Here is a 114,608-nt window from a genome sequence, read left to right as displayed (position 1 = left end):
ACCGCCTCGTCGGGTGTCATGCCCATGTCCCGTACCGCGAGCGCGATGCAGAACGGGACGGACGAGGTGAAGGACGAGCCCGGGTTGCAGTCGGTGGAGAGGGCCACCGTCGCACCCGCGTCCAGGAGGCGGCGGGCGTTCGGCCACTGCGCCCGGGTGGAGAACTCCGCGCCCGGGAGGAGGGTCGCCACCGTCGACGAGTGCGCCAGGGCGTCCACGTCCTCGTCCGTCAGGTGCGTGCAGTGGTCCGCGCTCGCCGCGTCCAGCTCCACCGCCAGCTGGACGCCGGGGCCGTACGTCAGCTGGTTGGCGTGCACCCGGGGGTGGAGGCCCTTCGCCCTGCCCGCGGTGAGGATCGCGCGGGCCTGGTCGCCGTCGAAGGCGCCCTTCTCGCAGAAGACGTCGATCCAGCGGGCGTACGGGGCGCAGGCGTCCAGCATCTCGCCCGTGACGAGGTCGACGTACGCGGCCGGGTCGTCCGCGTGGTCCGGGGAGACGATGTGCGCGCCGAGGTACGTCACCTCGTCGGTGTGCGCGGCGGCGATGCGCAGCGCGCGGGCCTCGTCCTCGACGGTCAGGCCGTAGCCGGACTTCGTCTCGAAGGTGGTCGTGCCCTGGCGGAGGGCTTCGCCGAGGTAGCGCGTCAGGTTGCGCTCCAGGGCCTCGTCCGTCGCCGCTCGGGTCGCCGCGACCGTCGTGCGGATGCCGCCCGCCGCGTACGCCTGGCCCGACATGCGGGCGTTGAACTCGGCCGTGCGGTCGCCCGCGAAGACGAGGTGGGAGTGGGAGTCGACGAAGCCGGGGATCACTGCCCGGCCGCCGGCGTCGACCCTGTTGTCAGTGGCCGGTGCTTTGCTGGATTCACCGACCCAGACGACTCGGTCGCCGTCGATGACGACGGCCGCGTCCTGGATCAGACCCAGGGCACTGCCATCACCGAGGGAGGGATCGTTCGTGACGAGGCTGGCGATGTTGACGATGGCGGTGGCGGCCGTCGCCACGGCGCTGTTCGCGCTCGTGGGGGCGGAGATCGCCGCCGGGTTGTTCGTCGCCGCGGGGCCGGTGTTCATGAGAGGTTCCTCCTTCAGCCGTGCAGGGCGGCGATCGAGTCGGCGAGGGCCCGGCCGACGTCCGGTACGGACTGGTGGACGCCGTCCCGTACGACATGGCGGCCGCCCACGACCGTGTGCCGGACGTCCGCTGCCGACGCTGCGAATACCGCCGTCTCGGCTGCCAGACGCGGTACCGGTCCCGCTGTCCTGACCGAGTCGAGGGCGATCGTCGTGAAGTCGGCGAGCGCGCCCGCCTCCAGGGTGCCCGCGTCGGGCCGGCCGAGGGCCGCGTGGCCGTCCGCCGTCGCCGCGCGGAGGAGGGCCGCAGCCGTCCAGTGGCCGCGGGTGCGGGTGCGCAGGCGCTCGTTCAGTTCCATGGCCCGCGCCTCCTCCAGGAGGTCGACGACCGCGTGGCTGTCGCTGCCGAGGGAGAGCGGGGAGCCGGCGCGCTGGAGGGCGACCGCCGGGCCGATGCCGTCGGCGAGGTCGCGTTCGGTCGTCGGGCACATGCAGGTGCCGGTGGTCGACGAGCCGAGGAGGGCGATGTCCCCGTCCGTCAGGTGGGTGTTGTGGACGCCCGTGGTGCGGGGGCCGAGGACGCCGTGCTCGGCGAGGAGCTGGGTGGGGGTCATGCCGTGGGCCGCCAGGCAGGCGTCGTTCTCGGCGGTCTGCTCCGACAGGTGGACGTGGAGGGGGGCCTGCCGGTCCTGGGCCCATCGGGCGACCGTGGCCAGCTGGTCGGCCGGGACCGCCCGTACGGAGTGGATGGCCGCCCCGATCCGTACGCCGTCCCGCTCCTTCAGGGCCGAGACCCGCTCCGCCCAGGCGTCCGCCGTGCCGTCGGTGAAGCGGAGCTGGTGCCGGTCGGGTGCGGCGCCGAAGCCGGAGGAGAGGTAGGCGGTGTCGAGGAGGGTGATGCGGATGCCGGCGTCGGCGGCGGCGGCGATCAGGGCCTCGCCCATGGCGTTGGGGTCGGTGTACGGGGTGCCGCCGGGCGCGTGGTGGAGGTAGTGGAACTCGCCGACGGCCGTGATGCCCGCGAGGGCCATCTCCGCGTACACGGCGCGGGCGAGGGCGAAGTAGCTGTCGGGGGTGAGGCGCTGGGCGACGGTGTACATGACCTCGCGCCAGGTCCAGAAGGTGCCGGAGCCGACCTGGACGGTGCCGCGCAGGGCGCGGTGGAAGGCGTGCGAGTGGGCGTTGGCGAGGCCGGGGATCGTGAGGCCGCGGAGGACGACGGCGCCGGGGGGCGGGGCGTCCACCCCGGTGCGTACGGCGCCGATACGGCCGTCCTCGGTACCCGCGGCGGAGCCGCTGGTGGACACGGTCAGGGCGACGCCCGGCTCGACGTTCGTGTCGAGCCAGGCGTGTTCCAGCCAGTACGTCGTCAGCGGCACGCCAGCTCCTCCAGTACGTCGGCGAGTGCGAGGACCCCGGCCGCGCAGTCGTCCTCGGCCGCGAATTCGGCCGGGGAGTGCGAGACACCGGTGGGGTTCCGTACGAACAGCATGGCGGTCGGGATCGATTCGGACAAAATACCCGCGTCGTGGCCCGCGCCGGTGCCGAGGACCGGGACCTTCCCCGTGGTGCCCAGGATCCGGGACAGCTCGTCGCGCAGGGTGTGCGAGAAGTCCACGACCGGGGTGAAGGACTCCCGGACGACCGTCAGGTCGATGCCGTGGCGGTCGGCGTACGCCCTGGCCTCCGCCTCGACTCCCGTGACGACCTTGTCCAGGGAGTCCTGGTCGGCGGCGCGGGCGTCGAGCCAGCCGCGGACCATCGACGGGATGGCGTTGACGCCGTTGGGTTCGACCGCGATCTTGCCGAAGGTGGCGACGGCGCCCGCGAGTTCGGCCTCGCGGCGGGCGGCGAGGACGGTCTCCGCGTAGGTGAGCATCGGGTCGCGGCGGTCGACGAGCCGGGTGGTGCCGGCGTGGTTGGCCTCGCCGGCGAAGTCGTACCGCCAGCGGCCGTGCGGCCAGATGGAGGAGGCGATGCCGACGGGGTCGCCGGACAGGTCGAGGGCGCGGCCCTGCTCGACGTGGAGTTCGACGAACGCTCCGATGCGGGCGAGGCGTTCGGGGTCCGGGCCGATCCCCGAGGGGTCGTACCCGGCCGCCTCCATGGCCTGCGGGAGGCTGGTGCCGGACGCGTCGCGGAGCTCGTACGCCTGCTCCTTCGTCAGCCGGCCCGCGGTGAGGCGGGAGCCGACGCAGGCGAGGCCGAAGCGGGCGCCTTCCTCGTCGCCGAAGTTGGTGATGGCGAGGGGGCGCTTGAACGAGACGCCACGGGCGCGCAGTTCGTCGAGGGCGGCGAAGGCGGAGACGACGCCGAGGGGGCCGTCGAAGGCGCCGCCGTCGGGGACGGAGTCGAGGTGCGAGCCGGTGACGACGGCGTCGCCGGCCGCGGGGTCGCCCAGCCAGGCCCACTGGTTGCCGTTGCGGTCGGTCTCGACGTCCAGGCGGCGGGCCTCGGCCTGCATCCGGAACCAGAGCCGGCAGTCGGTGTCGGCCTCGGTCCAGGCGTAGCGCCGGTAGCCGCCGGAGGCGGCGCTGCGGCCGATGGGCCGCAGCGACCGCCACATGGCGTGGAAGCTGTCGCTCACGCCGAGCCTTCCTCGGAGCCGCTCTCGGAGCCGCCCTCGCGCATCGGGACGCGGACGCCCTTCTCGTCGGCGACGCGCTCGGCGATGTCGTATCCCGCGTCGACGTGACGGATGACTCCCATGCCGGGGTCGTTCGTCAGGACGCGGCGGATCTTCTCGCCCGCGAGCTTGGTGCCGTCGGCCACCGAGACCTGCCCGGCGTGGATGGAGCGGCCCATGCCGACGCCGCCGCCGTGGTGGAGGGAGACCCAGGAGGCGCCGGAGGCGACGTTCACCATGGCGTTGAGCAGCGGCCAGTCGGCGATGGCGTCGGAGCCGTCGAGCATGGCCTCGGTCTCGCGGTACGGGGAGGCCACCGAGCCGCAGTCGAGGTGGTCGCGGCCGATCGCGAGGGGCGCGGCGAGGGTGCCGTTGCCGACCATGTCGTTGAACATGTCGCCGGCCTTGTCGCGCTCGCCCTGGCCGAGCCAGCAGATGCGGGCGGGCAGGCCCTGGAAGTGGACGCGCTCGCCGGCCATCTTGATCCAGCGGTGGAGCGATTCGTTCTCCGGGAAGAGGTCGAGGATCGCCTTGTCCGTCTTGTGGATGTCCGAGGCCTCGCCGGAGAGGGCGGCCCAGCGGAAGGGGCCCTTGCCCTCGCAGAACAGCGGGCGGATGTACGCCGGGACGAAGCCGGGGAAGGCGAACGCGCGGTCGTAGCCGGCGAGCTGGGCCTCGCCGCGGATCGAGTTGCCGTAGTCGAAGACCTCGGCACCCGCGTCCATGAAGCCGACCATGGCCTCGACGTGCTTCGCCATCGACTCGCGGGCCCTCACCGTGAACCCGGCCGGGTCCTTGGCGGCGGCGGAGGCCATGTCCTCGAAGGCCACGCCGGCCGGGCAGTACGAGAGCGGGTCGTGGGCGCTCGTCTGGTCGGTGACGATGTCGATCGGGGCGCCTTCGGCGAGCATCCGCGGGAGCAGTTCGGCGGCGTTGCCGAGGAGGCCGATGGAGAGCGGGCGGCGGGCGTCGCGGGCCTCGGTCGCCAGGGCGAGGGCGTGGGCCAGGTCGTCGGCCTTCACGTCCAGGTAGCGGTGCTCGATGCGGCGCTCGATGGCGCGCGGGTCGACGTCGATACAGATCGCGACGCCGTCGTTCATGGTGACGGCGAGCGGCTGGGCGCCGCCCATGCCGCCGAGTCCCGCGGTCAGGGTGATCGTGCCGGCGAGGGTGCCGCCGAACTTCTTCGCGGCGACGGCGGCGAAGGTCTCGTACGTGCCCTGGAGGATGCCCTGGGTGCCGATGTAGATCCAGGAGCCGGCGGTCATCTGGCCGTACATGGTGAGGCCGAGCTGCTCCAGGCGCCGGAACTCCTCCCAGTTGGCCCAGTCGCCGACCAGGTTGGAGTTGGCGAGGAGGACGCGCGGCGCCCACTCGTGGGTCTGCATGACGCCGACCGGGCGGCCGGACTGGACGAGCATCGTCTCGTCCTGCTTGAGGGTGCGCAGGGTGCGGACCATGGCGTCGAAGGAGCGCCAGTCGCGGGCGGCCTTGCCGGTGCCGCCGTAGACGACGAGCTTGTCGGGGTGCTCGGCGACCTCGGGGTCGAGGTTGTTCTGGAGCATCCGGAGGGCGGCTTCCTGCTGCCATCCCAGGGCGCTCAGTTCCGTACCGCGTGCCGCTCGTACGGGGCGGGGTCCTGACATGGCGGTGCCTCCTCGAATGTCGTTCAGATATTCACATCCTGGCGTCATGAATAGATGTAGTCAACAGGGCCGCTCTCACCCGTCCCGGTGACGACATCGACGAGGATGGGCCGCATGGCCTCCTACCGTCGTGATCTCGCCGTCCGAGCCTCCGTCGACCAAGGACTCCTCTCCGCATCCGAACCGGTCGTCGCCCTCCTCGACACCGCCGGCATCCGCGCCTCGGCCACCGCGCTGACCAGCGCGTTCGCCGCCGTCACCGACGCCCACGTGCTCCACGCCTTCGCCGTCAAAGCCACCCCGCTCGTCCCCGTCCTCCGGCTGCTCCACGAGGCCGGACTCGGCGTCGAGGTCGCCAGCGCAGGCGAGCTGGCCCTCGCGCGCGCCGCCGGGATCCCGCCCACCCACACCGTCCTCGACTCCCCCGCCAAGACCCCCGCCGAACTCCGCCAGGCCCTCGCGCTCGGCATCGCCGTCAACGCCGACAACCTCCAGGAACTCGCCAGGATCGACGCGCTCGTCGCCTCCGCACCCACCGCCTCGCCCCTGGGCCTCCGCGTGAACCCGCAGGTCGGAGCCGGCGCCATCGGCGCCCTCTCGACCGCCACCGCCACCTCCAAGTTCGGCGTGACGCTCCGCGACGAGGGAGCCCGCAAGGCCGTCGTCCAGGCCTGCCTGGACCGGCCCTGGCTGACCCGGCTGCACACCCACACCGGGTCCCAGGGCGTCCCCCTCGCCCTGATGGCCGAAGGGGTCGGAGAGGCCTACGCCCTCGCCGAGGAGATCAACCACGCGGCGGGCCGACAGCAGATCGACACCCTCGACATCGGCGGCGGCCTGCCGGTCAACTTCGACTCCGACGAGGAGACGCCGACGTACGCGGAGTACGCCCGGCTGCTCGCCGACACCGTCCCCGGGCTCTTCGACGGCCGCTACCGCCTGGTGACCGAGTTCGGCCGCTCCCTGCTCGCCAAGCACGGCACGGTCCTCGCCCGGGTGGAGTACACCAAGACCTCCGGGGGCCGCCCGATCGCCGTCACCCACGCGGGCGTGCAACTGGCCACCCGTACGGTCTACGCCCCCGAGTCCTGGCCGCTGCGCCTCCTCGCGTACGACTCCGAGGGCCGCCCCCGCACCGGGGAGACCACCGTCCAGGACGTCGCGGGACCCGCCTGCTTCGCCGGGGACCTGCTCGCCACGGGCCGGGAGCTGCCGCTGCTCCACCCGGGCGACGTGGTGGCGGTCCCGGACACCGGCGCGTACTACTTCGCCCACCACTACGCGTACAACAGCCTGCTCCGGCCCGGCGTCCACGGCTTCACGGTGGCCGACGACGGGGCGGTCACCTTCGCGACGGTACGGACGCCCCAGACGCTCGACGAGATCGTCGTCGAGTCGGGAGGGGCGCACGCGGACGCGCTCGTGCGGTAGCGGCTCGTGCGGTGGCGGGGCGGCGGCGGACCGGACGACAGCGGGGCGCCAGGCGGCGGGCCGACGGCCCGTCCGGTAGCGGTGGTCCGGCGGCCCGGCTTCCATGAAGCCATGACTGGAACCGGTACGGACACCACATCCGTCGTCGTCGAGCGCCGGGTCGCGGCCTCCCCCGGGCGGGTCTGGGAGACGATCACCGACCTGCGGGACATGCCCCGCGTCCTCTCGGGCGTCGAGAAGGTGGAGGTCCTCACCGAGGGCGGCTTCGACGTGGGCACCCGCTGGCGCGAGACCCGGCGGATGCTGGGCAAGGAAGCGACGGAGGAGATGACCGTGACGGAGTGCGAGCCGCCCGACCGGTACCTCACCGTCGCCGACTCGCACGGCATGCACTACGTCTCCGAGCTCATCCTCACCCCCGACGGCAGCGGGGGCACCACACTGCGGATGACGTTCTCCGCCCGGCCCGCCCACGGCCGCGCCCCCGGGTTCGTCACCCGGCTGCTCACCCGCTTCGGCACGAAGGCCGTCGCCAAGGCGCTCGCGAAGGATCTGTCCGACATCGCGAACGCCGTGGAGTCGCGCATCTGATCATTCCGATCAATTCTCGCCGAGCACTGGCATGTTCCGATGGAAAATGCCAGAACGCCTCCCCCGGCGCGCTGCGTTGAGTAACGTCACCGTCACTGCCGTACGTTCGCACGCCGCATCGGGAGGGGAACCCGCGTGCCCGGAATCGACGAGTGCCTTCTGGAGGCCATGGCCCTGCCGGGCGCTCGCGGAGCCTCCCTGGTCGACTGGACCAGCGGGCTCGCCCTCGGGACGGCGGGTGACTCACCGGTCGGGGACCACGAGACCACGGCCGCCGAGACCGCGGAACTCGCCCGCTCGGCGGCCGAGTTCGACTCGTTCGTGGCGGCGGGCGAGGGGCCGGGGGACGGGCCGCCCGTCGAGGACCTGATCGTCACCACCCGCGCCGGCTACCACGTCCTCCGCTTCGTCGAGACCTCCTTCGACAGCAGTGTCTTCCTGCACCTCTGGCTCGACCGCGAAACCGGCAACCTCGCCCTCGCCCGGATCCGGCTCCGCGACCTCGCCGAGAGGCTGGTCCTCGGATGAGCGCCGTCGCCACCCCCGTCTCCCCGATGCTGGTCCGGCTCGCCGCCGAGAAGGCCACCGGCGCCCTGCTCCGCGACCACGGCACGCTCTATCTCGTCGACGGCCGGGTCGTGCACGCCGAGAGCCCCGCCGCCCCCGGCGTCGACGTCCTCCTCACCACCGGCGGACGGCTGCCCCGCGAGGGCTGGGACGAGGCAGTCGACCGGGCCGGCGCCCACCGCGCGGTCGGCCGCTTCCTCGTCGACAGCGGCCGGCTCCACGACGGCGAGCTGGAGATCTGCCATCTCGGCGCCGTCTTCGACGCGGCCTTCTTCGCCCTCTCCCCCACCAGCGGACCGACCCGCTTCCGGTACGGGGTGGGGCACTGGTTCGGGACGGTGCGGCCGGTCTCCGCCGAGGCCGTCGAACGCGAGACGGTACGCCGACGCGAACTCCTCGACGCCGTCTGGCCGTACGCCGCCGTGGACACCGCCCCGGTGGTGCCGCGCCCCGCCGCCCCCGGCCAGACCGTGGGGACCCGTCAGCGCGCGCTGCTCGCCGCCGCGGACGGGAAGCGGACACCGGCGGAGCTGGCCCGGCTGCTCGGCCGCCCCGCCTTCCACACCCTCCTCGACGTACGGCGGCTCGCCGCCGCCGGGCTCGTCGCGACACCGCTCGACCCCGGACCCGACCCCGCGCCGCCGCCCCCCTTACCGGCGCTGCCGGTGGCCGATCCCGACATCGCCCTGCTGCGCCGGCTCCGTGACGCCCTGGAGGCACACCTGTGATGAGGCGTGCCCTGCGCCTGCGCGCCGAAAGGAAACAGCTCATGACGGCAGAAGCCGAGGTCCTCGGCGAGCTCAGACGGCTGCGGGCCCGGCTGCCCCAGCTCACCGGGGCCCTCGCGGCCAGCGCCGACGGGCTCGTCCTGGCCCACGACACCGTGGACGGCGAGGCTTCGAGCGTCGCCGCGCTGACCGCGGCCGCGCTCGGCGTCGGACAGCGGCTGACCGACTCCACCGGCCAGGGCCGCTTCCGCGAGCTGCTCGTACGCGGTGACAACGGTTACGTCGCCACGTACGCGGCGGGCGCCGCCGCCGTCCTGACCCTCCTCGCCGAGCCCCGGATCAACGTGGGGCGGCTCCATCTGGAGGCCCGCAGGTCCAGCGCCCGGATAGGCGAGCTCGTCGACGGCGCGCTCGACCGCAAAGACCTGATCTGACGCACAGTTCCGAACACCCGAGAAGGAAGAAGTACGACACCATGGCGAACACCGAGACCTCCCTCAAGGAAGCGGCCTCCATCGACGGCGCGATCGGCGCGGCCCTCGTCGACTACACCAGCGGAATGGCGCTCGGCACCATCGGCGGCGGCAAGGAACTCGACCTGAACGTGGCGGCGGCGGGCAACACCGACGTCGTCCGGGCCAAGGTCCGGGCCATGGAGATGCTGGGGCTCGACGACGACATCGAGGACATCCTCATCACCCTCGGCAAGCACTACCACCTGATCCGGCTGCTCAAGGGACGCGGCACCAACGGCCTCTTCCTCTACCTGGCCCTCGACAAGGGCCGGGCGAACCTGGCGATGGCCCGCCACCAGCTGAAGAAGATCGAGAACGAGCTGGAGGTCTGACCCCGCCCGCACGCCCGGGGCCTACTCGACGAACAGGCCCCGCGCCGCCGCCTTCGTGTCGAACTCCTCCAGACGCGCCTGCGCGTCCGGGAGTTCGTCGGCCATGGCCTCCAGGAGGACCCGGCCGAGCATCATCGGCGCGCAGGCCGTGTCGAAGGCGAGCCCGGTGCCGACGGCGGCCGGGATCAGCAGGTCGCTGTGGGCGGCGACGGGTGCGAACGCCGACTCGGCGACGGTCACGACCGTGAGCCCGGCCGCCCGCGCGTACTCCAGGGCCTCGACGACCTCGCGCGGATGCCGGGGCAGCGCGAAGCACAGCAGGGCCGTGGCCCCGGCCCGTACGGCCGCGTCGACACGATCGTCGAGCATCGATCCGCCCTCGTCGAGGAGCCGGACGTCGGGGTGCACCTTGGCGGCGAAGTAGGCGAAGCCACGCGCCTGCGAGGAGGCGGCCCGCAGCCCGAGGACGGGCAGCGGGCGGGAGCGGGCGAGCAGCCGTCCGGCCCGTTCGACGGGCGCGGGGTCGGCGAGCAGTCCGGCGAGGTGCCGGAGGTTCTCGATCTCGGCGAGCACGGCCTGCTGGTACTCGTTGAGCGCCTCGCCCCCGCCCTCGCCGCCGGGCTCGGGCGGCGCGACCTCGCGGAGGTGGCGGCGGAGCGCCGGGTACCCGTCGAAGCCGAGGGCGACGGCGAACCGGGTGACGGAGGGCTGGCTGACCCCGGCGAGCTCGGCGAGCTCGACGCTGGACAGGAACGGCACGTCGGCGGCGCGCCGCACCATGCAGTGCGCGATCCGCCGCTGGGTCGGCGTCAGCCGGTGCCCCTCGAAGAGCGCCTGCAGCCGGCCGGCCGGGCTGTCGCTCATTGCCGCCCCCCTCATCTATTCACCCACCAATGACTCTGCATAAGGATATGCAGCCGGGTGGGCGGAGGGCCAGCGTCGCGGTGACGGGCAGGACGGCCCGTCCGGAGGAACGGGCACGGGAGAGGCGGGGAAGTGTGGCGCGGGGACCGCCGCACCCCCGTTGCCGGGGGGCGGGACGACGGCGGTCCCCGCGAGGGACACGGGCCCGGGTCAGGGCCGGTCTCCGCGTCCGCGACGTCTGTGGAGGCCCGGGAGCCGCTCCGGAAGTCCGTGACGCCGACAACCACCAATGTGCCGGACGCGTGTTAAGCGGGTGCTGCTGCCACGTGTCGCGCTCGTACCAGTTGCGCGAAGGGGCCGTTACACGTACTACTTCGCGCCCCCGTTGGCCAGGAAGGCCAGCAGGTCCTGGCGGCTGACGACACCCGTCGGCTTGCCCTCGACGAGGACGATCGCCGCGTCGGAGGACTCGCCGAGCACGGACATCAGGTCGGCGACCGGCTCGCCGGAGCCGACCTGCGGCAGGGGCGCGCTCATGTGCCGCTCCAGCGGGTCCTCCAGCGAGGCCTTCTTGGTGAAGAGGTGGTCGAGCAGCTCGCGCTCGACGACCGAGCCGACGACCTCGGCGGCCATCACGTCGGGGTGGCCCGCGCCGGGCTTCACGATGGGCATCTGGGAGACGCCGTACTCGCGGAGCACCTCGATGGCCTGGCCGACGGTCTCGTCCGGGTGCATGTGGACGAGGGAGGGCATGACGCCCTCCTTGTGCCGCAGGACGTCGGCGACGGTGGCGGTGGAGGTGTCCTCCAGGAAGCCGTGGCCGGCCATCCACTCGTCGCTGAAGATCTTGGACATGTAGCCGCGGCCCGAGTCCGGCAGCAGGACGACGACGACGTCGTCGGGGCCGAGCTCCCTGGCGACCTCCAGGGCGGCGACGACCGCCATGCCGCAGGAGCCGCCGACGAGGAGGCCCTCCTCCTTGGCGAGGCGGCGGGTCATCTGGAACGAGTCCTTGTCGGACACGGCGACGATCCGGTCCGTGACGTTCCGGTCGTAGGCGGTGGGCCAGAAGTCCTCGCCGACGCCCTCGACGAGGTACGGACGGCCGGAGCCGCCCGAGTAGACCGAGCCCTCCGGGTCGGCGCCGATGACCTTCACGGAGCCGCCGCTGACCTCCTTGAGGTAGTTGCCGGTGCCCGAGATGGTGCCGCCGGTGCCGACGCCCGCGACGAAGTGGGTGATCTTCCCGTCCGTCTGCTCCCAGAGCTCGGGACCGGTGGTCTCGTAGTGGGAGCGCGGGTTGTTCGGGTTGGAGTACTGGTCGGGCTTCCAGGCGCCGGGCGTCTCACGGACGAGCCGGTCCGAGACGTTGTAGTACGAGTCCGGGTGCTCCGGGTCGACCGCGGTCGGGCAGACCACGACCTCGGCGCCGTACGCCCGCAGCACGTTGATCTTGTCGAGGGACACCTTGTCGGGGCAGACGAAGATGCACTTGTAACCCTTCTGCTGGGCCACGATCGCCAGGCCGACGCCGGTGTTGCCGGACGTGGGCTCGACGATGGTGCCGCCGGGCTTCAGCTCACCGCTCTGCTCGGCCGCCTCGATCATCCGCAGGGCGATCCGGTCCTTGACCGAGCCTCCGGGGTTGAAGTACTCGACCTTGGCCAGGACGGTCGCCTGGATACCCGCTGTGACGTTGTTGAGCTTCACCAGCGGGGTGTTGCCGACGAGGCTGATCATCGAGTCGTGGAATTGCACCGTAATCTCCGGGGTCTCCGTAATGGTGTGGCCAGCGTATGCGTAGTCGGAGCGGGTTACGGGGCAGTTAGACCTGGAACGGCTTGAAGGAGGTGACGGCCCCATGTCGAGGGCGAGGGTGGCGCGGCGGATCGCGGCGGGTGCGGCGTACGGCGGCGGGAGCATCGGGCTGCTCGGGGTCGCGGCCGTGGGCGTGCTGCTGGCCGAGATGCAGCTCGCGAAGCGGACGGTGGGCGGCGGGGCGGCTCCGCTGCCGCCCGGCGCGGACGGTCTGTACGGCCGGGCGTTCGGTACGGACGACCCCCTGCGACTCGCCCTTCTGGGTGATTCCACGGCGGCGGGCATGGGGGTCCGCCGGTCGGGCCAGACACCGGGCGCACTGCTCGCCTCGGGACTCGCGGCGGTCGCGGAGCGCCCGGTGGTGCTGCGGAACGTGGCGCTGTCGGGCGCGCGCTCGGACGACCTGGAGCGCCAGGTGTCCCTGCTGCTCACCCAGCCCCTGGGGCCGCCGGACGTGTGCGTGATCATGATCGGGGCGAACGACGTGACGCACCGGATGCCGCCGACCGAGTCGGTACGGCTCCTGGCGACGGCGGTACGGCGGCTGCGGACGGCGGGCGCGGAGGTGGTGGTCGGGACCTGCCCGGACCTGGGGACGATCGAGCCGGTGTACCAGCCGCTGCGCTGGCTGGCCCGGCGGGCCTCCCGGCAGCTCGCGGCGGCGCAGACGATCGTGGTCGTGGAGCAGGGCGGGCGGACGGTGTCGCTCGGCGACCTCCTCGGCCCCGAGTTCGCGGCGAACCCGCGCGAGATGTTCGGGGTGGACAGCTTCCATCCCTCGGCGGAGGGGTACGCGACGGCGGCGATGGCCGTCCTGCCGACGGTGTGCGCGGTGCTCGGCGTATGGCCGGAGGCCGACCGCCTCGAACCGGCCCGGCGGGAGAACATGCTGCCGGTGGCGAAGGCGGCGGCCGAGGCGGTGCGGGAGGCGGGCACGGAGGTGACGGGGGCGCGGGCGCCGTGGGCGCTCCTGAAGCACCGGCGCCGGCGGAGGCTGCCGGCGGCGGAGACTCCGGAGCCGGCCCCGGAGGACGCCCAGGCGTAACCCCGGCGGCCGCGGCCCACGCCCACCCCGCTGGGCGGCGCCTACCCCGTGGTGGGCAATCGTCCGCCAGGGGCGATTGCCCACACGGGGGTGGGGCTGGCCCAGGCGGGTGGGCGCCCGGCCCAGCGGGACGATTGCCCACACGGGAGGTGGCGGCCGTCCCAGGTGGGTGGGCGCCCGGCGCAGCGGGGCGGTTGCCCACACGGGGAGCGGGCGCGGGCGGTTGCCCGCACGGGGGTGGTGGCCGTCCTGACGGGTGGGTGCACGCCCTGCGGGCGAGGGCCCGGATCGGGTATGACTGAGCGCTCGCTTAGAAAAGAGGTCCGCGTCACACCGTCTGGGCGGTGACCCCTGCGGTACGTACGGGTAACTTCCCTTTCAGTCCGCTCACTCCGCACCCTCATGGAGCCGTGATGCCCGAAGCCGTGATCGTCTCGACCGCCCGTTCGCCCATCGGCCGCGCCTTCAAGGGCTCCCTGAAGGACCTGCGGCCCGACGACCTCACCGCGACCATCGTCCAGGCCGCCCTGGCGAAGGTCCCCGAGCTCGACCCGCGCGACATCGACGACCTGATGCTGGGCTGCGGTCTGCCCGGCGGCGAGCAGGGCAACAACCTCGGCCGGATCGTCGCCGTGCAGATGGGCATGGACCACCTGCCGGGCTGTACGGTCACCCGTTACTGCTCCTCCTCGCTGCAGACCTCCCGGATGGCGCTGCACGCGATCAAGGCGGGCGAGGGCGACGTCTTCATCTCGGCAGGCGTCGAGATGGTGTCCCGCTTCGTGAAGGGCAACTCGGACTCGCTGCCCGACACGCACAACCCGTTCTTCGCCGAGGCCGAGGCCCGCACCGCCGAGGTCGCCGCCTCCGAGGGCTCCACGTGGCACGACCCGCGCGAGGACGGCGTCGTCCCGGACGCGTACATCGCGATGGGCCAGACCGCCGAGAACCTGGCCCGGCTCAAGGGCATCAGCCGCCAGGAGATGGACGAGTTCGGCGTACGGTCGCAGAACCTCGCCGAGCAGGCCATCAAGAACGGCTTCTGGGAGCGCGAGATCACCCCGGTGACGCTCCCGGACGGCACGGTCGTCTCCGCGGACGACGGCCCGCGCGCCGGCGTCACCCTGGAGGGCGTGCAGGGCCTCAAGCCGGTGTTCCGCCCCGACGGTCTGGTCACGGCCGCCAACTGCTGCCCGCTGAACGACGGCGCCGCCGCGCTCGTGATCATGTCGGACACCAAGGCGCGCGAGCTGGGCCTGACCCCGCTGGCCCGCATCGTGTCCACCGGCGTCTCCGGCCTCTCCCCCGAGATCATGGGCCTGGGCCCGGTCGAGGCGTCGAAGCAGGCCCTCAAGCGCGCCGGCCTGACCATCGGCGACATCGACCTGGCCGAGATCAACGAGGCCTTCGCCGCGCAGGTCATCCCGTCCTACCAGGACCTGGGCCTGGACCTGGACAAGGTGAACGTCAACGGTGGCGCCATCGCCGTCGGCCACCCCTTCGGCATGACCGGCGCCCGCATCACCGGCACGCTGATCAACAGCCTCCAGTTCCACGACAAGCAGTTCGGTCTCGAGACCATGTGCGTCGGCGGCGGCCAGGGCATGGCCATGGTGATCGAGCGGCTGAGCTGACCACCGGGCGGGCGGGTCAACCGCACCGCGTCCGAGCCGTGACCGAATCTCCCCCAGGATGTGACCTATATCCCGGGGGAGTTCGTTTTCGCAGGTCAGAGCCATTTCGGGACTAAACACCTGGCAGAAATACCTGTCCAATTCGTGACGTAATGCACTGACAGCGAGCCCCACCCCAGGACAAGCTGATGTAGGAAGTCGGGGGATCGACTCGGAATCGGGAGTACGTCAGTGAGCACCATGCCTCTTGCCCTGCTGCTGACCGCGGCCGCTGCCACGGCCGTGGGCGCTGCCGCCCTGCATGCCGTCCACGGTCTCCGCAAGCAGGTCACCGCCCTGCGGAACGAACTGGCGGCCGGTCACGGCGCCACCGTTCCCGCGGCGCGCTCCGCCACGCCCGCCGCCGAGATACGGGCCGCGGTCACGGAGGCACTGGCCGAGGAGCGCGAGCGCGAGCTCGCCGAGGCGCGGGCCTTCTGGGCCGCGCAGGAGGCCCGGGACGCGGCCGACGCCCCGTCCCTGCTCGGCGGCCTCGGCGGTCCGGTCGACGACGGCTCCTTCTTCGTGCCGCGCCAGACCGACTTCGTGGGCCTCGAGGCGATGGCCCTGGAGGCCATGGAGGCGGAGGCGGCCTCGCTCGACGGCCCCGACGCGCTCGACGCGCTCGACGCCTTCGACGAGTACCCGGAGGACTCGGCGGAGCTGGCCGCGGCCCGCCGCCGTCACCCCTCGCACCCGGACTTCGTGCCGGTGCAGACGCCCGTCGTCACCGACCACGAGCGGACGGTGGCCCGTCTCGAGGAGCTGGCCGACACCCGCACGGCGCTGACCGACGTGCGCCCGGGCCCGCTCGGCACCCTCGACGTGTACGTCTTCGCCGACGGCACGACGCTCTGCATGACCCCGGGCCACCGCGAGACCGCGGAGCGCCTGGCGGAGGCCCTGCGCTCCGGTCGTACGCCGGTGCTGCTCGGCGGCTCGGGCGTCTCGGGCGCCTTCGCCCTCACCTTCTCGTACGGCGAGTCGGACGAGGAGAACGTCTACATCCTGGCCGACCGCGTCATCGCCTCGCTGTAAGCCCCGGGCGTAAGTCCCGGCGCAAGCCCCACGCGAGCCCCCGGCAGGAGCCCTCCACGGACGGAGGGCTACAGCCCCGAGCGCTCCGCCGCCTCCCGTACCAGTTCCACGGCCTCGCCCAGTTCCCCCTCGCGGGAGTCGGCCGGGGCCGTCCGCAGGATCTCGGCCAGGTCGTTCCCGGCGACGACGAGCTGGTCGGCGACGGTGAAGACCCCCGCGTCCGGCATGGTCCTCGGCTCCCCCTCCGGGTCCTCGGCGCGTTGCGCCCGCACCGCGAGCTCGCGGGCGAGGGCAAGCCCTTCGGCCGCCGCGCCCCGCTGGAGACGGCTCTGCGGGGCGGCCCGCAGCCGGTCGGCGAAGCGCTCGACGGCGGCGGTCAGTTCACTCGTATCGCGCACCCCGTGACCCTACGCGCCGTCCCGGCCCCCTTGCCAACGGGCGAACACTTCGGCACGGTGACGTGAAGGAGTACGAGGAGCACACGGTACGACGCGTCCGGAGGCGCCGATGTCCCACACATTCTCCGAAGAGACCCACCGCAACATGCTGGCGCGGATCCCGCGCCGCACCGGTCGTGAGATCGCCGACTGGATGCGCACCGTCGAGGAGGGCCCTTCCCTCCTGCGTTTCGAGGACCGGGTGAACTGGCTCCGCGGGGCGCACGACCTGGCGTACGGCCACGCGAAGGCGATCCTGCACGAGTACGACCTGCGGCGGGCGGCGCGCAGACTGCTCTGAGCCGCACCCCGGCCCGCCCCCCGGCCGCCCACAGTCACTTCACGTGCCGGCCGAGGAAGTCCCGGACGAGTTCCGCGATCTCCCCGCCGTGCGTCTCCAGGGCGAAGTGCCCGGCGTCCAGGAGGTGGATCTCGGCGTCCGGCAGGTCGCGGGCGAAGGCCTCCGCGCCGGCGGGCCCGAAGATCTCGTCGCCGCGCCCCCAGGCCGCGAGCAGCGGCGGCCGGTGCGTGCGGAAGTACTCCTGGAAGGCCGGGTAGCCGTCCAGGTTGAACTGGTAGTCCCAGAACAGCTGGAGCTGGATCTCCTTGTTGCCGGGCCGGTCGAGGCCGGCCTGGTCGAGGGTCCAGGTCTCGGGGGCGATCCGGTCGAGCCGGTCGGCGGGTACGCCGTGGGTGTACTGCCAGTGAGTGGCCTCGGCGGTCAGCAGCTTCCGCACCCCGGCCTCGTTCGCCTCGCGGTCCGCGGCGTGGGCGAAGAGCACGTCCCAGAAGGGCGTGAAGCCCTCCAGGTAGGCGTTGCCGCTCTGGCTGACGATCGCGGTGACCCGCTCGGGCTGCCGGGAGGCGATCCGGAGGCCGATGGGGGCCCCGTAGTCCTGGATGTACAGCGCGAACCGCTCGACGCCGAGCCGGTCGAGCAGCTTCAGGGTGATCTCGGTCAGCTTGTCGAAGCTGTACGGGAAGTCGTCGACGGCGGGTGCGGCGGAGGCGCCGAAGCCGATGTGGTCGGGGGCGATCAGGTGGTACGTGTCGGCGAGCTCGGCGATCAGGCCCCGGTACATGTGCGAGCTGGACGGGAAGCCGTGCAGCAGGACGAGGGTGGGGTTCGCCGGGTCGCCGGCCTCCCGGTAGAAGACGTCGAGCCCGTCGACGGTGACGGTGCGGGCGCGCTGGGCGAAGGCGGACATGGCTGAATCCCCGTTTCCGGCAGGTGGATCCCGGTCGAGAGAACGATCGTTCTCCCGATGCCCTGTAGGCTACGAGAACGATGGTTCTCCACGCAAGGGGTGATCGGACGATGGACGCGGAAACCGCCGGACCGAAGGTGCTCGACACCGCCGCGCGGCTCTTCGACGAACGCGGGGTGCAGGCGGTCGGCATGGACGCCATCCGCACCGCGTCCGGGGTCTCGCTCAAGCGGCTCTACCAGGTCTTCCCGTCCAAGGACCTGCTGCTCGAAGCCGTCCTGCGGCGCCGTGACGAGAGCGTCCGCGCCGCCCTCACCGCCCACGGCGCCCAGGTCGCCGACGGGCCGTACCAGCGGGCGCTCGCGGTCTTCGACTGGCTCGCCGGGTGGTTCGCGGAGCCCGATTTCCGGGGGTGCGCCTTCATCAACACCTTCGGGGAGCTCGGCGGCGTCACCCCGTCGGTGGCCGCCCTCGCCCGCGACCACAAGGAGGCCCTGCGGGCGTACTTCGCCGAGCAGACGGACGCCCTCGGCGCCCCGCCCGTCCTCGCCGACCAGCTGTCCCTGCTCGCCAACGGCGCCATGGCCGTCGCCGGCATCACCGGCTCCCCCGAACCGGCCGCGCAGGCGAAGGCGGCCGCCCGTGTCCTCCTGGACGCCGTCCACCAGGACTGACGCGCCCCCGGCACGCGGAAGGGCCCGCCCGGCACGAAGCCGGACGGGCCCTCACCTCAGACGGTGACGCGTCAGTCGTCGCCCTGCAGGATCGACAGCAGACGCAGCATCTCCAGGTAGATCCACACCAGGGTCATGGTGAGACCGAAGGCGGCCAGCCAGGCCTCCTCGCGCGGCGCGCCGTAGTTCACGCCGTCCTCGACCTGCTTGAAGTCGAGGGCGAGGAAGCAGGCGCCCAGGATGATGCCGATGACACCGAACAGGATGCCGAGGCCACCGCTACGGAAACCGAGGCCGTCACCGCCGGCGAAGACGGAGAACAGCAGGTTGGTCACCATGAGGAGCATGAAGCCCATCGCGGCGGCCATCACGAAGCCGTAGAAGCGGCGGTTGACGCGGATCCAGCCCATCTTGTAGGCGATGAGCACACCGGCGAAGACCGCCATCGTGCCCAGGACCGCCTGGATGACCACGCCGTCGGCGATGTACGTCGAGACGGCGGCCGAGATCACTCCGAGGAAGACGCCCTCGAAGGCCGCGTAGCCCAGGATCAGCGCCGGCGAGGCCTTGCGCTTGAAGGACTGCACCAGGGCGAGGACCAGGGCGACCAGGGCGGCGCCGATGGCGATGCCGTAGGACTTGCCCAGGTTCGCCGGGTCGACCGGCAGCAGGAACCAGGACAGGGCGGCGGTGAGCACGACCGTGCCGAGCGTCATGGCCGTACGGCTCACGACGTCGTCGATCGTCATCACGTCGGCGCGGGCCTGCTGCGGGGCGCCGAGCTGCGTGTCCTGCGGGGCGTACGGGTTGGTCGCGTACGGGTTCGTCGCGCCCTCGGCATACGGGTTGCCGGTGGCGTACGGGTTCGCTCCGACGGCGGGGCCCCCGGCCTGCGGCTGCTGGCCGTTGAAGCCCGCGGTGCCGTTGTCGCGGCTGAACCCCCGTCGCGAGAAGACCGGGTTGCTGCTCCTCATCTCACTCCTCCATGGTGTGCCGCATGTACGCGGCCTCTCGTCAAGAGTAATGCGTAGGCAAAAGAAACTCTCTAGTGCTCGGGGAGGATCTTTTCCCCCAAGTTTTCGATCCTCACGCGGGGTGCGCCGGACCGCCCGGGGAAGGAGCCCGGGGGGATCTCGGGGGATCTCGGGGGATCTCGGGGGATCTCGGGAGGAGAAGGAGGGGTGCGGCTCCCGGCTGCCGTCAGGGCACCCGCCGCACTGCGAAACCGTGGTGCCCGGAACCGGACTCGAACCGGTACGGCCCGAAGGCCAGCGAGGTTTAAGCTCGCCGTGTCTGCATTCCACCATCCGGGCGTCGCGAAGCTCCGCGTTGGCACATGAGCCTATCGGGACGCTTCCCCCGTTCAGCGGAACATCGGCCCGATGTTGTCTTATTTTATTGACGCCTGAGGGTGCGTCAGTGCAGGTGAGGGCCCTTTCGCCAAACTGTGACAGGGGTCGCAGGCGCAAAGCCGCACCCCCTGGAATGACGAAAAGTCGTCGCACTTCTGTCACGTCGGGCGAACGCCGGCGCGAGGCCGTCCCTCGGGGACACCGTCATACCTCAGGAGGACGATCCGGGTCCCCCGTCCGACTCCAGGCTGCCCCGGGAACGGGCACGTGGACGGACGTCCGGGGCCGGAACGCCCGACACGATGGAGGGGTTCCCGCAACAGCCCCGCAGTGACAGGAGTCCCCCGTGACCACCACCCCCACCGTGTCCCGTGCCACCGCGGTGGCCGCCCGCGCCACGGACCTCTCGAAGGTCTACGGACAGGGCGAGACCCAGGTGGTCGCGCTCGACCACGTCACCGTGGACTTCCGCCAGGGCGAGTTCACCGCGATCATGGGCCCCTCCGGCTCCGGCAAGTCGACGCTCATGCACTGCGTCGCCGGCCTCGACTCCTTCTCCTCCGGCTCCGTCCGGATCGGCGAGACGGAGCTCTCCACCCTGAAGGACAAGCAGCTCACCCAGCTCCGCCGGGACAAGATCGGCTTCATCTTCCAGGCCTTCAACCTGCTGCCGACGCTGACGGCCCTGGAGAACATCACGCTGCCGATGGACATCGCGGGCCGCAAGGCCGACAAGCAGTGGGTCCAGCAGGTCATCGACATGCTCGGGCTCTCCGCCCGGCTCAGCCACCGCCCGACCGAGCTCTCCGGCGGCCAGCAGCAGCGCGTGGCCGTGGCCCGCGCCCTCGCCTCGCGTCCCGAGATCATCTTCGGTGACGAGCCCACCGGAAACCTGGACTCCCGCTCGGGCGCCGAGGTCCTCGGCTTCCTGCGCAACTCCGTACGGGAGCTGGGCCAGACCGTCGTCATGGTCACCCACGACCCGGTGGCCGCCTCCTACGCGGACCGCGTGGTCTTCCTCGCCGACGGCCGGATCGTCGACGAGATGCTCCACCCGACGGCGGACGGCGTCCTCGACCGCATGAAGGCCTTCGACGCCAAGGGCCGCACGAGCTGACGCGCCGCGCCGGAACCGGACCCGAACCGGTACGGCCCGCGTCACCTCGCTCCCGCCCTCCGCCCTCCCCCTTCCCCCAGGACACACCCATGTTCCGTACCGCCCTGCGCAACGTCCTCGCGCACAAGGCGAGACTGCTGATGACCGTCCTCGCCGTGATGCTCGGCGTGGCCTTCGTCTCCGGCACCCTCGTCTTCACCGACACCCTCTCCCAGGCCTTCCGCAGCCAGTCGGCCAAGAGCTACGACGACGTCGCCGTCGCCGTCGAGATGCATCCGGACCCCGAGGAGGCCCGGAAGACGCCCGGTCTCTCCGAGGCCGTCGTCGACAGGATCGCCGAGCTCGACGGGGTCACCTCCGTCTCCGCCCGTGTCGACGGCTTCGCGGGCGTGCCCGACAGGAACGGCAAGCTGATCGGTCTCGGCTGGGCCAACAAGGGCACCAACTTCTCCCCCGGCAAGGACGGCAAGGACAGCGCGTACGCCTTCACCGCGGGCAGTGGACCGGTCGAGGCCGGCCAGATCGCGCTCGACAAGGACTCCGCGGACAAGGGCGGCTACGAGGTCGGCGACACCGTCCGCGTGGCCACCAACGGACCGGTGAAGGAGTACACCCTCGCCGGTGTCTTCACGACCGACGACGGCGCCGTCAACGCGGGCGGCAGCCTCGTCCTCTTCGACACCCCCGTCGCCCAGAAGCTCTACCTGAAGCCCGGGTACTTCCAGAACCTGACCGTCACCGCCCCAGGCGCCGACGCGGACAAGCTCCTCGACCAGGTCGTGAAGGCCGTCCCGAAGGCGGCCACCGCCCAGACCGGCCAGGCCCTCGCCGACCAGCAGGCCAAGGACATCGAGAGCGAGCTCGGCGCCTTCAACCAGATGCTGCTCGGCTTCGCCGGCATCGCGCTCTTCGTCGGCGTCTTCCTGATCTCCAACACCTTCACCATGCTGGTCGCCCAGCGCACGAAGGAACTGGCCCTGATGCGGGCCGTCGGCGCCTCGCGCAGGCAGATCACCCGTTCCGTCCTCGCCGAGGCCGGTCTGGTCGGTCTGGTCGCCTCCGCCGTCGGCTACGTGCTCGGCATCGGCCTCGCGGCCGGTCTGCGCTCCACGATGGCCGCCTTCGAGCTGAAGGTGCCGGACGGCCCGCTGGTCCTCGAAGCCACCCCGGTCCTGTCGGCCTTCGGCGTCGGCATCCTGATCACCATGCTCGCCGCGTGGCTGCCCGGTCGCCGCGCCGCGAAGATCCCTCCGGTCGCCGCCATGAACAGCGTGCACGCGACCCCCAACACCAAGTCCCTCGTCGTACGGAACGCGATCGGCGCCGCCCTCACCGCGATCGGCGCCGTGCTCATCGTGCTCGGCGCGGGTCGGGGCGGCGACGACGGCCGGATGCTCATCGCGGGCGGCGCTTTCGTCACCCTCATCGGCGTGATCGTCCTGATCCCGTTCCTGTCCCGGCCCGTGATCGCCGTGATCCGCCCGTTCTTCGTGAAGGCCTTCGGCGTCTCCGGCAGGCTCGCCGGTCTGAACGCGGTCCGCAACCCGCGCCGCACCGGCGCCACGGCCTCCGCGCTCGCCATCGGTCTCACCCTGGTCACCGGCCTCTCGGTGATCGGCGTGAGCGCGGGCACGGCCCTGGACAAGATGACGGTCGGTCAGATCAAGGCCGACTACATGGTCACCATGGCCGGCGGCGGCGGTGGCCTCAGCAACGACGCGCTCACCGCCCTGGAGAAGGCGCCCGGCGTCACCGCGGTCTCCCCGCAGCAGGCCGGCGGCCTGGAGATCAAGGACAGGTTCGTCTCGGCCTCCGGCGTCACCCCCGGTGACGTCGAGAAGGTCCTCAACCTGAACGTGGTGAACGGCTCCCTGGCCTCCCTCGGCAAGGGGCAGATCGCCGTCGACGACAAGACCGCCGCGAAGCAGGGTCTGAAGGTCGGCGCCACGCTCCCCGTCGCCTACATGGACAAGCAGAAGGCCACCCTGACCGTCGGCGCGATCTACGAGCAGAGCGAGTTCGTCTCGCCCGTCCTCATCGACAAGAAGCTCCTCGACGCGCACGAGCAGCAGGCGTACATCGGCCAGATCTTCGTCTCGACGGACGGCGGCCCCACCGACGCCAACGAGAGGGCCCTCGCCAAGGCGATGGGCGACAACCCGGCGATCACGGTCCTGGACAAGAAGGCCATCCGTGACGAGTTCGGCGGCCAGATCAACCTGATGCTCAACATCATGTACGGCCTGCTCGGCATGGCCCTGATCATCGCCGTCCTCGGTGTCGTCAACACCCTCGCGATGTCCGTCTTCGAGCGGCAGCAGGAGATCGGCATGCTGCGGGCGATCGGCCTCGACCGGCGCCGGGTCAAGCGGATGGTCCGTCTGGAGGCCGTGGTCATCTCGGTGTTCGGCGCGGTCGTCGGCATCGGCCTCGGCTCGTTCCTCGGCTGGGCGATCGGCGAGACCTTCAAGAGCAGCCTGCCGGGCTACGCCCTGGTCCTGCCCTGGGACCGGATCGGGATCTTCCTGGTCCTGGCCGCCCTGGTCGGCGTCCTCGCCTCGCTGTGGCCGGCCCGCAGCGCGGCGCGGCTGAACATGCTCGCCGCCATCAAGGCCGAGTAGTCCCCGTACGGCGAAGGGCCGGTCTCCCCGCGCGGGGAGACCGGCCCTTCGCCGTATCCGTACCCGTGTCCGTCGTACCCGTGTCAGTCCGTCTTCTCGTTCCAGACGCGCGGGCGCAGCGCCGTGCCGCTCCTCCCCGAGACCGGGGTCTTCACGGCGAGGAACTGGTTGACGCCGATCCGGTTGCGTTCGAAGGAGACGGCGGAGGCCGCCATGTAGAGCCGCCAGATCCTGGCCCGGCCGGGCGAGGTGAGCCGGACCGCCCGGTCCCAGTCCCGTTCCAGGTTGGCGACCCAGCGGCGGAGCGTGAGCGCGTAGTGCTCGCGGATCGCCTCCACGTCCCTGACCTCGAAGCCGGCGTCCTCCAGGGTGCTCAGGGTGCGGCCCATGGGGGCGAGTTCGCCGTCGGGGAAGACGTACGCGTCGATGAAGACGTCGATCTCGTACGCCTCCTCGTCGGGCTCGGGGCGCCGGGAGATCTGGTGGTTGAGCAGCCGCCCGCCGGGTCTGAGGAGCCCGTACAGGGTGTCGGCGTACTCGCGGTACCTGACGGCGCCGACGTGCTCGGCCATGCCGATCGAGGAGATCGCGTCGTACGGGCCGTCGTCGACGTCCCGGTAGTCCTGGACCCGGATCTCGACCAGGTCGGTCAGGCCCTCGTCGGCGATCCGCTTGCGGGCGTAGGCGGCCTGTTCGCGGGAGAGGGTGACGCCGACGACCCTGGCGCCGTACTCGCGGGCGGCGTGCAGGGCCATGGAGCCCCAGCCGCACCCGACGTCGAGGAGCCGGTCGCCCTCCTTGAGGTTCAGCTTGCGGGCGATGAGGTCCAGCTTGTCGCGCTGGGCGTCCTCGAGGGTGCCGTCAGGCCCGTGCGAGGCCCAGTAGGCGCAGCTGTAGACCATCGACGGACCGAGGACCAGTTCGTAGAAGTCGTTGCCCACGTCGTAGTGGTGACTGATCGCCTGCTTGTCGCGGCGCTTGCTGTGCCGGCCGCCGCTGCGGCCCCTGACCTCCTCGGCCGGCGGCCGCGGCGGCAGCGGCGGCAGCGGTCCGGCGAGCCGCAGCAGGGAGCGGGCGGCGGCCCGGAGCCGGGGATCGCGTACGGACTCCAGGAGGCTCCTGCTCTCCCCCGCGCGCTCCCACAGGAGCCCCGAGAGACCGTCCATGAGCTCGTACAGGTCTCCCTCGACGTCGAGCTCACCGGCCACCCAGGCGCGGGCCAGGCCCAGTTCGCCGGGCTTCCAGATCATCCTCCGCAGGGCGCGGCGGTCGCGGACGACCAGGACGGGACCCCCTGCCGGTCCGGACTCGCTGCCGTCCCAGGCTCGCAGCCGGACCGGGAGCGGTCCGCCGAGGAGCTCCTCGGCGAGAGTCGTCAGCCGCGACGCGGCGTCGGCCATGGTGCACACCTCCGTGATCTCGTGCCCCAGAAATGCTCGTCACCAAGGGAACACCGTCCGTAGGTATTTCCAGTCCCGCCGCAGCGCAATCCGTCGGTGGAACACGCGAAGGGCCGTCCGCACCACGGATGGCGGACGGCCCTTTTACGGCCTTGCGTGTACTACGGGGTACTGCGTTGTACTACGGGTACTGCGGATGGTGCTGTGGTGCTCAGGAGGCCTTGGCCTTCTCCTGCGCCGGGGCTGCCGGCGCCGGGGCGGGCTTGGCCGCCTCGTAGAACTCCTCGCGCGGCGTCTCCATGGCACCCAGGGAGACGACCTCGCGCTTGAGGAACATCGCGAGGGTCCAGTCGGCGAAGACGCGGATCTTGCGGTTCCAGGTCGGCATCGCCATGCCGTGGTAGCCACGGTGCATGTACCAGGCGAGACGGCCCTTGAGCTTGATCTTCACCTTGCCCATGACGATCATCGCGACGCCCTTGTGCAGACCGAGTCCGGCCACCGCGCCCTTGTTGGCGTGGCTGTACTCCTTCTGCGGGAAGCCGCGCATGCCGGCCACCACGTTGTCGCCGAGGACCTTGGCCTGGCGCAGGGCGTGCTGGGCGTTCGGCGGGCACCAGGCGTTCGGGTTGCCCGCCTTGCGGCCGACCATGTCCGGGACCTGGGCGTTGTCGCCCGCGGCCCACGCGTAGTCGAGGCCGTTGATCTGGAGCTTCTCGTTGCAGTCCACGTGGCCGCGGGGGCCGAGCGGCAGACCGAAGCGGGAGAGCGCCGGGTTCGGCTTCACGCCGGCGGTCCAGACGATCGTGTTGGAGTCGACCTCGAGGCCGTTCTTCAGCACGACGTGGCCGTCGACGCAGGAGTCCATGGAGGTCTCGAGGTAGATCTCGATACCGCGGCCCTCGAGGTGCTCCTTGCCGTACTGGCCGAGCTTCGGGCCCACCTCGGGGAGGATCTTGTCGGCCGCGTCGACCAGGACGAAGCGCATGTCCTCGCGCGACACGTTCTGGTAGTACTTCGCGGCGTCGCGGGCCAGGTCCTCGACCTCGCCGATGGTCTCCGCGCCGGCGAAGCCGCCGCCCACGAAGACGAAGGTCAGCGCCTTGCGGCGGACCTCCTCGTCGGTGGTGGAGTCAGCCTTGTCGAGCTGCTCCAGGACGTGGTTGCGCAGGCCGATGGCCTCCTCGATGCCCTTCATGCCGATGCCCTGCTCGGCGAGGCCGGGGATCGGGAAGGTGCGGGAGACGGCGCCCATCGCGATGACGAGGTAGTCGAAGGGCAGCTCATAGGCCTCGCCGACGAGCGGCGCGATCGTGGCGACCTTGCGGTCCTGGTCGATGGTGGTGACCCGGCCGGTGAGCACCTCTGCTCCGCGGACGACGCGTCGCAGCGGGACGACGACGTGGCGCGGCGAGATGCTGCCGGCGGCGGCTTCGGGGAGGAAGGGCTGGTAGGTCATGTACGACCGCGGGTCGACGACCGTGACGGTCGCCTCCGCGTAGCGCATCTTCTTGAGGATGCGCCGAGCTGCGTACAGGCCTACGTACCCGCCGCCTACTACGAGGATCCTGGGACGCTCCGTGGTGCTCATGGAATCGAGTATCCACCCCGTATGAGGGGGGTGCTCGTGCGCCCCTTCACAAGGTCTCCGGGTACCTCTGCTACACTCCGCCGCCCACGTGATCCATGTCATGGTGGTGCAAAGGAACCAGGGTGCAGGGGCGAACGTTGTTCACCCCTTGTGAACTGGCCAGGAGAGCCTCCGTTAACGCTGAACCACGGGACACGTTCACACGATGGAAACATCGAGCGAAGAGGCCTCCACGCCTGCGAAAGGGCCCCGAAGCGCCCCTCGGAGGGCCCAAGGACCCCCCTCGAACCCTCTTCGGGCGCCATCAGGGCCCTTTTCCTTGTGAAGAACTTCACGAACTTTCCCGACGGAGTGTCGCCGGGAGGTCCGATAGACGCCCTCTATGCGACGGATAGGGCGATCCCATCGAGGATGTCGTGCTCGCTGACGACGACCTCGGGGGCTCCGGTCCGCTCCACGATCTCCCGCAGGACGAGCGCCCCGGCGATGATCACGTCGACCCGGCCCGGGTGCATGACGGGGATCGCGGCCCGCTCGGCGTGCGTGGAGGCGAGCAGCCGGTCGGTGACCTCGGCGACCTGGGCGGCGGAGATCCGGGCGTGGTGGATCTTCTCGGAGTCGTACTCCGGGAGCCCGAGGGCGATCGCGGCGACCGTGGTGACCGAGCCGGCGAGCCCCACGAGGGTGCCGGCGGTGTCGATCGGCACGGTCTCGGCGGCCAGGTCGAGCGCGGCCCGGACGTCGGCGCGGATCGCGTCGGCCTCCTCGGCGGTCGGCGGGTCGTGCCGGACGTGCCGCTCGGTGAGCCGGACGCAGCCGATGTCGACGGAGCGGGCCGCCTCGACGTGCTTGTTGCCGGTGACGAACTCGGTGGAGCCGCCGCCGATGTCCACGACGAGGTACGTCTCGGTGCCGTGCAGTTCGCCGGTGGCGCCCGTGAAGGAGAACTCGGCCTCCTGGTCGCCGGTGATGACCTCGGGCTCGACGCCCAGGATCTCCACGACCCCGTTCACGAAGTCCGCGCGGTTCTCGGCGTCGCGGGAGGCGGAGGTGGCGACGAAGCGGAGCCGCTCGACGCCCAGTTCCCTGATGACCTCGGCGTACTCGCGGCAGGCCGCGAAGGTGCGCTCCAGGGCCTCGGGGGCGAGCCGGCCCGTCCTGTCGACGCCCTGGCCGAGCCGGACGATCGTCATCCGCCGGTCCAGCTCGACGAGCTCGCCCGTACCGGGGTGGACGTCGGCGACGAGGAGGCGGATGGAGTTCGTACCGCAGTCGATTCCGGCGACCCGGGTCACTTCTGCTCCTCGTCCTTGACCTCGTCCTTGTCCGCGCACGGCGTGACGCAGGGGCCCTTCGCCCACCACTCCGGCAGCATCGCGAGGGCCTCGTCGCCGAACGGGTTCACGCCCGGTCCCGCGGCCAGCGAGTGGCCGACGAGGACGTGCAGGCACTTGACCCGGTCCGGCATGCCGCCGGCACTGGGGAAGCCCTCCAGGACCTCGATGGCGTCACGGCGGGCGATGTAGTCCTCGTGCGCGGCCCGGTAGGCGGCGGCGAGTTCCGGGTCGGTGGCGAGCCGGGCCTGCATCTCCTTCATGACCCCGTTGGCCTCCAGGGTGCCGATGGCCGAGGCCGCCCGGGGGCAGGTCAGGTAGTACGTGGTCGGGAACGGGGTGCCGTCGGGAAGCCGCGGCGCGGTCTCGACGACGTCCGGGTTGCCGCACGGGCAGCGGTGCGCGATGGCGCGCAGGCCGCGGGGCGGCCGGCCGAGCTGCAGCTCGAAGGCGGCGGTGTCCGCCTCGGTGGGCTCGGTGCGTTCGGTCTGCGGAGGGGGCGTTTCCATGTCTGCCTTGCTCGTCAGGTCGTTACGTTACGGGCGGTCGGCGTGGTCGACGCCGTCCCAGAGGTTGTCGTACCAGGGACGGTCCGCCGCGCCCTGGTCGGCGCGGGGCCGTTGCTCCGCGTCGGGGTCGTTCACGGTGAAGCCGGTCTCGCCGGGCAGCACGTAGTGCAGGTGCTCGCGGGCGAGGCGGCGGACGTAGGCCGGGTCCTGGAGGCGGGCCTTCTCGTCCTTCAGTTCCTCGACCCGCCGGGCGGCCTCGGCGGCCTTGCGCTCCTGCTCGGCGATCTCGCCCTGCTGGGACACGTAGCTCCGCATCGGGTAGGCGAGCGCCACGACGAGGGAGCAGACGACCAGGGCGAGGAAGGCCGCGCGGCCGGTGAGCCGGGAGCGGCGGGCCTGGCGGCGGGTCTGGGAGCGGTAGACACGGGCGGCGGTCTGCTCGCCGAGCAGCCTGATCCGGGTCGCGGTCGAGAACCGGTCCCGGTCCTTCGCGGCCATGTCGTGTCGCCTCCCCTGTTCACGCGGACGTCCCCGCACACGGTACGGGACCGAGTACGGGGACGTACGGATGAGCGTGGGTGTCAGCCCTTGATCAGTGCTTGATCAGCCCTGATCGGCTTGATCGGCTCGATCAGCCCTTGAAGCGCGGGAAGGCGCTGCGGCCGGCGTAGACCGCGGCGTCGTCGAGGATCTCCTCGATGCGCAGCAGCTGGTTGTACTTGGCGACGCGGTCCGAGCGGGCCGGGGCGCCGGTCTTGATCTGGCCGCAGTTCACGGCGACCGCGAGGTCGGCGATGGTGACGTCCTCGGTCTCGCCGGAGCGGTGGGACATCATGCACTTGAAGCCGTTGCGCTGGGCCAGCTCGACGGCGTCGAGGGTCTCGGTCAGCGAGCCGATCTGGTTGACCTTGACCAGGAGGGCGTTCGCGGAGCCCTCCTCGATGCCACGGGCCAGGCGCTCGGGGTTGGTGACGAACAGGTCGTCGCCGACGATCTGGACCTTGTCGCCGAGGCGCGAGGTGATGGTCTTCCAGCCGTCCCAGTCGTCCTCGTACAGCGGGTCCTCGATGGAGACCAGCGGGTACGCGGAGACCAGCTCGGCGTAGTAGTCCGTCATCTCGGCGGCCGTGCGGGACTGGCCCTCGAACTCGTACGAGCCGTCCTTGTAGAACTCGGAGGCGGCGACGTCGAGCGCGAGCGCGATGTCACGGCCGGGCTCGTAACCGGCCTCCTTGATCGCCTCGATGATGAGGTCCAGGGCGGCGCGGTTCGACTCGAGGTTCGGCGCGAAGCCGCCCTCGTCGCCGAGACCGGTGGACAGGCCCTTGGTCTTCAGGACCTTCTTCAGGGTGTGGTAGACCTCCGCACCCCAGCGAAGGGCCTCGGAGAAGGACTCCGCGCCGATCGGGGCGATCATGAACTCCTGGATGTCCACGTTGGAGTCGGCGTGCGACCCACCGTTGAGGATGTTCATCATCGGAACGGGCAGCAGGTGCGCGTTCGGGCCGCCGAGGTAGCGGAAGAGCGGGAGGTCGGAGGCCTCGGACGCGGCGTGCGCGACGGCGAGGGAGACGCCGAGGATGGCGTTGGCGCCGAGGGAGGCCTTGTTCTCGGTGGCGTCCAGGTCGAACATCGCCTGGTCGATCAGGCGCTGCTCGGTGGCGTCGTAGCCGACGAGCTCCGGGCCGATCTGCTCGATGACGGCGAGGACGGCCTTCTCGACACCCTTGCCCAGGTAGCGGTTGGGGTCACCGTCGCGAAGCTCGATGGCCTCGAACGCACCGGTGGAGGCGCCGGACGGAACAGCAGCACGGCCGGTGCTGCCGTCGTCGAGGCCGACCTCGACCTCGACCGTGGGGTTGCCTCGGGAGTCCAGGATTTCCCGGGCTACGACGACGTCGATGGACGGCACGAGCATCTCCTTTTTGGGATGTGACGCTGGATGTGACGCAAGGCCGGTGCAGGGTCGCTTTGCCTTGCGACAAGAGCCTAACCGGCTCGGGGGCTCCGGCCCGCCGGGCGCCCGCCCCCTGGGACGAAAAAGGACCCAAGGGCATGCATCACGGGACGAAGGACCCCGGATCTACCGGGCGGTAATCACCGGGTCGTCCCGAAACGGAGAGTCGGGGTCGGCCGGCTCCCTCCCGGAGGCGGAGAGCCGGGGCCGGCTTCCTCCCGGAAACGGGGAACCCCGGCCCGGCGCGCACGGGGGAAGGGGCGCGCCGGGTCGGGGTGGTCACCGCGGGAGGGTCGTGGGGACCGCGTGAGCCGCCGGACTCACGCGGACCGCCGGGCTCACTTCAGGTGAAGCTGCTGGCCCGGGTAGATGAGGTCGGCGTTCTCGACGACGTCCTTGTTCAGCTCGAAGAGCTCGGCCCAGCCGCCGTCGACGCCCTGCGCCCGGGCGATGGTGCTGAGGGTGTCGCCGGTCACGACCTTGTACTCGCCGTCGCCCTTCTCGACCTTCTTGCCGGTCGGGGTGGTGACGGTCTTCTTGGCGGCGGCCTTCGGCGCGGCGGTCTGCGCGCTCTTCGGCTGCGGAGCCTGGCGCTGCTCGCTGCGGGTGGTCGGCTGCTCGGCCTTCCGCTCCGGCTGCGGGGCGCTCTGCTGCGGGGCGCTCTCGGCGGCGCCGCCGTCGTAGGAGGCTCCGGAGAGGCCCACGCCACAGCTCGGCCAGGCGCCCTTGCCCTGGCCCGCGAGGACCTTCTCGGCGATGGCGATCTGCTGGGACTTCGACGCCTGGTTGGCGGTCGAGGCGTAGGCGGTGCCGCCGTACGCGGCCCAGGTGGAGGCCGAGAACTGGAGGCCGCCGTAGTAGCCGTTGCCCGTGTTGATGGACCAGTTGCCGCCGGACTCGCACTGGGCGACGCGGTCCCACTCGGAGGCCGTGGCGGCCGAGGCGGTGCCCGCGGTCATCAGCGGGGCCGCGACGGCGACACCGGTGACGCCGACGAGCGCGACGACCTGGGTGGCCTTGGAGGGACGGCGGTGTTTGCCCTTGCCGGAAAACAGCATGGAGATTCTCCTCACCGACGCCTGTGAGGTGAGCTGTCGGGTTCGGGCCGGAAAGTTGCCCGGCCGCGTGTCCTAGCACGCGGCTTCACCCCAAGCCGATCGTCGGCCGTCTTTCTCAACGGCCGGAACCGGCACTTACCTTGGGTCCCCCACTCCTGCCTTCGGCGCTTGCGCGACGACTGTTCCCATCGGCCGACGGCAGGATTCGGCGTTTCGGTCGACGGGGCCCGCGGTGGCGAGCGGTAAGACCGTAGACACAGACCCACCGGAAGTTCAAAGAGGCGCATTGCGGAAATATCGCCCCTACTTGCCCTCCGGTGGGCGGCGTTTACGCAGGTGAGAGGTGGCGGAGACAAAAGGTACGGCCAAGACACGCCAGTTGGGGCGAAGAGACCCATGTCTCACTTACGCAGAACCGGACATACGGCCTCGAATCACTCGGCCGTCGCGGGCGAAATGTCCGTCAATTCGAGGCTCTGACCAGGAAGGATGAGGTCCGGATCGATGCCCACCGTCCGCCGATTGGCGTCGTAGAGGGCGGTCCAGCCTCCGGGGAGTTCGTTCTTCTGCGCGATGTCGGACAGGCTGTCGCCCGGCCGCACGGTGTACGCGTCCGAAGTGTCCTGACTGTCCGTTGCGCCCGCACCCTTCGCCTCGTCAACCGGCGTCGATGCGATGGGCGTTTCGGTCACCTTGCTCCCGGACGAGGCGTGTCTACCCGATTCGAGTGAACTGTCCGCCTTGCCGGTTTCCTCCGGTGCGGCCTCGCCCCGATGCTTCCCGCTTCCGGGAGTGGCCGACGTCGCGTCACCTTCCGGAGTGCCGGGCATCACGGACGAACCGGGCGCACCGGGCGTGGTGGAGGCGTCAGGGGCGACCGGGGTGGTCGGGGTGACCGGAGTGGTCGGCGCGGTCGTGTCGGCCGGCGCGGAGGGGCTCACCGGGGTGGTCGGCACGCCGGGCGCGGTCGGCGAGACCGGCGTGGCGGGCGCGGTCGGAGAGGCGGGGGCGGTCGGCGTGACGGCGCCCGTGGCCCGCCTCGCGGTCTCCTCGGTCGCGGTGGAGCCCGTGGAGCCCTCCGGAAGGCCCGCGGTCCGGTTCGACTCGACGACCGGCCCCGTGGGGACCTTCGGGACGGAAGCCGGCCCCGGGTCCACGCCGGGGGCCCTGCCGTCGTTCGTCAGGCCGGCGATCGGCGCGCAGGTGGCCCACTCGACGGAGCCCTTGGCGAGCGCCTTCTCGGCCACCGCGATCTGCTGGGCGCGGCTGGCCAGGTCGGCGCTGGGCGCGTACGCCAGGCCGCCGTTCCGCTCCCAGCTGTCCTGGGTGAACTGGAGGCCGCCGTACATGCCGTTGCCGAAGTTGGCGCTCCACTGGCCGCCGGACTCGCACTCGGCGACCCGGTCCCAGGTGGCGGCGTCGGCCGCGGAGGCGGACCCGGTGGCGAGCAGCGGCAGCGCCATGGCGGATCCGGTCACACCGGCGGCGACGACGATGGCGGGGGCCTGACGGGGGCGACGGTGTCGTCCGTTCCCGGAACGCATAGGAGCGCCTTTCGCGTGACGGCTGGGATTGCGGCGAACGTAGCGGTATTCGAACGCTCGTCACAAGTCGATGGCCTCACGATCACGCGAAGATCACATTTCTGATACGCCGTCACCGTGCCGGAGCGGTACGGACGGGGAGAACTCCACCGGAAGCGTGCGCAATCCCCGCATGATGAGCCCGCCGCGCCAGCGCAGTTCGGCCGGGTCGGCGGCAAGTCGCAGGTCCGGAAGGCGGGTCAGCAGGGTCGCGAGCGCCGTCTGCCCCTCGAGGCGGGCGAGCGGCGCGCCCAGGCAGTAGTGGATGCCGTGCCCGTACCCGAGGTGCTGGCTGTCGCGCCGGGTGAGGTCGAGCGTGTCCGGTCCCGCGAACCGCTCCGGGTCCCGGTTGGCGGCGGCGAGCACCACGAGCACCGGGTCCCCCGCCGGGATCTCCTGCCCGCCGATGGTCAGCGGCTGCGTCGCGTACCGCCAGGTGGCCATCTCCACCGGCCCGTCGAACCGCAGCAGCTCCTCCACCGCGGTCTCCAGGAGGCCCGTCTGGCCCGCCGCGATCGAGGCCTGGAGCCGCTCGCGCTGCTCGGGGTGGTGCAGCAGGGCGTGGACGCCGTTGCCGATGAGGTTGATGGTCGTCTCGAAACCGGCGAAGAGGAGCACGAAGCACATCGCGGTGGCCTCGGCCTCGGTGAGGTGGTCACCGTGGTCGCTCGCGCGGATCAGGCCGGAGATCAGGTCGTCGCCGAGGTCCTGGCGCTTGCGGTGGATCAGCTCCGCGAGGTAGCCGCGGATCTTCTTCACCGACCGGGCGACCCCGCCGCGGGGCCCGCCGCCGTGCCGGATCATCATCCCGGCCCAGTCCCGGAAGTCGTCCTGGTCCTCGCGGGGCACGCCGAGCAGGTCGCAGATCGCGTAGATGGGCATCGGGAACGCGAACTCGTGGATGAGGTCCGCGCTCCCCCGCTCCGCGAAGGAGTCGATGAGCCGGTCCGTCAGTTCCTGCACGCGCGGGGTGAACTCGGCGACCCGGCGCGGGGTGAACGCCTTCGACACGAGCCGCCGCAGCCGGGTGTGGTCGGGCGGGTCGATGTTGAGCAGGTGCGTCATGAGGCCGGCGCTGCGCTCGCCGGGGATCCCCGTCTTCCCGGGCTCCGCGTGGTGCACCGGGTTCTTCGAGAGACGCTGGTCGGCCAGGGCCTGCCGGGCGTCCCCGTACCGGGTCACGAGCCAGGCCTCGACCCCGCTGGGCAGCGTCGTCCGGTGCACGGGCGCGTGCTCCCGGAGCCAGGCGTAGGCGGGGTACGGATCGCTCGCGAACTCCCAGGTGAAGAGCTCGGGGGCGGAGGGCTCTGCGGGCGGCGGGACGGGTGCGGGGCCGGGGGTGGTGCTCACCCCCCGACCGTACAGGGCGGCCCCGGCGGTGAGGTCTGTGGAGATCTCGTGATCAAGGAGTGGGCTCGTGCCCTAGATTCGTGCGGTGGATCCTCAGATGCTCAGAAGCACGTTCGCGGTCGTCGAGAGACGGGCCGAACACGCCGTCACCTTCTTCTACTCGCATCTTTTCTGGAACAACCCCGCCCTGCGCGAGCTGTTCCCCGAGGACATGCAGCCCCAGCGGGACCGGCTGTTCGCCGCGCTCACGCACGTCGTGACCCATCTGGAGGCCCCGGGGCTCGCCGAGTACCTGGGACGGCTGGGCCGTGACCACCGCAAGTTCCTCGCCTCCCCCGCGCTGTACGCCGCCGTCGGTTCGAGCCTGCTCGCCGCGTTCGCGCACGCCGCCGGATCCGCCTGGACCGTGGACGCCGAGAAGGCCTGGACGGAGGCGTACGGGCATGTCGCCGGCCTGATGCTGGCGGGCGCCGACGAGGCGGCCGGGGCCGGGGAGCCGGCCTGGTGGGACGCGGACGTCGTCCGGAACGAGCGGTACGGCGAGGACCTGGCCGTCCTCACCCTGCGGCCCCGGCAGCCCCTGCCGTACCTTCCCGGCCAGTACGTCGGCGTCAGCTCGCTGCGCGTCCCGCGCGTCTGGCGCACCTACTCCCTCGCGGACGCGCCCCGCCCGGACGGCACCGTGGAGCTGCACGTGAGCCGGATCAGGGGCGGCGCGATGAGCACGGCGCTCGTCGAGGAGACGGCTCCCGGCGAGACCCTGCGGCTCAGCGCGCCCGGCGGCGGCCTCACCTCGCGGACGGAGCCCGGCGGGCTCCGTACCTATATATGCGCGGGTACGGGGTGGGCCCCGGTGCGGGCGCTGCTCGCGGAGGCGGCGGGCGCCGAGCCGGAGCTGAAGGGCCGTCTGTTCGTCGTGGCCCGCTCGAAGGAGTACCTGTACGGGCGGCGGGACGCCGAGCGCCTGAAGGAACGGCTCCCGGGCCTGAGCGTCACCTACATCACGTCCGCGCCCGGGTACCGCAAGGACCAGGCGACGGAGCGGCTCCTCCAGTCCCTGCGGGCCTGCGTCCACTGGGCCGCGCACGACGTCTACCTCGCCGGGCCGCCCGGCTTCCTGACGGAGGTCACCGAGACGCTCGTGGAGTTGGGCACCGAGCCGGCCAGGATCCACCACGACACGCTGCCGCCGGTGGGCCGCTTCACCGTCCGCCCGAACACCGCGGCCGAACGCCTCCTGGGCCCGCCCGCACCGCTCTGGCACGACCCGGAGGCCCGCGCCCCGCGCGAACCCTGAGCCGGGCGTCAGCTCCGGGCGCGCGGCCGCACCCGCATCGCGGCGAACCGCGCCAGCCGGACGACGCCCACCAGCGCGAACAGCGCGAAGACGACGCGCAGCCACTCCGGGTTGCCGCCGCTCGCCGCCTCCCACGCGAGGAAGAGCGTGAGAAGGACCGTCCCGCCCACGTCGCCCTTCCGTCCGCTCCGCGGCCCGGTCACAGGCCCTCCGCCGCGCGGATCGCGTCCCGGTACGTGCGGGCCGCCGCGCGCAGGGCCGCCTCCGGGTCCACGCCGGCCGCCTCCGCCCTGGCGGCGAGGCCGAGCAGTTCGTACCCGATGCCCTCGCCCTCCGGCAGCGGTACGTCGAGGCCGGCCGTCCGCACCCGGCCCGCGAGCTTCGCGGCGAGCGCGAGCCCCGGCTGGCCGAGCGGCACGCCGTCGGTCACGGACTCCCGCTGCTTCTCGACGGCCTTGGTCCGCAGCCAGTGGGCCTTGACCTCCTCCGGCGTCTCGGCGGTCGCGTCGCCGAAGACGTGTGGGTGCCGGTGGATCAGCTTCTCGACGATCGTCCCGGCGACGTCGTCCACGGAGAACGGCTCCTCCGGGTCCTCCTCGGCGATCCGGGCGTGGAAGACGACCTGGAGCAGGACGTCCCCGAGCTCCTCGCGCAGTTCCTTCCGATCGCCCTCCTCGATCGCCTCGACGAGTTCGTACGCCTCCTCGATGCCGTACTTGGCGAGTCCCTTGTGCGTCTGCCGCGAGGACCAGGGGCACTCGCGGCGGATGCGGTCCATGATCTGCACGAGGTCGAGGAGCCGGGCGCCGGGCAGGTCGTACGAGCCGGGCAGCAGTTCCAGGTCGGGCATCGTGAAGCGGCCCGAGCCGGCGAGCCGGGCGAGGCCGTCGGTCAGCGCGCGGTCGCCCTCGCCGGAGGGGAGCAGCAGGACGGTGCGGCCCCCGGCGCAGGCCGCGACGAGTTCCTCGGCGGTGGGCCGGAGGTGCTCGACGGCGACCCCGGCCTCCCGCAGGTACGGCAGCTGGGGGTGGTGCTCGTCGGGGCAGAGCACCCGGTCCGCGCCGCGCAGCGCCTGCCAGGCGGGCCAGGACAGGAGTCCGGGGGCCACGCGGTGGCTGGCGGTGAGCAGGACGATGCGGCCGGGGCTCTCAGATGTCACCCCTCGAACCTACAACGGGTCACGCTCCGGCCGGGACGGCGGTCGGGTCCTGGCTGATCTTCCGCAGCCAGGGTGCGGTGGTGGCGGAGAGGCGGACCTGGGCGTCGTCCCAGGCGCCGTAGCGCGGGTTGACGTCGATGGCGAGGGCCTTGGAGGCGGCGGAGAAGACGTCCGTCAGCTTCTTCTGGCCCTCGGGGGTGTCCGTGACGCCGAGCTTGGCGGCGATCTTGTTCATGAGGACGTTGCGGCGGACGACGTCGTCGATCTGGCCGGGGGCCACGCCCTGCTCCTGGAGGAGGACGGTGGCGAGCTGTTCCTCGCCGCCGCTCTCGCGGACGAACGCGGTCCTGGTCTGCTGGAGCTCCGCGCGGGTGGCGGTGACGCCGTTGTCCGCGGCGACCTTGTCGACGACCCGGTCGAAGATCATGACGTTGAGCTTGCGGCGGGGCAGGTCGCCGGTGCCCTGGACGAGCTGGGCGGCCTGCGGGGAACGTTCCTGCGCGGCGCGTACGTCCTTCACCTGGGCCTGGAGGCTGGCGACGTCGATCCGTTCACCGCCGACGACGGCCGCCGCTCCTGGGTGGGCCTCACTGCCGCAGGCGGTGAGCAGCGGGGCCGCGGCGAGGAGCGCGGCGGAGACGGTGAGCGCAGTGCGGCGGTGCAAAGGAGCCTCCCGGGCTGGTCGTGCGTCAGTTGAACGACCTTGCGGTGATCGATGGTAGGGAGTCGCCGGGGCCGGAGCCACTACTTCGGTGCGACTGTTTCCCACAACGACTCAGCCGTACGCCGGGTGTCGGCCCGTCCCTCACCCGTCTCGGGCCCCTCGTGCGTCTCCTGCACCAGGTAGTGGGGCCGCCGCTTGACCTCGTAGTAGACGCGGCCGACGTATTCGCCGATCAGTCCGACCATGACCATCTGGACGCCGGCGAGGGCGGTGACGGTGACGAGGAGGGTGACGTAGCCGGGGGTGTCGACGCCGTTGGCGAGCGCGTCGACGACGATCCAGGACGCGTGGCCGAGGGCGACGAGGACGAGGAGGAACCCGAGGTGGAGGGCGGCCCGCAGCGGCTTGTTGTTGAAGGAGAGGAGGCCGTCGAGGCCGTAGTTGAGGAGCTTGCCGAAGGTCCACGTGGAGCGGCCCTGCTCGCGGACGGCGTTCTCGTAGGAGAACGTCGTGGTGCGGAAGCCGACCCAGGAGAAGAGGCCCTTGGAGAAGCGGTTGTACTCGCCGAGTCCGAGGACCGCGTCGACGGTGCGGCGGGACAGGAGCCGGAAGTCGCCGACGCCGTCGACGAGCTCGACGTCGACGAGCCGGTTGATCGCCCGGTAGTAGAGGCGGGCGCTGAGGGTGCGGGTGAAGCGGTCGCCCTCGCGGGTGCGGCGGGCGACGACCTGGTCGTACCCCTCGGCGTGCAGCGCGACCATGCGGTGCACCAGCTCCGGCGGGTGCTGGAGGTCGGCGTCCATGATCACGACGGCCTCGCCCGCGGCGGCGCGGAGTCCGGCCAGCATCGCCGCCTCCTTGCCGAAGTTGCGGCTGAAGGAGACGTAGCGGACGTGGCGGGGGTCGCGCGCGGCGAGCTCCCGGAGGAGCGGGAGGGTCCCGTCCCGGCTTCCGTCGTCCACGTAGACGATCTCGAACCCTCCGTCGAAACGGGCGAGTTCCTCGGTCACGCGGTCGTGGAAACGGGCGAGGACGTCCTCCTCGTCGAAGCACGGGACGACGATCGACAGAAGCACGCGGACCACGACAACGGAGTGCGGTGACCCGGCCGGTCCGCGTGGATGGCCTTCAGTCGACCATTGGATGAACTGGGTGGCCGTGCCCGGTTCCTCCCCGCCGTTCGCTGGCATATTCGAGCCGTCATGCCGAACACCACGCGCTCGTGCCTGCTCTCCGCCCTCCTGGCCGTAACCGCCGTCTGCGGCGGGGACGCCGCCGCCCGGGTCTTCCCCTTCGGGCCGCGCCACCGGGCCGTCAACGACCTCGCGAACCAGTTCACGCCCTTCCACGCGCACCTGTGGGACCTGCTGCGCGGCCGGGCGGACGGCGGGCTCCTGCTCGACTGGCGGGCGGGCTGGGGCACCAGCTTCCTCCCCGACTACGGCACCTATCTGTCGAGCCCCTTCGCCCCGCTGGTCGCGCTCTTCCCGCGCGGGGACGTCGAGTACGCGGTGTACGCGGTCACCGTCCTGAAGACGGCGGTCGCGGCGGCGGCCATGACCTTCCTGCTGCGCCGCCTCGGCCCGGGTTCCTGGTGGTGGGCGGCGGCCCTGGGCGCCTCGTACGCGCTGTGCGGCTGGTCGCTCGCGGAGGGCACGTACAACCCGATGTGGCTGGACGGCCTGATCGCCTTCCCGCTGCTCTGCCTGGTGGGCGAGTGGGTGCGGGAGGGCCGGCGGCCGCTCCTCGGGCCGCTGGTGGTCGCGGTCTGCTGGGCGGCCAACTTCTACACGGCCTACATGGCGGTCCTGGGCGCGGCGCTCGTCCTCCTCGTCCGCCTGGCGGTGACGGACTCCTTCCGGTGGCGGACGGCGGTCCGGGCGGTGGTGACGGCGGCGATCGGGACCGGCCTCGCGGCTCCCGTCCTCGTCCCCGTCCTCCTCGGTTCGCGCCGCGCCCACCCCGGTCTGGTCCGGGAGTTCGACCCGGCGCCCGCCACGGACGTCCTGGCCCGGCTGCTCCCGGTGACGTACGGCTTCGCGACCCCGGCGGCCTTCGTCTGCACGGCGGTGCTCCTGCTCGCGGGGGCGCTGCTGTTCCGCCGGGACGTGCCGGGCCGGGAGCGGTGGCTGTGGGCGGGCCTGTGCGCGGCGGTCGTCGTCTCGATGCAGTGGGGCCCGACGCACCTGCTCTGGCACGCCTTCGCGACCCCGAACGGCAGCCCGTACCGCCAGACCTTCGTCCTCTCCGGTGTCCTCGTCCTCGCCGCCTGGACGGGCCTCGCTCACGGCCGCCCCGACCGCCGGTCGCTGCTCGGCGGCACGGCGGTCGTCCTGGTCCTGGCGGCGGGCGCGCTGCCCAGTCCGTTCCTCACCGGCTGGGCGCTGCTGTTCACGGGCGCGGGCCTGGCGGCGGTGGCGGGCGCGCTGCTGCTCCCGGCGCGGGGCCGGTACGGCGTGCTCGGCGCGCTCCTGGTCGTCGGGACCGTACTCGGCCAGGCGGCGGCGACGACGGCGTACGCGGACCGGGAACGGCTCGTCCGGCTCGACGACTACCCGCCCCTCGGCGTGGCGCAGGAGCGGCGTGCGGCGGCCCTCGCGGCGGCCGACGGCTGGCCCGCGTACCGCACGGACGCCGGGCTGCCCCGGGTCGCGGGCAACGATCCGCTGCTGCTCGGCGGCCAGGGCGCCGCGTACTACTCCAGCCACACCCCGGCGGTCCTGACGGACACGCTGACCGCGCTCGGCGGCGGCTGGACCTCACGGGGCCGGAACCTGCTGAGCCTGGACAACCCGGTGACGGACGCGCTGTTCGGGGTGGGGGCGCGGTGGCGGGACGGCGCGGTCGTCCGTACGGAGACGTATCTGCCGCTCGTGACGGTACGGCCGGCGGGCCCCGCCCCGGTCTACGGTCCGTCGCCCTTCCGCAACCAGGAACTCCTGCTCGGATCCCGGGTGTACGGGGCTCCGCGCGCGGGCGCCTGCCCGGTCGGCACCGAGGTGTTCCTGTGGGCGCCCGACGCGACGGGCCCGGCCCGCCTCGGCGACCGCGAGGTCCGGCTCCTCGGCGGGCAGCCGAAGCGGCGGGCGGCGATGACGTCCCTGGGCGTCCAGCGGACACCCGGCCTGCGGCCGGTCCTGCCGGGCCCCGGCGAACTCGGCTGCCTGGACCACGACCGCCTCCGCACGGCGGTCGCGGCCCTGCGCGCCCGTGCGGCGACCTCGGTCCACGTCACATCGGACGGCATACGGGCCGGCCTCCCGCCCGGCACGACGGGCACGGCGGTCGTGGCGGCCCCCCGGATCGCGGGCTGGCGCTGCGAGGGCGCGCGGGCGGTCTCGTACGGCGGGCTGCTCGCGGTCGACGTCCGCCCCGGCGCCACGACGCTGGACTGCTCCTTCCGCCCCCCGGGCCTCCGGGCCGGCCTCGCGGCGGGCGCGGTGGCGGCGCTGCTGCTCCTGGGTGTGGTCCTGGCCGCGAGGGGGGCCGCCGCCCGGACGGCCCGCGGCGGCTGAGGGGGCCGCGCCCGAAAGGGGCTCACCGGGCTCACCGGGCGGGTGCGGGTCCCTCCCAGCGGATCTCGCCGTCCTCCACGCGGTCCGTCGGGGCGAGGCCGGCCGCGCGGGCGACGGCGGCGGAGGCCGTGTGGTCCGGGTGGACGTAGGCCACGACCGTCCGTACTCCTCGCTCCACGAGGAGGCCGACGAGTCCTTCGGCCGCCTCCCGGGCGATCCCCCGGCCCTGCCAGTCCGTGCCGATCACCCAGGCGATCTCCGCGGCCCGCCCGCCGTCGGTGACCGTGGCCTGCACGGTCCCGGTCAGCCGGCCCTCGGCCCGGAGCCGTACGACCCAGTTCGCCCAGACCGTGGCCGGGTCCGGCGCACCGGCGACCAGCCGCTCGTACCGCGCGCGGAGTTCGGGCGCGGTCAGCGGGGCGCCGCCGATGAAGGTGTGCAGGGCGGGGTCGGCCAGGACCCCGGCCATCTCGTCGGCGTGCGCGACGGCGAGCGGCACGAGGTCGAGCCGGGCGGTCCGCACGATGGCCGTGGGGACGGCTTCCGTCACGTCTTCCGCCTCCGTACGTTTCGATCCGGCGTTCCCGGCGCCCCGGGCCGGCTCAGTGCCTGAACCGCCGGATCAGCAGCAGGCCCCCAAGGGTACTCAGTACGGCGAGGGTGGCCGCCGCGTAGGTACGGACGCCCGTGCCGCTCTCGGCGAGGCCGGAGCCCGGGTCGGTCGGGGACGGGGCCGGGACGGGGGTCGACTCCGAGGGCTCGGGGTGCGTGGGGGTCGGGTCCGTCGGGGTGGGAGTCGGTTCGGTCGGGGTCGGATCCGTGGAAGTGGGCGTCGGGTCCTTCGGCGTCGGCGTCGGGGCCTCGCCGCACGTCAGTTTCGCCGCGAACGGGGCGTAGTGGATCTCGCCCGCGTTCGCGGGGGCCCGTGAGGTGCGCTGGGCGCCGCCCCGGCCGGCCGCCGCGCGGGTGTCGGCCTCGTCGAGGGGGCCGGCGGTCAGGGAGCGGACGATGACGTCGCCCTCGATGCCGGCGGGGTCGAGGTCGGTGAGGTGCGCGCGGGGGGCGTAGACCGTTCCCTCGATCGTGTCGCCGGCGTCGATGGTGATGTCGGTGGCGTCGGCGAAGTTCCACAGGACGTACGGCGCGTCGGCGCCGCTGATCCCGGCCAGGTCGGGGACGTCCCAGGTGAGGACTCCGCCGGTGGCCGTGGTGTCGACGTCGATGACGAGGGGTCCGGTGGCGGTGGGCCGGTCGAGGAAGGTCAGCTCGGAGAGCCGGTTCAGCTCGGCGCCGGTGAGGCGGAGGACGTTGGTGCGGCCCGCGACCGGGGTGACGCGGCCCCGGTCGACGATCTCGACGTTGTCCGCGCAGGTGGCGAGCGCGTCGGCGCGGTCGCGGTAGGCGCCGAAGAGGGCCGTGAAGTCCATGAGGCCGGGCGCGGGGCCGACGGAGGCGGCGGGCTGGTCGGCGGTGAGTTCGACGCGGGGCGTGGGGTCGTGCCCGGCGCCGGTGGCGGTGACCCGGGTGTGGACGGCGGCGTTGTCGCCGTCCTTCGTGACGACGTCGCTGCCGGTGAGGTCGCCGATCTTCACGTAGCCGTCGGACAGGACCTTCAGGACGCCGGCCCGGCTGTCGGCGCCGTGCGCGATCCGGCCGCCGACGAGGAGGGCGGTGGGGCGGGCGTCGCCGGGGGCGGTGAAGGTTCCGGCGGTGCGGAGCGAGACGTCGTAGCCGGAGCCGTAGGACAGGTTGCCGCCGACGGCGACGGGCCCCTCGGACTCCGTACTGCCGAGCAGGGCGTCCTTCTCGGTGACGACCCCGTAGCCGTTGCCGCCGGCGACGGGGTTGCCCACGTCGACCCGGGAGGCGTACGCGTGGGGGGCCACCGCCCCGGCCGGGAGGGCGGCCAGCGCGCCGACGGCGCACGCGGCGGCACAGGCGGTGAACCCGAGGGGCCTGCTCGACTTCGTCATGCGGGGACCATGCGGCCGGCCGGGCGCTCCGGGCCGTCTGACACGCCTGGACGCCGGTCAGATGCCGTAACGAATCCACGCTCGGGGGGCGGCCGGCGGCCGGTGGCCCGGCGGCCGAACCAGTCCGGCGGTTCCGGCGGTTCCGACGGTTCCGACGGTCAGGAGGCGCCCGCGAGCTCGGCGTTCGCGCGCTCGGTGATCAGGGTCAGCACGCGGCCCGCGACGGCGAGGTCCTCGGCCGGGATGCCGGCGTACAGCCGGGCGGAGGTCAGGGCGGACTCGGCGCCGGCGCTCTCGTGCAGCTCCCGCCCGGCGTCCGTGAGCCGCAGCCGGGAGGTCTCCGCCGGGTCGGCCTCCAGCAGTCCGGCGGCCGTCAGTCCTTCGATCACGCCGTGCACGGCCGACGGGTCGTTCTTCAGCGAGCCGGTGACGTCGGCGACGAGCTCGTCGCGGCCGGCGGAGCCGCCGGCGCGCACGACGGCCTGGAGCGTCACGCTCTGCTCGAACGTGGCCCCGTGGCGGGTCAGTACGCCCTCCAGGAGGGCGCGGGCGGCGTAGTGCGCCAGGGCTATGACCCGGCCGTTGGTCGTGGGTGCGGCGGTGGACGCGGTGGTGGTCGCGGTCGTGGACGCGGTGGTGGTCATGACTGCTCCTCGTCGTTCTCGGCGGGTGGATCAAGAGGATGCGGATCAAGAGGTGCGTCGAGCAGGGTCGCGAGGTCGCGGGCGAACCGCCGGGCGTGCGGGCCGTCCTGTCCCCCGAGCGGCGCGAGGAGCTGGTCGAGGAGACCCTGGACCACCCCGATCGCGCGGCGCGTGACGTCGCGCCCTTCCTCGGTGAGCGACAGCTGCATGGCGCGCGGGTCGTCGGGGTCCCGGGTGCGGGTGACGAGTCCGGCGGTCTCCAGGGCGCGGGCGAGTTTGGAGACGTACAGCGCTTCGAGACCGGTGTGGTCGGCGAGCCGCCGCTGACTGGGCCGCAGCCCGGAGCGCGACATGCCGTACAGCGACCCCATCAGCGCGTACTGGGCGTGGGTCAGGCCCAGCGGCGCGACCGCCCGGTCGACGGCCACCCGCCACTTCGTCGACAGGCGCCAGACCAGGAATCCCGCCGTGGCTCTCTCCGTTGCTTCACTCACCCGAGATACCGTACATGGCTATGATAGCCATGGCTACTATCCAGCCGGAACGAAGGCCGGGCCCCGTGGCGGGTCCCGGCCCTTCGCGGAGTCGCGACGCGCGGTTACTTCGCGGCGACCTCTTCGAGGCAGAGGACGAACTTGTCCGAGTTCAGCTCCTGCGCGAGCGCGGAGAGCTCCGCACCGCACCGGTTCACGTCGAAGGTGTTGTCGATGACCTTGACGACCTTGAACAGGTCGGGCTTCCCGGAGGAGCAGTCCGTGGTGTCGACCTTGGGGTCGTTGTCGGGGCCCGTCACGGTGACGCACTCGCCGACCTGGGCGTGCACCGGGGCCTCGCCGGTGAGGTACGGGAGGCCGAACTTCACGGCGAGGGCGATGACGATCGCGACGACGACTCCGCCGACCTTCTTGAGGAGGCGGCCACCCTTCTTCGCGGGGGCGGCGGGCTGCTGCTCGGGAGCGGCGGGCCGCTCGGGGGCGGGGGGCGCGGACGGCGTCGTCATGAGAGGTTCCTTTTGAGCGCGAACATGATCAGACGCGAACGCTACATGCACCAAATCAGGCAAAAAGGATCAGTAAGATCCACTTCCCGATCGTTTGCCGAGTCGTGATCCTGTCGTCACGTCAGGAGCGCGGCCCCAGCTGCCGCTGGTGCGCGAGCACACGCCGCAAGTCCACCGGAAGCGGGTGATACGGGCCGTACGCGCGCTCCGCGTCGAACAGCAGCCGCTGGAGCTGGTCCTGTCCCGCCGTGTGCTCGCCCGCCGCCACGAGGAGCAGCCCGATCCGCTGCCGGATGTCGAAGGCGCGGGTGAGGTCCGACTCGTAGTACGGCAGGACCGCGCGGAACTCCGTGAGCGCGGCCGCCGTCTCCCCCAACTGCTCCAGGCAGAGGGCCACGTCGTACCGGAACCGCAGGACCTGCGGATCCCCCGGCCCCGCCTCGGCGTCGCGGTCCGCCACGAGCCGGCGCAGCTCCGGCAGGGCGCGCCGGTACTGGCCGTCGTCCATCAGCGTCGACGCGTACTGCTTGCGCAGGATGCGGACGACCGGCGAAGCCTCGCCGTGCTCGGCCGCGGCGGCGGGCAGGATCCCGCCGAGGACGTCCACGGCCTGGGTGAGCGAGCCCTCCCCGAGCAGCCGCTTGACCTCGTCGACGGCGGCGGCGACGTCGGGCCGGGCCGCCGGTGTGGCCTGCGCCGGAACAGGAACCGGTGCCGGTGTCGATGTCGGTGTCGGTGTCGGTGTCGGTGTCGGTGTCGGAACCGGTGTCGGCACCGACGCCGGTGCCGGGAACGCGGGGGCGACGGCCGACGGGTGCGCCGCCGGGCGGTCGGGCCAGGGCGCGTGCGGGCGGAGGAAGGGCCGGGTCGGGTCGAGGGGTCCCGCGGGGGCCCCGCGCGCGGGGAGCAGCGGCAGCAGGTGCTCGTACACCTCGTGCGCGCCGGAGGGGCGCTCCCGCGGGTCCTTGGCGAGCAGCCGCAGCACCAGCGCTTCGAGGGTCCCGGGCACCTCGGGCCGCAGCTGCCGGAGCGGTACGGGAGGCTCGTACAGGTGCCGGTGGAGGACACCGAGCGCGGTGGACCCGGCGAACGGCACGGTGCCGCTGAGGAGTTCGTGGAGCAGGACGCCGAGGGCGTACAGGTCGGTGGACGGGCCGACGGCGCCGCCCATGGCCTGCTCGGGTGCCATGTACGAGGGGCTGCCGATGGGCGAGCCGGTGTGGGTGAGCCGGGTGGTGTCCGCGTCCAGGACGGAGGCGACGCCCAGGTCGAGGACGACGACCGACCCGTCCGGGCGGACCATCACGTTCCGCGGCTTGAGGTCGCGGTGCACGATCGGCACGGCGTGGACGGCGGCGAGCACCGCGCACAGCTGCGCGGCGACGGAGACCGCCCACGGCCAGGGGTACGGGTCGTGCTCGGCGAGGTGGTCGGCGAGGTCCGCGCCCTCCACGTACTGCATGACGAGGTAGAGGTCGTCGCCGTCGCTGCCCGCGTCGTGCACGGTGACGAGCCCGGGGTGGTCGACGTGCGCGGTCACCCGGCACTCCCGCACGAAACGGCGCCGCAGCTCCTCGGCGGCGGTCTCGGGGCCCGTCATGGTGGCCGGGCGGAGCAGCTTCACCGCGACCCGGCGGTCCAGCCTTCCGTCGTACGCCGTCCAGACCTGGCCCATGCCGCCCTGGCCGATGACGGTGGCGAGCTCGTAGCGCCCGCCGATGACACGTCCGTTCACGCCCGCTCGTCGCCTTCTCCGTGGGTGCGGAGGAGGTCGCTCAGCTCGTCCAGCTCGGCGCGGACCTGGTCGATCCGGGGCCCGGCGGGCGGCTGGGGCGGCTGGGGCACGGGCACCACGAGCGGCGGCGCGGCGGCGGAGAGGTACGGGTTGGGTGCGGCGAGCGGGCCCGACGCCGTGACGGGGGTGCCGTCGGCGCCGTACGCGTACCCGAGCGGCCGGTACGGCGGTTGGGCCGGCGGCTGCGCGGGCGGGGGCGGGACCATGACCAGGACCGGGGCCGGCTGGTGGTGACGGATGTCGACGACCAGGAAGTAGCAGGTCACGATCGCCATCTGGACGAGCAGGACCACCATGCCGGCGGTGTTCATCCACGTGCCGGCGAACCGCTGCTCCAGCGGCACCACACAGGCGATGTTGAAGACCAGGTGGACCCAGAAGAGCGCCCAGTCGCGCCCGGACCGCCGCATGATCGCGATCCGGAGCATCGCCACCCACGCGAGGAAGCCGAGGGACAGCACGACCAGGACCGTGATGAGCACGCGGACGGTGATCGTGGCCGCCGACGGGCCGGTGGCCCGGGCCGGCGCGGGTGTGGGCACCTGACCGTACATACGACGCTCCCCCAGACGGATGATCAGGCTAAGAGAGTAAGACCCTCCCGGCCCCGGCTCCACGCCCGCGTCGTCACCCGGGTTCCACGCTTCCGTCGGCGAGGCCGTCGTACAGGCCCTGCACCAGCTGCTCGCCGAGGCGGGCGGCCAGCCGCAGGGCCTCCTCGAACTCGGCGAGGGACTTGAAGTGGGCGCCGTGGCGGCGCTGGTCGGCGAGGGGCAGCCGGGGCAGCTGGAGGCGGCGCACGTCGAGCCTGGTCGCGGTCGAGGCGAAGCTGCTGGCCTGCCGGTTGTTGGCGGTGCCGCGCAGGAAGCCGGCGAGGAACCAGGGGTCGAGGGCGGCCGGATCGGGCCGCAGGAGCTGGAGGTTGCGGCCGAGGGCGGCGCCCGCGGTGGCCGCGTCCACGACCCGGGTCACGGAGCCGCCGCCGAGGACGGGGACGACGACGTCGCCCTCGGCGACGAGGACGGGCTCCTCGGCCGGACCGCCGCCGGGCAGGGTGCCGGAGGGCGCCCCGCCGGACAGGACGTCGTGCTCGGTGAGGACGGGGACGTCGTCGCCCCCGGGCGCCGTGCCGGAGCCACCGGTACGGAGCTGGAGGGCGCCGGTGCGGGCCAGTTCGCCGACGGTCGTGAGCGGGCGGGGCCCGGAGCGCGCGGGGACGGGGGTGGGGGCGAGGCCCCGGGTGCGGCGCAGCGTCTCGTCCAGGCGCTCGCGGACCGTGGCGAGTTCGGGTGCGGTGCCGCCGGCCGCGGGGGCCGTGAGGTAGCGGGCGGGGGCGAGGTCGACCTCGTCGTCGAGGAGTTCGATGACGGGGACGGCGCGGGCCACGGACTCGCCGCCGCCCCGGCCCGCCCAGGCGTCGAGGACCGTGTTCCGGAGGGTGGTCCAGGGCAGTTTGTCGCGGCCGGCGTCCGGGGCGAGCCCGGCGGTGTCCACGAACAGGGTCTCCGCCGGGGGCCGCTGGTCGCCGCCGGGCCGGACGAGGACCCAGAGGTGGAGCGGGATGCCGTACGGGGGCGCGGCGCCGGCCGGGAGGGCGACCACGGCCCGGAGCGCGCCGCGGCGCAGGAGGTCGGCGCGGATGCGGCGGCCGGAGCGGCGGGAGGCGACGGCGGGCGGCATGAGGAGGACCGCGGTCCCGCCGTCGCGGAGCCGGGCGAGGGCGTGCTGCACCCAGGCCAGTTCGGACTCCGTGCGGGCCGGGAAGCCGTACTCCCAGCGCGGGTCGTAGGCGAGTTCGTCGTGGCCCCAGGCCCGCTCGTTGAACGGCGGGTGGCACAGGACCGCGTCGGCGGCCAGGGCCGGGAAGGCGTCGGCGCGGAGGGTGTCGGCGGTGGCGGCGCGGATGTCGGCGTCCCCGTGGAGGGCGAGCCGCAGGGCGGTGAGGGCGGCCAGGTCGGGGTCGGCGTCCTGGGCGTACAGCGCGGCGGGGTGGGGGACGGCGCGCAGCAGGCCGCCGGTGCCGGAGGCCGGGTCGACGACGGTGGCGAGGGGGCGGCCGTCGGGCACGGCGGCGGCGGCGAGCTCCGCCATGAGCTCGGCGAGCGGGGGCGGGGTGAGCGTGTACTGCCGGGGGTTGGCGTCCAGGTGGCGGCCGAGCAGGAACTCGAAGGCCTGGCGCGCGCCTCCCAGTTCGGTGGCCAGTTCCGCGGCGGCGCGGAGCAGGGGCACGGCGGGGGCGGTCTCGGCGGCGGTGGGGGTGCGGACGGCCCTCGGCAGACCGAAGCGGACGGTGAGGACCTCTTCGAGGGCCTCGGACAGGACCCCGGGGAGCCGGTCGTCGGGGAGCGCGCCGAGCGCGGTCCACGCGCGCGGCCGCTCGCGGAGGAGGAGCAGGACGCAGCCGGTGTGCACGAGGCCGGCAACGGTGCCGGCGGGGTGGCCGGAGAGCTGCTGCCAGACGCGCTCGCGGAGCGGGACCTCGGCCAGTTTCCCCTGGTCGCGGAGCCACTGCTCGACCTCGCCGAGGGCGAAGGAGGGGCTGGTCTCCGTCCCTCCGACGGGCCGGGGGAAGTCGGCGTGGCGGCGGCGCCAGTTGCTCACGGCGGCCCTGCCGACCCCGGCCAGCCGGGCGATACCGGCGGCGGTGACCTCTGTCGCGCTCTCTTCGGGCACCTGTCCGACTCCCCTCGTCCGTGTGTGAACACACCGAGCCTACCGCCCACACCGGTTCACAGCGTGAGTGAACTCAAATCCTGTGAACCATGTTGACTCGGTTCACAGTCTCTGATGTGATTACGTCATCGGAACACGGAGTCCTCACAGCGCCCCGGAAGGTGCCACAGCCATGTCTCAGCAGCAGCAGCGCAACTGGTTCGCCCGTCACAAGGTCCTCACCGGCGCCGGCGCGATCGTCGCCGTCATCGTGATCGGCGCGGCGGTGGGCGGGGGCGGCGACAGCGAGTCCCCGCAGGCCGGCGCCAAGCAGGAGCAGCCCGCGAAGCAGGGCGGCGACAAGAAGGCCCCGGAGTCCAAGGCCCCCGAAGCCCCCGAGAAGAAGGTCGCCACGATCGACGGCGACGGCGACTTCGAGGTGGGCGCGGACGTGAAGCCCGGCCTCTACCGCTCCACGGGCAACAAGGACGCGGAGTGCTACTGGGAGCGCGCCAAGGACGCCTCGGGCGAACTGGACTCGACCCTCGCCAACGACAACGTGACGGGCACCGCCTACGTCGAGATCAAGACCTCGGACAAGCTCTTCAAGTCCTCCGGCTGCGGTACGTGGGAGGCCGTCGACCCGAAGGCGAAGGGCACCCCGCAGACCACGCTCAAGGGCGACGGGGGCATGTTCAAGGTGGGCGTCGACATCGCCCCCGGCACGTACAAGTCCACGGGCAACAAGGACGCCGAGTGCTACTGGGAGCGCTCGAAGGACGCGGGCCACGGCCTGGACTCGATCCTCGCGAACGACAACGTGACGGGCACGGCCGTCGTGAAGGTCACGGCGAAGGACGGCTACTTCAAGTCGTCGGGGTGCGGGGACTGGGCGAAGACGGGCTGAACGCCTCGCGGGCGGTCGCTCGACGACAACAGAAGCGCCCCGCTGGGCATTCGCTCCGCAGGGCGCTCCCATGAGTCACCACGGACCACTGCCCCACCATGGAAAGAGCCCTGCCGGGAACCTCCCCGGCAGGGCTCTTTCTCATCGGATCAGGCAGGTGAAACGAAGATCGTCACCTTCTGTGCCATCTCCGGGTCGTCCACCGTGACGCGCAACCGTGCGCGTGGACCCGCCACGGGCACCCGGTGGGAGAAGTCGTCCCCCACGAGGTCCGCGATCTCGATCTCCTCCTCGGGCAGGTCGAGGAATCCGTCGAAGACCTCCACGGGCTGCTCGGCGCCGGTGCCCTCGTCACGGGTCACCACCACACCGACCTGACCGATGTCGGGATGGACGACCGCGATCACCATGCAGGTCGCGTTCGCCTCCACCGGCGAAGAGGTCGGATCGATCTCAGGGATGTCTTCATTCCCCCCTACCGCTTCGACGCGGAGAAGCCCCCAGGGCACTCCGACTTCGAATGCCAGGCCTTCTCGACCGGAAGTCATTTTTCGAACCCCTCCTCACAGTCAAGCTAGTAGTCCGTATAGGGATTTATCTTATCCCTGTTCATCTGCGCCGCCATCCTACCTTGATCACCACTGCATTTACGGCACTGTGGGAACAGGCGCTGAGGAATATCCTTCGGGACAAAGGTCGAGACCGGCTGATGGTCCTTCACCCATGTGCCCTTCGGATAACCGGAGTTGGTCTTCCCACAGGTGTGACAACCGTGCTTGTCACCCAGGGCGTTGACAGCTCGCTTCTCCGCCTCGGTGAAATCACGGTCCTGGCTTCGCGCCGGAATCGAATCAACCGCATGCTCGCCCGGGAAGAAGAGTTTGCAGGCAGCCTCACCATATCCCCCCTTGCGTCCGCCGATGTTGTGCACGAGGACGGGGGTTTCACCCGCCAGCACATGGTACGTGTGCAGGCCCTCGACGCTCAGGTCGTACGTGACGCGCTGCGCCGTGTACGACTTGACCTCGACGATCGCCGTCAGCCCGCCGTCGCCGTTCTGGACTTTCTGGCCGACCTGGAGGTCGCCCGCCTGGGTCCAGGAGTTCCGGGTGGCCTCGTAGAACTGGTGGTGCTTGGTGGTCTCGATCGTCTTGGGACCGGCCTTCGTGGCTACGACGACGTCGACGTAGTCCCGGTCGGTCTTGGTGACGATCACGTCCTTGACCTTGTGGATCTCCTTCGTCTTCTTGCCGGGCTCGGCCGTCTGGACCTTGTCCCCGACCTTGACCTTGGAGATCTCCTTGGTCTTGCCGTCCGCCATCAGCACGGGCGTTTTGCCCGTGAAGCTGTGCGGAACCGGGCAGCCCGCGCTCGAACCACCGTCCGGCTCCGGAGACGACTTGCCCTTCGCGCCGTTGCCCTTGCCCTTCGCGCCGAACGCGCCGCCCATGACGGCACCGACCGACGCCGCCTTCGCGGCTCCGGCGACCGAGCAGCCCTCCTCACTGTTCACACAGGAGGTGCCGTACTCGACCGCACCCGTGAGGGCTTCCTCACCGGCGTTCTCCGCGACGTTCACGCCGACCTTGCCGGCCGTACCGGAGAGCAGCCTGCCCGCGGCGCCCGCCGCGAGACGGCCGCCGACGCCACCGGCAGCGCCCGTCACGGCGCCGACGGCGACCGCTCCGAGGAAGCCGCCGACGGACTTCGGACCGTCGCTCATCATGTAGCCCACGCCGTTGGCCGCGGCGCCCGCGAGGGCGGCACAGCCGATGGCGCCCACACCGGCCGTGATCGCGGTGCAGCCCGCGAAGACGGCGATGCCGACGGCAACGGAGGCGATGGTGGAGGCGTGCTGCTTGACGAAGTTGGCTGTCGCCTTAGCCGCCTTCTTGACGGCTCTGCCGACCTTCTTGGCTGCCTTGACCACCTTCTTGGCGACGTGTTTGACGGCCTTGGCGACCTTGCGTACGGCCTTCTTGACGTGCTTGACGACCTTGTGGGCGACACGTTTCACGCGCTTGTAGACGCGTTTGACGTATCTCTTCACCTTCTTGACGCTGTCAGCGACGTACCGGACGGCTTTCCGCACCGCCCTCTTGGCCCTCTTGACCGCCTTCTTGACCGCCCTCTTGACCTTCTTGGCGGCCTTCTTGACGACCTTGGCGACCTTCTTGACGGCCTTCTTGACGTGCTTGTAGGCCGACTTGACGGTCTTCTTGACCTTCTTCTTGACCTTCTTGACGATCTTGTCGGCCCAGCCCGGCCAGTGACCGGTCGGGTCCATGCCCGTCATCGGGTTGCCGTCCGCGTACGCGTACCGGTTGGCCGAGATCGAGTTCGGGACCCCGCTGAGGGAGACGGTGTCACGGCTGTTGAACTGGCCGGTCTCCGGCGAGTACCAGCGCGCGGCCATGTTGACCTTGGCCGTCGACGGGTCGGTCCAGCCGGACTGGTAGCCCAGCGCGCCGAGCATCATCGAGGACTGCACGACCTCGCCGAACGGCGAGTAGGTCGTGGAGCCGGCCAGCGCCTCGCCCGTCGTGGTGAACTGCGCCACCACGTCGGTGTGCAGGTCCTTCAGGGCCAGCACGGCGGTGGATCCGGTCTTCACGCCGACGAGGTCGCCACCGGCGTCACGGCTGTAGGACGTCACGCCGTCCGAGGCCACGTCGTTGCCGGTGCCGCTGTACTGGAAGGAGTAGACCGAGGTGCCCGTGTCGTCCTTGGCGTCCAGGACGCGGTCGAGACCGTCGTAGGCGTAGGTGCGGTCGCCCTCCTGGATCACCCGGTTGAAGGCGTCCACCTTCATCGACGTGACCCGGCTCGCCTCGTCCGTCACCGACGCCAGCGTGCCGCGCGCGGTGTACGTGTAGGCGCTGTGGCCGTCCGAGGTCAGCCGGTTCCGGGCGTCGTAGGTGTAGGTGTCGCCGGCCACCCGGGTCCGGTTGCCGGACGCGTCGTAGCCGTAGACCTCGTTCGTCGTCCCATTGTTCCAGGACGTGACGCGGTCGGCCCAGTCGTACGTGTACGTGTTGGCCGACGAACCGGCGAGCCCCGTCGTCGTCTTCGACGTCATGTTGTCGTTCGCGTCCCACCCGTAGGTGAAGGACGCGAGCGTCTTGCCGGTCGGCGAGGTCAGCGTGTCGCTGGTCGGGCGTTCGAGCTTGTCGTAGCCGAAGCTGCGCTTCGCCTTGCCCGTGCCGTAGTCGATCGTCGTCACGTTGCTGTTGACGTCGTAGCCGTACGTCGCCGTCGAGCCCGTCAGACCGTCGTTGGCCGTCTTCAGACGGCCGGCGGTGTCATAGCCGAAGGTCGACGTGCCCGAGGCGTCCGTTCGGGAGGTCATCCCGCCGTCGCCGTCGTACGCGAAGGAAGAGGTGCCGGACGGACCGGTCGTCGAGAGCAGCAGACCGCGGTCGTCGTAGGAGAAGGTGTTCTTCTCCGTACCGAGCCCCGCGACCGCCGTGATCCGGTCGTCCGCGTCGTAGTCGTACGTGTGGTCGGCCGTGGCGGCCTCCGCACCCGTACCCGACTGGCGGACCAGCCGGCTCTTCACGTCGTACTCGAAGGAGATCTTCACCCCACCGGGGGAGAGGGATTCCTTGATCCGGCCCGCGCCGTCGTAGACCGCCGTGAACGTCCGGTCCGTGAGGTTCGGATGCGTCGGCGTCGACGGCTCGATCTGCGACTCCGGCAGACCCCACGTGTTGTACGTCGTCAGGAACGGGTTGCCCCGCCCGTCGGTGAAGCGGGTCTGGTTGCCCGCCGCGTCGTACCCGTAGGTCGTGGTGATCGACTCGGTCGCGGAGACCGGCTCGACGACCTTGGTGATCAGCCCCGAGGCGTCGTACGAGAAGGTCTTCGTGTGACCGCGGTGATCGGTCGCCGAGACCAGGTTGCCGGCCCGGTCGTAACCGGTGCTCGCCGTGCGCAGCACGGCACCGGTCTCGTCCAGGTCGTCCGTCTTCACCAGCTGGCCGAAGCCGTCGTACGTGTTGCGGGTGCTGGTGCCGTCGGGCTCGGTGACCGTGAGCGGCTGCCCGTCCATGTCGTACGTGAAGCGCGAGACCTTGCCCGCGCCGTCCGTGACCTCGGTGACCTCGCCCACCGCGTTGTACTTGTACGACTCGGAGACGCCCGTCGGCGAGACGACGCGCGAGAGCTCGCCGCCCGGCGCGTTGTACTCGTTGATCGCCGTGTACGCCCGCTGGGTCGGCTGGCGCACGATGTCCGTGCTGGTCAGCTCGCGGCCCAGGTAGTCGTACGTGCTCTCCTGGCGGGCGCCGTTCGGCCGGATGGCCGACAGCTGGTCGCCGTTGGTGGAGTACGTGTACTTCGTCGTACCGCCGCCCGGCTCGGTGACCGAGGCCAGGTCGCCCAGCTGCGTGTACGAGTACGTGGTGCGGTTGCCCAGCGGGTCGACCTCGGCCGTGACCTGTCCGAGCTTGTTGTACTCGTTGTAGGACGTGGCCGTGATCGGGGTCGAGGCCCCCGGTGCCAGGTACTGCGGCGAGGTCGTCGAGGACTCCTGGCCCTCGGCGTCGTACGCCGTCGTCGTCACGTTGCCCAGCGGGTCCGACGTCTCCGTCGGCTCACCGAAGGTGTTGTAGCCGGTCATGGTGACGGGGCGGACGGAGACCGCGGTCCCGCCGTTCTGCTCCGCCATCACCGCGGGCTCGGTGACCGACGTCTGCTGCCCGAGCTCGTCGTAGCCGTAGTCCGTGACGTTGCCCGCGGTGTCCGTCTGGGACACCGGCAGACCGCGCTGGTCCAGCTTCCACGTGGTCGTGCGGACCGAGCTGCCCGCGGCCGGCAGGGTGCCGCCCTTCAGGGCGGTGACCTGCGCCGGGGTCAGCGCCTCCGCGTAGACCTGGACGTCGTCCAGGCCGCCGAGGTGGTTCTCCGCGTAGGTGCCCTTGTACCAGCGGCGGCCCAGCTGGAGCGGCCCGGTGGCCTCCCACGGGGTGGAGAAGGTCGCGGCGGTGCCGACCTCCGTGCCGTTCACGAACAGGCGCAGCTTCGCCGTCGCCTGGTCGTACACGCCGGTCAGGTGCGTCCAGGTGTTGACCGCGACCGCGGCCGTTCCCGAGGACACGCGCACGATCGCGGGGTCGAAGGTGTCGGTCGCGTGCCGGTTGAAGGTCCAGCCGGACGCCGTCGAGTAGTACAGCTGGAAGCCGGAGGCCTCCTTGCCGTCCTGCGCGACGAAGGTGCGGTTGGCCGCCGTGGAGGTCAGCTTGACCCAGGCGGAGACCGTGAAGCTGCCGCTCGTGTTCACGACCGGCCCCGTGGTCTGCGCCCACGAGTTGGCGTCACCGTCGAAGGCGGCGCTGCCGCTCCGGTCGGTGTTCCAGTGCATGCCGGTGCCGTGGCTGCCGGTGTTGTTGGCGCCGGAGGAGTCCGCGAGGCCGAAGCCCGTGGTCTCGTCCAGCTTGTAGCGGGCCACCGGGGCCGTGGTGCCGTCGTGGACGGTGGTGCCGGTGATGTTGCCCAGGTTGTCGTACCGCGTGTCCGTGGTGGACACGTCACCCGTCGCCGGGTCGCGGTCCGTCTCGGTCACCACGTTGTCGTCGGGGTCGTAGGCGGTGTGCGAGGTCCTGGCGAGCCCGTTGGGGTCGAGGGTCTCGGTCACCGTGCGGTCGGCCGCGTCGACGGTGAAGGCGGTGCGGGTCTGGCCGTCGTTGGTGACCTGCTCGATCAGGTTGCCGGCGGCGTCGTAGGTGTTCGCCTGCTCCGTGAAGGACTTCCCGGTCTGCGGGTCCTTGCGGACCACGGTCGCGGAGAGGCCGTCGTCGGTGTAGGTGTACGCCGTCACCCAGCCCATGGCGTCGGTGATGGACGCGAGCCGGCCGGCGGGGTCGTACGCCCGGGACTCCTGGACGAGGGTCGTCGCGGGAGACGGGTTGTACGGGTCACCCGTGTAGTTCAGCAGGTTGGTGGTGAGCGGCCGCTGCTCGGCGTCGAAGGTGTAGGTGTTGACGGTCCCCGCGGGGTCCGTCTCCTTCACCTTGTTGCCGTAGACGTCGTACTCGAACGACGTGGTGTCGCCGCCCGGGTCGGTCCTGGTCACCATCTGGTTGTACGCGTCGTACGTCATGGACGTCGTGCGCGCCGTGTCACCACCGGTGAGGTCGACGACCGACTGGGACAGGACGTTGCCGTCCGCGTCATAGGCCGTCGTCGTCCTCGCCTGGTGCACCGCGCCGGTGACCCGGTTGGTGACCTTCGGGTCGGTGTCGGTGACGACCTGGTCGTTCTTGTCGTACGTCTGCGAGGACGTCAGACCGCCGGGGTTGGCGTCGGAGATCTCGGTCTTGCCGATCTGCCGGCCGAGGTTGTCGTACGTGTACCGCACCTTGCCGCCGTTGGCGTCGGTGACCTCCGCGAGGTCACCATTGGCGTAGTACGTGTACGACGTCTTCTTGCCACCCGGGGTGGTCACCTGGGCGACGAGACCGGCCGGAGCCTTGACGGGGTCGCCCTCGAACGCCGGAGTGGCGGTGGTGGTGTACGTGGTCGTCGCCGTGCGGCCCGTCGGGAAGCCGGGGACCGGCGGCGTCGTCACCGAGAGCAGGTTGCCCCCGGTGTCGTAGCTGTACGACGTCTTGTACGTGTCGTCCGTCGGGCCCGAGGAACGGCCGTCGCGCTCGGTGAGCACCAGGTCGTTGCGCAGGTCCATCGGCGGCAGCGCGGTGGTCGCGTCCGGGAAGTACGTGTGGTACTCCGTCGAGCACTTGTTGGCCTTGGTGTCCTGGCAGGTGGTCTGGGAGACCGCGTTGCCGCGCACGTCGTGGCCGGTGATGGAGCGGTTGCCGTTGGCGTCGGTCACGGTGTGGAGGAAGCCACCCGTGTCGTAGCCGTACGTGGTCCGCTTGCCCTCGGTGTCGATCGCGGCGAGCAGGCGGTTGCCCATCTCCGCGTCGTACACGTAGGTGAGGGTCTTGTCCGTCGGGTCGGTCAACGTCACGGTCTTGACCGGGGCGATGCCGGAGGACGCCTTGTAGGCGGCCCACTGGGCGGCGACGTCGGCCTCGGTCAGGCCCTTGGAGTGGACCGCGACCTCGGCCAGCGAGCCGGTGAAGTAGCTGATCGCACCGGGCGAGCTGAACCAGTTGGCGGCGAACCCGGCACCGATGTAGGTACGGCCCGTCGCCTGGCTGTTGGCCGCGCCGGTGCACGTGCCCTGCTTGACGCCGTCCAGATAGAGCGTCTGCGTGGTTCCGGTGGCGGACAGCACCGCGTGGTGCCACTTGTCGTCCGTCACCGTCGCCGTGGAGCCCAGGGTGTTGGTGGCGTTGCAGGTGCTGGACCACCAGTGGCCGCGCAGCTTGCCGTCGGCACCCACGTACAGCACGTCGCTGTAGGCGCCGCCGACACCGGCCGGATCGTTCAGCGCCCTGGCCTGGTCGGCCATGATGACGCCGGGTTCGGCCGTCTTGAACCACAGTCCGACGGACCGGTCCTGCGTCTGGTGCCAGACGTTGTGCGGCACCTCCACGAAGGAGGTCGAGCCGTCGAACGTCGCCGCGCTCGCGTCACCCGGACCGAAGGGGCCTTCGGCGCCCTGGATCACGTTGTTGTACGTGCCGAAGCCGGTGTTCACCTGGTTCGCGGCCTGCGCCGCGCCCTGGGTGTCGTCCAGGCGCCAGTAGCCGGCCGGGGCGGTGCCCATGACGGCGGAGCGGTAGACCTGGGACGAGCCGGTGATGGTGGACGGGTTGAGCTTCCAGGTGCCGCCGTTGCCGTCGGTGGCCTGGAGGACGCGGTCGTCGGTCGTGTCGTAGACGACCGACGCCTGGGTCTTCCCGCCCGGCGTGGTGATGCTCTGGAGCAGCCCGGCCGACCGGGTGGCGGAGTCGTACTGGGCCTTGATCGCGTCGGCCGCGAGCGGCTCGGAGTAGAGCGCGACCTCGGCCATCTGGCCGTTGAAGTGCCCGAGCTTGTCGTTCGGGTTCATGGCCGGCCAGCCGCGGTTGTTCACACCCGCGCCGAGCGCGATGTACGGCTGGACCCAGTCGTTGATGGCTCCGGTGAGCGAGCCCACCGGGGCGCCGTCGAGGTACAGGGTCTGGCTGGTGGCGGCGGCGGTCAGGACCGCCTGGTGCCACTTGCCGTCGGTGACGACCGGCGTGGACACGATGGTCGTCGCACAGCTCGGTGCCATCGCGAAGCAGCCGCGGAGCTTGCCGTCGGTGCCCACGTACACCGCGGGGGTGTTCTTGATGGTGTTGACCACCGGGTCGGGGTCGCTGAGGGGCTTGTCACCGTAGTAGAAGAGCACGCCGCCCGCGGTGCTCGTCGTCTTGAACCACAGCGAGACCGAGACGTACGAGGGCGTGGCGCCCGGTGCGGCCGGCATCTCGACGTACGAGGTGGTGCCGTTGAAGGTCGCCGCCTTCTGCGTGGAACCCGCGAGGGGACCGGTGCCGCCCAGCGTCACGTTCTTGTACGTGCCGTTGTACTGGCCCTGGTTCGCGTCGATGGCGTCCTTCGCGACCGTGCCCGAGGTCTCGCCGAGTCGCCAGTAGGCGAACGGGTCGGCGTCGAGGGCCATGGTGCGGTAGTGGTTGCCGGTGGCGTAGGTGTACGTCGTGCACTTGGTCCAGTCGGCCGGCGGGCACACCTTGGTGAGCTGGTCACCGGTGTAGGTGTACTGCCAGGTCTGGACCGAGCTCGCGTCGCCGGCCGTGGCCTGGTCGGTGTAGACGGTCTGGACGTGCCAGGCGGTGGCCGAGACCGGCTGGTACCAGGTCAGGCCCAGGTTCCGCTTGGAGACCTCGTTCGTGATCTTCGTCAGACGCTTGTTGGCGTCGTACGTGAAGGTCTCGGTGCGGCCCGCGTAGTCCTTGATGGTCTTCAGCGCGTAGGTGCCCACCTTCGCGGTCGCCTGGGTGAAGGCGTACGCCGTGAAGTCCTTGTCGGTGAGCGTGTAGCCGCCGGTGACGGCCGCGAGGCGCGCGTAGCGGCCCGACGGGGGCACGAAGGTGCCGTCCGAGTTCCGGCCGAAGGCGACCTGCTCACCACCCGGGTAGGTGATGATCACGCTGGTGAGCGCCCCGGTGCCGTCCTTGACCTCGACGGCCTTCATGTCGACGATCGTCGACCAGCCGGCGCCGAACGCGGAGTCCACGCGCGGGTCGAGGCTGTTGTACGAGCGGTCGATCTCCAGCGACGGGCCGATGACGGGGACGTCGGCGTCGGTGTCCTCGGTGGTGTAGTTGCCGTCCGAGGGGTCGAACTCGTGCCCGTCGGTGTTCATCGACAGGCCCGAGGTGACCGGCGGCTGCGGCACGGCCGTGGCGAAGCGGCTGCCTTCCACGACGGCCGAGGTGCCGTCGCTGACCTCCACGTACCAGTCGTAGTTCTCCGACCACTTCAGCTTGCCGGCGGGAACCTTCCAGCTGCCCTTGGTGATCGCACCGGACGTGGCCACCAGTACGGGGGTGCCGGTGGTGTCGCTGTCGTAGACCTCGAAGGTGTACGAGAGCGGGTTCGGGCCCTTGTCGGCGTCGCTCGCGACGGCGACCAGCTCCGGCTGGAGGGTGTTGGCCTGGAAGTTGGCCGGCGGGTACGAGGCGTTGACCTGCGGCGCGGTGTTCGGCGTGTAGGTCAGGTCGAGCGCCGGGCGGAAGCCGGCGGTCGCCGAGTTGTCGGAGTGGAACTTCTTCCAGTGGAGCATGTCGTTGGTCGGCGCGGTCAGCGCCAGACCGTAGTTCGCGGCCCCGCCGGCGACGTTGTTGAACCACGTCGTGTTGAGCGTGACCGGCATGCGCACGCCGACGCTCGCCGAGCCGGAGCTGTTGGAGCAGGAGGCTCCGGGCGCCGGGGTGGCGGTGCCGATCGCGGCGCCGAAGGACGGGCCGGGGTACGCCGTGACGGCGGACGGCGTCCACGCCTGCGTGATCGGGTGCACCGAGAACGACTGGGCCGCGCAGGTCGAGGACCACAGGGCGTACACGTTCAGGGTGGCGGCGGTGACCCGCTGCCCCGCGAGCGTGGTGCCGAGGGAGTTGAACTGCAGGAACGAGTTCGTCTTGTTGGTGCCCGAGTCGTACGAGCCGACCTTGATCTGGGTCTCGGTGGAGTGGTCCCCGCCGATGGTGTTCTGCGTGTACGTGGAGTTCGACGCGGTCACCGTCGGGTCGACGGTCACCGGGTAGACGCGCGCGGGGTCGTCGAGCCAGGCGCGGTCGGCGGTCATCCGCAGGGCGGGCTGCCCGTCGGCCTTGCCGTCGACGGTCGTCAGCTCGTAGGTGACGGCCCGGGACTGGGCGGGGTCGCCCGAGCGCGGGTCGACCTTGGAGTCCTCCATGTACGCGTGCGGGATGGTCGCGGTGACCTTGCCGTCGGCGTCGGTGAACTCCACGTCGCCGTCGGCGGCGACACGCGGGGTGAGGCCCTCGAGGTCGAGGGGGAAGACCCAGGAGTTCTCGGCCTGCGGGGAGCGCAGGACGATGTTCTCCTTGAAGCCCTCGGCGAGCGGCACGAGCTGCACGTCGGTATCGGGCAGGACCCCGGCGTACGTGAGGGTGCCGTCGGCGTCGAGGGTGGGCTCGGTCTTCGCCGCGTCCCGCAGGGAGTAGGCGAGGGAGCGGCCCTTGCCGAAGTCGACGGAGGCGAGGGCCTTGTCGGCGGCGTCCGGCGCGAACTCGACGTCGAGGGAGTTGGCCGTCTGCTGGAGACGTCCGTCCTTGTCCTCGGTCAGGCTCGTGTCGATGGCCTTCCACGTGCCGTCCGCGCCCTTGAAGTTGGTGCGGCCGGGGTAGTGGCGGACGGTGGTGGAACCGTCGGCGTTGACGTAGTGGTCCGAGGTGGCCGTGGACTTCTTCGCGTCACGCTTGCTGGTGCGCGCGTCGAAGCTCTTGGCGCTGCCCGGTGCCTTGCCGGTGCGGACCTCGGCGGGGTCGTCGGTCTCCCGCTCGAACGACGGGAGCTCGCCCTTGCCCTTGCCCGGCTTGCGGCCGGCCTCGCCTTCGAGGCTCGTGGCGTCGGCGGAGGCGTGGTGGCTCTTGCCACGGGCCGTGCCGCCCTGCTGGTCAGGGGTGTCGAGAGGACTCTCGCTCACCCACTTCCACAGTCCCGAGAGGGAGAGCTTGGGCATCTTCACCGGTTCGAGCGTGACGCCCGCGGCGAGCGCCGACTCGGTGGTGAGCATGAGGAACAGAGAGATGAGTACGGAAAGAGCCGTAGCCCTCAGCCTGCGTCTGCCGGTGCGACCCGGTGGGAACAGGCGAGGGCTACGGACCCGGCGTATACGCATGGGCCAGCCTTTACGAAAGCGATAGTGACAAAGCCTCGCGAGCCTGCCCGATGACGGAACGCCAGTTCGCACCAGGGTGCCGTTTTTTACTCTTCCTTTGCCTGCAAGGGGGAACTCTTCCGGATTGTCCGCCGCCGAGGACGGCGGACGCCCCGTCGGTCCTCGTCAGTCCTCGCCGGCCAGCCGCTTCAGCGTCGCCGTGACGTCGTCCTTCACGGACGCCCCGGGCGCCACCCGCACCAGGTTGTCGTGCGCGGCGCCACCCTCCCGGGCGACCGTCACGAACCGGATCTCCGGGTTCTTCTCCGCCGCCGCTTCGGCCGCCGCCACCTGCGGGGCCCCCGAGGCGACGACGATCTCGCAGTCCCGCTGCACCAGACCGTTGAGGAACGGCCGGGCGTTCTCCACCGACTGCTCCCCCATCACCGGCACGAACGTCACACGGATGCGCCCGTCCACGGACGCCGCCTGCATCCCCTCCCAGACCGGTGCCGCCGGAGCGCCCGTCACGATGCCCCGCTCGTCGGTGAGCAGACAGGCGTCGCGGTCCTCGTAGGCGCGGGCCCTGGTGTCGGGCGGGGTGCCCCGGTCCTCCGACGCGGCGAACAGCCGGGCGCCCAGGAGTCCGAGGACCAGGACCAGGACGGACCCCAGCGCCCAGCCGACCCGGCCGCGCAGCGCTCCCGCGCCGGCGGCGAGGACCCCGGAGACCCGGGCCCCGGACTCCGCCGCCTCCTTCTTGGCCGCCTGCCGCTCCGTCTCGCGCCAGGCGCGGCGGGTCTTCATCGGTCGCCCTCCCTGGCGGAGAGGCAGTGTGCCACCGCGCCCACGGTGGAGGTCGTGAGCAGCACCAGGTCGAGGAGGTACGGGAAGCCGTGCGTCTCCTCGGGCGTCAGCGCGATCTGGAAGCACCAGCCGACCGAGACCGCCGTGAACAGCAGTGCCGCCAGCCAGTCGCCGCGCCTCCCCCGGCGCAGCGCGAGCGTCAGCGACGGCACGAACCCGAGGACGCCGAGGGTCAGCGGCGGCACGAGCGCGAGCCCCGTCCGGGCCCACCGGCCCGGCAGCTCAGTACGGTGCGGGGGCTCCGCGCCCTTGTCCAAGCGGACGGCCTCGTTCACGATCGTGGGACCTCTCACGGATGCGCGCGCCGGGGCACGCGGACGTACGGCAGGGAACGCCGTACGGTACATCCCCGGCCGTGGAGATCACCCTCCGGGCCCTCGCTCAGCCCGCCTGGCCGGTGACACGGTGCCTGACCCACACGTTGGGCTCGACGTAGACCGCGTAGCCGCGCGAGGCCTCGCAGTGGACGGGTACGAGGGCACCCTCGACCTCGACGGGGCCGTCGGTGTCGAAGGGGAGACCGGTCCACTTCCGCCACTGCTCGACGGAGCCGGAGACCGTCATCGACGCCGGGGCCACCGCCTCGATCACACCGCCCGCGCGGACATGGACCCGGAGCCACGGGTCGTGCGGCAGGCCGTCGGCCTCGCGGGTGCGGAAGGCGTACTCGTGGATGGCGGCCCCGGCCTCCAGGTGCTTGCCGTTGGGGCGGACCGGGGCGACCAGCTCGGAGAAGCCGCGCCCCGCGACGTTCTCCCGCATGGCGGCCAGCATCCGGTGCGAGACGCCCCGGCCGAGGGCGCTCGTGTCGACCGTGATCTCGATGGCGCTGACGGTGTCGGCCTCCCGGCCGTGCTTCAGGTCGGAGAACGCCCAGAGCAGCACCTCGTCCCAGCCCCGGGCGGGCAGCTCGCGGCGGCCGTCCACGTCCAGGCGGAAGGGGACGCTGAAGCCACGGGCGACGACCTTGCCGTCGGCGTCGGTGGCGACGAGGACGTACTCCGGCAGCTGTCGCACGATCTGCCCGATGTTCGCCCAGCCCACCGGGTCGTACATCATGAACTCGGGCCAGAGGTCGCGCATCCCCCACATCGGCCCTTCCAGTTCGGGGCGCTCGGCAAGGGTCGATATCGTGAGGTCCATACCGGCAGGGTAAAGATCGTCTTCCGGTTGTCCAACCGGTTTTCCGCGCGGCGGCCCCTTCTGCGGAAGCTTCTGCCGCGGACAGGCGCGAAGGACCCGTTTCCTCGCGTCCCACGGCCCGGAGCCGAACCTGTTTCCCAGGTCATCGAGGCACTGTCAGCCCTCGCACTGCTTCAGCATCGTCGCCTTGTCCGCCGTCGTCACCGCGAGGTCGTACTTGAGGGCGGCCTGCGCGAAACGGACCGCGTAAGCGCACCTGATCCGCTTGTCCGGAGGCAGCCAGGACGCCGGCCCGGAATCCCCCTTGGCCGAGTTGGCCCGGCCCTGGACCGGAATCAGATTGAGCGCGTCGTTGGCGAACTGCTCGCGCTTGCTCTTCGACCAGCGCGACGAGCCCATCTGCCAGCTGTACGACAGCGGCACCACGTGGTCCACCTGCACCTCGGCGGCCTGCTGCTTGCGCCACTCGATGGTCGTCCCCGTGTACGGGTCGTCCAGCGTCATGGCGATGACCACGCAGTCGGAACCGGACCGGAAACGGATGTTCCGGCCGTCGCGGCGAATGAGGTCATTGCGCGTGTCACACCCGTTCCTCGCGAGCGGCACCCCGTCGGCCGTGTCCATCCACGCGTAGCCGAACTTCTCGCGGTCGTAGCCCGTCTTCGGCCCCCGCCCCTTCGTGGACAGTTCCTCGATGAGCTTGCGGGCCTCGGCCTTGTCCTCGTCCGTCACCAGAGGCGCGAGCCCCGGCTTCACACCGTCGGGATTCTCGAGCGGACCGACCGCCCGCCCGTTCACCGCGGTAGGCCCGGATCCGGCGGAGGAGCCGTCTTCGCCGAGCCCCCCGCACCCCGAGACGAGGAGCGCGGCAGCCGCCAGCACCGTCGTCGCCCGGAAGAAGTGCGCGCTCCCTGGAGTCCTTCGTCGCGTCAACATCCTGGAATCCTAGGCCGGACGACGACGGGTCCGCGCCCCTTCATCCCCTTGGTCCCGAATCGTACGGTTCCGGGCGGGCGGCCGTCGGCGCCCGCCGGGCCGTCAGACCTTTCCGATGCCGAGGGTGTTCTCGGCGGGCAGCAGGCCGGAGCCGATCGCCGCGAGCCAGGGGCCGCCGAGCAGGTCGGCGAGGCGGGCGGTGGCGTCGGGGCCGAGGGCCGTCCAGGGGGCGGCGGCCAGTTCGTCCGTACGCCGCTCGACCTCCGCGCGCAGGGCGCGGCCTTCCTCGGTGACGGTCCCGTCCGCGTCCAGGACGCCACGGGCGGCGAGGCGCTCACGCGCGGCCGCCCATTCGGTCGCGCTCCAGCCCCGGCTCTCGAAGACGGGCTCGGGTGCCGCGCCGATCGCCGCGAAGGAGACGAGCGCCTCGACCGGGTCGAGCCCGGCGACGAGGAGCGCGGCGAGGTGCCCGTCGCCCCGGTGCTCGCGCAGGATCGTCGCGGCCTGCCAGAGGACCAGGTGCGGGGCCTCGGGCCAGAGCAGGGCGGCGTTGGCGGCGGCGAGGGGACGTCCCTGCGTCCCGGCCGCCTCGGCGGCGCGGCGGGCGAGGGCGGCGGCCTCGGCGAGCTCGGGGCTCTTGAGCGTGTCCTCGCCGAGGACGGTCCGGTAGGTGCGGTCGACGGCCCGGAGCCGGGCGGCGAGGACGTCGGCGGGGGGCGCGGTCCGCCGACCGTCGCCCTCCGGGACGTACCGGGCGACCATCGCGGGGCTGAAGCTGTAGAACGCCGAGGCCACCCGGGCCGGGCCGGCCGCGCCGAGCGGGGCGGAGCGCCAGGCGAAGTAGGAAGGCCAGCGCTCGGTGGTGTCGTGGCCGAGGGCCGCGGCCTCCTCGAAGGCCTCGGGGGCGTAGTAGAGCAGGGCGTGCAGGGGTTCGAGCAGGTGCCACATCTGACGTACGCGTCCGGATTCCACGACGTGCTCCCTTCACCGCATCTTGTCACTGACTAGATACTGCGCCGCCACTCTCGAACTTGTCAATGACTAGATGAGGGATACGCTGCTGCCATGACGAGCCGGAGCACCTACCACCACGGCGACCTGCGGCAGGCCGTCCTCGCCGCCGCCCTCGACGTCATCACCGCCGAGGGCCCCGGAGCGCTGAGCCTGCGCGACCTCGCGCGCCGCGCCGGCGTCTCCCACGCCGCGCCCGCCCACCACTTCAAGGACCGCACCGGACTCCTCACGGCCCTCGCCGCCCAGGGGTACGACCTCCTCGCCGAGGCCCTCGCCGCCGCACCCGGCCTGCGCGAACGCGGGGTGCGGTACGTGCGCTTCGCGGTCGAGCACCCCGGCCACTTCCAGGTCATGTTCCAGCCGGAACTGCTGCGCGCCGACGACCCCGACCTCCTCGCCGCCAAGGAGCGCGCCTCCGCCGGACTCCGCGAGGGCGTCGCCGAACTCCAAGGCGTCCCCGACGCCCGCACGGCGGGCATCGCCGCCTGGTCCCTCGCCCACGGCTTCGCGACCCTGCTCCTGACCGGCAACGCGCGGGACGCGGTGGGCGACCGCGACCCCGAGGAGTACTTCCGCGCCCTCGCCGGCCTGCTCTTCACCGGCCTCAGCGCCTCGGAAGCCCCGGGAGCCCCGGAAGCCCCGGAAGCCCCGGACGACGAGCCCTGACAGGACCGGAAAGGGGCGCGCGGAAGAAGTCCCGCGCGCCCCACCCGTACGGCCGAGACCCTTGCTACCCCAGGATCGTCGTCAGGAACTCGCCCGTCCACGCGAGCAGTTCGCGGCCCACCACCGGCTTGCCGCCGATCTTCCCCGTCGTCGGGCGCGGCACCAGGATCTGGTGGACCGCCGGCTTGATCACCGTGCGCGGGTGGAGCCGCTTCAGACGCAGCTCCTGCGACTCGCGCAACTCCACCGGCGCGAAGCGGATGTTGGAGCCCTGGAGGACGATCTCGCCGACCCCGCAGGCCCGCGCCAGCATCCGCAGGCCCGCCACCAGGAGCAGGTTCTCGACGGGCTCCGGCAGCTTGCCGTAACGGTCGGTGAGCTCCTCCCGTACGGCCCTGATGTCCTCCTCCGAGTTCGCGGAGGCGATCGACCGGTACGCCTGGAGCCGCAGCCGCTCCCCCGGCGCGTAGTCGTGCGGCATGTGGGCGTCGACCGGGAGCTCGATCTTGACCTCCAGGGGGGCTTCCTCCTCCACCCCGCCCTCCATCTGCGCCCGGTAGTCCGCGACCGCCTCGCCGACCATCCGCACGTACAGGTCGAAGCCGACGCCCGCGATGTGACCGGACTGCTCGCCGCCGAGCAGGTTGCCCGCGCCCCGGATCTCCAGGTCCTTCATCGCCACGTACATGCCGGCGCCCATCTCGGTGTGCTGCGCGATCGTCGCGAGCCGCTCGTGCGCCGTCTCGGTCAGCGGCTTCTCCGGCGGGTAGAGGAAGTAGGCGTAGCCCCTCTCACGCCCTCGGCCCACCCGGCCGCGCAGCTGGTGGAGCTGCGAGAGGCCGAAGTTGTCGCCGCGCTCCACGATCAGCGTGTTCGCGTTGGAGATGTCGATGCCGGACTCCACGATCGTCGTGGAGACGAGGACGTCGAACTTCTTCTCCCAGAAGTCGACCACGACCTGTTCGAGCGCCGTCTCCGACATCTGGCCGTGGGCCGTCGCGATCCGCGCCTCGGGCACGATCTCCCGGAGCCGGGCCGCCGCCCGGTCGATGGAGTCGACCCGGTTGTGGATGTAGAAGACCTGGCCCTCGCGCAGGAGTTCGCGCCGGATCGCGGCGCCGATCTGCTTCTCCTCGTACGGGCCGACGAAGGTGAGGACCGGGTGCCGCTCCTCCGGCGGGGTCGTGATCGTCGACATCTCGCGGATGCCGGTGACCGCCATCTCCAGGGTCCGGGGGATGGGCGTGGCCGACATGGTCAGCACGTCGACGTTGGCGCGGAGCTTCTTCAGCTGCTCCTTGTGCTCGACGCCGAAGCGCTGCTCCTCGTCGACGATGACCAGACCGAGGTCCTTGAACTTCGTCTCGGAGGAGAAGAGGCGGTGGGTGCCGATGACGACGTCGACCGAACCCTCCCGCAGCCCCTCCAGGGTCGCCTTGGACTCGGTGTCGGACTGGAAGCGGGACAGCGCCCGCACCTTCACCGGGAACTGCGAGTACCGCTCGCCGAAGGTGCCGAAGTGCTGCTGCACGAGCAGCGTCGTCGGTACGAGGACGGCGACCTGCTTGCCGTCCTGGACGGCCTTGAAGGCCGCCCGCACCGCGATCTCCGTCTTGCCGTAACCGACGTCGCCGCAGATCAGACGGTCCATGGGGACCGTCTTCTCCATGTCCTCCTTCACCTCGGCGATGGTGGACAGCTGGTCGGGGGTCTCCGCGTACGGGAAGGCGTCCTCCAGCTCCCGCTGCCACGGCGTGTCCGGGCCGAAGGCGTGGCCCGGGGCCGCCATCCGCGCGCTGTACAGCTTGATCAGGTCGGCGGCGATCTCCTTGACGGCCTTCTTCGCGCGCGCCTTCGTCTTCGTCCAGTCCGCGCCGCCGAGCCGGTGCAGGGTCGGCGCCTCGCCGCCCACGTACTTGGTGACCTGCTCCAGCTGGTCGGTCGGGATGTACAGCCGGTCGCCGGGCTGGCCGCGCTTCGCGGGCGCGTACTCGACGAGGAGGTACTCGCGGGTCGCGCCCTGCACCGTCCGCTGGACCATCTCCACGTACCGGCCGACACCGTGCTGCTCGTGCACGATGTAGTCGCCGACCTCCAGGGTCAGCGGGTCGATCGTCTTCCGGCGCTTGGCCGGCATCCGCTGCCCGTCCTTGCCGGCCGCCTTCTGGCCGGACAGGTCGGTCTCGGTGAGGACGGCGAGCTTCAGCGCCGCGTCGACGAAGCCGTAGTCGATGGAACCGCAGGCCACGTGCACGACGGACGGGACGATCTCCGTCAGGTCGGAGTCGAGCCGGGCGGCGATGCCCTCGCCGCCGAGGACCTCGACCGTGCGCGAGGCGGGACCGTGGGCCTCCGTCACGTACACCGTGCGCCAGCCGTCGGCCAGCCACCCCTTGGTGTCGGCGAGCGCGCGGGCGGTGTCGCCGCGGTACGACTCGGGGGCGTGCATGCCGAGGACGAGGGTGTCCCCGCCCCCCGGCGCGGTCTCGTCCGCCGCGAACGGCGACACCGACCACCACGCCATGCCGAGCTCGCGCGCCCGGTCCCGTACGTCCGCGATCCCCCACAGCGAGGCCGCGCCGACGTCGATCGGGGCCTCGCCGCCGCCGGCCGTCGCCGCCCAGGAGGCCTGGAGGAACTCCTGGCTCGTGGCGACGAGGTCCGCGGCCCGGGTCCGCACCCGCTCCGGGTCGCAGACGACGGCCATGGACCCCTCGGGCAGCACGTCGAGCAGCAGCTCCATGTCGTCGACGAGGACGGGCGCGAGGGACTCCATGCCCTCCACCGCGATCCCCTCGGCGATCTTGTTGAGCAGTTCGCCCAGCTCGGGGTGCTCCTCGGCGAGCGCCCGCGCCCGCTCCCGCACGTCGTCCGTGAGCAGCAGCTCGCGGCAGGGCGGCGCCCAGAGTCCGTGCTCGGCCACTTCCAGGGACCGCTGGTCGGCGACCTTGAAGTAGCGGATCTCCTCGACGTCGTCGCCCCAGAACTCGATCCGGAGCGGGTGCTCCTCGGTCGGCGGGAAGACGTCCAGGATGCCGCCGCGCACGGCGAACTCGCCGCGCTTCTCGACCAGCTCGACGCGGGAGTACGCGGCGGCGGCGAGGCCCTCGACGATCGCGTTCAGATCGGCGGTCTGCCCACTGCGCAGGCTTACGGGCTCCAGGTCGCCGAGCCCCTTGACCTGTGGCTGGAGCACGGAGCGGATGGGCGCGACGACCACGCTGACGGGTCCGGCGGCCGGGTCGTCGTCGCGGGGGTGGGCGAGCCGGCGCAGGACGGCGAGGCGGCGGCCGACGGTGTCCGAGCGGGGGGACAGCCGCTCGTGCGGCAGGGTCTCCCAGGAGGGGTACTCGACGACCCTGTCCGGGTCGAGCAGCGACCGCAGCGCGGCGGCGAGGTCCTCGGCCTCCCGCCCGGTCGCGGTCACCGCGAGCACCGGCCGTCCCGAGTCGCGGGCGAGCGCGGCGACGGCGAAGGGCCGCGCGGCGGCCGGGCCGACCAGGTCCACGTGCGGGCGGTTCCCGTCGGCGGCGGCCTTCACCGCCTCGGCGAGGGCGGCGTCCTTGACGACGACATCGAGCAGACCGTGCAGGCTCATGGAGCTTCCATCCCGGGTTCGGACGACGGGGGCGGGCGGGCAACGCGAACAGCCCGACACGTCACACGGGCCGGGTTGCTCCCGGACGCGTACGGCCCGGTGAGCCCTCAGCCTACGACGTGCCGCGGCCACTCGCCCGAAGGACGGGCGCCGCACCCCCCGCGCGGGCAACCACCCCACCCCGTGCGGGCACCCGTGGACGGCTCGGGTGCCGCCCCGCCCGGGCAGCCGTACGGCCCCGGTGCGTCACCCGCACCGGGGCCGTACCGCTTCCCACGAAACCGCTACTCGCTCGCGATCGCGTTCAGGACGTTCATCCGGCCCGCCCGGAACGCCGGGACAAGCGCCGCGAACAGCCCCACGAACGCCGACCCGACGAACACCGTCAGGATCGTCGGCCACGGGATCTCCAGGACTCCGAGGCCCTCCAGGGCGAGGAGCTTCTGGGCGGCCGTGCCCCAGCCCATGCCCAGGCCGAGGCCGAGCAGGGCGCCGAAGAGCGCGATGACCACCGACTCCAGGCGGATCATGCGGCGCAGCTGGCGGCGGGAGAGCCCGATGGCCCGCATGAGGCCGATCTCGCGGGTCCGCTCGACCACCGAGAGGGCCAGGGTGTTCACGACACCGAGGACGGCGACGACGATCGCGAGGGCGAGGAGCCCGTACACGATGTTGAGCAGCTGTCCGACCTGGTCCTTCAGCTCCTCCTTGTAGTCGGCCTGGTTGCTCACCTTGTACTGCGGGTAGGGCGCGAGCGCGTCCTTGAGCGCCTGGTAGGCCTGGGTCTCCTGGCCGTCCTTCGCGCTGGCGAGGAGGAGCAGGCTGTGCGGCAGGCGGTCGGCGGGGACGTACTCGGCGAGGGTGGAGACGTTGACGTACATCGCCCCGTTGTCGACGTTGCCGGTGTCGGCGGTGATCGCCGCGACCTTCAGCTTCGCCTGCTCGCCGCCCTTGAAGGCGACGGTGAGGACGTCGCCGACCTTCACGCCGTGTTCGGTGGCGTAGTCGCTGCCGACGGACATCGAACCGGGCCCGTAGGCGTCGGTGAGGGTGCCGGCGGTGGTCTCCCGGCGCAGGTCCTCGACGTACGTCGGCTCGGTGGCGGCCAGGTCGGCCTTGGTGGTCTTCCCGCGCGGGTCGGTGACGGTGGCGTCGACCCACTTGTACTCGGTGACGTGGTCGAGGCCGGCGGTCTTCTCCAGGGCGGCCTGGGCCTGCGGCACGATCGGCTGCCCGGTGCCGGACTGCACGATGAAGTCGGCGCCGACGGACCGGTCGAGTTCGTCGGTGGCGGAGGCGACCATCGAGGATCCGACGACCGACAGGCAGGCGACGAGCGCGAGGCCGATCATCAGGGCGGCGGCGGTGGCGCCGGTGCGGCGCGGGTTGCGGAGCGCGTTCCGTTCGGCCATCCGGCCGACGGGGCCGAAGATCCGCAGGACGACGACGCCGAGGGCGCGGACGACCCCGCCGGCGAGGAGCGGGCCGATGACGACGAAGCCGAGGAGGGTGAGGACGACGCCGAGGCCGAGCCAGAGCGAGCCGGGGGCGGCTTCGGCGGCGCGGGTCGCCGCGACCAGGGCGGCCGCTCCGGCGGCGGTGAGGGCGAGACCGATCGCGCCCCGGATCCGGCCGGCCCTGCCGTCGGCGGGGGTGCCCGCGTCGCGGAGGGCGGCCATCGGGGAGACCTTCCCGGCGCGGCGGGCCGGGACGTAGGCGGCGAGGACGGTGACGACGACGCCGAGGGCGAGGCCGACGGCGGGAGTCGTCCACTTGACGGTGAGGTCGCCGGTGGAGAGTTCCATGCCGATGGAGTTCATGAGCTGCATGAGTCCGACGGCGAGGCCGACGCCCGCAGCGACGCCGGCGATCGAGCCGACGACACCGAGGAGCACCGCCTCGACGAGGACGGAACGGTTCACCTGCTCGCGGCTCGATCCGATGGCCCGCATCAGGCCGATCTCGCGGGTGCGCTGGGCGACCAGCATGGAGAAGGTGTTGACGATGAGGAAGATGCCGACGAGGAAGGCGATCCCGGCGAAGCCGAGCATGGCGTACTTCATGACGTCGAGGAATCCGGCGACGTCCTCGCGGCCCGCGTCGGCGGCCTCGGCGGCGGTTTCGAGCTTGTAGCCGTCGCCGATGGCGGCGGCGATGGCGCTCTTGAGCGCGTCGTCGCTGACGCCGGGCTTCGCGTCGGCCGCGATCTGGGTGAAGAGGCCTTCCTTGCCGAGGAGTTCGCGCTGGGCGGTGGGGGTCTCGAAGTAGACGACGGTGGCACCGGGGTTGGTGACCTTGAACTCGACGATGCCGGAGATCTTCGCGGTGAAGTCACCGGTGACGGAGATCGTCCGCAGTTCGTCGCCGAGCTTCAGGCCGTGCTTCTCGGCGGTGGCGCCGTCGACGACGACGTCGGTGGGGCCGCGCGGCTCGTGGCCGGAGGCGATCTCCACCGAACGCAGCTCGTTGGGGCTCCAGTTGACGGCGATGGTCGGGGCGCCGCTGGTGGGCCCGACGTTCTTGTTCTTCGTGTCGACGACGGTGACGCTGGTGGAGGCGACGGCGCCCTGCGCGGCCTGGACGCCCTCGGCCTTCCGCACCTGCTCGACGAGCGAGGCGGGGAAGGCCTCGGGGCGGCCGGTCTGCGGGGTCTCGTCGCTGACCGAGCCGCCCTTCGGGCTGACGGTGACGTCGGAGGCGGTCGACGCGAAGAGCTTGTCGAACGTCGTGTTCATCGTGTCGGTGAAGACGAGGGTGCCGCTCACGAAGGCGACGGAGAGGAGGACGGCGACGGCGGAGAGCGCCATCCGGCCCTTGTGCGCGAGGAAGTTGCGCAGGGAGGTCTTGAGGACGGTCATGACGTCCGCCCGCGCGCGTCGAAGTCCTTCATGCGGTCGAGGACGGCGTCGGCGGTGGGCCGCTCCATCTCGTCGACGATCCGCCCGTCGGCGAGGTAGAGGACGCGGTCGGCGTAGGAGGCGGCGACCGGGTCGTGGGTGACCATGACGATGGTCTGGCCCAGTTCGTCGACGGAGGTGCGGAGGAAGCCGAGGACCTCGGCGCCGGCCCGCGAGTCGAGGTTTCCGGTCGGCTCGTCGCCGAAGATGATCTCGGGCCGGGCGGCGAGCGCGCGGGCCACGGCGACGCGCTGCTGCTGGCCGCCGGACAGCTGGTTCGGCCGGTGCTTCAGCCGGTCGGAGAGCCCGACGGTGTCGACGACCCGGCGCAGCCACTCGGCGTCGGGCCTGCGCCCCGCGATGTCCATGGGGAGGGTGATGTTCTCGATGGCGTTCAGGGTGGGCAGCAGGTTGAACGCCTGGAAGATGAAGCCGATCCGGTCCCGCCGGAGCTGGGTGAGCTTCTTGTCCTTGAGCCGGGTGATCTCGGTGTCGTCGAGGAAGATCTCACCGCTGGTGACGGTGTCGAGCCCGGCGAGGCAGTGCATCAGGGTCGACTTGCCGGACCCCGAGGGGCCCATGATCGCGGTGAACTGTCCACGGGCGATGTCGACGTCGACGGAGTCGAGCGCGACGACCCGGGTCTCCCCGGAGCCGTACGCCTTGACGACCTGACGGGCCCGCGCGACGACGGCCGTCCGCCCTCCGGTGCCCCCGTGCTTGGGGGTGGTCACAGCCGTGGTCACGGTCTTCTCCTAGGGGTGGGGTGGAGCGGTGGGTGGGTTTGTAAGTTCAAGTTAAGAAGCCGAAGGGCCTCTTCTCGTCCTCCGCCGGGACGACCGATCCCTGGCCCGTATGGGGGAGATGCCCCTAGGGGTTCCTCCGCCCCTGGTACGGGTGAGACCCTGACCGCGACCATTTAGGTGTACGAAGAAAGGAACTGCGCGGTGACGGAGCCGTCGACGACGCGAGCGGGAGCCGACCCGGCCCCGGCGCCTTCCCCCGACCGCCGCCGCCCCGTCGTCCTCGCGCTCATGCTCGCCATGGGCCTCGCCGCCCTCGACGGCACCATCGTGTCCACCGCCGTCCCCCAGATCGTCGGCGACCTCGGCGGACTCTCCGTCTTCTCCTGGCTCTTCTCCGGCTACCTGCTCGCCGTGACCGTCACCCTCCCCGTGTACGGGAAGCTCAGCGACACCTTCGGCCGCAAACCGGTCCTCATCGCCGGAGTCGTCCTCTTCCTCATCGGGTCCCTGCTGTGCGCGGCGGCCTGGGACATGGCCTCCCTCATCGCCTTCCGCGTCGTCCAGGGCCTCGGCGGCGGCGCCCTCCAGGGCACCGTCCAGACCGTCGCCGCCGACCTCTACCCCCTGAAGGAACGCCCCAGGATCCAGGCGCGCCTCTCCTCCGTGTGGGCCGCCTCCTCGGTCGCGGGACCGGCCGTCGGCGGGCTCCTCGCCGGCTACGCCGACTGGCGCTGGATCTTCCTCATCAACCTGCCCATCGGGCTCGTCACCCTCTGGCTGGTCTCCCGGCACCTGGTGGAGCCCGCCCGCGCCGCGCCCCGCGCGCGGGCGGCCGACACGGCGGCGAAGCAGGACGCGCCCCGCGCGCGCGTACGGATCGACTGGGCCGGCGCCCTCGGCGTCTTCGCCACCGGCGCGCTGCTCATCACCGCGCTCGTCCAGGGCGGCGTCGCCTGGCCCTGGCTCTCCGCCCCGTCCCTCGGCCTCCTCGGCGGCACCGCCGCCCTCGCCGCCCTGACCGTCGTCATCGAGCGGCGCGCGGCCGAACCGATCATCCCCGGCTGGGTCTGGCGCCGCCGCACCATCGCGGCCGTCAACCTCTCCCTCGGCGCCCTCGGCCTCCTCATGGTCGCCCCGACCGTCTTCCTGCCGACGTACGCCCAGTCCGTCCTGGGCCTCGGCCCGATCGCCGCCGGCTTCGTCCTCTCGTCCTGGACCCTGAGCTGGCCCGTCTCGGCCGCCCTCTCCAACCGGGTCTACACCCGCATCGGCTTCCGCCTCACCGCGGTCCTCGGCATCTCGCTCGCCCTCGTCCTGCTGCTCGCGTTCCCGTTCCTGCCGTTCCCCGGGGAACCCTGGCAGCCGGCCCTCCTGATGCTGCTGCTCGGCGCGGCGCTCGGCCTCTTCCAACTGCCCCTGATGGTCGGCGTGCAGTCGACCGTGCCGTACGAGGAACGCGGCACGACCACCGCCTCGGTCCTCTTCTGCCGCCAGGTCGGCCAGAGCGTCGGCGCGGCCCTGTTCGGCGCCGTCGCGAACGGCGTCCTCGCCGCCCGCCTCGGCGGCAGCGGCGACCTGGACACCCTGGCCCGCGCCCTGGACGCCCCCGCCTCCCTCACCGCCGAGGCCGCCGACCACCTGCGCCGCGCGGTCGACGCGGCGGTCGACTACGTGTACCTGGGCGCGGCGGGCGCGGCGGCCCTGGCGCTGCTCGCCCTGCTCACGCTCGCGCCGCGCCGCTTCCCGGTCCTCGGGGAGGAGACCGAACGGGACTGACCGCCGGTCAGGGGGCGCGCACGGGCCCGGAGCCGGACCGGCTCAGGCGTTCAGGACCGGTACGTACACCTCACCCCCGCTCGCGCAGGTACGCGTCCAGCTCCGCCGCCCCCGCCAGCATCGCCCGCCCCCGGGTGGACAGCCGGCCGTGCCAGTCGCCCATCGCGGCCTCCAGCGGCTCGAGGCCCCCGGCCTCCCGCACCCGGGCGAGCAGCGGGGCGATCCGCTCCAGCGGATAGCCGCCCCGCCTGAGCTGGTGGGCGAGGCGGGCGTCCCGTACGTCGGCCTCGTCGTACACGCGGTACCCGGTCCGGGGGTCGCGGCGCGGACGCACGAGCCCGGCGCGCTCCCATTTCCGCAGCGTCGCGGGCCGGAGGCCGAGCTGCTCCGCGAGCGGCCCGATGAACGTGCCACCGGGCTCGGGCGCGGGCGCCGTCGGCTCCAGGTCGCGGAGGGCGCTCTCCACGGCCTGGAGGGTCCGCCGGTCGTCGAGGAGCTGGGCATGGCTCTCGTCGACGACGCGGAACGCCTCATCGACCGCACCCTCGTTCACGGCCCGCATGATCGACGCCGCCGCCTGATGCCCGTGGCCGGGCACCAGGGCCAGAAACGCGCTCAACGCGCGCGCGTGCAGCGGGGTGTAGGCGCGGTACCCGGCGGGGGTGCGGTCGGCGGCGGGGAGGATGCCGGCCTCCTCGTAGTTGCGGACCGCCTGCGTGGACAGTCCGTGCACGCGCGCCAGATCGACCGGCCGGAGCCGAGCCCCGGTTTGAAGGTTGAGCCCCATGAAGCCCCCAACAGCACGGAAAAGTCTCCACCGAAGGTTCAACGATACCGTTGAAGGCATGGCGACTGACATCAAGGACACCGCCCACACCACCCATGCCGTCGACGCCCTCGGCACCGTCGACGCCTCCGCCGTCATGAGGCTGCTCCCGGCCCGGCCCCGGCTCCTCGCCCTGGGCGAGCCCACCCACGGCGAGGACGCCCTCCTCGACCTGCGCAACGCACTCTTCCGGCAACTCGTCGAGCAGGAGGGCTACCGGACGATCGCGCTGGAGACCGACTGCCTGCGGGGCCTGGCCGTGGACGACCACGTCACGGCGGGTACGGGCACGCTCGACGAGGTGATGGAGCACGGCTTCAGCCACGGCTGGGGCGCCTCCCCGGCCAACCGCGAACTCGTCGGCTGGATGCGCGCCTTCAACGAGAACCGGCCCGCGCCCGACCGGCTCCGCTTCGCCGGCTTCGACGGCCCGCTGGAGATCTCCGCCGCCTCGAGCCCCCGGCAGGCCCTCACCGCACTCCACGACCACCTCGCGGCCCGGCTGGACGCGGACCTGCTCCCCTGCACCGCGGACACGCTCGACCGCCTCCTCGGCCCCGACGACCGCTGGACCGAACCCGCCGCGATGCGGGAACCGTCCCGGTCGGCGGGCCGGTCGCCCGAGGCCGGCCGACTCCGCCTCCTGGCCGACGAACTGACGGCACTGCTCGACGCGCAGACGCCCCACCTGCTCACGACGGGCTCGCGGGACGACCTGGACCGGGCGCGCCTGTACGGACGCACCGCCCTCGGCCTGCTGCGCTACCACCACGCGATGGCCGACACGTCACCGTCCCGCCTGGCCCTGCTGTGCGCGCGACGGGACGCGATGATGGCCCGCAACCTCCTCGCCGCCACCACGAGGGGCCCGGTGCTCGTCCACGCCCACAACTCCCATCTCCAGCGGGAGAAGAGCACGATGCGGATGGGCGGGGAGCCGCTGGAGTGGTGGGGCGCCGGAGCGCTGGTGAGCGCCGAACTGGGCGAGGAGTACGCGTTCCTGCCCACGGCCCTCGGCACGATCGGGCACCGGGGAGTGGACGCACCGCCCCCGGACACCGTCGAAGGGCTCCTCTACGCGGCGCTCCCGGAGGACCACCTCCTCGTCGACGCCCGCCGCCTGGCCACCGCCCTCGGCCCGGCACTCCCCGCCCCGCGCGTGTCCCCGTGGTTCGGGTACGCGCCGCTCGACCCGGCGCACCTGGCGGACAGCGACGGCATGGTGTTCGTCAGGGACGTCCGGCGGAACCGGGAAGAGCTCTGACGGTCAGCCCGTCGGCGTCGGCAAGCTCAGTTCGTACCTGCTCACCCAGGTGACGGGGCCCTCGTCGTGCCGCCGGCCGGGGCCCCGCCCACGGCCACGTCACCGCGGTGCGCGAACCCACGGTTCTCGTAGGAGGCGCGCAACCCCGCGTTGGAGCGCACGCAGTCCAGCCGTAGGGCATCGGCACCGCGGCGGCCCGCGGCATCGGACGCCCAGCCGAGCATCACGGCCCCCAGCCCGGCGGCCCCGTCGAGCACCCTCGGGACGTCCTCCGTCCGATCGGCGGACGCGATCCTGAAGGAGACTTCACCGCTGTTCCGGTCGACCGTCACGCCTCGGATGATCGCAGTACTCCACCAGCTCGCGCGGTTAAGGTTCCCGGTCATGGGGTTCTCGGGGGCTTTCATCGTGGCGCGAGCCGGCCGGCCGCTGACGGAGCTGGCGGCGATGCGGGGCGCGGACTGTACGCCGTGCTGGTGGGCCCGTGACGGCGAGTGGCAGATACCGCAAGTGTGCCCCACCGCCGATCCGGACCCCTCGATCATCGAGGAGACGCGCGCTTCCGTCCTGGTCTCGCATGTGGTGGACAGCGATTTCGCGGCAGTTCACGCAGCAAGTCCCGACGGCCTGTCATGGCGATGCGCCCTGTCCCCGGAGATGGCGCGGGACTACGGCCTGCCCGGTGAGTGGATCGGTGATGCGGCCGACGTGGGCGAGCGGGCCGCGGCCTGGGCCCGAGGGGCCGGTCTTCAGCCGGATCCGGTCGCGCTCGGGGCCGCCCTGGTGGCCGAGTGCGATCCACAGGCGGAGGACTTGGTCTTCGCGCTCGTTCACGCCCTGGGCTTCCGGTTCCGTGACGGGATCGACCTGGAACGGTCGTCCATGTGAGGGGAGGCACCGACGGGACACGCGTGATCGGCCGGTCTACGATCGCCGCTTCGGATCCGGCAGGACGCCGGCGAGAGGGCGGGGCGAGTGAACGAGCCGGATGACCCACAGCAGGAGCCGCTCAGGCTGGTGGCGGCGAACGTGGTGGCCTGGCGCCGGTGCGGAGCCGGCGGCCAGGAACTGCGCCCGGGGACGAAGCACTTCAAGGGCGGGGCGAAGGTGTACGTGACCGGCGTGTACTGGGGTCCGGGAGGCGAACGGGTCACGGTGGCCGGACGTGAACGGCACACCGGCCGGTGGATCGTCATCGACACGGCGACCCGCCACCTCCACACCTTCCGGCCCATGCTCGTCCACACTCCGCGCGTCCTGGAGCGGCTGCGCGAGGCAGGACACGGGTACGGGCTCGACGCGGACCGCGCGGCGGACGTCTCCGCGACGCTGGAGCGGTACGCGCGCCGGTACCGCGCCGAGACGGCGCCGAACAGCCCGCACCCGGACCGATGCCTGTGTCACGCCTGCCTCACCGGCGAATCCGGGTAGAGCGTGTTCTTCCGTCGGGTCGACGGGGCCACCCCGTCTGTACGACCCGGGGATGCGGGGGGTGATCTTTCACGCCCGTCCCTAACCGACCAGCCGACGGCGCCAGTCCAGAGGGGTGACGGTGATGGCCCGGCCGGGGTCACGGTCCCACTCGGCGTGGAGGCCGACTGTTGCGAGGGCGGCCACGACCTCGTGTCCAATGGCTGCAGTGGTCTCGGACGAGCCGTCGAAACCGCCGTAGAGGAGCGTCAGTCCGTGGCCGGCCGCGGCGGAATCCGTGCACTGGGTGTGGAAGTAGACGAAGCCGCGGGCGTCGGTCCCGCCTTCACCGCCGATCTCGGACTGGCCGCAGCTACGGCAACAGGTGAAGTTCTCGCGGGAGGTGATACCGGCCTCCCGCAGGGCGGTGAACGCGCGAGTGAGCCGCTCGGGATCGGTCTCGCCCTGCCATGCGGCTTGCTCCGCGACCCGTTCCAGCCACAACCGGTCGGCCAGCGCCTCAGCTTGCTCACGTGAAACGGGCCGACGGTCCTCGGTGACCAGGTACTCCTCCGCGAGCTCGGCCAGTTCGGCGCGGGAGGCGTAGCCGCCGGCCAGCACTTCACGGAGGCGCTTCTCCAGCTCCTCGCGCTCCTCTTCGTCGAGGTCGAGCGGCGGCACCTCGCGGGCGGGACCCATGTCCAGCAGCGACCAAGGCAGACCACCGTCCCAACCGGCCTCCTGGCGGGCCCAGCCGGTAATCGCCACAACCACGTCCTCGGGCCCGTCGACCATCGCCTGGAAGTGCCGGTCAGCGGCACCGTCGCGGTACTCCAGCGTGTAGTCGCCACCGGCCTTGTGCCAGACCTGGGCGAAGACATCGGGCAGGTCGGGTATCCGCTGGACCACCAGGAACCGGTCCCCGTCGTCACCGATGCGCCGGACCAACCCAGCCAGTTCCCCGGCGGACACACGGATGTGCCGCTCCCAGTTCTCCGCCTTCACCACGACCTCGAGCATGCGCAGACTCTGACATACCCCTCTGACATACCCCCTGCCTGCAGACCTGTACGGAGGCGTGGAGACGCAGGCCGCCGCGATCCGTTGGCAGTGATGAGCGGATCAGTTTCCGTAAGCGCGCAGAAAGACGTCCACGGCAGGGACCGCGACGGTCTCCGGGGCGGCGTCGGAGCGGTACTCCAGCGAGCCGGTGACCAGGGAGAGGAAGTGCTCGGCGGCGAGCTCCGGGTCGCATCCGCCCAGGCGGCCGTCGAGGGCCATGCGAGCCAGACGGTCAGCGAGGGCGGAACGCACCCGCAGGGCTGTGCGCCCGCGTACGCTCGCCACCAGGTCGGGGAACTGCGCCGTCTGCGCACAGGCCAGCCGCCTTACGGCGGTGGCGTCTTCGCCGCCGAACTCCTTCAGCAGGCCGCGGGCCACGGCCGTGAGCGCGGCGCGCGGGTCGGCGTCGGTGGCGGTTTCACGCAGCTGCTCGACGACAGCGAGGCCGCGCGCGCCGATCCGGTCAGCGGCGGCCTCGACGGCCTCGCGGTAGAGGCTCTCCTTGTCGTTCAGATGGCTGTAGACGGTCGGCTTGGCCACGCCCGCCTCTTGCGCGATCTCCTTCACGCACGCCTGGGCGTAGCCGCGCCGCGCGAACACCGTGAACGCGCCGTCCAGGATGGCCTGCCGCCGCTCGATCAGCCCACGCGCCTTACGGCCGCCCTCGGTTGACACTTCTGAACCCATGGGTTCAGTGTACTTACTGAACCAATCAGAACAGAAATTTGGACCAGCGGGTTCAGTATGTCTGGAAGGGTGACACAGGCGTGATCGTTCACATGCTGCGTTTCGCGTTCAAGGAGACCGCGACCGAGGAGGAGCGCGAGCACGTGCTCGCGGTGATACGACGAACGGCCTCCGTCGAGTCGGTTTCGTTCTCGACGGTGGGTCAACTGCTTGACGACTCCGACGGCTTCACCCATGCCTGCTCCGTCGGCATCGCCGACCTGCCGGCTCTGCGGCGGTACATGCACGATCCGGTCCACCTGGCCGGCGACCCGCAGATCATTCCCCATCTGGCCAGGATCGCCATCGGTCCGGACCTGTCCGACGACATGACGCCCACCCTGGCCCGGGACATCCTGGCCCTGCACGAGGAGAAGGTCGCGCTCCACCCGCAGTGGGCCGCCGCCCTCGGCCCACTGCTGGCAGCCTCGTGACGTGAGAGCCCTGCCCGTCCGGCTCGGACGGGCAGGGCTCCCCCACGTACTTGGGCGACCGGGTCTTCACCCTGCGGTTCACGTCGACGCCCCGGGGCGCCCGGCTCGCGCGCCGCCTTGTCGCCGTGCGACTCGACGAGTGGGGTGTGCCGTACGGGACGGGGCCGCACGAGAGCGTCGTCCTGGTCGCCGCCGAGCCGGCGGCGAACGCGGTGCGGCACGGGCACGTGCCCGGCCGGGACTTCCGCCTGCTGCTGCGGGTCACGGACGGGCCCCGGCCCGTCGCGCGGGTCGAGGTGAGCGACACCCGGGCCGAACGCGTACCGCCCCGGCCGGGAAGGATCACCGGCCTCCGTCCGGAACTGGCGCACGGGGGCCGGGGGTCGCTGCTCGCCGCGTCGCTCGCCGACCGCTGGGGCTGGTGCCCGAGGCTCGGGGCGCCGGGGAAGACGGTGTGGGCGGAGTGCGCGCTCGGCTGAGGCGCGCGGGGATACGGGCGTCCGGGCCCTCGCCCTACTGCCAGGTCGCGGTGTCGGGGTCGATGCCGTGCGCGCGTGCGTCGGCGTCGATGAGGTGACGGAGCCACGCGGCGAGACCAGGGCGGATGCCGTCGTAGTGGGCGGCGAATCCCGCGTCGGCCTCGTACATGCGGCCGAGGCAGACCTGCATCTGCCTGGTGAGGGGGAAGTAGGAGGCGAAGACCTCGCGGTGCCGGTCGACGAGCCGGCCCGCCTCCGCGCTGCCCGGTGCGACGCCGGCGTCCATCGCCTCCCCGAGCGCGCGGTCGAGGCCGGACACGGCGTCGGCGACGGCCTGCCACTCCTCCGGGCCGCGAGAGGCCGAGCGCTCGGCGTACTGCCGCCACTGCGCCGTGTCTCCGTAGCGCTGACGGGCCTGGGCGGGGCCGTCCGGGTCCCAGTGGGGGCCGAAGATCGCGGCCTGCTGCTCGGCGGTCAGCAGCAGGCCGCGCTCGTGGGCGGCGATCATCCGGTCAAGGCCCGCGTCGAGCTGCTGGAGGCGGTCGATCCGTTCAGCGACCTGGGCGCGCTGCGCGCGCAGCGCGCCGGGCACGTCCACGGTCGAGTCGTCCAGGACCACCCGGATCCTGTCCAGGCCGAGACCGATCTCGCGGTAGACGACGACGCGGTGCAGGCGTTCCAGATCGCCGGCGGTGTAGAGCCGGTATCCGGCAGCCGTGCGCAGCGACGGGCACGCGAGACCGATCTCGTCCCAGTGGTGCAGCGCGCGGACGGTCACGCCCAGCCGCGCCGAGACCTCGCCGACGGTCAGGCCGTCGGCGTCGGTGACATCAGGCATGCTCCCCATTGTCCTCGAGCGCGGTGTCCGGCGGGGTGATCCCGATGGCCGCGAGGTTCCGCGCCTCCTGGCTCGCCGGGTCGAAGGGCTTCGCCGCGGTGAGGACGACCCGCGCGTTCTCGGGGGTGATCACCTCCACGTCGCGGGTGTTCCAGGGCGTGTCCCGTGGACCGTCGACCGAGTCCGGGCGGAGCGCGCGACAGGCCTCGACGAGGGAGTCGACCTGGCTGAGCACACAGGCGAAACTGACGCTCATCGTCGGCGCCTGCTCCGGAACGCTCCCCTCCGAGACGAGAAGCACGTCCTGGAACGCCCACCGGCGCAGATGCACGAGCCTGCCGGGGATGCCGAACAGCTCGAAGAACCCGAGCCCGCGCACCCAGAAGTCCACCGACGCCGCCAGATCGCTCGTGGGGATCGTCACGAAGGCGGGCATGCCGTAGATGCCGCGGAACAGTTCCGGCGGCACGGCGTCGGGGCCGGGGGCGGGTACGGGGCTCGTCTCGAACGCGTTGTAGTAGTCGCTCATGGGCCCCACCCTCCGGCCTCACGCGACGTGAGGGTCAAGCGGGATCCACGGACTGTCGGCACCGGCCCGTCGCGCGGGTCGAGGCGAACGGCACCCGGGCCGAGCGGTACCGCCCCGGCCCGGGAAACGCCCCGCCCCCCGTCCGGAAGCGCCGGACGGGGGGCGGGGGTTGCTGCTCGTCGAACCTAGAAGGCCGTGTTGTACCGGACCCCGCTCGTGACGTCGGTCTTCACACCGCCCTTGAGGGGGGCCTTCCAGTTGCCCGTACCGGCGTAGAAGGTGGCGCCGGCGGCCGAGGCGATCAGGTCGGCGTACCCGTCGCCGTTGGCGTCACCGACGCCGACGAGGTCCGTGAAGCCGCCCCAGCCGGAACCGACCCGGGTACGGGCGGCGAAGGTGCCGTCGCCCTTCCCGAGGTACAGCCAGAGGACACCGGACCGGTCTCGGGCGAGGAGGTCACCGGCGGGGCCCCCGGCAAGGTTGCCGACGGCGGCGACCTCGTTGTAGACGCCCCATCCGCCGCCGATCCGCTTGCGGGTGGAGAAGGGGGTCGTGGCGTTCCCCGTGCCCGGGGAGAGCCACAGGACGCCGGACTTGTCAGTGGCGACGACATCGGGACGGCCGTCGCCGGTGACGTCGCTGCCGGCCGCGATCCGGTCGTAGGCCTGCCAGCCGCCACCGATCCGCGTGCGGCCGGAGAGCGGCTTGTCCCGGTCGCCGGTGCCCTGATAGAGCCAGAGGACGCCGGAGCTGTCCCGCGCGAGGACGTCGGGCGCGGTCGTGCCCGCGATGTTCCCGGCGGTCTCCAGCCGGTCATAGACCTGCCAGCCGCCGCCGACCCGTGTCCCGCCCACGGACTTGATGGAACCGCCCACCGCGACGGGCTGGGTCCCGAACGCCCACAGGTCGCCGTTGACCTCCCGGGTCAGGAGATCGGCGGTGCCGTCGCCGTCGAAGTCGTGGGGCGCGGGGGGCCGGGTCACGGTGAACCGGCCGGAGCGCTTCTGCGGGGCTCCGATGCCTTCGTCCGGCGTGGCCGTGATCTCCCACTCGTACTCGCCCGCACGGGCCGGGCTCAGCACTGTGTCCAGGCGCTCCGGGTCCTTGCCGTCCCAGTGCCAGTCGATCCGACGCGGGGCCACGTCGCCGGCGGGCCACTCCCGCACCAACGACTTCCCACTGCGGACGTGCTTCAGGCTGACCCGTACGTACGTGTCCCCCCGGGACAGGTCCCAGCTGAAGTCGACCCCGCCCGCGAGCTGGTCGCCGGAGAGCGTCTTCGGGGCGGTGGAGCCGGTGGTGAGGGTCAGGACGGTCGGCTGCCCCGTGGAAGCGACCAGTTCCACGTCCGGCCGGCCGCCGTCGGCGCGGGGCGAGAACCGGTAGAGGCCCTCCCCCTGCTCGGGGGTGCCGCCGCGCACCAGGAGCGAGCCGCCGGGGCCGGCGGCGGCCGAGGAGAACGCGGTGAGGGCGACGGACTTCTCCCCGGTCCCGATCGACCGGAGGGTGAACGGCCGTACCGTGGCGGGGGCCACGCCGCCGGAGGCGGAGCTGTCGATGTGGGCCTTCTGGCCGTACGCCATCCAGCCGCCGACCAGGTACAGCGGGTCCGTCACACTGGCTTCGGTGTCCGGGAACCACTGACGCGTGGCTCCGCCGCCGCGCTTGAGGGCGACGATCCCGTCGTCTCCCAGCCGCGCCTCGCGCCAGGCCACGTGGGTCGCGGATATGGCACCGTCGTAAGCCCACTGGTCCTCGTCCTGAAGGTGCCAGGCCGATGATCCCGTGGCGAGGTCGACGGAGATCTTGGCGGACATACGCGCTGGGCCGATCACGCAGTCGTAGAGCGCGGAGTCGGTGTCGGTCCAGACCTCCCCGCCCTCGTAGCACTCGACCTCGGGCGTCGGGATCAGCCGTCTGGGCTTCGGGATGCCGCCGTCGAGCGTGACGGCGTACTGCTCCACGGGGCCGCCGTCCTCGTACCGCCCGAGGAGCAGGGTGTTGCCGGCCAGGCCATTGAAGAAGTAGCCCTCGCCAAGCGCGTCGAGGTCCACCTCCTGCGGGGCCACGGCGCCGCCGGCGTGCGTCGACAGGTCGTAGACCCGCACCACCCGGCCGGCGACGGGGGCGGACCGGTCGACAGTGACGACGAGGTCCGAACCGCCGGCGGCGGCGGTGGTGGCACCGGGCAGCACGATCGACGAGCCGTCCGCGTACCAGGTCCAGCGGAACTCGGGCGTGCTGGTGCGTGTCTTCGACAGGAAGCCGCTGGGTCCCGCGCCGACGACGTCCGCGTTGCGCGGGAACGGCACGGTGGTCTGCTGCTGGTCCTGCTGTACGGCCCCCGGCACGGCCGCCGTGGCCGGGAGCGCGGTGAGCGTGCCGCCCGTGGCGGCGAGGACGATGGTGACGGCGGCGGCCGCGAGACGGCGGCCGCGTGTACGTGCGTGATTCAAGTAGGTGTTCCCTCCCCTGGGAAACGGGAGGTTATCGGATGCCCGGCAACCGGTTTCCATCGGCTTCCGCTACGCCTCCGGACGCTTCCGGGGCGAGACGCAGAACGGGTGCCCCGCCGGGTCCAGGACGACCCGCCACAGGTCGGGACGGGGCTGGAACGCGGGTACGGTCGCGCCCCACTCCACGAGCCGGGCCACGGCCTCGTCCAGGTCGTCGACGACGAAGTCCAGGTGGAACTGCTGCGGGACCTCGCCGTCCGGCCAGGTCGGCGGGCGGTGGCCCTCGACCCGCTGGAAACCGATCACCGGGCCGTCCTCGCCGACGAGGCCCGCGAAGGCGTCGTCCGAGCGTTCGTGCAGGTCCAGGCCGGTGGCCTTCGCGTAGAAGCCGGCCAGCGCCAGCGGGTCGGAGCAGTCCAGGTGCACGGCCGTCAGTGTCATCCGCATGGCGGTGAGCCTAGGTTCGGTGCTCCTCGCCGACACGGGAATTTCCGCCGCGGTCCGCCACCGACGGCGGGTCGCGAACCGCCCCGAGCAAATCCGGTGGCACCGGCAGCCTTCGGACGACAAGACTGCGCCGGTGAACATCCTGCCGCCGTCGCCCGGCTCGCCCTCTCTGCCGGTACCGGACCCGCGCGTCCGCGGCGACGTTCTCGACTACGCGGGCATGCACGCCCTGGTCGCCGACCTCGTTCTGCCCGGCGACGCGTCGATGTACGTCATGAGCACGCTGGAAACGTCCCGCGAGCTCATCCGGCACTCGTACTACCGGTACGAGTTCGCCACCGTCGCCGTCACGCATTCCCTGTTCGCCCTGGAGCACGTCCTCGCCGAGCGCCTGGGCACGAACGAACCGCTCCAGGACCTCATCGAGCGGGCCGCCGAGGCAGGGCTCATCGCGGCCGGACCCGCCGCCGAACTCGACCGCGGCCGACTGCTGCGCGACCGACTCGCACAGGGCACCGTGACCAGTGCCGACCTCAACCCGGCCGGGGCCATCGCCATGGTGCGTGCCGTCTTCGACGCTGTTTCCCTGCTCCTTCGTCCACCACCTGCGGCAGACGTGGCAGCCGTCGACATGAGCGGAGCACAGCCTGAGGACCAGCTCGCCCGGCTGTCGGAGGAACACCGGCGCGCCCTGTACCCCGACAGCTTCCGCGGCATCGACATCGAGGGCGTGGAGCTGATCCTCCTGGATGCCGACGTCGCCGGTCTCGTCCAGGGAGAGCTGGACGGCGGGCTCGACGACAACGGCGTTGCCCTCCTCTGGGCGTGTATCGCCGACCTCGACAAGGCCGTGCCCCTGATCAGCTCGGAGTACTGCGCCGCCTACTTCGCGAGACTTCGGACGATGGCCGAACTCGCGGCAGCGCGCCACCTTCCCCCCGCGACCTGACCGGCGGCCTGCTCGGAGGCCGGGCCCGGATCCGGGCCCGGCTTCGACACCGGCTCCCGGCCGGCCGCCTACTCCGAGCCCGGGCCCGGCCCGGAACCAGGCTCCGGCTCCGAGGGCTCCGACGGCCCCGCCACCCTCCCCGTCAGCGCCGCCAGCGAGTGGCGGATGTGCTCCATGTGCGCGTGGATCTCGTCCCGCGCCTCCTCGTGCTCCCGCAGCACCCGTTCCGTCTCGCGCTCGACCCGTTCCGCCTTCAGGCGCGCCCCGGCGAGGAGCTCGGCCGCCCGTGCCTCCGCGTCCTCCTGGCCGTGCCGGGCCTCCTCCTCCGTCTTCGCCAGGGCCTTCTGGGCGTCGGCGAGGCGGCCCTCCGTGCGGGCGAACAGTTCCTGGAGGCGGGCTTCCAGGTCGGCCGCCCTGGCCTCCTCCGCGCGCTCGGCCTCCTCCCGTACGGTCTTCTGCTCGGCGTTCTGTTCCGCCAGGAGCTCCGCCGCGCGCCGTTCGGTCTCCTCGAAGACCTCCCGCGCCGCCGCCGTCAGCTCCTCCGCCTCGCGGTTCGCCTCCGCCGTCAGTTCCCCGGCCCGCGCCCGCGCCGTCTCCAGGGTCGCGCGGGCCGCCGCTTCGGCCGCCGCCCGGACGCCCTCCGCGTACGTCCGCGCCGCCTCCGCCGCCTCCCGGGCCGCCGTCTCCGCCGCTTCCGCGAGGGACTGCGCCTCGGCCTCGGCCTCCCGTACGAGCGTCTCGTCCTCCAGTTCGGCGAGCTCCAGGATCTTGCGCGCCCGGTCGCTCAGCGACTCGTACCGCTGCGGCGCGAGCGCCTCGACGGCCTCGCGGAGCCGGGCGGCCTCGGCCTCCATCTCCTTCTCCAGGACCGTGAGCCGCGCGGCCCGCTCCCAGGCTCTGTCACGGTCCTCGGCGAGCGCTGCCAGGTAGCGGTCGACCTGCTCGGGGCGGTAACCGCGCCCCCGTCCGACAGCGAAACTCATCCCTGACACACCTTCCCTACGACCCGAACGTCCAGGATGCTCCATCAGAACGGACAAAAGGCACCCAACGTGCACGCACGTCGAGCGCCCTTCGTCACATCCCGTTCAGTACCCCTTACAGCAGGCCGTCCCACATCTGCTCGAGGAGCACCGACCACCAGTTCTCCGGCGACGAGAGCGCCGCCGGGTCGAGGATCGCCAACTGCGCCTGGAAGTCGACCGTCCAGCGCCCCGCCTGCTCCGGGTTCAGCCCGAACCTCAGCCGCCACATCCGGCCGAGCAGCGCCATCGAGCGGGTGAACTCCGGCAGCCCGGTGTTCACGAACTGCGGCGGCACCGGCTGCCCGCCGGGACCGGCCTCCACCGGCACCGCCACGATGTGCGCGGTCCCGTACTGGACGCACAGCGCCCGGCCGAAGTCCGACCCGAGCACCAGGTACGAGCTCGCGTCCGGCGCGGCCGGAACCTGTCGCTGCGCCGCCAGCTCGGCCAGCGTCGGCACCACCGGTACCGCCGGCTGCGCCCAGAAGAACGGCCCGAAGTCCGCCGGCAGACCCGCCCACACCAGCGTGCGCGCCACGACCTCCGGCACCCCCTGACGGGACACCGCGCGCTGGTCGAAGCGGAGCACGCCGGGACCGAACGCCCCGGCCAGCTCCTGCGCGATCGCCTCCGGCGGAACCGGTGGCGCCGGCTGCACCTGCGGCAGCGGCGCCCGTACCGGCGCGGGCCGCGCCGGGCCGTCCGCCACCTGGTGCAACTCGCCCTGGTGCGTCAGGAGTTGCCGCATGCCCTGCTGTCGTCCCGCGTGATCGCGACCGTACGGGGCGATGCTGGTGATCCGCGCCTGCGGCCACGTCTCCCGGATCATCCGCGCGCAGTAACCACCCGGCAGCTCGCAGGACTCCAGCTCGGTGTGCAGTTCGAGGACCTGCTGCGGCGGCACGTTCATCGCGCGCAGCTCGTGCAGGATCTGCCACTCCGGATGCGGGGTGCCCGGCGCCGAACGCCGGATGATCTGCGCCTCGGAACCGTCCGGCGCGCGATAGCGCAGCACCGCCTGGTACCCGGGACCGACCGTCGGCTGACCCATCGGCTGCTGCGGATAGCCGTACGCCGGGGGCACGGGCGCGGGCGGCGGCGTGTGTCCGCCGTGCCCCCCGTGCACCGGCGGTGGCGTGTGCCCGCCGTGCACCGGCGGCGGTGGAGCCGGCGGGCCCGGAGGCTGCGGCGCCGACGGACCACCCGGGCCCGGGTGCGCCAGCATCGTCGCGGCGTGCGCGATGCCGCCCGCGGGCGCACCGGGCGCGCCCGGCGGCGGCGGGGGCGGCGGAGGCGCGCCCTGACCACCCTGGCTCGGGTGCGCCAGCATCGTCGCGGCGTGGTGCACGGGCTGCGGCGGCGTCGGCGGGCCGGGCGGCGCCGGAGCGGGCGGCGGGCCGGGCGGCGCGGGCGGCTGGGGCCCCTCGGGCCCGAGCTGCGACACCAGCTGTGTGGGGATGTACGCGCCGGCGCCCGACGAGGCTCCCGGTGTACCCGGCGCACCGGGAAGGCCCGGCACTCCCGGGGCTCCCGGCGGCGGAGGCGGCATCGCAGGACCGCGCCCGCTCTTCGGCGGCAGAGCGGCCTTGCTGGTCGCGGCGTCCGCGATGTCCCCGGCACCCGGCCTCACGGGCGCCGGTGCGGGAGGCGGCGGCACTCCAGGGCCGCCGGGACCGGGCGGACCGGCCTGCGGAGGCACGGGCGCGGAAGGAGCGGGCGGTGCGGGCGGGGTCGCCGGAGCGCCTCCCGGCCTCGGCGCGGCCGGGTCGAGCCGGGGCGCCACGGCGGTCGGGGGCAGCGCGCTGCCCCCCTGCATCAGGGCGGTCGGCGCGTCGGCACCCACCTGCGGAGGCGGGGCGTCCTCGTCGTCCGTCCCCGACAACGCCGGCGCGAAGACGGTCGCGGGCAACGGCACCGCGCCGTCCGCACCACCGGAACTCGCGTTGGCGTCGACCCACGGACCACCCACGGACGCGGGCGGCGAAGCGGGCGCGGACGCGGGCATGGGCGCCGATACGGGAACAGGCGCGGGCGCGGCCGGAGGCACGACCGGCGCGGCGGCCGCCGGAGCCGCGGGCGTCTCCGCCGGAACACCGTCCATCGCCGTCGGCTCGTACGCGACGGCACCCGAGCCACCAGAAGCACCCGGAGCACCGGCGCCACCGTCCACGGAAGCCGGCACAGCCCCAGCCCCGGCCTCAGCCGCAGCCGGCGAAAGGAAGCCCCCCGACGACGAGACCGACGAAGCCACCGACGCCGAAGGACCCGTCACCGCGCCCACCGGGTCCGACGCGTCCTCCACCGGCGCCACCGAACTTCCGCTCTCCTGCGACGCGTTCGGCTGCTTCGGCAGACCGATCCTGTCCGCCGCGTCCTGCAACCACTCCGGCGGACTCAACAGGAACGACGTCTGGTTCAGATCGATCCGGGCCGCCGGAACGGCCGCCTGCGCCGGAACGTCCTCCGCCGCCCCGTACTCCTCCTCGTACCGCCGGATCACCTCGCCCACCGGCAGCCCCGGCCACAACGTCGCCTCGCCGCTGTCCCGGGCGATCACGAGCCGCTGGCGCCCGCCGTCCGACGTCGGGCCGCCCTCGCGGTCCTCCGCCCACAGCACGAACCCCAGCTCGAACTCCCGCACCCGCACCTCACGGTGCTGATACGACGGCAGGTCGCCGTTGATCCACTCCTCGGCGCGCTCCTGCGCCTGCGCGAAGGTCACCACAGCCCACTCACTCCCCCACCGGGACCACGGGCACCGCACGCGCGAAGCCACCGTCCACCATCAGGTTCGCCACCGTCTCCAGCTCCGGGGGATTGCCCGCGAGCCGCTGCAGAAACGCGTCGAAGTCCGCACCGCAGGGCAGCAGCAGTCGCTCCACCCGCTCGGCCACCGTCCACCCGGCCGCCACCTCGCCGGAGTCCCGGGCGTCGTCGTACGCGCAGAACCACACCGACCCGACCGCCTCGCCCCGGACCTTCAGCGCGATCAGACCGCCCTGGACGAAAGCGACGCCCAGGTAGTCCTTGGTCAGGTGGTCGCGAAGACACTTGTTGACGTAGACGAGGTCGTTGACGCCCGCCTCCTCGCGCACCGTGAAGAACGGCTGGTCCACGAGGAGACCCAGCTCCGCGTCGAGCGCCGTACCCACCGGGGCGCAGCCGCCCGCCGCCTTCAGGAACGAGCGGTACGCGCCCGGCAGCCGGTAGCCCAGGTCCTCCTCGACCCCCTGGAGCTGCTGCTCCGACACCGACACCAGGCCCTTCGGCAGCCCGAAGTGCACCGGCCGGGTCTCCTGCAGCGGCCGCGTACCCCGCTTCGAGTGGTCCACGGCGGCCGTCGCCACCCCGCCGTGATGGCGAAGCAGGGCCTTCACCTCGACCGGGACCAGTTCCATCCGGCGACCGCGCGCCACGTGGTGCCACGTCCAGCCGTGCGGCGTCGCCACCGCCGGGATCGTGTCCCACAGCTCATGACCGGTCGCCGCCATCGCCGCGTTCGCCGACACGTAGTCCGTCAGCCGCAGCTCGTCGACACCGAAACCCTCCGGCGGGTCCGCGATCTCCGCCGCCGCACGCGCGTACGGCGAGAAATCCGGATGGCCGAACTCGTCCACCCGTACCCCTCTCGGGTGACGGGAGGCACGGACCGGGTCCGGGAAGTGCACGACCTGCCCGGCATAGGCCGCGTTCGGTGGCGCGGTGTCCTGCCCGAGCCGACCTGTCGTCATGGCGGTTGCCCCCTGCACTGGCGTCGCTGACTGCTACTACGCGCAGCCGCTGGCTGCTCCTGACTGATGCCGCACAGCCTATGCGCTGCCACAAGAGCCCGAACCGGCCCGATCCGACGGTCACGAAGTGTCACGACGCCATGACAGTCGCACCATGATTCCGACACACCGAAGCCACGTTCCGCCGCCCCAGCTTCCCCATATGGCTCCCTATTTGGCAGGCTGTCCCCGCAACTCGGGGGATTGCAGGAGGGGAAGACCAGCACCATGCACGCAGCACCGACACCCACACAGGGTGACCCACGCCTCAACTGGAGCAGCAGCGCGGAAGCCACCCGCGCGCCCTTACTGCTTCACCGCCGCGACGGCATCCTCCCCACCGTCGGGGCCGCCCTCTCCGTGCGCGGAGAGACCCTCACGTGCACCGCGGGCCGCGGCGACCGCCCGCCCGCTCTGCACGCCCTCGTCCAGGACTTCCTGGACACCCTCACCAGCGGCCAGCGGGAACGCTTCACCGGACGCTGTCCGGAAGCGATCCTGCTCTCCCGGCACCTCACGGCCGCCGAGACGGGCCGTTCCAAGCGCGCGCAGCGCAAGCCCCTGACCCACAGCGAGGCGCGGCGCTCGCTCAAACACGCCAAGATCACCGCGCGCCGCATCCGCGAGGACGGCGATCCGCTCCACGGCAGCTACGCCGCACCCTGCCGCTCCTGTACGGCGATGCTCGCCCACTTCGGCGTCCGCGCCGTCGACCCCACCACGCCTGTCGAGAACGGCTGACCGCACACCCATGCCCGACCACCTCAGCACCACCCGCTTCCCCGTGAACGTCGACGCCGCCCTCCGCGAAGCCGGCTGGCAGCCCGGCCGCTGGGACATCAAGCTCGCCGAGGAATGGGCCGACGCCCTGCGCGCCCACGTCTCACCCGCCGGCCACCGGCACAGCGTCTTCCCCGCCGCCGTCGAGGCCTGGGCCGAATTCGGCGGCCTGCGGATCACCGCGCCCGGCCACGGCCGGCAGATAGCGCCCGCCGCCGTCCGCTTCGACCCGCTCGCCGGACTCCACCTCTCCCGCACCCTCGCCGACCTCGGCCGCGCCCTGGACACGGAACTCGCGCCCCTCGGCGAGGAGGGCGACCACCAGGCCGTCCTCGCCATGGACGCCGAGGGCCGCGTCTACAGCCTCGACCACGCCGGCGACTGGTACCTCGGCAAGGACATCGACGCGGCCCTCTCGACCCTCGTCACGGGGGCCCAGCCGACCCGTCTCACCGCCGGCTAGGCCCTGGTCCGCCGGACCCGCCTCAAGCCCCCTCGGCCTCCGCGGGCAGCACCGCCGACACCTTGAACCCGCCGGCGTCGGTCCCCCCGGAGACGAACACGCCCCCGAGCCGCGAGACCCGTTCCCGCATCCCCACCAGACCGTTCCCCCCGCTCGGCAGCCGTACGTCCGCCACGCCCGCGTCCGAAGGACACGGGCCGTTCTCCACCTGCATCGCGACCTCGCCCTCCCGGTGCGCGAGCCTGACCACGACCTTCGCGCCCGCCGCGTGCTTGTGGACGTTCGTCAGCGCCTCCTGCACCACCCGGTACGCCGTCCGTTCCACCTCCGGCGGATACGCCCGCACCTCCCCCGACACCACGAGCTCCACCACCGCCCCCGCCAGCCGCGACTGCTCGCACAACGCCTCCAGGGCGTCCAGGCACGGCCCGTCCTCGGCGGCGGCCTCGGCGGCGGCGGCGGCGGCCCGCCCGACGGCGGCCAGCGGCACCACGGCCGGAGCCACCGGAACGGCCCCTTCCCGCAGCACCCCCAGCATCTCCCGCAGCTCGGTGAGCGCCTGCCGTCCCATGTCCCCGACGAGGGCCGCGTTCTTCACCGCCTTCTGCGGATCCTTCAACGCCACCGCCTGCAACGCCGCCGCGTGCACCACCATCAGCGACACCCGGTGCGCCACCACGTCGTGCATCTCCCGCGCGATCCGCGTCCGCTCCTCCTGCCGCGCCCACTGCGCCCGCTGCTCCGCCCGGTCGGCGAGCAGGGACAGTTCCTGCTCCAGGCTGTCCGCCCGCTCCCGCAGGCTCTCCATCAGCCGGCGACGCGCCCCTATGTAGAGGCCGAAGAGCAGCGGCGGCGCGTTCAGGCCGAGGGTCACGAAGAGCGAGACGACCGGCACGTACCAGCCGCTCGGGTCGATCTCCTGCGGACCGGCGGCCCGGGCGATGTCCTGTCGCAGTCGCACCATGGTCACGACGAACACGGCGACCGTCGACATCCCGGCGAGTACGGCGGTGATCCGCCGGGGCACCTCGGAGGCGGCGAGCGTGTACAGCCCGACGATCCCCATGAGGAAGCCCATCTCGGCGGGCGCCACGGCGATCGACACGAGCACGACCCCGATGGGCCACCGCCGCCGCACGACGAGGACGGACCCGACGACCAGCCCGAACAGCACCCCCGCGGGCACGGGCAGCGAGGCCTGCTCGGCGAACCCGACGCCCTCGACCGCGCACTCCAGCGCGGACACGAGCCCGAGCCCCACATCGAGAACGGCACTCCGCCGTCTCCCCCACCACAACCAACTCCGGACGCCCCCGGCGTCCCGGTCTGCCCCCGTTACGGTCATGCCGCCCACCCTACGGGCGAGGCGCGCCGGAGAACGGCCGACCGGTCGACGTGCCGATCGTCCGGGTGGCCGCCGGCCGCGGCTCGTACCGTCGCGTCGAGGGGGCCCGGTACGGCATAGTGGAGGCCACCACGCCAACGGTCTGACATATTGTCCGTTTCGGTGGGTTACGCCATCCCCTGTGGTGTAATTGGCAGCACTGAGGCTTTTGGTGCCTTATGTCCGGGTTCGAGTCCTGGCGGGGGAGCTTCTTCGTTCGGGTCCTGACCACCACGGTCAGGACCCGCACTCATGTCCGCCGCCCTTCCCCCCGGTATCCTTCGTGCGTCCACCACCCAAAGCCGAAGGGCATTCCCGTGAGCGCCAATCGCCCGGCAGCCGTCGTCGTCCTCGCAGCGGGTGAGGGCACCCGCATGAAGTCGAAGACCCCCAAGGTCCTGCACGAGATCGCCGGACGGTCGCTCGTCGGACATGTCGTGTCCGCCGCCCGGGAGTTGGAGCCCGAGCACCTCGTCGTGGTCGTCGGGCACGCCCGTGAGCAGGTGAAGGGGCACCTGGAGGAGCAGTACGCCGGGACCCGCACCGCCGTCCAGGAGGAGCAGAACGGCACCGGGCACGCGGTGCGGATGGCCCTGGAGGAGCTCGGGCAGGCGCCCGACGGGACCGTGGTCGTGGTCTGTGGTGACACTCCGCTGCTGTCCGGGGAGACCCTGCGGGCCCTGGCGGACACCCACGCGGCCGACGGCAACGCCGTCACCGTGCTGAGCGCCGAGGTGCCGGACTCCACCGGTTACGGGCGGATCGTGCGGGACGCCGGGACCGGCGCCGTGACGGAGATCGTCGAGCACAAGGACGCCTCCGCCGAGCAGCGCGCGATCCGGGAGATCAACTCCGGGGTGTTCGCGTTCGACGGGCGGCTGCTCGCGGACGCGCTCGGCAAGGTGCGGACGGACAACAGCCAGGGCGAGGAGTACCTCACCGACGTGCTGTCGATCCTGCGTGAGGCGGGTCACCGGGTCGGCGCCTCGGTCGCGGCCGATCACCGCGAGATCCTCGGGATCAACAACCGGGTGCAGCTCGCGGAGGCCCGTGCCCTGCTGAACCAGCGGCTGATCGAGCGGGCGATGCTCGCGGGCGTGACGGTCGTCGACCCGGCGTCGGTGTTCGTGGACGTGACCGTCACCTTCGAGCCGGACGCGGTGATCCTGCCCGGTACGCAGCTGCTCGGCGCCACGCACATCGGCGAGGACGCCGAGGTCGGGCCGAACACGCGCCTCAAGGACACCACCGTCGGCAAGGGCGCGCGCGTGGACAACACCGTCGCCGACTCCGCCGTGATCGGCGAGAGCGCCTCCGTGGGCCCGTTCGCGTACCTGCGTCCGGGGACGAACCTCGGCAGGAAGGCCAAGGCCGGCACGTACGTCGAGATGAAGAACGCGACGGTCGGCGAGGGCACGAAGGTCCCCCACCTGTCGTACGTGGGCGACGCGACGATCGGCGAGTACTCGAACATCGGTGCGGCGAGCGTCTTCGTGAACTACGACGGCGAGACGAAGCACCACACCACGATCGGCTCACACTGCCGTACCGGCTCGGACAACATGTTTGTGGCTCCCATCACGATCGGGGACGGCGCCTACACCGCCGCGGGCTCCGTGATCACGAAGGACGTGCCGGCCGGTTCGCTCGCCGTCGCCCGGGGCCAGCAGCGGAATATCGAGGGTTGGGTGGCCCGGAAGCGGCCCGGCAGCGCTGCCGCGCAGGCCGCTCAGGCAGCGATTGAGGACTCCGCCGGCGAAAGCTGACCGGAAACAGGTGCGTCGAACTCGGCGTACCGTGATACGTGCACACAAATTCGGCTGGCTCGCACACGCGCACGACAGCTCGTGGTTCGCGACCAGACAACACGTCTGAGGAGACAGTGCTGTGACCGGGATCAAGACGACCGGCGAGAAGAAGCTGATGCTCTTCTCCGGCCGCGCCCACCCCGAGCTGGCCGAGGAGGTCGCACACCAGCTGGGTGTCGGTCTCGTTCCGACCAAGGCGTTCGACTTCGCCAACGGTGAGATCTACGTCCGCTTCCAGGAGTCGGCCCGCGGTGCGGACTGCTTCCTGATCCAGAGCCACACGGCTCCGATCAACAAGTGGATCATGGAGCAGCTGATCATGGTCGATGCGCTGAAGCGGGCCTCGGCCCGCAGCATCACCGTGATCATCCCGTCGTACGGCTACGCCCGTCAGGACAAGAAGCACCGTGGCCGCGAGCCGATCTCGGCCCGTCTGGTCGCGGACCTGCTGCAGACGGCCGGCGCGGACCGCATCCTGACGGTGGACCTGCACACGGACCAGATCCAGGGCTTCTTCGACGGCCCGGTGGACCACCTGTCGGCGCTGCCGGTGCTCGCGGACTACGTGGGTGCGAAGGTCGACCGCTCGAAGCTGACGATCGTCTCCCCGGACGCGGGCCGCGTGCGGGTCGCCGACCGCTGGTGCGACCGTCTGGACGCTCCCCTCGCGATCGTGCACAAGCGTCGTGACAAGGACGTCGCCAACCAGGTGACCGTGCACGAGGTCGTCGGTGACGTGAAGGGCCGCGTCTGTGTCCTGGTGGACGACATGGTCGACACGGGTGGCACGATCTGCGCCGCGGCGGACGCGCTGTTCGCACACGGCGCGGAGGACGTCATCGTGACGGCGACGCACGGCATCCTGTCGGGGCCGGCCGCGGACCGTCTGAAGAACTCCAAGGTCAGCGAGTTCGTGTTCACGGACACGCTGCCGGTGCCGGGCGCCCTCGAGCTGGACAAGATCACGGTGCTGTCGATCGCGCCGACGATCGCGCGTGCGGTGCGCGAGGTGTTCGAGGACGGTTCGGTGACGAGCCTCTTCGAGGAGCACTGAGTCTCCGCACAGGTGGACATGAGGGCCGTTTCCCCGTTCGGGGGAGCGGCCCTCCGCCGTGTTTCGGTGATCGAATTGGGTGGTAGGGGGGACGGCCGGTAGACTGCCGTAGTTGCTCGGCGAGGGAGGCCGTGCCCGTACGGATGTACAGGGTCACGGCGGTCCGTTATCGACGCGCTCTTCGTAGCAGGCCATCGCCAGTCGTGGCCGGGTGACCACTTTTTTCGTCACCTTTCCACGAGGAGCGCACCATGTCCGAGATCAAGCTCGCCGCTGCCGTCCGTACCGAGTTCGGCAAGGGCGCCGCGCGCGCCATCCGCCGTGACGGCCAGGTTCCCGCCGTCGTCTACGGCCACGGCTCCGAGCCGGCGCACGTGACCCTCCCGGCCCACGACCTGGCGCTCGCGCTGCGTACGCCGAACGTCCTGCTGTCCCTGGACGTCGACGGCAAGAACGAGCTGGCGATCCCGAAGGCCGTCCAGCGTGACGCCATCAAGGGCTTCCTGATCCACGTCGACCTGCTCCTCGTGCGCCGTGGCGAGAAGGTCACCGTCGAGGTCGTCGTCGAGACCGAGGGCGACCTGGCCCCGGGCAGCTTCCTGGTCGAGAACGTGCTGAACACGATCTCCGTCGAGACCGAGGCCACGCACATCCCGACCTCCGTCACCGTCTCCATCGAGGGCCTGGAGGCCGGTAACTCCATCCTCGCCAAGGACATCGAGCTGCCGTCCGGCACCACCCTGGTGACCGACCCCGACGCCGTCGTCATCCAGATCCTGGCCGCGCAGGCCGAGGAGCCGGCCGCCGACGCCGAGGCCACCGAGGGTGCCGAGGCCTGAGCCTCCGGCTCTGCCTGGCAGGCTTCTGCCTGACGTGACGGGGTGACGGGCCGTACGGCTCGTCACCCCGTTTCTCTTGTACGGACGGATACGAGGAGATCTGACTCACATGACGGACGACGACGCGAACGCCCCCTGGCTGATCGTCGGCCTCGGCAACCCGGGGCCGGAGTACGCGGGCAACCGCCACAACATCGGCTTCATGGTGGTGGATCTGCTCGCCGACCGGATGCGGGGTTCGTTCAAGCGGGCGCAGAAGGCGCAGGCGCAGGTCGTGGAGGGCCGGATGGGTCCGCCGGGGCCTTCGAGCCGCCGGGTGATCCTCGTGAAGCCGATGTCGTACATGAACCTGTCGGGTGGTCCGGTGACGGCGCTGCGGGACTTCTACAAGGTGCCGACGGCGCGTGTGGTGGCGGTCCACGACGAGCTGGACATCGACTACGGGGTGCTGCGGCTGAAGATCGGCGGCGGTGACAACGGGCACAACGGTCTGAAGTCGATGACGAAGGCGATGGGCGCGGAGTACCACCGGGTGCGGTGCGGGATCGGGCGTCCGCCGGGCCGGATGCAGGTCGCGGACTTCGTCCTGAAGGACTTCTCGTCGGCGGAGCGCAAGGATCTGGACTGGTTCGTGGACCGGGCGGCGGACTCGGTGGAGTGCCTGGTGGCGGAAGGTCTGGAGCGGGCGCAGTCGGCGTACAACTCGTAGCGCCCCCGGCCCCGGGAACGTACGACTGTACGATCGCGGGTCATGACGCACGTCCGTAACGCCACCATGGCCCTGGTCGCCCTCCTGCTGCTCGTCGCGGGCGCCTGGGCCTCCTGGAACTCGGCCCAGCACGTCCTGCTCGCGAAGGGGCGGGAACACGGCACGCTGACGGTGACGGGCTGCACCGAGAAGACGTGCAGCGGTCGCTACGTCCCGGAGGACCCGTCGTCGACGCGGCGGACGCTGACGGTCGCCCGGTCGGTCGCGGCGGAGCAGGGGGCGACGATCCCGGTGGTGGTGAAGCCGGGCACGGACGAGGGCGTCCGGACGGGGTGGGGCGGCGGGCTGCACGCGTGGCTGCCACTGGGCGGGGCGCTGCTGCTCGCGGCGCCGCTGATCGGCGGTGGGCTGCGGCTGCCGAGGGTGGCGTGGTCGGCCGCGGGTGCGGGCGGGGCGTTGTTGGTGGCGACGTTCCTGACGCTCTGAGGGTTCCGCTTCGGTAGGCCCCGATCGTTACCGCCTCTGGGTCAAGGGGACTTGAGGCGGCGGATAGGCTGCCCTCCTGCCACCCCCCACGGCATCCCTCATCCACAGATGGACGACTGCTACATGCGACGTACCCTCATTTCCTCTGCCGCACTTGTCGCGGCCATGGCGGGTTCTCTGGTTCTGGCGCCGTTGGCTTCGGCGTCCGAGGGCCCGAAGACGTACGAGCTCCAGCTGCACCAGGAGACGCCGATCAAGGCGGCCGACTACGAGCAGGGCGAGTGCCCGGAGAACATTCCGGACACCAAGGACGGCTGGCACTTCATCATCCCCTCCAAGGGTGTGAACTTCGTCGAGCTGACGGTCACGTTCGACAACGGCGACCCGATCACGATCAAGGAGTTCGGCCCGCCGAAGGACGACCACGCCTACGTGGCGTCGGAGGCCGGTGCCGAGCTGACCTCCGCGGTCGCCCTGGTCGACGGCGAGGCGAAGTTCTTCAACCTGTCGCACACCTGCGCGGCCACCGAGACCGGCGGCGCCACGGGCGACACCACCAACGGTGGCGCGACCGGCGACACCACCAACGGCGGCGCCACCGGCGACACCACGAACGGCGGTGCCACCGGCGACACCACGAACGGCGGTGCCACGGGCGCGACCACCGGCGACACCACCACGGGTGGCGCGACCGGCGGTTCCACCACGGGCGAGACCACGGGTGCGACCACCACGGGTGGCTCCACCTCCGGTGGTTCCACCACGGGCGAGCAGACCACCGGCGGTTCCACCACCGGCGGTTCCGCTTCGGGTGACTCGACCACGGGCGGCTCCACCGCCGGCGGGACCGCCACGGGTGGCACCGGCAACACCGACGGCGACCTGGCCGAGACCGGCTCCAGCGCGCCCGTCGGCGTTCTCGCCGCCGTGGCCGTGGCCCTCGCGGGCGCCGGCGCGTTCCTGGTGACCCGTCGTCGCAAGGCCGCCCGGCAGGGCTGACGTACCGCGTCGTGACGGTGCCCCCGCGGAGGATCTCCACGGGGGCACCTTCATGTGTGCGGGTGGGCGTCAGCCGGTGTTGCGGAGGCCCGCCGCGACACCGTTGACGGTGAGGAGGAGGGCCCGTGCGAGCAGCGGGTCCGGCTCCTCGCCGCGCTCGGCGGCGCCGCGCTGGCGGTCGAGCAGGGCGACCTGGAGGTACGAGATCGGGTCCAGGTAGGCGTCGCGGATGGCGAAGGTCTGCTGGAGGACCGGGTTGGAGTCGAGGAGCTTCTCGCCGCCGGTGATCTTGAGGACCTCGGCGACGGTCAGCGCGTGCTCGGCCTCGATGGTGTCGAAGACGTGCTTGAGCTCGTCGGGGACGAGGGTGTCGACGTAGTGGCGGGCGATCCGCAGGTCGGTCTTCGCGAGCGTCATCTCGACGTTGGAGAGGAAGTTGCGGAAGAAGTGCCACTGCTCGTACATCTCGCCGAGGACCGGGTCGAGACCGGCCTCGCGCAGGGCCTTGAGGCCGGAGCCGACGCCGAACCAGCCGGGCACGATCTGCCGGGACTGCGTCCAGCCGAACACCCACGGGATGGCCCGCAGGCCGTCGAGGGAGACGCCCGAGCCGGGGCGGCGGGAGGGCCGCGAGCCCAGGTGCAGGTCGGCGAGCTGGTCGACCGGGGTCGAGGCGAGGAAGTACGTCGGCAGGTCCGGGTCCTCGACGAGCCTGCGGTACGCGGTGTGGGCGGCGTCGGAGACGGTGTCCATGGCCGCGTCCCAGCGGGCGAGGGCCTCGTCGGACTGGCGGGGGGCGGTGTGGAGGGCGGAGGCCTGGAGGGTGGCGGCGACCGTCAGCTCCAGGTTCTCCCTGGCCAGGGACGGGATCAGGTACTTGTCGGAGATGACCTCGCCCTGCTCGGTCACCTTGATCTCGCCCTCCAGGGTGCCCCAGGGCTGGGCGAGGATGGCGTCGTGCGAGGGGCCGCCGCCGCGGCCGACGGTGCCGCCGCGCCCGTGGAACAGCCTCAGCCGGACCCCGTAACGGTGGGCGACGTCCCTCAGCCTCCGCTGGGCGCGGTGGATCTCCCACTGGGAGGTCGTGATGCCGCCGAACTTGGAGGAGTCCGAGTAGCCGAGCATGACCTCCTGGACGTCGCCGCGGAGCGAGACGAGGCGCCGGTAGGAGGGGTCGGCGAGCATGCCGTCGAGGATGACGTCGGCGGCCTTGAGCTCGTCGGTGGTCTCCAGGAGCGGCACGATGCCGATCTTGGCCCAGCCGCCGTGCAGGTCGATGAGGCCGGCCTCGCGGGCGAGGACGGCGGCGGCGAAGACGTCGTCGGCGCCCTGGCACATCGAGATGATGTACGACTCGATGACCTCGGGGCCGAAGCGCTCGAAGGCTTCCTTGATGGTGTGGAAGACGCCGAGGGTCTTCTGCCCGGCCGCGTCGAGCGGGGCCGGGGTGGGCGCGAGCGGGCGGCGCGAGCGCAGTTCCTTGGCGAGGAGCTTCTGCCGGTAGTCGCGCGGCATGTCGGCGTACCGCCAGGACTCCTCGCCGAGGCGGTCGAAGAGCTGGCCGAGGGCGTGGTGGTGGGCGTCGGCGTGCTCGCGGACGTCCATGGTGGCGAGCTGGAGGCCGAAGGCCGACAGGGTGCGGATGGTGCGGTCCATCCGGCCGTCGGCGAAGAGGCCGCCGCGGTGCTCGCGCAGGGAGGTCTGGATGAGGGTGAGGTCGTGGACGAGCTCGGCGGTGCCGAGGTAGTCGCGGCCGTCCTGGTGGGGGGTGCCCTGGGCGAGGCGCTCGCGGGTGTTGACGAGCTTCTGGCGGATGCAGGTGGCCTTGAGCCGGTAGGGCTCCTCGGCGTTGAGGCGCTTGTAGCGGGGGCTGATCTCCGGGAGGAGGTCCAGGTCCCGCTGGAGGGAGTCGAGGAGTTCCTCGGTGGCTCCGGTGTAGCGGATGGAGTTGGAGAGCAGGCCGCGGAGGTAGTCGACGAGTTCGAGGGCGTCGGTGATGCCGTGCTCGTGCTGGAGGATCAGGATGTCCCGGGTCACCTGGGGGGTGACGTTGGGGTTGCCGTCGCGGTCGCCGCCGATCCAGGTGCCGAAGGTGAGCGGGCGGGTGCCGGAGGGCAGTTCGACGCCGACGCGCTCCAGTTCGGCGGCGAGGTCCTCCAGGACGTCGCCGACGGCGTTGGCGTGCAGTTCGTCGAGGTAGTAGATGGCGTTGCGGGCCTCGTCGGCGGGCTCGGGGCGGACGACCCGGAGTTCGTCGGTCTGCCAGATGAGGTCGATGTTCTCGGCGAGCCGCAGGTCGTGGCGGCGCCGGTCGGCGTCGATGACCGGGGTCTCCAGGAGGGCGGCGATCCGGCGGAGCTTGTTGAGGACGGAGCGGCGGGCGGCTTCGGTGGGGTGCGCGGTGAAGACGGGCCGTACGTTGAGGTTCTTGACCGTCTCGCGGACGTGCTCGGGGTCACCGTCCTTGAGCATGTCGGCGGTGCGGGCGAGGAGGCCGCCCTCGGCGGCGCGCTTCTCGCGCATCTCGCGGCCGCGGTGGACCTGCTCGGTGACGTTCGCGAGGTGGAAGTAGGTGGAGAAGGCGCGCACGAGCTTGGCCGCCGTCTCCAGTTCGACGCCGCGGAGCAGCTCGGCGGCGGCCTCGCCGTTCTCGCGGGTGAGGCTACGGACCCGCTCGACGAGGTCGAGGAGTTCGTGGCCCTCCTGGCGGACGAGGGTCTCGCCGAGGAGGTCGCCCAGTCGGCGGATGTCGGCGCGCAGCTCGGTGCTGGCGGTGTGGGTCTGGTCGGCACTGCTCACAGGTGCGGCTCCTTGCAGTGTTTGAGCACGTCTGGAGGGGTACTGGAGGCTTGCGGACCGCGCTGTCCGACGCCCCCAGGATAGGTGTCCATCTGCCGGACAGTGGTCAGGGTCCTCTTGTGCCCTCTTGCCGCGCGCCACGTCGCTGCCATACTTACGACGCCGTAGGTTACGGAGGCGTAGCCCAGGCCTCATATTCCCGTACTTTTCCGCACGTTCCCCCACCTCCACCCTCCCCCTCACTCTCAGGGACATCCATGACCACAAGTCCTCAGGTGACCTCGGCGCCCGAGACGCCGGACGGCGCCACGGCACTGCCCTCCGCGACGCTCGGCGGGGACAGCAAGGGTTCGATCGAGCAGATCACCCTGGCGTTGTTCATCACGGTGCCCTTCGTGGCACTGCTCGCGGCGGTGCCGCTGGCCTGGGGCTGGGGGGTGAGCTGGCTGGATCTCGGGCTGATGGTGGCGATGTACTACATCGGCTGCCACGGGATCACGATCGGTTTCCACCGGTACTTCACGCACGGTTCCTTCAAGGCGAAGCGGCCGCTGCGGATCGCGCTCGCGATCATGGGGTCGCTGGCCGTGGAGGGCCCGCTGGTGCGCTGGGTGGCGGACCACCGCAAGCACCACAAGTTCTCGGACGCGGAGGGCGACCCGCATTCGCCGTGGCGGTTCGGCGAGACGGTCCCGGCGCTGATGAAGGGCCTGTGGTGGGCGCACATCGGCTGGATGTTCGACGAGGAACGGACGCCGCAGCACAAGTACGCCCCGGATCTGATCAAGGACCCGGCGATCCGGGGGATCTCCCGCCACTTCCTCTCCTTCACGATCCTGTCCCTGGTGATCCCGCCCCTGGTGGGCGGTCTGGTGACGTGGTCGTGGTGGGGGGCGTTCACGGCGTTCTTCTGGGGCTCGCTGGTACGGGTGGCGCTGCTGCACCACGTGACGTGGTCGATCAACTCGATCTGTCACGCGGTGGGCAAGCGTCCGTTCAAGTCGCGGGACCGTTCGGGCAACGTGTGGTGGCTGGCGGTGCTGTCCTGCGGCGAGTCCTGGCACAACCTGCACCACGCGGACCCGACGTCGGCACGGCACGGGGTGCTGCGCGGCCAGGTCGACTCCAGCGCGCGGCTCATCCGCTGGTTCGAGCAGCTGGGCTGGGCGTACGACGTGCGCTGGCCGGCGAAGGAGCGCATCGAAGCCCGCCGCCAGAGCGCGTCCGCAGACGCGGCATGATGGAAGACGTGGCGATCGACGGCAGGACCAGCGGCACCGGCAGTGGCGAGCAGAAGCCCCGGCGGGGGCGCCGGGTGCGGATGACGGGTGCCGAGCGCCGGGAGCAGCTGCTCGACATCGGTCGCGCGCTCTTCGCCGAGAAGGGGTTCGAGGGCACGTCGGTGGAGGAGATCGCGGCGAAGGCCGGGGTGTCCAAGCCGGTGGTGTACGAGCACTTCGGAGGCAAGGAGGGGCTGTACGCGGTCGTGGTCGACCGGGAGATGCGCCAGCTGCTCGACGGGGTGACGGGCGCGCTGACGGCCGGGCATCCGCGGGAGCTCCTGGAGCAGGCGGCGTTCGCGCTGCTCGACTACATCGAGAACTACACGGACGGCTTCCGGATCCTCGTACGGGATTCTCCGGTGGCGCAGTCGACGGGTACGTTCGCGTCGCTGATCAGTGACATCGCCACGCAGGTGGAGGACATCCTGGGTCTCGAGTTCAAGGCCCGGGGTTTTGATCCGAAGCTGGCGCCGCTGTACGCGCAGGCGCTGGTGGGAAGTGTGGCGCTGACGGGCCAGTGGTGGCTGGACGTGCGGAAGCCGAAGAAGGCGGAGGTCGCCGCGCACCTGGTGAACCTGGCGTGGCACGGCCTGGACGGCCTGGAGGCGAAGCCGCGGCTGATAGGGCACCGCAAGAGCTGACGAAGTGCGGAAACCGTTCGACTCCCCCTGTTCGCACAGAGGTACACTCCTCCCCACATCCGGGGGGGTGTTCGCCCCCCGTACGCGCCCTCGGCCGTGCGGGGGCGCCGCGGATCCCCCGTTCCGGTCCTTGGTTCTCACGTTCCCCAGGGGGGGATCTTTTGCGTTCCGCATTCTTCGGGCGTGCTCGTCGTGTCACCACCTGCACCGCGCTCGCCCTGTCCGCCGGCATGCTGCTCGCGTCACCCGCGGTGGCCGACCGGGGGCCCCGGCCCGTCGTGGAGCAGCCGCAGCGCCCCGTGACGCCGTCGAAGCTGGACCTGTCGCCGCTGGCCGGCGCGTCCGGCACGGCCCGTACCGCCGGGGCGACGGCCGTCGTGGCGCCCCGTTTCGACGTGGACGGTGACGGCAGGTCCGATCTGATCCACCGCAAGTGGAACGGCTGGACGTACGTCTCGGCGTCGGCGTCGACGGCCGCGCACACCGTGTTCGAGACCGCCGGCTCGTTCCTCGACCTCGACCTCGTCCCGCTCGGCGACCAGAACGGTTCGGGCGGGCCCGAGGTGCTCTCGGTCTCCGCGAACGGCGTGCTGCGGCTGTACGCGGACGCGTCCGCGACCTCCGGCTCGCTCACCTGGTCGGGCAGCGGCTGGAACATCTACAACAAGGTGTTCTCGCCCGGTGACGTCGACGGTGACGGCCACGCCGACGTGATGGCCCGGCAGCACAACGGCGAGCTCTACTTCTACCGGTGGACCGGCAACGCCACGGCGCCGCTCGCCGGACGGACGAAGGTGGGCCCGGGCTGGGGCGCGTACGACCAGGTCGTGGGCCTCGGCGACAACGACGGCGACGGGAAGGGAGACCTGCTGGCCCGCACCCCGGCCGGCCAGGTGTACTTCTACGGCAGCACCGGTGACACGGCCTCGCCGTTCAAGCCCCCCAAGGCGCTCGCCACCGGCTGGCAGGTCTACAACCAGGTGATCGCCGCCGACGACGTCAACGGCGACGGCCACGCGGACCTGCTCGCCCGGGACCAGAACGGCGCCCTCTGGGGCTACAACGGCCGGGGCGGCGGCACGTTCACGGCGCGGACGATGCTCACCGGCGACTGGCGGAGCGTGGATCAGTTCGGCGGGGCGGGCAACATCCCGGCCGCCGGCAAGACCGCGTTCCTCGCCCGCGACAGGGCCGGAACGCTCTTCTGGTACGGCGGCCTGAACAACGGCAAGATCACCGCGCGCGAGCAGCAGGGCAGCACCGGCGGCTGGGCGGGGGCGAACCTCTCGTTCGTGTACGCGCTGGACGGCGGCCCGATCGCCGACCTCCTGGAGGTCTACCGGGGCCACCTGTACAACGCGGAGCGGGACCTCGGCGGCGGCTGGCAGATCTACAACCTGCTCGTCGGCCCCGGCGACCTGAGCGGCGACGGCAAGGCCGACCTGCTGGCCCGTGACACCGCCGGCGTCCTGTGGCTGTACCGGGGCAACGGCGCCGGCACGGGCCTCGCGACCCGGATCAGGGTCGGCGACGGCTGGAGCGCGTACGACCGGATCCTCGGCGCGGGCGACTTCTCGGGCGACGGGCGTGCGGACCTGGTGGCCCGCGACCGCACCGGCACCCTGTGGCTGTACAAGGGCACCGGCTCCACGACGGCCTCCCCGTTCGCCGGCCGGGTGAGGATCGGCACCGGCTGGAACACGTACAACAAGCTGGCGGCGCCGGGCGACCTGAACGGCGACGGCAAGGCCGACCTGCTCGGGGTGAACGCGGCGGGCGAGCTGTACCGCTACCTGGGCACGGGAACCGGCGCGGCCATCACCTCCCGGGCGAGGATCGGCACCGGCTACCAGACGTACACCGACCTGTACTAAGTGGTCCTCGGGTGCCCCGTACCGGATGTCCGGTGCGGGGCACCTCACGTTCACGGAAAGATCGCTGGCATATGGCGCGCGCGTGGGTAGAATCGCGTTCAACATCCGAGGGGGGTGTTCCGACCTTCGAACGAGGTCGTCTCCGCGTGCCCGAAGGCCCGCGCTGACGCCGTTCGAAGCTGTGCGAGCCCCCTGTCCGGTTCTGTCGAACCGCTGATCCCTGGGGGGGATCTCTTGTTCTTCCCGTATTCCAAGCGTGCCCGCCGCCTCGCCGCCTGCACCGCTCTCGCCCTCTCCACGGGCATGCTCCTCGCGGGCACGGCGTCCGCCGACACCCCGGCGCCCCTTCCGAAGATCGAGAAGGAAGCGCCTTCCTTCACGGTCCCGAAGCTGGTCCGCCCCGGTCAGGACGGCGCCCGCGCCGACGCCCAGGCGGTCACGGCGACCTCGCCGCTCCTGTCGGACCTGGACCTCGACGGCATCGAGGACCTGGTCTTCCGCGCCGGTGACGGGATCTACACGACCGCCGGCGAGGCCGGGGAGGTCGTGCTGGGCCGCATCGACGTCGCCAAGGACATCATCCCGATCGGCAACCAGGCCGGCGAGGCCGAGCCCGAGATGCTGGTCCTGTCCGAGAACGGCACCCTGACGCTGTACAAGGACGTCGCCGACTACGGCACCCCGTACGAGTACTCGGTCGGCGGCGGCTGGCAGATCTACAACAAGATCACCTCGCCCGGTGACGTGGACGGCGACGGCAGGGCCGACGTGATCGCCCGCACCCCGGCCGGTCAGCTGTACGTGTACATCGCCACCGGCGACGTGACCAAGCCGCTCGGCACGCGCATCCTCGTCGGCTCCGGCTGGGGCGCGTACGACCAGCTCGTCGGCCTCGGCGACGGCAACGGCGACGGCCGCGCCGACCTGTACGCCCGCGACAGGGCCGGCACCCTGTGGTTCTACACCGGCACGGGTGACAAGAACCTCCCGTTCGCCACCCGCAAGTCCATCGGCGGCGGCTGGGGCGCCTACAACCAGATCCTGCCCGCCGGCGACGGCGACCTGTGGGCCCGGGACAACACCGGCACGATGTACCTGTACATCGGCAAGGGCGACGGCACCCTGAACGCGCGCCAGAAGGTCGGCAACACCGGCGACTTCACGGGCATCGACCAGTTCGCCCTCGGCGGCAACATCCCGTACACCGGCAAGGACGGCTTCCTCGCCCGCGACACGGCCGGCACGCTGTTCTGGTACGGCCCCTCGACCACGGGCAAGGTCACCCCGCGCCTGCCCGCCAGCGACACGGGCGAGTGGAAGAACGCCGTCTGGACCGCCGTCTCGTCGATGAACCCCGACAACATGCAGGACACCGTCCAGCTCCTCGACGGCGGCCTGTGGATCGACGGCATGTACTACATCGGCTCCGGCTGGGGCGGCTACAACGCCTTCGCCGGCCCGGGCGACCTGAGCGGCGACGGCAAGGGCGACCTGCTCGCGCGCGACCGCTCCGGCGTCCTGTACCTGTACAAGGGCAACGGCGAGGGCGACAAGTTCGCCACCCGCATCAGGGTCGGCTCCGGCTGGGGCGGCTACAACAAGCTGTTCGGCGGCGGCGACTACACCGGTGACGGCCGCGCCGACCTGCTGGCCCGCACCACCACCGGCGACCTGTACCTGCACCCGGGCACCGGCAACGCCACCGCCCCCTTCGGGGCCCGCACGAAGATCGGCTCCGGCTGGGGCACCTACAAGCACCTGGCCGCCGCCGGCGACCTGAACGCGGACGGCAAGGGCGACATCGTCGGCATCACCTCCGCCGGCGACCTGTACACCTACCTGAACACGACCCCGGGCAAGTTCTCCACCCGGGCGCGGTTCGGCGGCGGCTTCCAGATCTACAACCAGATCGGCTGACGCCCCCCGGCACCACCCCGTGCCCGCCCCGCACCGGATCCTCCGGTGCGGGGCGGGCATGTTTCCGGGCGGGGGTCAGCGGGGCTTCGTGGCCATCGCGAAGATCCGGCGGAAGGGAAAGACCGTGCCGTGCGGGCCCGGCGGGTAGGCCGCGCGGAGGAGGGTGCGGTACTGGCCGAGGAAGGCGTCGACCGCCTCCTGGTCGTCGCCCAGGGCGGTGAGGACGGGCCGCAGGGCGGTGCCCTTGACCCAGTCGAGGACGGGGTCCTCGCCCTGGAGCAGCTGGCAGTACGTGGTCTCCCAGACGTCCGTCTCGCAGCCGAGGTCGGTGAGGCGGGTGAGGTAGTCGGCGGCGTCGAGGATGTGGACGAAGCGGCGGCCCTGGTCGCCGACGCGGTCGCGCCATTCGGGGGTCTCGCAGAGTTCGCCGAGCAGGGCGTGGCTGGGCGAGGTGAAGTTGCCGGGGACCTGGAAGGCGAGGGTGCCGCCGGGTCGGAGCCCGTCGATCCAGCGGGCGAAGGACTCGGGGTGGTTGGGCACCCACTGGAGGGCCGCGTTGGAGACGATCAGGTCGTAGGGCTCGGTGGGGGTCCAGTGGGCGGCGTCGGCGGGGCGGAAGTCGAGCCAGCCGCCGCCCCTGGTGGTGCCGGACCAGTCCTTCTCGGCCCGCTCCAGCATGTCGGGCGAGAGGTCGAAGCCGGTGATGTGGGCGTCGGGCCACCGGTCGGCGAGGAGGGCCGTCACGTTGCCGGGGCCGCAGCCGAGGTCGGCGATCCGGGCGGGCCGGTCCTGGGCGGGGAGGCGTGGTATTCGGGCGAGCAGGTCGAGGAAGGGACGGGTGCGGTGGCCGGAGTGGCGGAGGTACTGCTGCGGGTCCCACGTGGGTGCGGCGGGTTCCACGGAATGCATGTTCGAATCCCCCTTGCTGGAACGAATGGCCGAAACGGAACGGAGTTCCGGCCGGGTCCCTTCCCCATGGTCCAGCGGAATATTTCTTGAGGTCAAGATTCTTGACATCGATAAACTCGAATACAAGAGACTTTATGTCAACAGACCCTCTACACTGATCGTCATGGAGGACGAGGTCGACCGACTGGTCGCAGCATGGCGCCGCGAGCGCCCCGACCTCGACGTGGAACCGCTCGAGGTGCTCAGCCGCGTCTCCCGGCTCGCCCGGCACCTCGACCGCGCCCGTCGGCTCGCCTTCTCGGAGCACCAGCTGGAGCCCTGGGAGTTCGACGTCCTCACCTCGCTGCGCCGGGCCGGCGCGCCCTACCAGCTCTCCCCCGGCCAGCTCCTGACGCAGACCCTGGTCACCTCCGGCACCATGACCAACCGCATCGACCGGCTCACCAAGAAGGGCCTCGTCGAGCGGCTCCCCGACCCCAGTGACCGGCGCGGCGTCCTCGTCCGGCTCACCCCCGAGGGCCGCGACCGCGCCGACGAGGCGCTCGCCGGGCTCCTCGCCCAGGAGCGCGCCATCCTGTCCCAGCTCTCCCGCGCCCAGCGCGGCGAACTGGCCGCGCTGCTACGCCGGCTGACCGCCCCGTTCGACAACGTCCCCGGCTAGCGGGTCCTCGCCGAGACGCGCGGGACCCACGCCCGCCCGGCGGGCCAGCGCCACCGCCGCCAGGGTCGAGTGCACGCCCAGCTTCCCCAGCACGTTCTGCATGTGCGTACGGACGGTGTGCGGGGACAGGAAGAGGCGCTCGGCGACCGCCTTGCGGCCCAGGCCCGCGACCATGCAGCACAGCACCTCCCGCTCGCGCGGGGTCAGCGACTCCACGAGCCGCTCGCTGTCCGTCCGGTGCTTGCGGGCCGCCGTCAGCTCCCGCAGGACACCGGTGAGCAGCGCGGGCGGCAGATGCGTCTCGTCCCGCAGCACCCCGCGGACCACCGCGAGGAGCCGCTGGAGCGAGCAGTCCTTCGCCACCCAGCCGGAGGCCCCCGCCTGGAGGGCGAGCGCGGCCCGCCGCGGGTCGTCCTTCTCCGCGAGGACGACGGTCCGCACGGCGGGGTGGGCCTGGCGCACCCCCGCCACCAGGGAGATCCCGTCGACGACGGCCCCGCCGTCGTCCGGTACGACCCGGGCCACGGCCGTTCCCGGGGGGCCCGTGCCCAGTTCGGCGTCGACGAGCAGCACGTCGAACCTGCGGCTCTCCGCCGCGCCGCGCTCCAGGCAGCGCAGGGCGGCCGGGCCGCTTCCCGCGGCGACGACGTCGACGTCGGGCTCCGCGGCGAGCGCGGCGGCCAGCGATTCGGCGAAGACGCGGTGGTCGTCCACCACCAGGACACGGATACGTGCCACGGACACCCCCAAGTGTCGAGGAACGGACCGACGCGGGCACGGCGCCGGGGGCGGGTCCGTCACTCGCGCGGCCGCCGCCGTGCGATGAGAGTTACCCCGCTGCCGGCGCCGTACCCGACCGGGTCTCGCACCCTGAACGGCACCGGCCCCCACCGGCGCTGCCCCACACAGTAGGGGCGGGGCGTCGCGGTGGGGGCCGATTCACGGAACTGTCCGAAGTCGTACGGGTCCTGGGGAGCGCTCAGAGGCGGCGGGCGCCCGCCGAGGGAACGGCGGGGAAGACTCCGGGGGCCGCGTATCCGGCCTCGGCGAAGGCCTTCCCGACGGCGGCGGCGACCGCTTCGGCCCGGTCCGTCTCGACGAGGACGACGGCGGAGCCGCCGAAACCGCCGCCGGTCATGCGGGCGCCGAGCGCCCCGGCGGCGTTCGCCGCCTCGACGACCAGGTCCAGTTCGGGGCAGGAGACGCGCAGGTCGTCCCGGAGGGAGGCGTGGCCCTCGGTGAGGACGGGGCCGACCGCCCGGGTGTCGCCGGCGTCGAGCAGGGCGATGGTCCGCTCCACGCGGGCGTTGTCGGTGACGACGTGCCGGACGTACCGCAGAATCGTCTCGTCGCTCAGGCGTGCGAGGGATGCGGGGAGATGCGCGGCGCTGACATCGCGCAGGGCCTTCACCCCGAGCGCCCGCGCACCGGCTTCACAACCGGCGCGCCGCTCGGCGTACGCGCCGTCTCCGAGCGCGTGCTTCACGCGGGTGTCGACGACGAGCAGCCGCAGCCCCTCGCGGGCCAGGTCGAAGGGGACCTGACGGTACGAGAGGTCCCGGGTGTCCAGATGGAGGGCGTGGCCCTCCTCGGCGCAGGCGGAGGCCATCTGGTCCATGACGCCGCAGGGGACGCCGACGAAGGCGTTCTCGGCGCGCTGGGCGAGCTCGGCGAGTTCGGGCCGGGAGAGCCCGAGCGCGAAGAGGTCGTTCAGCGCGAGGGCCGTGACGACTTCGAGGGCCGCCGACGAGGAGAGCCCGGCGCCGGTCGGCACGGTCGAGGTGAGGTGGACGTCCGCTCCGGTCACCGGGTGCCCGGCTGCCCGCAGGGCCCAGACGACCCCGGCCGGGTAGGCCGCCCAGCCGCCGCCGGAGAGCGGTTCGAGGGCGTCGACCTCCAGCTGGACGATGCCGCCGTCGATGTCGGCGGAGTGCAGGCGCAGCACGTTGTCGTCGCGGCGGGAGGCGGCGGCGACGGTGGTGTGCGGCAGGGCGAGCGGCAGCACGAAGCCGTCGTTGAAGTCGGTGTACTCGCCGATCAGGTTGACCCGCCCGGGGGCGGCCCAGACGCCGTCGGGGGCGGCGCCGTACAGCGCCTCGAAGTCGGCGGCGACGCTTCCGGGCGTCCCCGCCCCGTGGTCGGCGGCGCTCACGGGCGCGCTCCTTCCTGCTGCTCGGCCTGCTTGACCTGCTGCTCGGCTGCCTGCCGCCGGGCCGCCCGCTGCCGGGCGAAGGCCCAGGCGTCGGCGACGACGTCCGCCAGGTCGGGACGGGACGGCGTCCAGCCGAGCCGCTCGCGGGCGGCCTCGGCGGAGGCGACGAGGACGGCGGGGTCGCCGGCGCGGCGCGGGGCGGTGATCTCCGGGACGGGGTGACCGGTGACCTTCCGCACGGTCTCGACGACCTCGCGGACGGAGAAGCCGTTGCCGTTGCCGAAGTTGCAGACCAGGTGCTCGCCGGCCGGCACGGTGCCCGCGGTCATGGCGTCGAGCGCCAGGAGGTGGGCCTCGGCCAGGTCGGCGACGTGGATGTAGTCGCGGACGCAGGTGCCGTCGGGGGTCGGGTAGTCCTCGCCGTACACGGAGATCGCCTCGCGCTCGCCCAGGGCGACCTGGAGGACGAGCGGGATCAGGTGCGACTCGGGCTCGTGCCGCTCGCCGAGGGACCCGTGGGCGCCCGCCACGTTGAAGTAGCGCAGCGAGACGGCGGCCAGGCCGTGGGCGGCGCACTCCCCGCCGATCATGTGGTCGACGGCCAGTTTGCTCGCCCCGTAGGGGCTGGTGGGGGCGGTCGGCGCGGTCTCGGTGATCGGCACGCTCTCCGGCTCGCCGTAGGTGGCGGCGGTGGAGGAGAAGACCAGCCTGCGGACCCCGGCGGCGCGCATGGCGGTGAGCAGGGCCATGGTGCCGCCGACGTTGTTGTCCCAGTACTTCTCGGGCTTGGCGACGGACTCGCCGACCTGGGAGAAGGCGGCGAAGTGCAGGACGCCGTCGTAGGAGTCGTCCAGCCACGCGGCGGCGTCCTGGACGCGGCCCTCGACGAACTCGGCGCCCGCCGGCACGGCTTCGGCGAAGCCGGTGGAGAGGTCGTCGAGGACGGTGACCCGGTGGCCCCGCTCCAGGAGGTGGGCGGCGACGACGCTGCCCACGTATCCGGCCCCACCGGTCACCAGGTACTTCTTCATGTCCGTGCTCACTTCTCGGTCGCCACCTCTCGGAGTCGTCGGGCCGCGTCCTCCGGCCGTACGTCGTTCATGAACGCGCCCATGCCGGACTCGGTGCCCGCGAGGTACTTCAGCTTGCCGGAGGCCCGTCGGACGGTGAAGAGCTCCAGGTGCAGTCCGAAGTCCTCCCGCCGCGCGTCCGTGAACGGCGCCTGGTGCCAGGCGGCGATGTAGGGCGTCGGCGGCTCGTCCGGGCCGAAGATCCGGTCGAAGCGCCTCAAGAGTTCCAGGTAGACCTGTGCGGCCTCTGTGCGTGCCGCGCCGTCGAGGGCGAGGAAGTCGGGGACCCGGCGCCTGGGGTGGAGGTGGACCTCGTACGGCCAGTGGGCGGCGTACGGGACGAAGGCGATCCAGTGCTCGGTCTCCAGGACGATCCGCTCGCCGTCGGCGCGCTCGCGCTCGACGACGTCGTCGAAGAGGTTCCGTCCGGTCTCGGCCCGGTGCTCGTCGACGCGGCGGCGCATGGCGGCCGTGCGGGGGGAGACGTAGGGGAAGGCGTAGATCTGGCCGTGGGCGTGCGGGAGGGTGACGCCGATCTCGGCGCCCCGGTTCTCGAAGCAGTAGACCTGTTCGACGCCGGGGAGGGCAGAGAGCGCGGCGGTGCGGTCGGTCCAGGCGTCGATGACGAGGGCGACGCGCTCCTCGGTGAGGTCGGCGAAGGACGCGGTGTGGTCGTCGGTGAAGCAGACGACCTCGCAGCGGCCGACGCCGCCGGAGAGGGAGGGGAAGCGGTTCTCGAAGACCGTGACCTCGTAGCTCTCCTCGGGGATCTCGCTCTCGCGTCCGTCGCGGGCGGGGCAGAGCGGGCAGGCGTCGGCCGGCGGGTGGTAGGTGCGGGCCTGCCGGTGCGAGGCGATGGCGACGGGGTCGCCGGTGAGGGCGTCGTACCGGATCTCGGAGCGGGAGACGACGGGGGTGAGGGGGCGGGGGTCGACGGCGGTGCGGACGGTGTCGTCGTGCGCGTCGTAGTAGATCAGCTCGCGCCCGTCGGCGAGTGCGGTGACGGTCTTCTTCACGGGGTGCCCTCCGGGCGACATCAAACAGAACCACCCACAAGGAACCACATTCAAACATCAGCGTCAACGGTGAAGCCCGGTCCCGCACCCCGCGCGGGACCGGACGTCAGAACACCCGGACCGGAAGAAGACCGGAGGAAGACCGGAAGAAGGTCGGGAGAAGGCGGGAAGAAGGTGGGAGGAGGCGTCAGAAGGGCTCTCGCGAGCCGCCCTCCCGAGGCCCCGGCACCGCACGGTCCAGCAGCCCCGTACGGGCCGCGAGGGCCGCCGCCTCCAGGCGCGACCCGACCCCCAGCTTCATCAGGACCCGCTGCACGTGCGTCCGCGCCGTGCTCGACGCGATCCCCATCCCCGCCGCGATCAGCCGGGTGTCCTCCCCCTCCACGACCCGGACGAGGACCTCCACCTCCCGCCGCGTCAGGAGCCGCAGCAGCCGCTGTCCCTCGTCGTCGGGCTGCGCGGCGGGGTGCAGGAGCTCCGCGAAGGCCGCTCTGAGCAGCTGCGGCGCCACCGCCGACTCCCCCGCCCTGGCCTTCACCAGGGCGCGCTCGACGCCCTCGATGCGCTCGTCGTGCCGGACGTATCCCGAGGCGCCGGCCGCGAACGCCGCCGCGATGCCGCGCGGCGAGGGAACCGGGCCGAGCACCACCACCGCCACCTGCGGCCGCTCCCGCTTGATCCGCGCGACCACGTCGAAGGCCCCCGGCTCGGCCGGCGCGGCCGTGCCCAGGAGACAGACCTCCGGCGCCCGGCTCACCACGAGCTCCGCGGCCCCCGCCACCGGCGCCGCCGCCGCGAGCACCCGGTGCCCGCGCAGCTTCAGCGCCGAGGCGAGCGCCTCCGCGAGCAGGCGGTGATCGTCCACCACCACGAGGCGTACGCCCATCCCGGTCATCCCCCATCCTCCGCGCCCGCCGTCCCCC

General features: G+C 72.0%; 96 protein-coding genes, 2 tRNA genes and 1 riboswitch (1 of these 99 cut by a window edge). Of the genes, 38 read left to right on the top strand and 60 right to left on the bottom strand.

Features of this window, described 5'->3' with window-relative positions:
* The 4 genes in view from hutI to hutU are tightly spaced (at most 17 nt apart) and all read right to left on the bottom strand, a layout consistent with a single transcriptional unit that may run on beyond the window.
* Window positions 1-1,070, bottom strand: the 5' portion of a protein-coding gene (gene hutI, locus ACFWUY_RS05620; protein ID WP_384102331.1) for an imidazolonepropionase. The gene continues 178 nt to the left of window position 1, outside the view; 1,070 of the gene's 1,248 nt are visible here — the first part of the coding sequence; it begins with the start codon at window positions 1,068-1,070; its stop codon lies beyond the left edge, outside the window.
* Window positions 1,071-1,084: 14 nt separating this feature from the next.
* Window positions 1,085-2,449, bottom strand: a complete 1,365-nt coding sequence (locus ACFWUY_RS05615; protein WP_384102327.1) for a formimidoylglutamate deiminase — start codon at window positions 2,447-2,449, stop codon at window positions 1,085-1,087.
* Window positions 2,440-3,636, bottom strand: coding sequence for an allantoate amidohydrolase (locus ACFWUY_RS05610; RefSeq protein WP_384102416.1), 1,197 nt, complete (start codon window positions 3,634-3,636; stop codon window positions 2,440-2,442). Before ACFWUY_RS05610 ends, ACFWUY_RS05615 begins: the two co-directional genes overlap by 10 nt.
* Window positions 3,637-3,653: 17 nt before the next feature.
* Complete coding sequence (gene hutU, locus ACFWUY_RS05605) at window positions 3,654-5,342, bottom strand: urocanate hydratase (protein WP_384102325.1); 1,689 nt, start codon at window positions 5,340-5,342, stop codon at window positions 3,654-3,656.
* 105 nt (window positions 5,343-5,447) lie between these two features.
* Between hutU and ACFWUY_RS05600 the strand changes: the two genes are divergently transcribed.
* From ACFWUY_RS05600 to ACFWUY_RS05575, 6 genes are all read left to right on the top strand, one after another.
* Window positions 5,448-6,773 carry a diaminopimelate decarboxylase gene (locus ACFWUY_RS05600; RefSeq protein WP_384102414.1) on the top strand — a complete coding sequence of 442 codons (1,326 nt, stop codon included), beginning with the start codon at window positions 5,448-5,450 and terminating at the stop codon, window positions 6,771-6,773.
* A 111-nt stretch (window positions 6,774-6,884) separates the two neighbouring features.
* Entirely contained in the window at window positions 6,885-7,364 is a 480-nt protein-coding gene (locus tag ACFWUY_RS05595; RefSeq protein ID WP_384102322.1) for an SRPBCC family protein, read from the top strand.
* A gap of 135 nt (window positions 7,365-7,499) precedes the next feature.
* Window positions 7,500-7,892, top strand: a complete 393-nt coding sequence (locus ACFWUY_RS05590; RefSeq protein ID WP_384102320.1) for a hypothetical protein — start codon at window positions 7,500-7,502, stop codon at window positions 7,890-7,892.
* Window positions 7,889-8,659, top strand: a complete 771-nt coding sequence (locus ACFWUY_RS05585) for a transcriptional regulator (RefSeq protein WP_384102318.1) — start codon at window positions 7,889-7,891, stop codon at window positions 8,657-8,659. Before ACFWUY_RS05590 ends, ACFWUY_RS05585 begins: the two co-directional genes overlap by 4 nt.
* A 41-nt stretch (window positions 8,660-8,700) precedes the next feature.
* Window positions 8,701-9,093 (top strand): roadblock/LC7 domain-containing protein, encoded by a 393-nt coding sequence (locus tag ACFWUY_RS05580; protein ID WP_384102316.1) that lies wholly within the window; start codon window positions 8,701-8,703, stop codon window positions 9,091-9,093.
* Between the two features lie 41 nt (window positions 9,094-9,134).
* The gene (locus tag ACFWUY_RS05575; RefSeq protein ID WP_384102313.1) at window positions 9,135-9,506 is read left to right on the top strand and encodes a hypothetical protein; all 372 of its coding nucleotides are present in this window, start codon (window positions 9,135-9,137) and stop codon (window positions 9,504-9,506) included.
* 21 nt (window positions 9,507-9,527) lie between these two features.
* Here ACFWUY_RS05575 and ACFWUY_RS05570 read toward each other — a convergent pair whose 3' ends face one another.
* Together ACFWUY_RS05570 and ACFWUY_RS05565 are read right to left on the bottom strand one after the other, a co-directional pair.
* Entirely contained in the window at window positions 9,528-10,370 is an 843-nt protein-coding gene (locus ACFWUY_RS05570) for a MurR/RpiR family transcriptional regulator (protein WP_384102310.1), read from the bottom strand.
* 369 nt (window positions 10,371-10,739) lie between these two features.
* Complete coding sequence (locus ACFWUY_RS05565) at window positions 10,740-12,128, bottom strand: cystathionine beta-synthase (protein ID WP_384102308.1); 1,389 nt, start codon at window positions 12,126-12,128, stop codon at window positions 10,740-10,742.
* A 118-nt stretch (window positions 12,129-12,246) separates the two neighbouring features.
* Here ACFWUY_RS05565 and ACFWUY_RS05560 point away from each other — a divergent pair, with 118 nt between their 5' ends.
* The 3 genes from ACFWUY_RS05560 to ACFWUY_RS05550 all read left to right on the top strand — a co-directional run bounded on the left by ACFWUY_RS05560 (window position 12,247) and on the right by ACFWUY_RS05550 (window position 15,944).
* Window positions 12,247-13,233 carry an SGNH/GDSL hydrolase family protein gene (locus ACFWUY_RS05560; protein ID WP_384102412.1) on the top strand — a complete coding sequence of 329 codons (987 nt, stop codon included), beginning with the start codon at window positions 12,247-12,249 and terminating at the stop codon, window positions 13,231-13,233.
* Between the two features lie 413 nt (window positions 13,234-13,646).
* A complete protein-coding gene (locus ACFWUY_RS05555) occupies window positions 13,647-14,867 on the top strand; it encodes an acetyl-CoA C-acetyltransferase (RefSeq protein WP_384102307.1) in 1,221 nt (406 codons plus the stop codon).
* 240 nt (window positions 14,868-15,107) lie between these two features.
* The gene (locus tag ACFWUY_RS05550; RefSeq protein ID WP_384102410.1) at window positions 15,108-15,944 is read left to right on the top strand and encodes a hypothetical protein; all 837 of its coding nucleotides are present in this window, start codon (window positions 15,108-15,110) and stop codon (window positions 15,942-15,944) included.
* Between the two features lie 68 nt (window positions 15,945-16,012).
* On the opposite strand, the gene ACFWUY_RS05545 is transcribed toward ACFWUY_RS05550, so the two are convergent.
* Window positions 16,013-16,342, bottom strand: a complete 330-nt coding sequence (locus tag ACFWUY_RS05545; protein ID WP_384102305.1) for a hypothetical protein — start codon at window positions 16,340-16,342, stop codon at window positions 16,013-16,015.
* Window positions 16,343-16,451: 109 nt separating this feature from the next.
* Between ACFWUY_RS05545 and ACFWUY_RS05540 the strand changes: the two genes are divergently transcribed.
* On the top strand, window positions 16,452-16,682 hold the full coding sequence (locus ACFWUY_RS05540) for a DUF4287 domain-containing protein (protein ID WP_384102303.1): 231 nt from the start codon (window positions 16,452-16,454) through the stop codon (window positions 16,680-16,682).
* Window positions 16,683-16,716: 34 nt separating this feature from the next.
* On the opposite strand, the gene ACFWUY_RS05535 is transcribed toward ACFWUY_RS05540, so the two are convergent.
* Window positions 16,717-17,589 (bottom strand): alpha/beta fold hydrolase, encoded by an 873-nt coding sequence (locus tag ACFWUY_RS05535; protein ID WP_384102301.1) that lies wholly within the window; start codon window positions 17,587-17,589, stop codon window positions 16,717-16,719.
* A gap of 110 nt (window positions 17,590-17,699) precedes the next feature.
* Between ACFWUY_RS05535 and ACFWUY_RS05530 the strand changes: the two genes are divergently transcribed.
* Window positions 17,700-18,263 (top strand): TetR/AcrR family transcriptional regulator, encoded by a 564-nt coding sequence (locus ACFWUY_RS05530; protein ID WP_384102299.1) that lies wholly within the window; start codon window positions 17,700-17,702, stop codon window positions 18,261-18,263.
* Between the two features lie 71 nt (window positions 18,264-18,334).
* On the opposite strand, the gene ACFWUY_RS05525 is transcribed toward ACFWUY_RS05530, so the two are convergent.
* Window positions 18,335-19,237, bottom strand: coding sequence for a Bax inhibitor-1/YccA family protein (locus ACFWUY_RS05525; protein ID WP_384102297.1), 903 nt, complete (start codon window positions 19,235-19,237; stop codon window positions 18,335-18,337).
* 254 nt (window positions 19,238-19,491) lie between these two features.
* Window positions 19,492-19,576: transfer RNA gene (locus ACFWUY_RS05520), tRNA-Leu, on the bottom strand.
* 385 nt (window positions 19,577-19,961) lie between these two features.
* Between ACFWUY_RS05520 and ACFWUY_RS05515 the strand changes: the two genes are divergently transcribed.
* Complete coding sequence (locus ACFWUY_RS05515) at window positions 19,962-20,732, top strand: ABC transporter ATP-binding protein (protein ID WP_384102294.1); 771 nt, start codon at window positions 19,962-19,964, stop codon at window positions 20,730-20,732.
* Between the two features lie 89 nt (window positions 20,733-20,821).
* A complete protein-coding gene (locus ACFWUY_RS05510) occupies window positions 20,822-23,353 on the top strand; it encodes an ABC transporter permease (RefSeq protein WP_384102291.1) in 2,532 nt (843 codons plus the stop codon).
* An 83-nt stretch (window positions 23,354-23,436) separates the two neighbouring features.
* Here ACFWUY_RS05510 and ACFWUY_RS05505 read toward each other — a convergent pair whose 3' ends face one another.
* The 9 genes from ACFWUY_RS05505 to ACFWUY_RS05465 form a co-directional block, all read right to left on the bottom strand.
* Window positions 23,437-24,753 (bottom strand): class I SAM-dependent methyltransferase, encoded by a 1,317-nt coding sequence (locus tag ACFWUY_RS05505; protein WP_384102289.1) that lies wholly within the window; start codon window positions 24,751-24,753, stop codon window positions 23,437-23,439.
* 211 nt (window positions 24,754-24,964) lie between these two features.
* Entirely contained in the window at window positions 24,965-26,344 is a 1,380-nt protein-coding gene (locus ACFWUY_RS05500; RefSeq protein ID WP_366037871.1) for an NAD(P)/FAD-dependent oxidoreductase, read from the bottom strand.
* 380 nt (window positions 26,345-26,724) lie between these two features.
* Window positions 26,725-27,639 (bottom strand): exopolyphosphatase, encoded by a 915-nt coding sequence (locus ACFWUY_RS05495; protein ID WP_384102287.1) that lies wholly within the window; start codon window positions 27,637-27,639, stop codon window positions 26,725-26,727.
* Window positions 27,636-28,187 (bottom strand): DUF501 domain-containing protein, encoded by a 552-nt coding sequence (locus tag ACFWUY_RS05490; RefSeq protein ID WP_384102283.1) that lies wholly within the window; start codon window positions 28,185-28,187, stop codon window positions 27,636-27,638. Before ACFWUY_RS05490 ends, ACFWUY_RS05495 begins: the two co-directional genes overlap by 4 nt.
* A 27-nt stretch (window positions 28,188-28,214) precedes the next feature.
* On the bottom strand, window positions 28,215-28,685 hold the full coding sequence (locus tag ACFWUY_RS05485; RefSeq protein WP_384102281.1) for a septum formation initiator family protein: 471 nt from the start codon (window positions 28,683-28,685) through the stop codon (window positions 28,215-28,217).
* Between the two features lie 133 nt (window positions 28,686-28,818).
* Entirely contained in the window at window positions 28,819-30,099 is a 1,281-nt protein-coding gene (gene eno, locus ACFWUY_RS05480) for a phosphopyruvate hydratase (protein ID WP_384102278.1), read from the bottom strand.
* Window positions 30,100-30,482: 383 nt separating this feature from the next.
* Window positions 30,483-31,202 (bottom strand): transglycosylase family protein, encoded by a 720-nt coding sequence (locus ACFWUY_RS05475; RefSeq protein WP_384102274.1) that lies wholly within the window; start codon window positions 31,200-31,202, stop codon window positions 30,483-30,485.
* A 3-nt stretch (window positions 31,203-31,205) separates the two neighbouring features.
* Window positions 31,206-31,379, bottom strand: a riboswitch (cyclic di-AMP (ydaO/yuaA leader).
* A gap of 257 nt (window positions 31,380-31,636) precedes the next feature.
* Complete coding sequence (locus ACFWUY_RS05470) at window positions 31,637-32,746, bottom strand: transglycosylase family protein (RefSeq protein ID WP_384102270.1); 1,110 nt, start codon at window positions 32,744-32,746, stop codon at window positions 31,637-31,639.
* A 93-nt stretch (window positions 32,747-32,839) separates the two neighbouring features.
* The gene (locus ACFWUY_RS05465; RefSeq protein WP_384102268.1) at window positions 32,840-34,135 is read right to left on the bottom strand and encodes a cytochrome P450; all 1,296 of its coding nucleotides are present in this window, start codon (window positions 34,133-34,135) and stop codon (window positions 32,840-32,842) included.
* Window positions 34,136-34,232: 97 nt separating this feature from the next.
* Here ACFWUY_RS05465 and ACFWUY_RS05460 point away from each other — a divergent pair, with 97 nt between their 5' ends.
* The gene (locus tag ACFWUY_RS05460) at window positions 34,233-35,432 is read left to right on the top strand and encodes a globin domain-containing protein (protein ID WP_384102265.1); all 1,200 of its coding nucleotides are present in this window, start codon (window positions 34,233-34,235) and stop codon (window positions 35,430-35,432) included.
* Window positions 35,433-35,440: 8 nt separating this feature from the next.
* On the opposite strand, the gene ACFWUY_RS05455 is transcribed toward ACFWUY_RS05460, so the two are convergent.
* From ACFWUY_RS05455 to ACFWUY_RS05440, 4 genes are all read right to left on the bottom strand, one after another.
* A complete protein-coding gene (locus ACFWUY_RS05455) occupies window positions 35,441-35,635 on the bottom strand; it encodes a hypothetical protein (RefSeq protein WP_384102263.1) in 195 nt (64 codons plus the stop codon).
* Window positions 35,632-36,591 (bottom strand): nucleoside triphosphate pyrophosphohydrolase, encoded by a 960-nt coding sequence (locus ACFWUY_RS05450; protein WP_384102260.1) that lies wholly within the window; start codon window positions 36,589-36,591, stop codon window positions 35,632-35,634. The genes ACFWUY_RS05455 and ACFWUY_RS05450 overlap by 4 nt, the downstream gene beginning before the upstream one ends.
* 19 nt (window positions 36,592-36,610) lie before the next feature.
* The gene (locus ACFWUY_RS05445; RefSeq protein ID WP_384102256.1) at window positions 36,611-37,255 is read right to left on the bottom strand and encodes a SurA N-terminal domain-containing protein; all 645 of its coding nucleotides are present in this window, start codon (window positions 37,253-37,255) and stop codon (window positions 36,611-36,613) included.
* Between the two features lie 80 nt (window positions 37,256-37,335).
* Window positions 37,336-38,331 (bottom strand): glycosyltransferase family 2 protein, encoded by a 996-nt coding sequence (locus ACFWUY_RS05440; protein WP_384102253.1) that lies wholly within the window; start codon window positions 38,329-38,331, stop codon window positions 37,336-37,338.
* 126 nt (window positions 38,332-38,457) lie between these two features.
* Between ACFWUY_RS05440 and ACFWUY_RS05435 the strand changes: the two genes are divergently transcribed.
* Window positions 38,458-40,770 (top strand): YfhO family protein, encoded by a 2,313-nt coding sequence (locus tag ACFWUY_RS05435; protein WP_384102250.1) that lies wholly within the window; start codon window positions 38,458-38,460, stop codon window positions 40,768-40,770.
* Window positions 40,771-40,801: 31 nt separating this feature from the next.
* Here the strand turns inward: ACFWUY_RS05435 and ACFWUY_RS05430 are convergent, their stop codons facing one another.
* From ACFWUY_RS05430 to ACFWUY_RS05395, 8 genes are all read right to left on the bottom strand, one after another.
* Window positions 40,802-41,320, bottom strand: coding sequence for a GNAT family N-acetyltransferase (locus tag ACFWUY_RS05430; RefSeq protein ID WP_384102247.1), 519 nt, complete (start codon window positions 41,318-41,320; stop codon window positions 40,802-40,804).
* A 52-nt stretch (window positions 41,321-41,372) separates the two neighbouring features.
* Window positions 41,373-42,743 carry a collagen-binding domain-containing protein gene (locus ACFWUY_RS05425; protein ID WP_384102243.1) on the bottom strand — a complete coding sequence of 457 codons (1,371 nt, stop codon included), beginning with the start codon at window positions 42,741-42,743 and terminating at the stop codon, window positions 41,373-41,375.
* A gap of 158 nt (window positions 42,744-42,901) precedes the next feature.
* Window positions 42,902-43,387 carry a MarR family winged helix-turn-helix transcriptional regulator gene (locus ACFWUY_RS05420; RefSeq protein WP_384102241.1) on the bottom strand — a complete coding sequence of 162 codons (486 nt, stop codon included), beginning with the start codon at window positions 43,385-43,387 and terminating at the stop codon, window positions 42,902-42,904.
* Complete coding sequence (locus ACFWUY_RS05415; protein WP_384102238.1) at window positions 43,384-43,881, bottom strand: MarR family winged helix-turn-helix transcriptional regulator; 498 nt, start codon at window positions 43,879-43,881, stop codon at window positions 43,384-43,386. Before ACFWUY_RS05415 ends, ACFWUY_RS05420 begins: the two co-directional genes overlap by 4 nt.
* A 104-nt stretch (window positions 43,882-43,985) precedes the next feature.
* Window positions 43,986-44,387, bottom strand: coding sequence for a hypothetical protein (locus ACFWUY_RS05410; protein ID WP_384102236.1), 402 nt, complete (start codon window positions 44,385-44,387; stop codon window positions 43,986-43,988).
* Window positions 44,388-44,508: 121 nt separating this feature from the next.
* A complete protein-coding gene (locus ACFWUY_RS05405; RefSeq protein WP_384102232.1) occupies window positions 44,509-46,122 on the bottom strand; it encodes a protein kinase in 1,614 nt (537 codons plus the stop codon).
* Entirely contained in the window at window positions 46,119-46,736 is a 618-nt protein-coding gene (locus ACFWUY_RS05400; RefSeq protein ID WP_384102230.1) for a hypothetical protein, read from the bottom strand. The genes ACFWUY_RS05405 and ACFWUY_RS05400 overlap by 4 nt, the downstream gene beginning before the upstream one ends.
* Before the next feature lie 73 nt (window positions 46,737-46,809).
* On the bottom strand, window positions 46,810-48,855 hold the full coding sequence (locus ACFWUY_RS05395; protein ID WP_384102226.1) for an N-6 DNA methylase: 2,046 nt from the start codon (window positions 48,853-48,855) through the stop codon (window positions 46,810-46,812).
* Between the two features lie 172 nt (window positions 48,856-49,027).
* Here ACFWUY_RS05395 and ACFWUY_RS05390 point away from each other — a divergent pair, with 172 nt between their 5' ends.
* Window positions 49,028-49,741: a hypothetical protein gene (locus ACFWUY_RS05390; RefSeq protein ID WP_384102223.1), complete on the top strand. Its 714-nt coding sequence runs from the start codon at window positions 49,028-49,030 to the stop codon at window positions 49,739-49,741.
* Window positions 49,742-49,890: 149 nt separating this feature from the next.
* Here the strand turns inward: ACFWUY_RS05390 and ACFWUY_RS05385 are convergent, their stop codons facing one another.
* The 7 genes from ACFWUY_RS05385 to ACFWUY_RS05355 form a co-directional block, all read right to left on the bottom strand.
* Window positions 49,891-50,172, bottom strand: coding sequence for a hypothetical protein (locus ACFWUY_RS05385; protein WP_384102220.1), 282 nt, complete (start codon window positions 50,170-50,172; stop codon window positions 49,891-49,893).
* A 143-nt stretch (window positions 50,173-50,315) separates the two neighbouring features.
* Entirely contained in the window at window positions 50,316-60,899 is a 10,584-nt protein-coding gene (locus ACFWUY_RS05380) for a LamG-like jellyroll fold domain-containing protein (RefSeq protein WP_384102217.1), read from the bottom strand.
* 270 nt (window positions 60,900-61,169) lie between these two features.
* On the bottom strand, window positions 61,170-61,790 hold the full coding sequence (locus ACFWUY_RS05375) for a BMP family ABC transporter substrate-binding protein (RefSeq protein WP_384102215.1): 621 nt from the start codon (window positions 61,788-61,790) through the stop codon (window positions 61,170-61,172).
* Window positions 61,787-62,125: a hypothetical protein gene (locus tag ACFWUY_RS05370; RefSeq protein WP_384102213.1), complete on the bottom strand. Its 339-nt coding sequence runs from the start codon at window positions 62,123-62,125 to the stop codon at window positions 61,787-61,789. Before ACFWUY_RS05370 ends, ACFWUY_RS05375 begins: the two co-directional genes overlap by 4 nt.
* 106 nt (window positions 62,126-62,231) lie before the next feature.
* Window positions 62,232-62,993 carry an N-acetyltransferase gene (locus tag ACFWUY_RS05365; protein ID WP_384102211.1) on the bottom strand — a complete coding sequence of 254 codons (762 nt, stop codon included), beginning with the start codon at window positions 62,991-62,993 and terminating at the stop codon, window positions 62,232-62,234.
* Between the two features lie 156 nt (window positions 62,994-63,149).
* Window positions 63,150-63,929: an HNH endonuclease family protein gene (locus ACFWUY_RS05360; protein ID WP_384102209.1), complete on the bottom strand. Its 780-nt coding sequence runs from the start codon at window positions 63,927-63,929 to the stop codon at window positions 63,150-63,152.
* A 102-nt stretch (window positions 63,930-64,031) separates the two neighbouring features.
* Window positions 64,032-64,877, bottom strand: a complete 846-nt coding sequence (locus ACFWUY_RS05355; RefSeq protein ID WP_384102408.1) for a hypothetical protein — start codon at window positions 64,875-64,877, stop codon at window positions 64,032-64,034.
* 117 nt (window positions 64,878-64,994) lie between these two features.
* Between ACFWUY_RS05355 and ACFWUY_RS05350 the strand changes: the two genes are divergently transcribed.
* Entirely contained in the window at window positions 64,995-65,609 is a 615-nt protein-coding gene (locus ACFWUY_RS05350; protein ID WP_384102206.1) for a TetR/AcrR family transcriptional regulator, read from the top strand.
* 64 nt (window positions 65,610-65,673) lie between these two features.
* Here the strand turns inward: ACFWUY_RS05350 and mfd are convergent, their stop codons facing one another.
* The 3 genes from mfd to ACFWUY_RS05335 all read right to left on the bottom strand — a co-directional run bounded on the left by mfd (window position 65,674) and on the right by ACFWUY_RS05335 (window position 72,850).
* Window positions 65,674-69,207, bottom strand: coding sequence for a transcription-repair coupling factor (mfd, locus tag ACFWUY_RS05345; RefSeq protein ID WP_384102204.1), 3,534 nt, complete (start codon window positions 69,205-69,207; stop codon window positions 65,674-65,676).
* Window positions 69,208-69,491: 284 nt separating this feature from the next.
* A complete protein-coding gene (locus tag ACFWUY_RS05340) occupies window positions 69,492-72,065 on the bottom strand; it encodes an ABC transporter permease (RefSeq protein ID WP_384102202.1) in 2,574 nt (857 codons plus the stop codon).
* Window positions 72,062-72,850 carry an ABC transporter ATP-binding protein gene (locus ACFWUY_RS05335; protein WP_384102200.1) on the bottom strand — a complete coding sequence of 263 codons (789 nt, stop codon included), beginning with the start codon at window positions 72,848-72,850 and terminating at the stop codon, window positions 72,062-72,064. The genes ACFWUY_RS05340 and ACFWUY_RS05335 overlap by 4 nt, the downstream gene beginning before the upstream one ends.
* A 201-nt stretch (window positions 72,851-73,051) precedes the next feature.
* On the opposite strand from ACFWUY_RS05335, the gene ACFWUY_RS05330 reads away from it, so the two are divergent.
* Window positions 73,052-74,626: an MFS transporter gene (locus ACFWUY_RS05330; protein WP_384102198.1), complete on the top strand. Its 1,575-nt coding sequence runs from the start codon at window positions 73,052-73,054 to the stop codon at window positions 74,624-74,626.
* A gap of 70 nt (window positions 74,627-74,696) precedes the next feature.
* Here ACFWUY_RS05330 and ACFWUY_RS05325 read toward each other — a convergent pair whose 3' ends face one another.
* Complete coding sequence (locus tag ACFWUY_RS05325; RefSeq protein WP_384102196.1) at window positions 74,697-75,413, bottom strand: TioE family transcriptional regulator; 717 nt, start codon at window positions 75,411-75,413, stop codon at window positions 74,697-74,699.
* Between the two features lie 58 nt (window positions 75,414-75,471).
* Between ACFWUY_RS05325 and ACFWUY_RS05320 the strand changes: the two genes are divergently transcribed.
* On the top strand, window positions 75,472-76,716 hold the full coding sequence (locus ACFWUY_RS05320) for an erythromycin esterase family protein (RefSeq protein WP_384102193.1): 1,245 nt from the start codon (window positions 75,472-75,474) through the stop codon (window positions 76,714-76,716).
* A 41-nt stretch (window positions 76,717-76,757) separates the two neighbouring features.
* On the opposite strand, the gene ACFWUY_RS05315 is transcribed toward ACFWUY_RS05320, so the two are convergent.
* Entirely contained in the window at window positions 76,758-77,048 is a 291-nt protein-coding gene (locus ACFWUY_RS05315; RefSeq protein WP_384102191.1) for a hypothetical protein, read from the bottom strand.
* A gap of 7 nt (window positions 77,049-77,055) precedes the next feature.
* On the opposite strand from ACFWUY_RS05315, the gene ACFWUY_RS05310 reads away from it, so the two are divergent.
* Entirely contained in the window at window positions 77,056-77,604 is a 549-nt protein-coding gene (locus tag ACFWUY_RS05310; protein ID WP_384102189.1) for a hypothetical protein, read from the top strand.
* A gap of 87 nt (window positions 77,605-77,691) precedes the next feature.
* Complete coding sequence (locus tag ACFWUY_RS05305) at window positions 77,692-78,147, top strand: hypothetical protein (protein WP_384102187.1); 456 nt, start codon at window positions 77,692-77,694, stop codon at window positions 78,145-78,147.
* An 81-nt stretch (window positions 78,148-78,228) separates the two neighbouring features.
* Here ACFWUY_RS05305 and ACFWUY_RS05300 read toward each other — a convergent pair whose 3' ends face one another.
* Complete coding sequence (locus ACFWUY_RS05300; RefSeq protein WP_384102185.1) at window positions 78,229-79,146, bottom strand: DUF6891 domain-containing protein; 918 nt, start codon at window positions 79,144-79,146, stop codon at window positions 78,229-78,231.
* A gap of 102 nt (window positions 79,147-79,248) precedes the next feature.
* Window positions 79,249-79,875, bottom strand: coding sequence for a TetR/AcrR family transcriptional regulator (locus ACFWUY_RS05295; protein ID WP_384102183.1), 627 nt, complete (start codon window positions 79,873-79,875; stop codon window positions 79,249-79,251).
* Between the two features lie 80 nt (window positions 79,876-79,955).
* Here ACFWUY_RS05295 and ACFWUY_RS05290 point away from each other — a divergent pair, with 80 nt between their 5' ends.
* Together ACFWUY_RS05290 and ACFWUY_RS05285 are read left to right on the top strand one after the other, a co-directional pair.
* The gene (locus ACFWUY_RS05290; protein ID WP_384102181.1) at window positions 79,956-80,348 is read left to right on the top strand and encodes a Dabb family protein; all 393 of its coding nucleotides are present in this window, start codon (window positions 79,956-79,958) and stop codon (window positions 80,346-80,348) included.
* Between the two features lie 50 nt (window positions 80,349-80,398).
* Window positions 80,399-80,827, top strand: coding sequence for an ATP-binding protein (locus ACFWUY_RS05285; protein WP_384102178.1), 429 nt, complete (start codon window positions 80,399-80,401; stop codon window positions 80,825-80,827).
* Window positions 80,828-80,861: 34 nt separating this feature from the next.
* On the opposite strand, the gene ACFWUY_RS05280 is transcribed toward ACFWUY_RS05285, so the two are convergent.
* The 4 genes from ACFWUY_RS05280 to ACFWUY_RS05265 all read right to left on the bottom strand — a co-directional run bounded on the left by ACFWUY_RS05280 (window position 80,862) and on the right by ACFWUY_RS05265 (window position 85,097).
* The gene (locus tag ACFWUY_RS05280; RefSeq protein WP_384102176.1) at window positions 80,862-81,665 is read right to left on the bottom strand and encodes a MerR family transcriptional regulator; all 804 of its coding nucleotides are present in this window, start codon (window positions 81,663-81,665) and stop codon (window positions 80,862-80,864) included.
* The gene (locus ACFWUY_RS05275; protein ID WP_384102174.1) at window positions 81,658-82,194 is read right to left on the bottom strand and encodes a VOC family protein; all 537 of its coding nucleotides are present in this window, start codon (window positions 82,192-82,194) and stop codon (window positions 81,658-81,660) included. Before ACFWUY_RS05275 ends, ACFWUY_RS05280 begins: the two co-directional genes overlap by 8 nt.
* Window positions 82,195-82,379: 185 nt before the next feature.
* Window positions 82,380-84,650 carry an FG-GAP repeat domain-containing protein gene (locus tag ACFWUY_RS05270; protein ID WP_384102172.1) on the bottom strand — a complete coding sequence of 757 codons (2,271 nt, stop codon included), beginning with the start codon at window positions 84,648-84,650 and terminating at the stop codon, window positions 82,380-82,382.
* 69 nt (window positions 84,651-84,719) lie between these two features.
* A complete protein-coding gene (locus ACFWUY_RS05265; protein WP_384102170.1) occupies window positions 84,720-85,097 on the bottom strand; it encodes a VOC family protein in 378 nt (125 codons plus the stop codon).
* A 133-nt stretch (window positions 85,098-85,230) separates the two neighbouring features.
* Here ACFWUY_RS05265 and ACFWUY_RS05260 point away from each other — a divergent pair, with 133 nt between their 5' ends.
* The gene (locus ACFWUY_RS05260) at window positions 85,231-86,046 is read left to right on the top strand and encodes a hypothetical protein (protein WP_384102168.1); all 816 of its coding nucleotides are present in this window, start codon (window positions 85,231-85,233) and stop codon (window positions 86,044-86,046) included.
* A gap of 68 nt (window positions 86,047-86,114) precedes the next feature.
* On the opposite strand, the gene ACFWUY_RS05255 is transcribed toward ACFWUY_RS05260, so the two are convergent.
* The 3 genes from ACFWUY_RS05255 to ACFWUY_RS05245 all read right to left on the bottom strand — a co-directional run bounded on the left by ACFWUY_RS05255 (window position 86,115) and on the right by ACFWUY_RS05245 (window position 90,802).
* Entirely contained in the window at window positions 86,115-87,029 is a 915-nt protein-coding gene (locus ACFWUY_RS05255) for a cellulose-binding protein (protein WP_384102166.1), read from the bottom strand.
* A gap of 115 nt (window positions 87,030-87,144) precedes the next feature.
* Window positions 87,145-89,796, bottom strand: a complete 2,652-nt coding sequence (locus ACFWUY_RS05250; RefSeq protein ID WP_384102164.1) for an SUKH-4 family immunity protein — start codon at window positions 89,794-89,796, stop codon at window positions 87,145-87,147.
* 7 nt (window positions 89,797-89,803) lie between these two features.
* Entirely contained in the window at window positions 89,804-90,802 is a 999-nt protein-coding gene (locus ACFWUY_RS05245; RefSeq protein WP_384102162.1) for an SMI1/KNR4 family protein, read from the bottom strand.
* Window positions 90,803-91,069: 267 nt separating this feature from the next.
* Here ACFWUY_RS05245 and ACFWUY_RS05240 point away from each other — a divergent pair, with 267 nt between their 5' ends.
* Complete coding sequence (locus ACFWUY_RS05240; RefSeq protein ID WP_384102160.1) at window positions 91,070-91,582, top strand: YwqJ-related putative deaminase; 513 nt, start codon at window positions 91,070-91,072, stop codon at window positions 91,580-91,582.
* 10 nt (window positions 91,583-91,592) lie between these two features.
* Complete coding sequence (locus ACFWUY_RS05235) at window positions 91,593-92,084, top strand: SUKH-3 domain-containing protein (RefSeq protein WP_384102159.1); 492 nt, start codon at window positions 91,593-91,595, stop codon at window positions 92,082-92,084.
* A 22-nt stretch (window positions 92,085-92,106) separates the two neighbouring features.
* Here ACFWUY_RS05235 and ACFWUY_RS05230 read toward each other — a convergent pair whose 3' ends face one another.
* On the bottom strand, window positions 92,107-93,429 hold the full coding sequence (locus ACFWUY_RS05230) for a sensor histidine kinase (RefSeq protein ID WP_384102157.1): 1,323 nt from the start codon (window positions 93,427-93,429) through the stop codon (window positions 92,107-92,109).
* A 175-nt stretch (window positions 93,430-93,604) separates the two neighbouring features.
* On the opposite strand from ACFWUY_RS05230, the gene ACFWUY_RS05225 reads away from it, so the two are divergent.
* The 7 genes from ACFWUY_RS05225 to ACFWUY_RS05195 all read left to right on the top strand — a co-directional run bounded on the left by ACFWUY_RS05225 (window position 93,605) and on the right by ACFWUY_RS05195 (window position 99,363).
* Window positions 93,605-93,676 (top strand) — tRNA-Gln (locus ACFWUY_RS05225).
* A gap of 109 nt (window positions 93,677-93,785) precedes the next feature.
* Complete coding sequence (gene glmU, locus ACFWUY_RS05220) at window positions 93,786-95,234, top strand: bifunctional UDP-N-acetylglucosamine diphosphorylase/glucosamine-1-phosphate N-acetyltransferase GlmU (RefSeq protein ID WP_384102155.1); 1,449 nt, start codon at window positions 93,786-93,788, stop codon at window positions 95,232-95,234.
* A 121-nt stretch (window positions 95,235-95,355) separates the two neighbouring features.
* Entirely contained in the window at window positions 95,356-96,330 is a 975-nt protein-coding gene (locus tag ACFWUY_RS05215; RefSeq protein WP_384102153.1) for a ribose-phosphate diphosphokinase, read from the top strand.
* A 251-nt stretch (window positions 96,331-96,581) separates the two neighbouring features.
* Entirely contained in the window at window positions 96,582-97,169 is a 588-nt protein-coding gene (locus ACFWUY_RS05210) for a 50S ribosomal protein L25/general stress protein Ctc (protein ID WP_384102151.1), read from the top strand.
* Between the two features lie 109 nt (window positions 97,170-97,278).
* Window positions 97,279-97,878, top strand: coding sequence for an aminoacyl-tRNA hydrolase (gene pth / locus ACFWUY_RS05205; protein WP_384102149.1), 600 nt, complete (start codon window positions 97,279-97,281; stop codon window positions 97,876-97,878).
* Between the two features lie 42 nt (window positions 97,879-97,920).
* Complete coding sequence (locus ACFWUY_RS05200) at window positions 97,921-98,364, top strand: hypothetical protein (protein ID WP_384102147.1); 444 nt, start codon at window positions 97,921-97,923, stop codon at window positions 98,362-98,364.
* 192 nt (window positions 98,365-98,556) lie between these two features.
* A complete protein-coding gene (locus ACFWUY_RS05195; RefSeq protein WP_384102145.1) occupies window positions 98,557-99,363 on the top strand; it encodes an LPXTG cell wall anchor domain-containing protein in 807 nt (268 codons plus the stop codon).
* 69 nt (window positions 99,364-99,432) lie between these two features.
* Here the strand turns inward: ACFWUY_RS05195 and ppc are convergent, their stop codons facing one another.
* The gene (ppc, locus tag ACFWUY_RS05190; RefSeq protein WP_384102143.1) at window positions 99,433-102,162 is read right to left on the bottom strand and encodes a phosphoenolpyruvate carboxylase; all 2,730 of its coding nucleotides are present in this window, start codon (window positions 102,160-102,162) and stop codon (window positions 99,433-99,435) included.
* A 257-nt stretch (window positions 102,163-102,419) separates the two neighbouring features.
* On the opposite strand from ppc, the gene ACFWUY_RS05185 reads away from it, so the two are divergent.
* The 4 genes from ACFWUY_RS05185 to ACFWUY_RS05170 all read left to right on the top strand — a co-directional run bounded on the left by ACFWUY_RS05185 (window position 102,420) and on the right by ACFWUY_RS05170 (window position 107,877).
* On the top strand, window positions 102,420-103,403 hold the full coding sequence (locus tag ACFWUY_RS05185) for an acyl-CoA desaturase (protein ID WP_384102141.1): 984 nt from the start codon (window positions 102,420-102,422) through the stop codon (window positions 103,401-103,403).
* Window positions 103,403-104,086, top strand: a complete 684-nt coding sequence (locus ACFWUY_RS05180) for a TetR/AcrR family transcriptional regulator (protein ID WP_384102406.1) — start codon at window positions 103,403-103,405, stop codon at window positions 104,084-104,086. The genes ACFWUY_RS05185 and ACFWUY_RS05180 overlap by 1 nt, the downstream gene beginning before the upstream one ends.
* Before the next feature lie 161 nt (window positions 104,087-104,247).
* Window positions 104,248-105,960: an FG-GAP repeat domain-containing protein gene (locus ACFWUY_RS05175; RefSeq protein WP_384102139.1), complete on the top strand. Its 1,713-nt coding sequence runs from the start codon at window positions 104,248-104,250 to the stop codon at window positions 105,958-105,960.
* A gap of 234 nt (window positions 105,961-106,194) precedes the next feature.
* Window positions 106,195-107,877, top strand: a complete 1,683-nt coding sequence (locus ACFWUY_RS05170; protein ID WP_384102137.1) for an FG-GAP repeat domain-containing protein — start codon at window positions 106,195-106,197, stop codon at window positions 107,875-107,877.
* Window positions 107,878-107,952: 75 nt separating this feature from the next.
* On the opposite strand, the gene ACFWUY_RS05165 is transcribed toward ACFWUY_RS05170, so the two are convergent.
* Window positions 107,953-108,786 (bottom strand): trans-aconitate 2-methyltransferase, encoded by an 834-nt coding sequence (locus tag ACFWUY_RS05165; protein ID WP_384102135.1) that lies wholly within the window; start codon window positions 108,784-108,786, stop codon window positions 107,953-107,955.
* A 163-nt stretch (window positions 108,787-108,949) separates the two neighbouring features.
* On the opposite strand from ACFWUY_RS05165, the gene ACFWUY_RS05160 reads away from it, so the two are divergent.
* Window positions 108,950-109,447, top strand: coding sequence for a MarR family winged helix-turn-helix transcriptional regulator (locus ACFWUY_RS05160; protein WP_384102133.1), 498 nt, complete (start codon window positions 108,950-108,952; stop codon window positions 109,445-109,447).
* Here ACFWUY_RS05160 and ACFWUY_RS05155 read toward each other — a convergent pair.
* The 5 genes from ACFWUY_RS05155 to ACFWUY_RS05135 all read right to left on the bottom strand — a co-directional run bounded on the left by ACFWUY_RS05155 (window position 109,406) and on the right by ACFWUY_RS05135 (window position 114,571).
* Window positions 109,406-110,197 (bottom strand): LuxR C-terminal-related transcriptional regulator, encoded by a 792-nt coding sequence (locus ACFWUY_RS05155; RefSeq protein ID WP_384102131.1) that lies wholly within the window; start codon window positions 110,195-110,197, stop codon window positions 109,406-109,408. The genes ACFWUY_RS05160 and ACFWUY_RS05155 overlap by 42 nt on opposite strands.
* Before the next feature lie 229 nt (window positions 110,198-110,426).
* A complete protein-coding gene (gene galK, locus ACFWUY_RS05150; protein WP_384102129.1) occupies window positions 110,427-111,599 on the bottom strand; it encodes a galactokinase in 1,173 nt (390 codons plus the stop codon).
* Window positions 111,596-112,630 carry a UDP-glucose 4-epimerase GalE gene (galE, locus tag ACFWUY_RS05145; protein ID WP_384102404.1) on the bottom strand — a complete coding sequence of 345 codons (1,035 nt, stop codon included), beginning with the start codon at window positions 112,628-112,630 and terminating at the stop codon, window positions 111,596-111,598. Before galE ends, galK begins: the two co-directional genes overlap by 4 nt.
* 8 nt (window positions 112,631-112,638) lie before the next feature.
* Window positions 112,639-113,685 (bottom strand): galactose-1-phosphate uridylyltransferase, encoded by a 1,047-nt coding sequence (gene galT, locus ACFWUY_RS05140; RefSeq protein ID WP_384102127.1) that lies wholly within the window; start codon window positions 113,683-113,685, stop codon window positions 112,639-112,641.
* 187 nt (window positions 113,686-113,872) lie between these two features.
* On the bottom strand, window positions 113,873-114,571 hold the full coding sequence (locus ACFWUY_RS05135; protein WP_384102402.1) for a LuxR C-terminal-related transcriptional regulator: 699 nt from the start codon (window positions 114,569-114,571) through the stop codon (window positions 113,873-113,875).
* Window positions 114,572-114,608: the final 37 nt, after the last annotated feature.

This window comes from Streptomyces sp. NPDC058664, from assembly GCF_042716635.1.
Taxonomy (GTDB): Bacteria; Actinomycetota; Actinomycetes; order Streptomycetales; family Streptomycetaceae; genus Streptomyces.
Note: the sequence above shows the minus strand (reverse complement) of the source record. Positions and strands in the feature narration are given on the sequence as shown.

Bases quoted from the DNA above. Each gene is read 5' to 3' on its own strand.
- ACFWUY_RS05610 (WP_384102416.1), bottom strand. From the start codon at position 3,636: ATGTGGCGGTCGCTGCGGCCCATCGGCCGCAGCGCCGCCTCCGGCGGC.
- hutU (WP_384102325.1), bottom strand. From the start codon at position 5,342: ATGTCAGGACCCCGCCCCGTACGAGCGGCACGCGGTACGGAACTGAGC.
- ACFWUY_RS05600 (WP_384102414.1), top strand. From the start codon at position 5,448: ATGGGCCGCATGGCCTCCTACCGTCGTGATCTCGCCGTCCGAGCCTCC.
- ACFWUY_RS05595 (WP_384102322.1), top strand. From the start codon at position 6,885: ATGACTGGAACCGGTACGGACACCACATCCGTCGTCGTCGAGCGCCGG.
- ACFWUY_RS05585 (WP_384102318.1), top strand. From the start codon at position 7,889: ATGAGCGCCGTCGCCACCCCCGTCTCCCCGATGCTGGTCCGGCTCGCC.
- ACFWUY_RS05580 (WP_384102316.1), top strand. From the start codon at position 8,701: ATGACGGCAGAAGCCGAGGTCCTCGGCGAGCTCAGACGGCTGCGGGCC.
- ACFWUY_RS05575 (WP_384102313.1), top strand. From the start codon at position 9,135: ATGGCGAACACCGAGACCTCCCTCAAGGAAGCGGCCTCCATCGACGGC.
- ACFWUY_RS05570 (WP_384102310.1), bottom strand. From the start codon at position 10,370: ATGAGCGACAGCCCGGCCGGCCGGCTGCAGGCGCTCTTCGAGGGGCAC.
- ACFWUY_RS05555 (WP_384102307.1), top strand. From the start codon at position 13,647: ATGCCCGAAGCCGTGATCGTCTCGACCGCCCGTTCGCCCATCGGCCGC.
- ACFWUY_RS05550 (WP_384102410.1), top strand. From the start codon at position 15,108: ATGCCTCTTGCCCTGCTGCTGACCGCGGCCGCTGCCACGGCCGTGGGC.
- ACFWUY_RS05540 (WP_384102303.1), top strand. From the start codon at position 16,452: ATGTCCCACACATTCTCCGAAGAGACCCACCGCAACATGCTGGCGCGG.
- ACFWUY_RS05535 (WP_384102301.1), bottom strand. From the start codon at position 17,589: ATGTCCGCCTTCGCCCAGCGCGCCCGCACCGTCACCGTCGACGGGCTC.
- ACFWUY_RS05530 (WP_384102299.1), top strand. From the start codon at position 17,700: ATGGACGCGGAAACCGCCGGACCGAAGGTGCTCGACACCGCCGCGCGG.
- ACFWUY_RS05525 (WP_384102297.1), bottom strand. From the start codon at position 19,237: ATGAGGAGCAGCAACCCGGTCTTCTCGCGACGGGGGTTCAGCCGCGAC.
- ACFWUY_RS05510 (WP_384102291.1), top strand. From the start codon at position 20,822: ATGTTCCGTACCGCCCTGCGCAACGTCCTCGCGCACAAGGCGAGACTG.
- ACFWUY_RS05505 (WP_384102289.1), bottom strand. From the start codon at position 24,753: ATGGCCGACGCCGCGTCGCGGCTGACGACTCTCGCCGAGGAGCTCCTC.
- ACFWUY_RS05500 (WP_366037871.1), bottom strand. From the start codon at position 26,344: ATGAGCACCACGGAGCGTCCCAGGATCCTCGTAGTAGGCGGCGGGTAC.
- ACFWUY_RS05490 (WP_384102283.1), bottom strand. From the start codon at position 28,187: ATGGAAACGCCCCCTCCGCAGACCGAACGCACCGAGCCCACCGAGGCG.
- ACFWUY_RS05485 (WP_384102281.1), bottom strand. From the start codon at position 28,685: ATGGCCGCGAAGGACCGGGACCGGTTCTCGACCGCGACCCGGATCAGG.
- ACFWUY_RS05475 (WP_384102274.1), bottom strand. From the start codon at position 31,202: ATGCTGTTTTCCGGCAAGGGCAAACACCGCCGTCCCTCCAAGGCCACC.
- ACFWUY_RS05470 (WP_384102270.1), bottom strand. From the start codon at position 32,746: ATGCGTTCCGGGAACGGACGACACCGTCGCCCCCGTCAGGCCCCCGCC.
- ACFWUY_RS05460 (WP_384102265.1), top strand. From the start codon at position 34,233: ATGCTCAGAAGCACGTTCGCGGTCGTCGAGAGACGGGCCGAACACGCC.
- ACFWUY_RS05435 (WP_384102250.1), top strand. From the start codon at position 38,458: ATGCCGAACACCACGCGCTCGTGCCTGCTCTCCGCCCTCCTGGCCGTA.
- ACFWUY_RS05425 (WP_384102243.1), bottom strand. From the start codon at position 42,743: ATGACGAAGTCGAGCAGGCCCCTCGGGTTCACCGCCTGTGCCGCCGCG.
- ACFWUY_RS05420 (WP_384102241.1), bottom strand. From the start codon at position 43,387: ATGACCACCACCGCGTCCACGACCGCGACCACCACCGCGTCCACCGCC.
- ACFWUY_RS05410 (WP_384102236.1), bottom strand. From the start codon at position 44,387: ATGACGACGCCGTCCGCGCCCCCCGCCCCCGAGCGGCCCGCCGCTCCC.
- ACFWUY_RS05400 (WP_384102230.1), bottom strand. From the start codon at position 46,736: ATGTACGGTCAGGTGCCCACACCCGCGCCGGCCCGGGCCACCGGCCCG.
- ACFWUY_RS05390 (WP_384102223.1), top strand. From the start codon at position 49,028: ATGTCTCAGCAGCAGCAGCGCAACTGGTTCGCCCGTCACAAGGTCCTC.
- ACFWUY_RS05380 (WP_384102217.1), bottom strand. From the start codon at position 60,899: ATGCTCACCACCGAGTCGGCGCTCGCCGCGGGCGTCACGCTCGAACCG.
- ACFWUY_RS05375 (WP_384102215.1), bottom strand. From the start codon at position 61,790: ATGAAGACCCGCCGCGCCTGGCGCGAGACGGAGCGGCAGGCGGCCAAG.
- ACFWUY_RS05365 (WP_384102211.1), bottom strand. From the start codon at position 62,993: ATGGACCTCACGATATCGACCCTTGCCGAGCGCCCCGAACTGGAAGGG.
- ACFWUY_RS05360 (WP_384102209.1), bottom strand. From the start codon at position 63,929: ATGTTGACGCGACGAAGGACTCCAGGGAGCGCGCACTTCTTCCGGGCG.
- ACFWUY_RS05355 (WP_384102408.1), bottom strand. From the start codon at position 64,877: ATGTGGCACCTGCTCGAACCCCTGCACGCCCTGCTCTACTACGCCCCC.
- ACFWUY_RS05350 (WP_384102206.1), top strand. From the start codon at position 64,995: ATGACGAGCCGGAGCACCTACCACCACGGCGACCTGCGGCAGGCCGTC.
- mfd (WP_384102204.1), bottom strand. From the start codon at position 69,207: ATGAGCCTGCACGGTCTGCTCGATGTCGTCGTCAAGGACGCCGCCCTC.
- ACFWUY_RS05340 (WP_384102202.1), bottom strand. From the start codon at position 72,065: ATGACCGTCCTCAAGACCTCCCTGCGCAACTTCCTCGCGCACAAGGGC.
- ACFWUY_RS05325 (WP_384102196.1), bottom strand. From the start codon at position 75,413: ATGGGGCTCAACCTTCAAACCGGGGCTCGGCTCCGGCCGGTCGATCTG.
- ACFWUY_RS05320 (WP_384102193.1), top strand. From the start codon at position 75,472: ATGGCGACTGACATCAAGGACACCGCCCACACCACCCATGCCGTCGAC.
- ACFWUY_RS05310 (WP_384102189.1), top strand. From the start codon at position 77,056: ATGATCGCAGTACTCCACCAGCTCGCGCGGTTAAGGTTCCCGGTCATG.
- ACFWUY_RS05300 (WP_384102185.1), bottom strand. From the start codon at position 79,146: ATGCTCGAGGTCGTGGTGAAGGCGGAGAACTGGGAGCGGCACATCCGT.
- ACFWUY_RS05295 (WP_384102183.1), bottom strand. From the start codon at position 79,875: ATGGGTTCAGAAGTGTCAACCGAGGGCGGCCGTAAGGCGCGTGGGCTG.
- ACFWUY_RS05280 (WP_384102176.1), bottom strand. From the start codon at position 81,665: ATGCCTGATGTCACCGACGCCGACGGCCTGACCGTCGGCGAGGTCTCG.
- ACFWUY_RS05275 (WP_384102174.1), bottom strand. From the start codon at position 82,194: ATGAGCGACTACTACAACGCGTTCGAGACGAGCCCCGTACCCGCCCCC.
- ACFWUY_RS05265 (WP_384102170.1), bottom strand. From the start codon at position 85,097: ATGCGGATGACACTGACGGCCGTGCACCTGGACTGCTCCGACCCGCTG.
- ACFWUY_RS05255 (WP_384102166.1), bottom strand. From the start codon at position 87,029: ATGAGTTTCGCTGTCGGACGGGGGCGCGGTTACCGCCCCGAGCAGGTC.
- ACFWUY_RS05245 (WP_384102162.1), bottom strand. From the start codon at position 90,802: ATGACGACAGGTCGGCTCGGGCAGGACACCGCGCCACCGAACGCGGCC.
- ACFWUY_RS05240 (WP_384102160.1), top strand. From the start codon at position 91,070: ATGCACGCAGCACCGACACCCACACAGGGTGACCCACGCCTCAACTGG.
- ACFWUY_RS05235 (WP_384102159.1), top strand. From the start codon at position 91,593: ATGCCCGACCACCTCAGCACCACCCGCTTCCCCGTGAACGTCGACGCC.
- ACFWUY_RS05230 (WP_384102157.1), bottom strand. From the start codon at position 93,429: ATGACCGTAACGGGGGCAGACCGGGACGCCGGGGGCGTCCGGAGTTGG.
- ACFWUY_RS05210 (WP_384102151.1), top strand. From the start codon at position 96,582: ATGTCCGAGATCAAGCTCGCCGCTGCCGTCCGTACCGAGTTCGGCAAG.
- pth (WP_384102149.1), top strand. From the start codon at position 97,279: ATGACGGACGACGACGCGAACGCCCCCTGGCTGATCGTCGGCCTCGGC.
- ACFWUY_RS05200 (WP_384102147.1), top strand. From the start codon at position 97,921: ATGACGCACGTCCGTAACGCCACCATGGCCCTGGTCGCCCTCCTGCTG.
- ACFWUY_RS05185 (WP_384102141.1), top strand. From the start codon at position 102,420: ATGACCACAAGTCCTCAGGTGACCTCGGCGCCCGAGACGCCGGACGGC.
- ACFWUY_RS05180 (WP_384102406.1), top strand. From the start codon at position 103,403: ATGGAAGACGTGGCGATCGACGGCAGGACCAGCGGCACCGGCAGTGGC.
- ACFWUY_RS05165 (WP_384102135.1), bottom strand. From the start codon at position 108,786: ATGCATTCCGTGGAACCCGCCGCACCCACGTGGGACCCGCAGCAGTAC.
- ACFWUY_RS05160 (WP_384102133.1), top strand. From the start codon at position 108,950: ATGGAGGACGAGGTCGACCGACTGGTCGCAGCATGGCGCCGCGAGCGC.
- galE (WP_384102404.1), bottom strand. From the start codon at position 112,630: ATGAAGAAGTACCTGGTGACCGGTGGGGCCGGATACGTGGGCAGCGTC.
- ACFWUY_RS05135 (WP_384102402.1), bottom strand. From the start codon at position 114,571: ATGGGCGTACGCCTCGTGGTGGTGGACGATCACCGCCTGCTCGCGGAG.